This is a genomic window from Photobacterium sp. 2_MG-2023, assembly GCF_030547675.1.
GTDB lineage: Bacteria > Pseudomonadota > Gammaproteobacteria > Enterobacterales > Vibrionaceae > Photobacterium > Photobacterium arenosum.
In genome coordinates, this window is the sequence record NZ_JAUOQQ010000008.1 from 57,672 (window position 1) to 173,014 (window position 115,343).

At 46.1% G+C, this 115,343-nt stretch carries 78 protein-coding genes (2 of these 78 cut by a window edge); 40 read left to right on the forward strand and 38 right to left on the reverse strand.

Translation table 11 applies throughout. The features are described from left to right. On the forward strand, nucleotides 1-225 hold the final stretch of the coding sequence (locus Q4491_RS08570) for a GNAT family N-acetyltransferase (RefSeq protein ID WP_303456479.1). 987 nt of this gene lie to the left of the window's left edge; only the last 225 of its 1,212 coding nucleotides appear in the window; its start codon lies beyond the left edge, outside the window; the stop codon is at nucleotides 223-225. Here Q4491_RS08570 and Q4491_RS08575 read toward each other — a convergent pair. Further along, nucleotides 170-1,693, reverse strand: coding sequence for a chondroitinase-B domain-containing protein (locus tag Q4491_RS08575; RefSeq protein WP_303456482.1), 1,524 nt, complete (start codon nucleotides 1,691-1,693; stop codon nucleotides 170-172). The genes Q4491_RS08570 and Q4491_RS08575 overlap by 56 nt on opposite strands. A 524-nt stretch (nucleotides 1,694-2,217) precedes the next feature. On the opposite strand from Q4491_RS08575, the gene Q4491_RS08580 reads away from it, so the two are divergent. From Q4491_RS08580 to Q4491_RS08590, 3 genes are all read left to right on the forward strand, one after another. After that, nucleotides 2,218-3,177, forward strand: a complete 960-nt coding sequence (locus Q4491_RS08580; RefSeq protein ID WP_303456485.1) for a hypothetical protein — start codon at nucleotides 2,218-2,220, stop codon at nucleotides 3,175-3,177. 11 nt (nucleotides 3,178-3,188) lie between these two features. Next, entirely contained in the window at nucleotides 3,189-4,655 is a 1,467-nt protein-coding gene (locus Q4491_RS08585) for an oligosaccharide flippase family protein (RefSeq protein WP_303456488.1), read from the forward strand. A gap of 410 nt (nucleotides 4,656-5,065) precedes the next feature. Continuing rightward, a complete protein-coding gene (locus Q4491_RS08590; RefSeq protein WP_218385399.1) occupies nucleotides 5,066-6,406 on the forward strand; it encodes a putative O-glycosylation ligase, exosortase A system-associated in 1,341 nt (446 codons plus the stop codon). A 56-nt stretch (nucleotides 6,407-6,462) separates the two neighbouring features. Here the strand turns inward: Q4491_RS08590 and Q4491_RS08595 are convergent, their stop codons facing one another. Genes Q4491_RS08595 through Q4491_RS08630 form a run of 8 tightly spaced genes read right to left on the reverse strand, consistent with a single transcriptional unit; the run spans nucleotide 6,463 to nucleotide 16,752 of the window. After that, nucleotides 6,463-7,626 (reverse strand): glycosyltransferase family 4 protein, encoded by a 1,164-nt coding sequence (locus Q4491_RS08595; RefSeq protein ID WP_303456495.1) that lies wholly within the window; start codon nucleotides 7,624-7,626, stop codon nucleotides 6,463-6,465. After that, the gene (locus Q4491_RS08600; RefSeq protein WP_303456498.1) at nucleotides 7,623-8,813 is read right to left on the reverse strand and encodes a glycosyltransferase family 4 protein; all 1,191 of its coding nucleotides are present in this window, start codon (nucleotides 8,811-8,813) and stop codon (nucleotides 7,623-7,625) included. The genes Q4491_RS08595 and Q4491_RS08600 overlap by 4 nt, the downstream gene beginning before the upstream one ends. Beyond that, on the reverse strand, nucleotides 8,813-10,696 hold the full coding sequence (locus Q4491_RS08605) for an XrtA/PEP-CTERM system amidotransferase (RefSeq protein ID WP_303456501.1): 1,884 nt from the start codon (nucleotides 10,694-10,696) through the stop codon (nucleotides 8,813-8,815). Before Q4491_RS08605 ends, Q4491_RS08600 begins: the two co-directional genes overlap by 1 nt. A gap of 25 nt (nucleotides 10,697-10,721) precedes the next feature. Further along, entirely contained in the window at nucleotides 10,722-12,167 is a 1,446-nt protein-coding gene (gene xrtA / locus Q4491_RS08610) for an exosortase A (RefSeq protein WP_303456504.1), read from the reverse strand. Further along, nucleotides 12,160-13,419 carry a TIGR03087 family PEP-CTERM/XrtA system glycosyltransferase gene (locus tag Q4491_RS08615; protein WP_303456509.1) on the reverse strand — a complete coding sequence of 420 codons (1,260 nt, stop codon included), beginning with the start codon at nucleotides 13,417-13,419 and terminating at the stop codon, nucleotides 12,160-12,162. The genes xrtA and Q4491_RS08615 overlap by 8 nt, the downstream gene beginning before the upstream one ends. A gap of 19 nt (nucleotides 13,420-13,438) precedes the next feature. Continuing rightward, nucleotides 13,439-14,482 carry a FemAB family XrtA/PEP-CTERM system-associated protein gene (locus Q4491_RS08620; protein WP_303456512.1) on the reverse strand — a complete coding sequence of 348 codons (1,044 nt, stop codon included), beginning with the start codon at nucleotides 14,480-14,482 and terminating at the stop codon, nucleotides 13,439-13,441. Next, the gene (locus tag Q4491_RS08625; RefSeq protein WP_303456517.1) at nucleotides 14,415-15,350 is read right to left on the reverse strand and encodes an XrtA system polysaccharide deacetylase; all 936 of its coding nucleotides are present in this window, start codon (nucleotides 15,348-15,350) and stop codon (nucleotides 14,415-14,417) included. Before Q4491_RS08625 ends, Q4491_RS08620 begins: the two co-directional genes overlap by 68 nt. Before the next feature lies 1 nt (nucleotide 15,351). Then, entirely contained in the window at nucleotides 15,352-16,752 is a 1,401-nt protein-coding gene (locus Q4491_RS08630) for a TIGR03013 family XrtA/PEP-CTERM system glycosyltransferase (protein WP_303456520.1), read from the reverse strand. Nucleotides 16,753-16,962: 210 nt separating this feature from the next. Here Q4491_RS08630 and Q4491_RS08635 point away from each other — a divergent pair, with 210 nt between their 5' ends. The 11 genes from Q4491_RS08635 to Q4491_RS08685 all read left to right on the forward strand — a co-directional run bounded on the left by Q4491_RS08635 (nucleotide 16,963) and on the right by Q4491_RS08685 (nucleotide 27,413). Then, entirely contained in the window at nucleotides 16,963-17,607 is a 645-nt protein-coding gene (locus tag Q4491_RS08635) for an XrtA/PEP-CTERM system exopolysaccharide export protein (RefSeq protein WP_218385412.1), read from the forward strand. A gap of 11 nt (nucleotides 17,608-17,618) precedes the next feature. Further along, nucleotides 17,619-19,175, forward strand: a complete 1,557-nt coding sequence (locus tag Q4491_RS08640) for an XrtA system polysaccharide chain length determinant (RefSeq protein ID WP_192016868.1) — start codon at nucleotides 17,619-17,621, stop codon at nucleotides 19,173-19,175. After that, the gene (locus tag Q4491_RS08645) at nucleotides 19,172-20,173 is read left to right on the forward strand and encodes an XrtA-associated tyrosine autokinase (RefSeq protein ID WP_303456524.1); all 1,002 of its coding nucleotides are present in this window, start codon (nucleotides 19,172-19,174) and stop codon (nucleotides 20,171-20,173) included. The genes Q4491_RS08640 and Q4491_RS08645 overlap by 4 nt, the downstream gene beginning before the upstream one ends. 55 nt (nucleotides 20,174-20,228) lie before the next feature. Beyond that, nucleotides 20,229-21,602 carry a TIGR03016 family PEP-CTERM system-associated outer membrane protein gene (locus Q4491_RS08650; RefSeq protein WP_303456527.1) on the forward strand — a complete coding sequence of 458 codons (1,374 nt, stop codon included), beginning with the start codon at nucleotides 20,229-20,231 and terminating at the stop codon, nucleotides 21,600-21,602. Nucleotides 21,603-21,604: 2 nt separating this feature from the next. Next, the gene (locus Q4491_RS08655) at nucleotides 21,605-22,771 is read left to right on the forward strand and encodes an XrtA/PEP-CTERM system-associated ATPase (protein ID WP_218385418.1); all 1,167 of its coding nucleotides are present in this window, start codon (nucleotides 21,605-21,607) and stop codon (nucleotides 22,769-22,771) included. 1,218 nt (nucleotides 22,772-23,989) lie between these two features. Continuing rightward, a complete protein-coding gene (locus Q4491_RS08660) occupies nucleotides 23,990-24,193 on the forward strand; it encodes a hypothetical protein (RefSeq protein ID WP_303456530.1) in 204 nt (67 codons plus the stop codon). Continuing rightward, nucleotides 24,190-25,131: a hypothetical protein gene (locus Q4491_RS08665; protein ID WP_303456533.1), complete on the forward strand. Its 942-nt coding sequence runs from the start codon at nucleotides 24,190-24,192 to the stop codon at nucleotides 25,129-25,131. Before Q4491_RS08660 ends, Q4491_RS08665 begins: the two co-directional genes overlap by 4 nt. Further along, a complete protein-coding gene (locus Q4491_RS08670) occupies nucleotides 25,131-25,832 on the forward strand; it encodes a hypothetical protein (protein ID WP_303456535.1) in 702 nt (233 codons plus the stop codon). Before Q4491_RS08665 ends, Q4491_RS08670 begins: the two co-directional genes overlap by 1 nt. A 67-nt stretch (nucleotides 25,833-25,899) precedes the next feature. Further along, entirely contained in the window at nucleotides 25,900-26,115 is a 216-nt protein-coding gene (locus Q4491_RS08675; RefSeq protein ID WP_303456538.1) for a hypothetical protein, read from the forward strand. Continuing rightward, nucleotides 26,108-26,446: a threonyl-tRNA synthetase gene (locus tag Q4491_RS08680; protein ID WP_303456540.1), complete on the forward strand. Its 339-nt coding sequence runs from the start codon at nucleotides 26,108-26,110 to the stop codon at nucleotides 26,444-26,446. Before Q4491_RS08675 ends, Q4491_RS08680 begins: the two co-directional genes overlap by 8 nt. A gap of 652 nt (nucleotides 26,447-27,098) precedes the next feature. Continuing rightward, nucleotides 27,099-27,413, forward strand: coding sequence for a hypothetical protein (locus Q4491_RS08685; protein ID WP_303456543.1), 315 nt, complete (start codon nucleotides 27,099-27,101; stop codon nucleotides 27,411-27,413). 186 nt (nucleotides 27,414-27,599) lie between these two features. Here Q4491_RS08685 and Q4491_RS08690 read toward each other — a convergent pair whose 3' ends face one another. Next, nucleotides 27,600-27,851 carry a hypothetical protein gene (locus Q4491_RS08690; protein WP_303456546.1) on the reverse strand — a complete coding sequence of 84 codons (252 nt, stop codon included), beginning with the start codon at nucleotides 27,849-27,851 and terminating at the stop codon, nucleotides 27,600-27,602. Nucleotides 27,852-28,488: 637 nt separating this feature from the next. Between Q4491_RS08690 and Q4491_RS08695 the strand changes: the two genes are divergently transcribed. Continuing rightward, nucleotides 28,489-29,277, forward strand: a complete 789-nt coding sequence (locus Q4491_RS08695) for a DUF2071 domain-containing protein (RefSeq protein ID WP_303456549.1) — start codon at nucleotides 28,489-28,491, stop codon at nucleotides 29,275-29,277. Between the two features lie 742 nt (nucleotides 29,278-30,019). Here Q4491_RS08695 and prsR read toward each other — a convergent pair. Both prsR and prsK read right to left on the reverse strand, forming a co-directional pair. Continuing rightward, nucleotides 30,020-31,366: a PEP-CTERM-box response regulator transcription factor gene (gene prsR, locus Q4491_RS08700; RefSeq protein ID WP_192016877.1), complete on the reverse strand. Its 1,347-nt coding sequence runs from the start codon at nucleotides 31,364-31,366 to the stop codon at nucleotides 30,020-30,022. Between the two features lie 38 nt (nucleotides 31,367-31,404). After that, on the reverse strand, nucleotides 31,405-33,444 hold the full coding sequence (gene prsK / locus Q4491_RS08705) for an XrtA/PEP-CTERM system histidine kinase PrsK (RefSeq protein ID WP_303456554.1): 2,040 nt from the start codon (nucleotides 33,442-33,444) through the stop codon (nucleotides 31,405-31,407). Nucleotides 33,445-34,073: 629 nt separating this feature from the next. Here prsK and Q4491_RS08710 point away from each other — a divergent pair. After that, nucleotides 34,074-35,873: a lysophospholipid acyltransferase family protein gene (locus tag Q4491_RS08710; RefSeq protein ID WP_303456557.1), complete on the forward strand. Its 1,800-nt coding sequence runs from the start codon at nucleotides 34,074-34,076 to the stop codon at nucleotides 35,871-35,873. Here Q4491_RS08710 and Q4491_RS08715 read toward each other — a convergent pair whose 3' ends face one another. From Q4491_RS08715 to Q4491_RS08765, 11 genes are all read right to left on the reverse strand, one after another. Beyond that, a complete protein-coding gene (locus Q4491_RS08715) occupies nucleotides 35,874-36,323 on the reverse strand; it encodes an META domain-containing protein (RefSeq protein ID WP_303456560.1) in 450 nt (149 codons plus the stop codon). Nucleotides 36,324-36,379: 56 nt separating this feature from the next. Further along, nucleotides 36,380-36,685, reverse strand: a complete 306-nt coding sequence (locus Q4491_RS08720; RefSeq protein WP_192016880.1) for a cysteine-rich CWC family protein — start codon at nucleotides 36,683-36,685, stop codon at nucleotides 36,380-36,382. A gap of 101 nt (nucleotides 36,686-36,786) precedes the next feature. Further along, nucleotides 36,787-38,901: a 5-histidylcysteine sulfoxide synthase gene (gene ovoA / locus Q4491_RS08725; RefSeq protein WP_303456567.1), complete on the reverse strand. Its 2,115-nt coding sequence runs from the start codon at nucleotides 38,899-38,901 to the stop codon at nucleotides 36,787-36,789. 168 nt (nucleotides 38,902-39,069) lie between these two features. Further along, nucleotides 39,070-39,381: a hypothetical protein gene (locus Q4491_RS08730; protein WP_192016882.1), complete on the reverse strand. Its 312-nt coding sequence runs from the start codon at nucleotides 39,379-39,381 to the stop codon at nucleotides 39,070-39,072. 364 nt (nucleotides 39,382-39,745) lie between these two features. Then, on the reverse strand, nucleotides 39,746-40,288 hold the full coding sequence (locus Q4491_RS08735) for a GNAT family N-acetyltransferase (protein WP_237794978.1): 543 nt from the start codon (nucleotides 40,286-40,288) through the stop codon (nucleotides 39,746-39,748). A 96-nt stretch (nucleotides 40,289-40,384) separates the two neighbouring features. Continuing rightward, the gene (locus Q4491_RS08740; RefSeq protein WP_303456574.1) at nucleotides 40,385-41,209 is read right to left on the reverse strand and encodes a sterol desaturase family protein; all 825 of its coding nucleotides are present in this window, start codon (nucleotides 41,207-41,209) and stop codon (nucleotides 40,385-40,387) included. Further along, nucleotides 41,197-41,640 (reverse strand): SRPBCC family protein, encoded by a 444-nt coding sequence (locus Q4491_RS08745; RefSeq protein WP_192016885.1) that lies wholly within the window; start codon nucleotides 41,638-41,640, stop codon nucleotides 41,197-41,199. The genes Q4491_RS08740 and Q4491_RS08745 overlap by 13 nt, the downstream gene beginning before the upstream one ends. A 907-nt stretch (nucleotides 41,641-42,547) precedes the next feature. After that, nucleotides 42,548-43,111: a hypothetical protein gene (locus Q4491_RS08750; protein WP_237795083.1), complete on the reverse strand. Its 564-nt coding sequence runs from the start codon at nucleotides 43,109-43,111 to the stop codon at nucleotides 42,548-42,550. 165 nt (nucleotides 43,112-43,276) lie between these two features. Then, complete coding sequence (locus Q4491_RS08755; protein ID WP_192016886.1) at nucleotides 43,277-44,149, reverse strand: NAD(P)-dependent oxidoreductase; 873 nt, start codon at nucleotides 44,147-44,149, stop codon at nucleotides 43,277-43,279. Between the two features lie 135 nt (nucleotides 44,150-44,284). After that, complete coding sequence (locus Q4491_RS08760; protein ID WP_237794982.1) at nucleotides 44,285-44,584, reverse strand: DUF406 family protein; 300 nt, start codon at nucleotides 44,582-44,584, stop codon at nucleotides 44,285-44,287. A 207-nt stretch (nucleotides 44,585-44,791) separates the two neighbouring features. Continuing rightward, on the reverse strand, nucleotides 44,792-46,333 hold the full coding sequence (locus tag Q4491_RS08765; RefSeq protein WP_303456673.1) for a PAS domain-containing methyl-accepting chemotaxis protein: 1,542 nt from the start codon (nucleotides 46,331-46,333) through the stop codon (nucleotides 44,792-44,794). 400 nt (nucleotides 46,334-46,733) lie between these two features. Here Q4491_RS08765 and Q4491_RS08770 point away from each other — a divergent pair, with 400 nt between their 5' ends. The 3 genes from Q4491_RS08770 to Q4491_RS08780 all read left to right on the forward strand — a co-directional run bounded on the left by Q4491_RS08770 (nucleotide 46,734) and on the right by Q4491_RS08780 (nucleotide 48,574). Then, nucleotides 46,734-46,952, forward strand: a complete 219-nt coding sequence (locus Q4491_RS08770) for a hypothetical protein (protein WP_237794984.1) — start codon at nucleotides 46,734-46,736, stop codon at nucleotides 46,950-46,952. Nucleotides 46,953-47,046: 94 nt separating this feature from the next. Then, nucleotides 47,047-47,652, forward strand: a complete 606-nt coding sequence (locus tag Q4491_RS08775; RefSeq protein ID WP_303456592.1) for a TetR/AcrR family transcriptional regulator — start codon at nucleotides 47,047-47,049, stop codon at nucleotides 47,650-47,652. A 52-nt stretch (nucleotides 47,653-47,704) separates the two neighbouring features. Beyond that, nucleotides 47,705-48,574 carry an alpha/beta fold hydrolase gene (locus tag Q4491_RS08780; RefSeq protein WP_192016890.1) on the forward strand — a complete coding sequence of 290 codons (870 nt, stop codon included), beginning with the start codon at nucleotides 47,705-47,707 and terminating at the stop codon, nucleotides 48,572-48,574. On the opposite strand, the gene Q4491_RS08785 is transcribed toward Q4491_RS08780, so the two are convergent. After that, nucleotides 48,571-49,326 carry a 1-acylglycerol-3-phosphate O-acyltransferase gene (locus Q4491_RS08785; protein WP_303456595.1) on the reverse strand — a complete coding sequence of 252 codons (756 nt, stop codon included), beginning with the start codon at nucleotides 49,324-49,326 and terminating at the stop codon, nucleotides 48,571-48,573. The two genes, Q4491_RS08780 and Q4491_RS08785, sit on opposite strands and share 4 nt — an antisense overlap. Nucleotides 49,327-49,707: 381 nt before the next feature. On the opposite strand from Q4491_RS08785, the gene Q4491_RS08790 reads away from it, so the two are divergent. Both Q4491_RS08790 and Q4491_RS08795 read left to right on the forward strand, forming a co-directional pair. Next, the gene (locus tag Q4491_RS08790; protein ID WP_237795087.1) at nucleotides 49,708-50,205 is read left to right on the forward strand and encodes an NlpC/P60 family protein; all 498 of its coding nucleotides are present in this window, start codon (nucleotides 49,708-49,710) and stop codon (nucleotides 50,203-50,205) included. 129 nt (nucleotides 50,206-50,334) lie between these two features. Next, nucleotides 50,335-50,853 (forward strand): aminoacyl-tRNA deacylase, encoded by a 519-nt coding sequence (locus tag Q4491_RS08795; protein WP_192016892.1) that lies wholly within the window; start codon nucleotides 50,335-50,337, stop codon nucleotides 50,851-50,853. 71 nt (nucleotides 50,854-50,924) lie between these two features. On the opposite strand, the gene Q4491_RS08800 is transcribed toward Q4491_RS08795, so the two are convergent. The 3 genes from Q4491_RS08800 to maoP all read right to left on the reverse strand — a co-directional run bounded on the left by Q4491_RS08800 (nucleotide 50,925) and on the right by maoP (nucleotide 54,390). Continuing rightward, nucleotides 50,925-52,913 carry a flavohemoglobin expression-modulating QEGLA motif protein gene (locus tag Q4491_RS08800; protein WP_237794990.1) on the reverse strand — a complete coding sequence of 663 codons (1,989 nt, stop codon included), beginning with the start codon at nucleotides 52,911-52,913 and terminating at the stop codon, nucleotides 50,925-50,927. Then, nucleotides 52,897-53,925, reverse strand: a complete 1,029-nt coding sequence (gene gshB, locus Q4491_RS08805; RefSeq protein WP_192016894.1) for a glutathione synthase — start codon at nucleotides 53,923-53,925, stop codon at nucleotides 52,897-52,899. Before gshB ends, Q4491_RS08800 begins: the two co-directional genes overlap by 17 nt. A 111-nt stretch (nucleotides 53,926-54,036) precedes the next feature. Next, entirely contained in the window at nucleotides 54,037-54,390 is a 354-nt protein-coding gene (maoP, locus tag Q4491_RS08810) for a DUF413 domain-containing protein (protein WP_192016932.1), read from the reverse strand. Nucleotides 54,391-54,566: 176 nt separating this feature from the next. Between maoP and hdfR the strand changes: the two genes are divergently transcribed. Together hdfR and Q4491_RS08820 are read left to right on the forward strand one after the other, a co-directional pair. Continuing rightward, nucleotides 54,567-55,427, forward strand: coding sequence for an HTH-type transcriptional regulator HdfR (gene hdfR, locus Q4491_RS08815; protein WP_161458713.1), 861 nt, complete (start codon nucleotides 54,567-54,569; stop codon nucleotides 55,425-55,427). A gap of 276 nt (nucleotides 55,428-55,703) precedes the next feature. Beyond that, entirely contained in the window at nucleotides 55,704-55,868 is a 165-nt protein-coding gene (locus Q4491_RS08820) for a hypothetical protein (RefSeq protein WP_162836569.1), read from the forward strand. Nucleotides 55,869-56,006: 138 nt separating this feature from the next. Here Q4491_RS08820 and yjjG read toward each other — a convergent pair whose 3' ends face one another. The 3 genes from yjjG to Q4491_RS08835 form a co-directional block, all read right to left on the reverse strand. Then, a complete protein-coding gene (gene yjjG, locus Q4491_RS08825) occupies nucleotides 56,007-56,681 on the reverse strand; it encodes a pyrimidine 5'-nucleotidase (RefSeq protein ID WP_237794995.1) in 675 nt (224 codons plus the stop codon). 104 nt (nucleotides 56,682-56,785) lie between these two features. Further along, nucleotides 56,786-57,091 (reverse strand): hypothetical protein, encoded by a 306-nt coding sequence (locus Q4491_RS08830; RefSeq protein ID WP_192016896.1) that lies wholly within the window; start codon nucleotides 57,089-57,091, stop codon nucleotides 56,786-56,788. 117 nt (nucleotides 57,092-57,208) lie between these two features. Continuing rightward, entirely contained in the window at nucleotides 57,209-58,114 is a 906-nt protein-coding gene (locus Q4491_RS08835) for a chemotaxis protein (RefSeq protein WP_303456606.1), read from the reverse strand. Between the two features lie 304 nt (nucleotides 58,115-58,418). Here Q4491_RS08835 and Q4491_RS08840 point away from each other — a divergent pair, with 304 nt between their 5' ends. Beyond that, a complete protein-coding gene (locus Q4491_RS08840) occupies nucleotides 58,419-58,595 on the forward strand; it encodes a hypothetical protein (protein WP_192016898.1) in 177 nt (58 codons plus the stop codon). An 85-nt stretch (nucleotides 58,596-58,680) separates the two neighbouring features. Here Q4491_RS08840 and Q4491_RS08845 read toward each other — a convergent pair whose 3' ends face one another. Continuing rightward, nucleotides 58,681-59,667: a TauD/TfdA family dioxygenase gene (locus Q4491_RS08845; protein ID WP_237794997.1), complete on the reverse strand. Its 987-nt coding sequence runs from the start codon at nucleotides 59,665-59,667 to the stop codon at nucleotides 58,681-58,683. A gap of 640 nt (nucleotides 59,668-60,307) precedes the next feature. On the opposite strand from Q4491_RS08845, the gene Q4491_RS08850 reads away from it, so the two are divergent. The 7 genes from Q4491_RS08850 to trpS all read left to right on the forward strand — a co-directional run bounded on the left by Q4491_RS08850 (nucleotide 60,308) and on the right by trpS (nucleotide 99,267). Further along, complete coding sequence (locus Q4491_RS08850; RefSeq protein ID WP_303456611.1) at nucleotides 60,308-61,303, forward strand: class I SAM-dependent methyltransferase; 996 nt, start codon at nucleotides 60,308-60,310, stop codon at nucleotides 61,301-61,303. 3 nt (nucleotides 61,304-61,306) lie between these two features. Next, entirely contained in the window at nucleotides 61,307-62,356 is a 1,050-nt protein-coding gene (locus tag Q4491_RS08855; RefSeq protein ID WP_303456614.1) for a histidinol-phosphate transaminase, read from the forward strand. A 114-nt stretch (nucleotides 62,357-62,470) separates the two neighbouring features. Then, nucleotides 62,471-79,291, forward strand: a complete 16,821-nt coding sequence (locus tag Q4491_RS08860; RefSeq protein ID WP_303456617.1) for a non-ribosomal peptide synthetase — start codon at nucleotides 62,471-62,473, stop codon at nucleotides 79,289-79,291. 2 nt (nucleotides 79,292-79,293) lie between these two features. Then, the gene (locus Q4491_RS08865; RefSeq protein ID WP_303456620.1) at nucleotides 79,294-85,923 is read left to right on the forward strand and encodes a non-ribosomal peptide synthetase; all 6,630 of its coding nucleotides are present in this window, start codon (nucleotides 79,294-79,296) and stop codon (nucleotides 85,921-85,923) included. Between the two features lie 3 nt (nucleotides 85,924-85,926). Further along, nucleotides 85,927-96,981: a non-ribosomal peptide synthetase gene (locus Q4491_RS08870; RefSeq protein WP_303456623.1), complete on the forward strand. Its 11,055-nt coding sequence runs from the start codon at nucleotides 85,927-85,929 to the stop codon at nucleotides 96,979-96,981. 98 nt (nucleotides 96,982-97,079) lie between these two features. Then, complete coding sequence (locus Q4491_RS08875) at nucleotides 97,080-97,823, forward strand: thioesterase II family protein (RefSeq protein WP_303456627.1); 744 nt, start codon at nucleotides 97,080-97,082, stop codon at nucleotides 97,821-97,823. Between the two features lie 445 nt (nucleotides 97,824-98,268). Further along, entirely contained in the window at nucleotides 98,269-99,267 is a 999-nt protein-coding gene (trpS, locus tag Q4491_RS08880) for a tryptophan--tRNA ligase (RefSeq protein WP_303456630.1), read from the forward strand. Between the two features lie 78 nt (nucleotides 99,268-99,345). Here trpS and Q4491_RS08885 read toward each other — a convergent pair whose 3' ends face one another. The 3 genes from Q4491_RS08885 to Q4491_RS08895 all read right to left on the reverse strand — a co-directional run bounded on the left by Q4491_RS08885 (nucleotide 99,346) and on the right by Q4491_RS08895 (nucleotide 101,337). Then, nucleotides 99,346-99,915, reverse strand: coding sequence for a YceI family protein (locus tag Q4491_RS08885; protein ID WP_192016907.1), 570 nt, complete (start codon nucleotides 99,913-99,915; stop codon nucleotides 99,346-99,348). Beyond that, complete coding sequence (locus tag Q4491_RS08890) at nucleotides 99,912-100,454, reverse strand: cytochrome b (RefSeq protein ID WP_192016908.1); 543 nt, start codon at nucleotides 100,452-100,454, stop codon at nucleotides 99,912-99,914. Before Q4491_RS08890 ends, Q4491_RS08885 begins: the two co-directional genes overlap by 4 nt. 178 nt (nucleotides 100,455-100,632) lie before the next feature. Next, complete coding sequence (locus Q4491_RS08895) at nucleotides 100,633-101,337, reverse strand: HAD family phosphatase (RefSeq protein ID WP_225445287.1); 705 nt, start codon at nucleotides 101,335-101,337, stop codon at nucleotides 100,633-100,635. A gap of 289 nt (nucleotides 101,338-101,626) precedes the next feature. Between Q4491_RS08895 and Q4491_RS08900 the strand changes: the two genes are divergently transcribed. Then, nucleotides 101,627-102,421 (forward strand): EAL domain-containing protein, encoded by a 795-nt coding sequence (locus tag Q4491_RS08900; RefSeq protein ID WP_192016910.1) that lies wholly within the window; start codon nucleotides 101,627-101,629, stop codon nucleotides 102,419-102,421. Between the two features lie 71 nt (nucleotides 102,422-102,492). Here Q4491_RS08900 and Q4491_RS08905 read toward each other — a convergent pair whose 3' ends face one another. The 4 genes from Q4491_RS08905 to Q4491_RS08920 all read right to left on the reverse strand — a co-directional run bounded on the left by Q4491_RS08905 (nucleotide 102,493) and on the right by Q4491_RS08920 (nucleotide 107,627). Beyond that, on the reverse strand, nucleotides 102,493-103,878 hold the full coding sequence (locus Q4491_RS08905; protein ID WP_192016911.1) for an aspartate ammonia-lyase: 1,386 nt from the start codon (nucleotides 103,876-103,878) through the stop codon (nucleotides 102,493-102,495). Nucleotides 103,879-103,890: 12 nt separating this feature from the next. Then, nucleotides 103,891-104,268: a hypothetical protein gene (locus Q4491_RS08910; RefSeq protein ID WP_303456644.1), complete on the reverse strand. Its 378-nt coding sequence runs from the start codon at nucleotides 104,266-104,268 to the stop codon at nucleotides 103,891-103,893. A gap of 96 nt (nucleotides 104,269-104,364) precedes the next feature. Next, on the reverse strand, nucleotides 104,365-106,341 hold the full coding sequence (locus tag Q4491_RS08915) for a glycogen-debranching protein (protein ID WP_303456678.1): 1,977 nt from the start codon (nucleotides 106,339-106,341) through the stop codon (nucleotides 104,365-104,367). A gap of 83 nt (nucleotides 106,342-106,424) precedes the next feature. Next, nucleotides 106,425-107,627, reverse strand: a complete 1,203-nt coding sequence (locus Q4491_RS08920; RefSeq protein ID WP_303456681.1) for a maltoporin — start codon at nucleotides 107,625-107,627, stop codon at nucleotides 106,425-106,427. A gap of 589 nt (nucleotides 107,628-108,216) precedes the next feature. On the opposite strand from Q4491_RS08920, the gene Q4491_RS08925 reads away from it, so the two are divergent. From Q4491_RS08925 to Q4491_RS08955, 7 genes are all read left to right on the forward strand, one after another. Beyond that, the gene (locus Q4491_RS08925) at nucleotides 108,217-108,636 is read left to right on the forward strand and encodes a rhodanese-like domain-containing protein (RefSeq protein WP_303456647.1); all 420 of its coding nucleotides are present in this window, start codon (nucleotides 108,217-108,219) and stop codon (nucleotides 108,634-108,636) included. Between the two features lie 20 nt (nucleotides 108,637-108,656). Further along, on the forward strand, nucleotides 108,657-109,304 hold the full coding sequence (locus Q4491_RS08930; protein ID WP_303456650.1) for a hypothetical protein: 648 nt from the start codon (nucleotides 108,657-108,659) through the stop codon (nucleotides 109,302-109,304). Further along, nucleotides 109,301-110,158 (forward strand): hypothetical protein, encoded by an 858-nt coding sequence (locus Q4491_RS08935; RefSeq protein WP_303456653.1) that lies wholly within the window; start codon nucleotides 109,301-109,303, stop codon nucleotides 110,156-110,158. The genes Q4491_RS08930 and Q4491_RS08935 overlap by 4 nt, the downstream gene beginning before the upstream one ends. Beyond that, a complete protein-coding gene (locus Q4491_RS08940) occupies nucleotides 110,155-111,237 on the forward strand; it encodes a hypothetical protein (RefSeq protein WP_303456657.1) in 1,083 nt (360 codons plus the stop codon). The genes Q4491_RS08935 and Q4491_RS08940 overlap by 4 nt, the downstream gene beginning before the upstream one ends. 225 nt (nucleotides 111,238-111,462) lie before the next feature. Then, nucleotides 111,463-113,880: a FlgD immunoglobulin-like domain containing protein gene (locus Q4491_RS08945; protein ID WP_303456660.1), complete on the forward strand. Its 2,418-nt coding sequence runs from the start codon at nucleotides 111,463-111,465 to the stop codon at nucleotides 113,878-113,880. Between the two features lie 37 nt (nucleotides 113,881-113,917). Beyond that, complete coding sequence (locus Q4491_RS08950) at nucleotides 113,918-114,331, forward strand: hypothetical protein (RefSeq protein WP_303456663.1); 414 nt, start codon at nucleotides 113,918-113,920, stop codon at nucleotides 114,329-114,331. Continuing rightward, nucleotides 114,328-115,343: part of a DUF6531 domain-containing protein coding region (locus tag Q4491_RS08955; RefSeq protein WP_303456666.1), annotated on the forward strand (this coding region is incomplete at its 3' end). 1,731 nt of the annotated region lie beyond the right edge of the window; the window shows 1,016 of its 2,747 annotated nt. The genes Q4491_RS08950 and Q4491_RS08955, both read left to right, overlap by 4 nt.

The following is a 115,343-nucleotide window of genomic DNA, read 5'->3' on the forward strand; positions in this document are numbered from 1 at the left end:
GGTTTGGTTGCGCACTATCTGCTGATCCAGGATGCCTGGGAAAATGGGGCGCTGGGGTACGATTTCATGGGCGGGATTGCCCGTTACAAAAAAACCTTCGCCAACCGTGAGTGCCGGTTGGCGATCAGTCAGTTCCGCTATCCGCATTTTACCTATTCAGTGAAGAAAGCTATTCGTGCTTTGAAGCGTCGGGTGTTGTCCGAAAGCAGTTCTGACTGTCCTTAAAGGCGCCGGCAAAGGTGTCCTGCACATTGATCGGGTTGCCACAAAAGTCCGAGATACTGTCCCCTTTGGCCGTCACGGGATACTCAGTGGCACTGCGGGTTAATTTGGCTTTGATAGCATCGTCTTTGGGCGAGAAGTTACCTATTGCTGGCGAGGTAAACCAATCATCCAGTTTTTGTTTTTCGGTCAGATAGTCAGGGGAAAGAATCAGATTGTGGGAGGCCGACGCTTTACCCTGGTCGCGTTCCCGTATTTTGCCGCTCACAATGTTATTAATCAGCTCGGCGCTGGACTGAGCAAACCGGACGTCGATGCCCGAGGTATGATAGAAAATGTTGTTGTTGACCAGTGAATTACTGGATTTATTAATGTAAAGACCCACGTCATTGCAGTGCAGGACGATATTGTTACGTACTGTATGGCTATCCCCTTCGAAAGTCAGTTGTCCCCGCCGATTCTCCTGCTCCATACCGCCGCCACCTAATGACAGGCCAATCTGATAACCATCATATTTCCGGCTGGTGCTGTTACAGATAACCAGGTTGTTTTCTATGATGCCTTGCTCGTTGCCGCCTTTCATGAAAGCGCCATAGCTGACCTGATTGCCGCCGGACTTGATGAAATCACGAATGATGTTGCGATCGATACTCCAGGCATTGCCATGGTCAAGATTTATGGGAGTGACAGATCTCGAGGTGTCTCTTGGCTGAGTATTGTAAAAGTGATTACGACGAATGATGCCGTTATCAGGAAACTTGTTTGCCATCCGGTTGACTTTGATGGCGGCGTTGAAATCGATGAAGACATTGTTCTGCACCAGGCTGTGATCGGCATCGCCAACAATGTGCAGCGCATGATCGCAATCGGAAGGGGTGGGACAAACACCTTTAAAGGTCAGCCCTGATACCGTCCAGTAGGGCTGATTAATCACAATGCCTTCCAGCCCGTCGAGCTGCAGCAGAACGGTACCCGGCTCTTCTGCCCTCAATACTACGGGACGCGATGCAGAGGGTGTAATCTGGCTGATATTAAGGCGCTTGCTGCTGAAAAAGTAGGTGCCTTTTTTCACGACAATGTCCTGGCCGGGTAACACATCTTCCAGTGCTTTTTCAAAGCTTTGTTCATCAGATACCCAGAGGGTACCGAGCGAAGCGGGCTTGATCGGTTCTGGCTTAGGGCCTGATGATGACCAGTCAGGCCCGACTGATGGCCAGTATTTTGTATCAAATTCGCGCCAGAAATAGGAAGGACTGGCGAGGTTGCTGGCCACACTGGCAACGGCCTGATTGACAGGTGCCAGGCTTGGAAACTCTTGTTCAATGTGACTAACTGACTGGCGCAAAGCGGCGGGCAGGGTCTGACTTTGTTCGCTCCAGTGTTTAACCAGATACACACCGGCAACAAGGAGGATCACGTGAGCGAGAACACCGATTGTCGCGAGATATGTTTTTATTCCTTTCGAAATCATCAGTCAGCTCCCGGCTATTATCTGCTTTAAAAGTGTGATTAACGTCAAACAATATTCAAGATCGAGTATAGGTAAGAATGTTGACATCGGGTGAAGCAAGTACCACAAATCCGCCATAGTTAGTCGGTAATACAAGACTGAATGTGGGTAGAGATTGGGTTACAGCACTGAGATTAGGAAAGCAGAAAAACCGAAAATGTAAGTAGTTAGCCAGGCTGACTGAGGCGAAACCCAGATAGCTGTTTTGAAATTATTCAGGTGGCAGATAAGACAATTTTATGATCTGGCATGGTGGCTCTGTGCTTCATGTGCCATTTTTAACATAGGTATGCCAAGTGACTCAGGCTGCAAGTTACTGAAGTTGATTGTAACGAGCCCCGGAGGCTGTCTGGGGAAAGCACGGTTAGCAGAACCCCTAATTATCAGCGTACTGCATCAGCGAAATGCCGCTTTCGGATAAAGCGTTCGGTGAGTTCAGAAATGGTGGCGTTGCAGGCTGGCATTGCAGCGAATCAGGAGAAAAGATGGACGTTAAACTACTGGTAGTGATCCATGCTGAGGAAGAATTTGACTGGGATCAGGGATTTAATAGCCGAAATACTGCCGTTACGCACCATCATGCCCTGATCCCTTTTATGGGGGAACTGATTGAGACTGGCGCTAAGATCACCTTGGCCATGGACTATCCGTTTGTTGAAAGTGCCGGAGGCAGGGAAGTGATAGCCCACTACCAAAGCAACGCAGCGCAGTGTGTTGAATTTGCCGCGCATTTGCACCCCTGGGTGAATCCGCCCAATGTCTCTCATGATCAGTCTGTGACCGACTTTGAGTCTTATCCCTGTAATCTGGCACCGGATCTTGAGTATGAAAAAATAAGCAGGCTGACAGAAAAAATACAGGCGGTGTCAGGGGTATCTCCGGTTACGTATCTGGCGGGACGATACGGTTTTGGCCCTGTTACCAGTGAACATTTGCGCACATTGGGTTATCAGGTCGATCTCAGTATCAGTGCTTACTGTGATTTCAGCCATCAGCAAGGGCCTGATTTCAGTGAATATACCAATGCCCTTTTTGTTGAAAATGCGATTCGGCATATTCCGCATACCAGTTCTTGGCTATCCGTTTCCAAGCAGGTTGCAAAAAAGGCCAATCAGTGTCCGGCCTGGTGCCGCACCTTCAATAGCAAATACCTTACCCGTTTCATTGCAAAGGCTCTTCGTATAAGCAGGCACCGCCTGTCGCCGGAAGGCAATGATCTCTCCCAGCTTCAGGCCATCACGCAAGCTCAGATGGCAATTGGGCAAGACGTGTTTGTACTGTCTTTTCACTCCCCCAGTCTGGTGGCCGGAATGACACCTTATGTGCCCACCACCAAAGATTGCGAGCGACTAAAATACACCACACGGCGCTATATTGAGTGGTTTCTGCGGGAGCTGAACGGTGAAATTGTCCTGGCGAAAGACATGGCAGTCAGCCAGGGATAAGGCAGAAACCTATGGCAGATCAGTATTCCCAGGCGATTTTTTCGGGTGCTAAGTGGTCTATGATCACTATTTGGTATAACCGCTGTATCGGGCTGATCAGCACCTTGGTGCTTGTGCGTTTACTGTCGCCGGAAGATTATGGTATCGCCGGGTTCACTATGTTTTTTGTGTATTTTTTCATTGCACTATCAACGGTGGGGACCAAAAGATATGTGCTGATGGAAGATATGACTGATGAAAATAAATTGCACAGTATTTGGTCTTTGAATCTGCTGTTTCGTATCGTGTCTGCGTTTTTTTTATTTCTGTCGGCAGACTGGGTAGCTGTTTACACCAGTGAGCCAGAGATAGCAGTGGTCATTCGTGTTGTCAGTATTATTCCTGTTATTCTTGCTTTTCATAATGTCGGTATGGATCTGTTCGAAAAAAACTTCAATTTTAAAATGGAAACCATGATGCTAATGGTAGCGAAAACACTCGGTAGTGTGTGTACCATAGCGGTTGCGTTAATTATCGGTAATTACTGGGCTTTAATTGCCGGTGTTATATTGATGGCCGTGATTGAAGTGTTCACCAGCTATATTCTTTGTCCTTTTCGGCCCCGCTGGTGCACACAGTACTGGAAAGAACAGTGGGTTATATCTAAATGGCTGTATCTGGTTTCTGTGTCTGGTTATATGCGCTCCAGGGTAGATATGCTGCTCTTGGGTAATATTCTTAACAGCCGCAACGTCGGTTTTTATAATATGGGGCAGGAGTTTTCCTGGCTGCCTTTTACTGACTTTCTGGCCCCGATGAATCACGGAGCATTTTCCGTGTTTTCAAAACTGAAAGATCAGGACAGCTTACTGAAAGAAAGATTGTATTCGCAAATGGCATTGTTAATGTTTCTTGCTATGCCTGTGTCTTTTGGGGTATGCGCCATTGCGGAGGATTTTGTCTATGTCGTTCTCGGAGAAAAATGGATTGACGTTATTCCAGTCATGCAGAATTTGTCATTCTTAATGATTGTGATGACTATGTATATGTTAATACAAACGGTATTGATCTTAAAATCCAGGATGCCACTGTTATTTAAGTGCGATTGTCTGGCAATTTTGTTAGTGATTGGCAGTTTTTATGGTAGCGGCTACGACGATCCTGACAGCCTGTCTTTTGTTCGCTTACTGGTTGGCGGTATATTTCTGGTGTGTGTGACAATTGTGTTCTTGCTTGTGATCAGGCTGCAGGCCAGCCGTTTATTGCCCGTTATTTTTGTGCCGTTTTCTGTTTCAGTATTGATGTATTTCAGCGTTATTTCTGTGGTATCTGAAATAGACAGTCATTTCTGGGGTTTACTCCTGGGTATAGTAACAGGTGTATTAGTGTATTCGGTTTCTATGCTGGCATTATTGCCGGTTTCAATCAGAGTGATTCCGGAGTATCGAAGTATACAAGCTAAAATAGGAAAAATAATCAGAACCCCTATGTTTGATTAACGTCAGTGACGGCAGAAGAGCGGATGGATTTTCTCTATAGCGATTGAGAGTGACTTAATTAGTTGCATAATAATCTACTGCAACTGTTAAGATCTGTTCGGGTCACTGATGACAAATTATTCATAGTCAAAATTTTGTTGGTTCGTTAATCAGGAACTATAGTGAAAGGAGTGGTTAAAAAAGTCACAATATCTGTTAAATATGCCAGCTGGAAGCCCAGACGATCTGAGCTTTTCACACGCTCAGATAAGGAGTTGAACAGTGGAATCAATCCTTTTCTCGATGGGTCTGTTTGTCTTGGTATATCTTTGTGTACGCTCAATAAGGCAGGACAAAGAATACAAAGAATACAAAGAATACTTAGCAAAACAGCAAAAAAATTCTAAGCATCGACGTTAGGGAGCTGGAAAATGAGAGATGTCGTCTTAATCAGCGTTTTCCTGATCCTGGCTTGTTTTGCTCTGAGACGCTCTTACATCGCAGTGTCACTTTGGTTGTGGTCGGGCTTATTTGTGCCGGCCTATTGGGTTTACGGGTTTGCCAAGCCGATCAGTTACAACAGTGTGTTTGCCTTGCTGACGCTGATAACTTACCTTTTTTCCAGGAAGAAGCCCGCGGTTATATTTGACGGGGTTGTCTTCATTGCTATTTTGTTTTGGCTTCATACCGGTTTAACCACCTACAACACCATTATTTTTCCTGAACTGGTTTGGCCGGAATGGGAGAAATTTTCCAAGATCTTCCTGTTGTTCATCATGATTGCATTAATCATCCGGCAAAAGCATGAGTTTGAAATGCTGTTGTGGGGGATATTGATGTCAGTGGGCTTCTTTGGTGCCGTGGAAGGGCTGAAGTTCCTGGCCAGTTTAGGCGGACATAAAATCCAGGGGCCAACTGGTCACTTGATTTCAGACAATAACCACCTTGCCGCTGCTTTATGTATGGTGATTCCTTTATGTATCTATCAGTTAAAGTCCGTCCAGGAAAGGTGGATCCGTTTAGGGCTGATAGGTATGTTAGTGCTGTGTGTGTTGTCTGTGCTGGGCACTTATTCCAGAGGAGGCGTGCTTGCTCTGGCTGTGATTGGCTGTTACTTCTGGTTCAGAAGTAACAAAAAAGTTCTGACATTATTTGGCGTGGCAATTATCGTTTCAGTTTCTGTCTTGCTGTTACCGGACAAGTGGTATGACAGGATGGAAACGATAGAAACGGCGACTCAGGATTCTTCTTTCACTAACCGGCTGACTTCGTGGAAAATCCACACTTTGATGGCGCTGGAACGGCCGGTGTTGGGAGCCGGATTTAAAGCCACCTATTTTCAGCCGGTGTGGGACAGGCTCGCACTGGATATCTATAAAATAGATATTATTGAAACGCCGCCCCCCGGAGAAGAAAGCTGGGCCGCGCACAGTATTTATTTTCAGGTTTTGGGTGATCACGGCTTTTTCGGGTTCACTCTGTTCATGCTGGTTATTCTGTTGTTGTTTCTGAAAATGCGCTGGGTCATTGTGACACTGGGGCGACCGCCATGGAATGATACTCACCACTGGCAGATTGATCTGGCGCGCATGATGCAGGTGTCTTTACTGGGCTATTGCACGGCAGGGGCCGCGCTCTCGCTGGCGTATCTTGAACTTTTCTGGGTATTAGCCGCAGCAATGGCGGCCTTAAGTATGCAGGTGAGAGTGATGGTCAGCCAGCAAGCGCGAAGAAAACCGGTTTCTCAGTTACAAGGCATGTCTTCCACTTAATGTTCTGAATATCGGATCAATCAGTTGTGTTACCCATGGTGTTTTCCCGGCACCATTCAGGGTTTGACAATCAACGACTCAAAAATACCGACGATTTTTTGTGCATTATCCGGCCAGGTCAGCTGTTGTCTGGCAATGCTGGCCGCCGCATTGTCACTTAACTGCTGGCGGAGTGCTTCGTCGGACAACAAACGCTTAATCTGCTCCAGCATATCGGCTAAATGACCTGCTTTGAACAGCAGGGCATTGTCGCCATCTGTCAGCAGCTCTTTTATGTTGTCGCTATCGGGCGCGACAATGGCTTTGCCACATGCCAGGTATTCGATCAGCTTGAGCGGTGAACACCAGGGGGTGACGGCCGGCTGCAGGGCGATATCTATCTGAGAGAGCCAGTCCGGTATATGTTGGCGATCAATTAATCCTGTGATGTGAATCTGGTGCTCGGCCCTGAGAGTGCGTGCCTGTTTTCTGAGCTCATCCAGAACCGGGCCGCCACCGACGATCAGGAATTTCACTTCCGGATCGTCAATGTTCCGCTGCCGGTTAAAATCAACGATCAGTGACAAAACGTGCTCTAATTGATGCCATTCGCGGCAGAAGCCGACAAATCCAACCACCAGGCTACCCGAAAATTCAGGTTGTTTCTCCTTGCCGACAACAGGATGAAATAAGCGGCTGTCTATCCCATTGGGAATAACACTGATGGCATGCTCAGGTACGCCTGCGCGCTGAACATAGCCGGCCAGCACATGACTGACCGGCAGGGTATGATCGGCATTACGCCATGTGAACAATTCTGACCAGCGGGCCAGCCAGGTGAGCGACAATCCGCCGTAGGCATTGCGCTCATCGAATAATGGGGCGTTGATCTCTAATACCAGTGGCACATTGAACAGTTGCTTAGCCAGGATCCCGGTGGGAAGAAACAGGTTGTAGCGCTCATAAATGGCATCCGGTTTTTCCCGGTATAAAGTGATGCACAGCTTGGCGAAATCATAAGCACTGTAGCCAAATTCCAGGATCTCACAGCAAAAACGGGGCAGCATCTGGCGCACTTTGCTGACCCAGCCGCCGTTAGCGCCAACGTCGGCCTGACCGGACACAGCCGGTGCGACGACCACCACTTCGTGGCCTTGTTCACGAAGGGCGCCAATGATGGCATCAATATGGACATACTGGCCGTCTTTGGAAGCGACCCTGTGGTGATACAGAATTTTCATGATGCGTCCTTAATCAAACGATTAAACAACTGATACTGACCTTCAGAGGTGGCAGACCAGTCGAATTGCTCGGCGTAATGACGAGTGTCAGCGCGGGCAAAAGGCTTGTTCAGCAACTGGCGGATACCCTCGGCGATGGCAGTGACATTGCGCTCAACCAATGTGCCTGCCTGGGGCTTACGGACGACTTCAGGTGTCCCCCAGATATTGGTGGCCACAACCGGTGTGCCGCAAGCCATGGCTTCCAGCAGCACATTTGCCCAGCCTTCTCTGTCTGAAGCCAGTGCCAGTAAGTCAGCCGCGCCATAATAGGCGGATAATTCTTCCTGACTGAGCTTGCCCAGAAAGCGTACCCGCTGGGCAACACCCTGTTGTTTGGCCAGGGCGGACAGTGCTTTTGCTTTCGGGCCGGTGCCGGCAATCAGTAACAGGGCATCCGGAATGTGACGCAGGGCTTCGATGACTAAGTGGTGGCCTTTACGCTCTATAAGCAGACCGACGGATAAGATGACAGGTACATTAACCGGCAGGTTCAGTGCCTGCCTGAGTGCGGGTTGCTGGCTTTCGTCGCTGAAACTGAACAGCTCTAGATCGACCCCGTTTCTCAGTGTGCTGACTTTATCCGGTACTGCGCCTAACTCGATCATGCTTTGCCGCAGTGCCTCACACACTGCAAGGTTGTGGTTGCTGACCGATAAAACCTGCTGAATACGTTTTCGGGCTTTGGGGTAGGCGGGGATCAGATTGATGTCTGTCCCTCTTGCCGTCATGGTAAACGGTTTGTTTAAGGTGCTGGCGACCGAAGCAATGGCCACCCCGTCGGGGTAAAAATAGTGGCCATCAATCAGATCAAAGTCGAACCCTTGCTGCATTAAGCGCGCAATCTGTTTGTGCAGGGAATAGGCCAGCGTCGACGGGGTCAGTGACATTCCCAGTTTAGGGATAACCAGATATCTCGGATGATAAATGCGGATGCCATAGCGGCTCTCAGTATAGGGGACAGACGCATAGTCGCTGTATTGTCCAAACACAGGGTGACTGAACGGGAACCAGGGCACAGGTGCTATCACAGTAATGTCTGTCTGCGGGTAATGTTTTTTTAACTGGCGCAGCCGGGTTTCGACAAAAATGCCGTGCCTGGGATTACTCGCGTTCGGGTAGAGTGTTGAAATGGTGAGAATTTTCACTATGCCTGCCTCTCCATAAATTGGGCGAACATCAGTAAACTCCAGAGCACGACACCATGATCGCGCTGGCCGCTTTCGTGCTCAGCCACAATGTTTCGCAGCTGATGCGGATTAAAATAGCCACAGTCCAGCATGACGGGAGATAAGATCTGCGTATGCAGCATCGGCCGGAGCTGGGTACGAAACCAATGGGCCAGCGGCATGCTGAACCCCATTTTAGGGCGATATAAAATATCTTTGGGCAGATAAGGTTCCAGGGCTTTCTTAAAGCAGAATTTGCCTTCCTGTCTGCGGATCAAATCCTGGCTCGGAATTTGAAACGCCCACTCCAGCAGCTGGTGATCGAGCAGGGGGGCACGTACTTCAAGTGAATTGGCCATGCTGGCGCGATCCACCTTGGTCAGAATATCGCCGGGCAGCCAGGTTTTCAGATCGAGGTACTGGATCAATTTCAGCGGATCGTCGGTAGGCGCATTGAGGGCATGCCGGCGAAGAATATCGTTCCCTGTATAGCCATTGAGCTGATGGCGATAGGCCGGACTGAGCAGTCGCTGCCTGTCAGCGAACCTGAGTTTTGAGATCGTATTGGCATACGCATCAACACTGTTCATTGCCAGCGACTGGAAGGTCGTTTTGGCCCTGAAGCGCTGTGGCGCCCAGTCGGCTTTGGGGTATATCTGACCCAACATGCCAAACACCGGTTCACGAATGGAAGAGGGTATCATCCCCCTGACTTTCTGCTCGGCCAGATGAAACCGGTAGCGACGGTAGCCGGCAAAGATTTCGTCTCCCCCGTCGCCGGACAAAGCCACTTTGACCTGTTTCCGGGCCAGCTGGCATACCAGATAGGTTGGCAGTGCTGAATCGTCTGCAAACGGTTCATCGTACAGCCGCCCCAGCACTTCCACTAAGCTGACATCGTCTGCGTTGATCTGGCGATCATGATGCAGGGTTTGATACTGCTCAGCAATGCTGCGGGCATAGTGGGTTTCATCGAACTGAGCTTGATCAAACCCTATGGCGCAGGTGTTCACCGGATTGGATTGCAGGCCCGACATCAGGGCCACAATAGCACTGGAATCCACCCCGCCTGACAAGAAGGCACCGAGAGGCACATCCGACACCATGCGGATTCTGACAGCGTCCAGCAGTTGATCAACCAGTGCCTCCTGCGTATCGTGCCAGCTGAGGACTGTTGCTGGTGCAGAGAGATCCCAGTAGGCACTGGCCGTAATAGCGGCACCCGGCGTCAGTTGAAGATAATGCCCGGCAGGGAGCTTGAATATGTGTTTATAAGCGGTGAACGGGTCTGGAATATAGCCGAACATCAGGTATTCTTCGGCCATTTCGTCGCGCAGAGTGCGGGACACATCAGGATGTGCTAGCAATACTTTCAGCTCGGAGGCAAAAACCAATTGCCCTTTGGCTGTCAGGCTGTAAAAAAGCGGTTTCTTACCCAGCCTGTCCCGGGCAAGAAAGAGGGTCGAGGTGTTTTTATCCCAGATAGCGAAGGCAAACATGCCACGAAAATGGCTGACGCAGTCTTTCCCCCATTGTTCCCAGGCATGGACTATCACTTCGGTATCACTGACGGTACGAAACTGATGACCCAGATTTTTCAGTTCTTTGATCAGGGCTTTGAAATTGTAAATTTCGCCATTAAAGACAACCGCGACCGTGTTATCTTCGTTAAACAGCGGCTGATGCCCGCCGGACAGGTCGATAATAGACAGACGGCGATGGGCCAGCCCGACAAGATCATCGACGAAATAGCCTTCATCATCCGGGCCTCGATGGTGCTGTATCCGGTTGATGTGCTGCAACAGCCGAGTGTCAATAATGCCTGAATGTTGTACGTTGAAAATACCCGCAATACCGCACATAACCCTCTCCCTGATAATGGTTTCATCACCGCTGGTGGCTGTTTTTTAAGATCACGCTGTGCTTGTTTGTGCCAACATCAATGATGTCTTTTATCTGGTTATCGCTCAGCTCAGTGCTTGCTATTGCAAAGACACCTGAGACGCCTTGTTGTCCGGCCAGACGATAAGATGCTTTCATCAACTTGATAGCCAGCGGATTACTGCTGCAAAACGCATTCACACAGTACCAATAGATAACCCGCATGCTGTTTCCCTTCGCATTGGATACAGTCATCGACTTGGCATGAATACCGGCGGGTAACGTCACTGATTGGCTATTGTCGACCGACCAGATGTCTTTATTGAACAGCTGATTGGTACTGCTGATTAGCTCGCCATCCCGTTGCCAGATGTTATAGCGGGCGGTATAGAGTTCTGCCTTTCCGTCCGCAGCGCTCTGGCGCTGGCTACGTTCGGCATGCGGGAATGAGATCCCCCATTCGGTCAGCATGACAGGCTGCGGATTCATGGCGTCAGTTTGCTGGCTGGACAGCAGGGGCTGGCCCTGGTCAAGCTGCTGCTTCCACAAGGCGGTCGCAATAAAAATCAGGGCAACCATGCCAAGTGCCCCCCATGTTTGGCGAGCTGATAGCGCAGACGGTTGCTGCGGCAATTTGACATATGGGGCTTGCTGATCAGAAAACAGACTGGCGGTAAAAAAGATCACCAGAATGACGACACTGAAAAACAGCCAGCCGTAAACCAGATGATCCGCCCCGGCGGCATATTCCATGTTGCTGAAATACCCAATCATCACAATGCCATAAGCCCGGATACCGTTGGCAATGATCGGGAAGATAAACGAAAAGGCCACAAAGAGTGTGCGCTTGTAGACTTTGGTGAACTGTAAGTAGGCGAATAACGTGCCTAATGCCACGCTGGACATCAGAAAACGGATGCCTGAACAGGCTTCTGCCACGTAAAACCGACCATTGGGAATGGTCAGGTATAAGCCATCCCGGTAGACAGGGATATTGCTGATATTCAGCAGCCAGACTGAAAGATCGGCGGTGATGATCTGCAGTTTGGGAATCAGGCTTTCACCAAAGGGGATGGCAAAGAGTAAATACAGCAAAGGGAACCAAAAACGGCGAATGATGGCGGTGCCCAATACCGCCCACAGCAATAACTGAAGACTCACAATGGCGGCGATATGTTCAAATAACCCGATACTTGCCGCCCGGCCCAATAGCCAAAGAAAGCATGATACGGCAAGTAATGCTACCGCCAGCCAACTGACAGACGGGCGCAATGGCCTAATGACCTTGCGCTCTCGCCATACCAGCCAGAGACAGATTGGCACAACCAGAAAGCAATGCTCATAGGTTTTAGAATTGGCCCAGACATTCACCATATTGCTCAGTGACGGCCAGAACAGCCATAACCAGCCGATAACAGGGAATGCCAGGCGAAACCCGATCCGGTCAGACATGTTTAGCCTCAAGATACGTCAGTACTGGTGATAACTTGGCATCCCAGCTGAAATTGTCTTCAATCCACTGTCTTGACAGTGTGGCCGCACGTACTGGGCGAGCTAATTGTTCGCATACCCAGTCGGTGACATCCTGTGGTTCTTCTGCCACATACAGTGTCTGTTCCATTACGTTGTCGGTCATTACGTTGCCCTTGGCAGGATAATTGCCCGGGTAGTGCTCAAGCCCTTCCATACCCTGTGGTGTGGTAAGAACCGGTTTTTCCATCGCCATCGCTTCCAATATTTTGTTCTGGATACCACGTGCGATTTGCATTGGCGCGATGGCGGCTTTGGCATGCAACAGATACGGACGCACATCATCAACCCGGCCGGTGACAACTATGCCGGGCAGTCGGCTCAGCGCCCTGACGCTGGCCGAAGGCGATGAACCGACGATATAAAACTTACCGTAAGGGTGTTCTTTTAGAACCTTCGGCCAGACTTTGCGGGCAAACCAGGTGACGGCATCCACATTGGCCCAATAGTCCATGGCGCCGGTAAAAACCACATAATTATCGTGCTGCAGCGGATGTTCGGTCACAGGGCTGAAATCGGCCTGCGGAGAGAAATAGCGGCTGTCTATGCCGTTTTCCAGCGTATGAATTTTATTTTGTAAGGCGGGTTCAACCATGGCCGCAAACGACTGCCGCTCTGTTTCAGTGACAAAGCAGCTGACATCAAAATCGGCACAGATCGCTTTTTCAAACTTTGCGAGTGTCCGGTACTCACGCTGGTACAGATAACTGGCAACACCGTGTTTTTTCTGCGCATACTGACGCCATTTTTCTGAATCCACATCCACGAAATGCATGACTTTGTGCAGCGAGGGACGTGCATTGAGTAGGTACTGAGCCATGCTGCTGGAGAACACCAGAGCACGCTCAATGGGATGCTGATTCAGGGTGCGATTCACCCAGTCGGTCATTGCCGGATGAGAGTAATAGGGCAGCGTAATGGGCTGTCCTTTATACAAAGCCTGTAAGCCTTTGAGGCGGGCCAACGCCGGATGAAGCGTAATGAAACATACATCCCGGCAAAGCGCTTCTACCTTGTGACGATACTGTTGATCATGCCTATCGTCGATAAAACAACCCAGATAGACATCAAAGTGCTGACTGAGAAATTTCAGTAAATGATAGCTGGCAATTTTATCGCCTTTGTTGGGCGGATATGGAATTCGGTGACAAAGATATAGCACTGCTGGTTTCATTGTCCTGCTCCATTGTCGCTTAGCCAAGGTACTTCGAGATACGCGGTCCGATAAGCTTGCTGATGCCAACAGGCATACTCTGCCAGGCTTTTATGAAATAACGATATTTCGGGTTACTGGGCGACAGATTGGGGGGCCGCTTTGCTTTCACCAGCGCGATACGGTAGTGCAGCGGCTGCTCTTCCATGCCCCAGTGCTTTTTATAGTGGTAGGCGCCTGAGTCAATTTTACTTCTGCCAAAGTCAAACACTTCAGCCCCTTTAGATCGGGCAAGCAGCATCAGCTGGTAGTACATAAAGTCGTTACTTTTTAATTCTCTTGCGGCCTGCGTTCCGCCGCCATAGTAGGGAAGTACCTGGTTTTTATAGTAAAAACTCAGCACCCCGGAAACAGGAAGCCCGTCAGCATCACGGATAACCAGCGTGTTACAGCGCTGGCCGAAGGTGTGCTGCAGCTTGTTAAACAGCGCGGGATGAAACACAGGCGTACCGAGGTTTCTGACACTCTCTGCGTAAAGATCAAAACATAAGTCCGGGTTATCTTTGTCGTCCCAGCTCAGTTTGTTGTTTATCGCATGGCGGATAACAGCCCTTTGTTTGCGCTTGATGCCAGAGAGAATGGCCTCCGGGTTGTCGGCCAGCGTGTTCCTGAAAGTGGCATGGTGGCAATGACGAAACCAAGTTGTATCACAAGGTTTTTCATCGCGATCCCGCAACTCAATATAATCAACCTCAAGTGAGCAACCCAGCTCGAAGGCCGCCGTTTCTAATTGGTATCTGATATTTTCATCATCCGATAACACGCCGCCATAAACACAGAAAGGGGTTGAAATCAGCGCATGACCAAACAGAGCGCTTTTCTGCTCGAATAACGGCAACACCCCAACCAACTTTTCGTGTTGTTGTGCCAGCAAATAGTGCGGTTGATGACCGAACACTTCTTTGATGACATCCAGCCAGCCGGTTAAATGAAAAAAGCTGCCGTCCTGGTGCGCATCAACGTAGTGGTCCCAGGCTATGTAGTCGTTCCGGTTCAGCTTGCGGATCGTCAATTCCTGTTTCATCGTCATGTCCATTCAGTTGATAGGCCTGGCTGACAGTGCTCCACTGAAAATCCTGCAGCAAATGGTGAAGCCGTGTTGTCATTTGTTCAAGGTTGAGATAATGCCGGAAGCGCGATTTGAATGATGCCTGAGTCATTCGGGGCTGCTGCGCATCAATTTCCCAAGGATGAAAATAAAAACAGAACGGTTGCTGGTATTGTTCAGTAAAACGCCGGATAAGGTGTTTACTGATTGCATAAGGATACAGCCGGAAATAACCACCGCCACCGATTGGCAGGTTGGTGCCGAATGCCTGATAGGTTGGAATGGGTATTTCAACCAAACCTTCATTTCGCTGATGAAGAAAGCGTGGCCAGTCAGGGTTGCCATAATGATCGTGCCTGACAGGGTATGTGCTGCTGCTGAAAGTAAAACCAAGGCGATGAAGAATATCGAATGCCCACAGATTAGTGTCGTCAATTGAAAAGCTGGGCGCTCGGTAACCATTGATATATTTACCGGAGAGGTCTTCTATCAAAAACTTACTGCGGCTGACATCCTGGAAAAATTCCTTCTCAGTTTGCTGGTTTGCCTTTACATGATGATAACCATGGCATGCCAGCTCATGACCTTGATCTGCAATGGCTTTTATCAGGGAAGGGCAGGCGTCAGCCACCCAGCCGAGTATAAAAAAGGTCGCTTTAACATCATGTTCAGCGAAAACATCCATTATTTTTCTGGTGTTGTAGTCTACACGCAATGGATAAGATTTCCCCCATTGTTCTTGCTTAATAATGGATGAAAAGGCAGAAACATGAAAATAATCTTCGACATCAACAGTCATTGCATTGACGAATGAACGGCGAACAGGAGAGTGAGTTTCTTTCATGTCATCGCCCCTTACCAAACAGAACTATTTCAGAGGTTCTGATCAGTATCAATATATCGAGTATTACGCTTTTATGTTTTATGTAATAGAGATCGAACTTAAGCTTCTCAATGGTATCTTCGATATTATCACCATAGGGGTATTTTAACTGGGCCCAGCCTGTTAACCCGGGTTTTACATATAAGCGATGATTATAATAGGGAATTTGCCGTTCAAATTGGCTGGAGAAACTCGGACGTTCAGGACGAGGGCCAACAAAGTTCATATCGCCTTTAAGAATGTTGATCAACTGAGGAAGCTCATCCAGCCGGTATTTCCTGATAACATTGCCAACTCGCGTGATGCGGGGATCCTGACGGCTGGCCATTTGTTCACCTTGCGACTCGGCGTCAATTTTCATGCTGCGAAATTTGTAGATTGAGAAGCGCTTCCCTTTCAGCCCGACTCGCTCTTGAGAATAAAGTACCGGGGCGCGGAAACCGTCTTCCCATTTGATCATCACGACGATGGCAATCAGTATGGGCCAGGTGATCAGTAACAGCAGCATGGCAATGGCACAATTAAACAGCCAGTACAGACTTCGCCCAATCTTGTTGCCGGTTGCATGAGGGTTGAAGATCACCCAGGACGGATGAATATGGCTGACGGCGACTTGCCCGGTTTCCCGCTCAATAAAATCAATGATATCTATGACTTGCACCCCTTCCATTTTGCACAGGAAAAGACTGTCGGTGGGCAGGTTACCCCGGCGCTCATCAGCTGCAATAATGATTTCTTTGATATGGTTGGATTGCACGAAGGCTTCCAGCGAGTCCGAAATATCAAGAACGGGTGCTACATTTGATTTTTCGCGATTATCGCCAGGCATAGGCACATAACCTGTTAATTCGACATGAACCCGGTCAGATTGTCGTCTCATGCAACGATTGATAAGGCTGGCCCGTTCTCCTGCACCCAGGATGAGCACTTTGAGCCTGCCAAGCATCTGATAGCGGGAACGGATAGCAATAAAGCGTACTATCATCAGGCCCACTAGCGCACTGCCATACATCCACTCACGGGTAAAACCGGCTGGAAAAGGCTGGGGAGTGATCAGGTACAGGCTGGTGGACAGCATGTACGCCAAACTAATGGCTACCAATATTCTGACTGTGATGCCGCTATATGACTCTCTGAGTTTTTCATTGTAAAGCCCAACAGCTAGCAGAGCCAATTGAATAGGAAGTGTATAATAAATGAGATTAAGTACATTTATTATGATCCCTGGATGCGATAAATACTCCGGATTGAAATAAAAAAGAAATAGCTGAGTCCCTGCAAAAGTGCCCGAAAGCATTAATATATCTGCAAAAATAAGCACAGCGTTGCTTAAATTTAAATCGTGAAATCTTGAGTAAGTCATAATCACCCTTGTCCCAGGTGTAAATAAATAAAGTGCCCCTTCCTGTATTGAGTATCGGCAAGCATAAAAAATCTGCAAAATAAAAAAATCATATATAGTTAAATTAGTTCAATGACGTTTTTGCCTGCAGTAATTGCAACTTAGTTGGACGCTTCTGAACCTTGGAAAAGGTATGTGAGACACGGACTTATACGCAGGATGGATGCTGATATGACAAGAAGTGGTCACCTATTGAAGTTAACCTGTTTGACGGCTGCCGCTATGGTGCTAGTGACTGGCTGTACGTCAAATTCGTTGCCCTCTTTACCCAAGGCTACCCCTCAGCCTTCTTTGACAAAAAATATCAATCAATACAAATACCTGATAGGCCCAGGAGATACCCTCAACATTTTTGTCTGGGGAAATCCTGAAATATCCGGTGCTTATATTGTCCGTCCGGACGGCATGTTAACAACATCTCTGGTGGACGATATTCCTGCATCGGGGCGTACGCCGACTGAGCTGGCTGGCAGTATTGAGGCCCGCTTGGCGGAATATGTCCGGGATCCCATTGTCAGCGTGATCGTACAAGGGTTTGTCGGGCCTTACAGTGAACAGGTGCGGGTAATTGGGGAAGCCCAACAACCCATGGCCATTAACTACCGGGAAAACATGACGTTACTGGATGTGATGGTTGCCGTTGGCGGACTAACGGATTTCGCAGACGGCAATGATGCTCGTTTGATCCGCGTGGTTAATGGCCAGCAAAGGGCCTATGGACTGAATCTGGGAAATCTGCTGCGTGATGGCGAGATTGGGGACAACGTCGACATACTCCCTGGTGACATCATTATTATTCCGGAAGCCTGGTTCTAATTGGAGGTTACATGCAGGAACAATTTCAGAACCTGATTGAGTATCTGCACAGTGTGTGGCTACGCCGCAAGTGGATCATCATAGCCACCTGGGTAATCTGCCCCCTTGGGTGGGCTGTGGTCACAATCTGGCCAAACCAATACACAGTTGAAGCCAGAGTGTATGCGGACACACGGTCGATACTGCAACCTTTGCTGAAAGGCCTGGCGATACCGAATGATTCGAATCAGGAATTGAGTCTGATGGTGAAAACCCTGCTGAGCCGGCAGAATCTGGAAACCATTGCCCGCTATACCGATGCAGATCTAAAAGCCACCACCAATGAGGAATATGAAGATATTCTTGCTGAATTGAAGGAAAACATTGAGATCAAATCCGCAGGCAGAGAAAACCTGTTCAGTATCAGCTACAGCGGTACCGATCCGGTTTATGTCAAAAATGTCGTGCAGTCGGCTTTGGATGTATTTGTTGAAAATACCTTAGGTAAAAACCGGCAGGATACAGATAAAGCCAGTGCGTTCATTGCGCGTCAGTTATCTGACTATGAAAAGCGGCTGGCAGATGCTGAGCTAAAGCTGGCTGAATTCAAACGCGAGCATGCCGGCTACTTACCCAGTTCCGAAATGGGTTTCAGAGGCCAGCTGGATGCAGTGAATGGCGATATTGAAGACACCCAGCTTGAGCTGCAGGAAAGCCGGACGCAACTGGAAACGGCCAAGCGCAAGCTGAACGAGGAAATGGCACTGGCGGCCAAAAATCAGGGGGCAATACGCACCGAATATGATGACAGACTGGATGCGCTTCAGGTCAGGCTGGACGGCCTGTTATTCCGCTTTACTGACAAACATCCGGATGTGAAAGAAACCAAGCGTCAGATCGCTGAACTGGAACGGCAAAAGCGTGAATGGCTGGCGCTGTCGACGGATGATGGCAACAGTGATTTCAGAAGCACTGAGTTTTTTCAGAATCTGAAATTGCTGATCAGTCAGTTAGAGAACGAAGTTGCCTCGTTGCAGGTTCGCGAAAAAGCACAAACGGATAAAGCACTGTTCTTGCAAGACAAACTTGTGCGGATGCCAGATGTAGAGGCGCAACTTACAGGGTTAACCCGGAGTTACGACATTACCAAAAACAAATTTGAAGAGCTGCTATCTCGCCGTGAATCTGCGCTGATATCCCAGAAAGTGGGCGCGGCTTCGGATGATATTACTTTCAGGGTTGTCGATCCTCCGCGAGCCCCGCTGAAGCCATCCGGGCCAATTCGTCCATTGTTTTTGGTCCTGGTACTGATTGCAGGTTTGGGGGTGGGGGTTGCACTGGCTTTCCTGACCAGCCAGCTCTATCCGGTTGCTACCTCTGCCAACCAATTGTATCAGCTGACAGGATTACCCGTGCTGGGCGGTGTTTCACCGACAGAGCAATCCGGCCTTGCCGCTGTTGCACGTAAAGAAAAATGGCGTTTTGTCTGGGTGAGTACCGCACTTGTCGTGTGTTTCCTGGGTTTCATGGCGTTGAATGTCGTGACTTCAATTCATACGCTAATCATGCAGGAGATGGGTTGGATATGAGTATTATTCAAAAGGCGATGGAGAAAAAGTCGGCCAGTCTGAGCAAAAAAACGGTGAAGTCGTCATCAGATAATGACATACCTCAGAGTTCAGAGCTGCTGTCTGGTCAGTCAGTCATTCAGGACTTGGTTCATGAAACCGACTCCGCCAACATTCAGAGCCTGAGTCAGAACGTTGAACAGGAAGCTTTCTTTAAACCCGTTCATCAGTCTGTGATGTCAGACGGATTTCCGCAAGCCTGGCGGCGGCCGGCAACCATAGAGATAGATAGCGAACGGCTCAGAGATTTAGGCATGGTTTCGCATACGGATAAACAGGTCAATCCAGGCATCACCAATGAGTTCAGGGCCATTAAACAGAAATTGTTCCACACGGCTTTCGGCAGCGGGGCTCAGTTTCAGCAAAGAGCCAATCTGTTGATGGTGACCAGTGTCTCGCCGCGGGAAGGCAAAACATTTACGGCTGTGAATCTGGCGCTGAGCATGGCATCCGAGAAAGACAAAACGGTATTGCTGGTTGATGCGAATGTGCTGAAACCAGGGGTTAGTGACATGCTGGGTATACAGGCGCAGGCCGGACTGATTGATTTCTTGCAAGGGAGCGTTACTCACCTGTCAGAAATTATTTACCCCACGTCGATTCCCAATCTGCGCTTGATTCCTGCCGGCAAACCGCACCATCTGAGCAATGAGTTACTGGCCAGTAACAAAATGGAAAAACTGATGAATGAACTGGCGCATCGGTATCCGGATCGTATGGTGATATTTGATTGCCCGCCACTGCTTGGCATAGTCGAAACCATGACCTTGTCTAAGTTATTGGGACAGGCACTAGTGGTGGTGGAGCAGGACAGTTCAAGGTTGGACGATGTAGAAGTCGCGGTGTCTCAACTGAATAAGGATATGGCAATCGGATTTGTAATGAACAAAGCCGTGCGCAATGTATTTGGTCAATACAGACATGGACATGAGTATGGCGCTACAGAGGATCAATCCTAGTTTATATTTGCTGGGAAGCCTTTCACTGTTAGGGCAACCCAGTCAGGCGGCGGATGTGAAGTTAACGCCATACGCAGGAACAGAATTTACTTTTACAGACAACGTAGACAGAACCGCCAGCGATACGCAAAGCAGTTTCATTACTGAGCTGGATGCCGGCATCGAAGGCACCATAGAAGGTAGCCGGGGATTAATCAGCCTGGATTACGCACTGAGGTATCTGTATTACACTGAGGGCGAACAAAGCGATGAGTTGTATCAGGATTTAGACTTTATTGCATACAAAGGCCTGGGGCGTAGTGGGTTCCAGGTAGATGCCAGTGCATCTATCGATAACATTGCCAGCGACATCGCCACCGATGCGAATGCCGATGTGATCAGCGGGGATACGATTCAGAGCAATGAAGCTGAAGTGGGTCTGAGCTACCAAACCAACCCGTTGAGCTCCATGGACTTGCGTTCGAGAGTTTATACCAACGTCATCAATAATGAGGACGACATAGGTAATTACACGGGCTGGGGCGGGAATATTATTTACGCCAATGGCCGTTCAGTACGGGATGCATTCTGGCGGCTAGGGGCTTTTTATGACTACCGTAAAGGCCGTGACGATGGCATTTCTACCGAATTTACCCGGCTGAATGAAATCATAGGGTTGCAGACCATCAGCGGATTCTCACCATTCTTGCGGCTGAATTATGAGAATTACGACGGTGTGACAGATTCTTCAGAGAATGAAATTTTCAACTGGGGTGGGGGTGTGCGCTATTTTATAGACCGCTATTCCTACGGGGAAGTGAGTTACAACTTCTCAGAAGATGATGTGAACAGTGATTTTTGGGCCGGTGCGATCAACCTTAACCCAACAGACAAAACGCGCTTTTATTTTGAGTACGACAAACGAATAAAAGGGGACAGTTACGCCGCTGAAATCCGAAATCGCACACGGCGTTGGACCAATACCCTGACTTACACGGAATCACCAGACAGCTATGAAAGGGATAGATTTGTCGATGGCGGGCGCATTGATGAAATCTATCTGAGAAAAGAAGCACGCTGGCTGTCTGAACTGACGCTTCGTCGCACACTGTACAGCTTTTCTCTCTATCAGATAGACAGGGAAACGCTGGAGTCGTTGTCTGATCTGACAGACGACAACTCCCGGGGTGTTGAGTTGGATGTGGATCACCAGCTGTCCCGTGTGTTATCCGGCCACATTGGCTATGCCTATGAGCGTTATGACTTTACGTATATTTCAACCGGTGATGAAAGTGATGATTATCATTCGTTCAGCCTGGACACGACGTATTTTTTCAGACCTGAGTTGTTCACTCAAACTGGGGTGGAATATTACACGCGTTCCTCGTCGGACTCGGAAAATGATTACGATGAAACCCGGATTTTCATCGATGTAAGGGTGGAGTTTTAGCTATGTATGAAGCGCATTTTGGATTTACGGATAAACCGTTTAAGTTAAGTCCTGACCCACGCTTTTTCTTTGCAAGTCCTCATCATGAGAAAGCGCTGTCTTATCTGCAATACGGGCTGTCTTTAGAAGAAGGCTTTATTGTGGTCTCAGGCCCGATAGGCACAGGGAAAACCATTCTTGTTCATCGGTTAATGTCCAGTCTGGATGAGTCGGTTACTGCGGTTCAAATTGCCACCACCCGGCTTTCTCCAGATGAACTTGTGAAATTGGTTGCCGCTAAATTCAACGTCCCCACGGAAGGGCTGAGTAAAGCCGACATACTGAAGCGGTTTGAACAGCACCTTTATGGGTTGAGACAGCAAGGCAGGCGCGCAGTGCTGCTGGTCGATGAGGCGCAGAACCTGCCCCCAGAAACAATCGAAGAGCTGAGAATGTTGTCTAATTTTCAGTTCAACGACAAGCCGTTATTACAGAGCTTTCTGTTAGGCCAGGAAGAACTGAAAGGCATTATCCGGCTGCCTGAAATGGAACAACTACGGCAACGTATTATTGCCTCCAGCCATTTACAGCCACTCACGCCTGATCAGGTGAAAAGCTACATGCTGCACCGCTTACAGTGCGTCAACTGGCGGGGAAACCCAACCCTGAGTGACGGCGTGTTTGAAGCCATTACCCGATATACCAAAGGCGTACCGAGAAAAATCAATATTCTTGCCGACAGGATTTTTCTTTATGCCTGCATGGAAGGCCTGACGGCCATCAATACTGTCAATGTCGAACATGTTATCGCTGAGATGAGTGAAGAATTACCCGGAGAAGCACCAAGAAGCAAAGCATCAGCCAACTTGAACGGTGATCATCCGCCCATTCAGCCTGACTCGTCACGCGGGTATTCTACGCAGTATAAAAATCATTTTGATTCAGACAGACAGCCTGAAACCACCCACGCCTTTCAGGCACTCAATGATATTGAGAAAGTGCTGGATAATGTAATTGAACGTAAGATAGCCACCATCCGCAAGCTGGATCAGCTGTTGATCAACAAGCGGAAAATGCTGCTACAGTCGGGCGAAGAAGGTATTGATGATGAGCTGATTCTGAATGAAGATTATCCGCCAGGGTTGAGGGAGAAGTATTGGGTGAGGAAATTGATGGAGTCTTCTGACTAGGGGGATTTCATTCAGCGGGTGCCATTTTTGTGGTTGGGGATTCTGGTGCTGCGGAGGTATGTCGCGCATTCAGTTTCGTGGCTCATTTGGCATTGCTTGATGCGCGCCAGGTACTCTTTTGAGGCAAAAAGAGTACCCAGAAATGCGTTGATGTTCTTTGGTGTGGTTCGGGTCGGTTGTAGGCGCTCCCGGCGCCGACAACCTAAAAATTCGTCCTGAATTTTTCCCTGGGTTGTGCCTTACAGCATATCTGCTAACTCTTTTAGCAAGTGCATTTTTGGTGGCTGGGTGGGCAGGGTGAGAGCACGTATGCTCGCTTTTTGCTCACTAATAAATTCTCTCGAAACATCCGAACAATTATTGAACAACTCATATGTTTAGAACCTGTGGTAGATGGCTAAAAATCACTCTTCTTATAGCTCCACACATGCTATTTAAGTAGTGATTTTACAATTTATTAACTCATGCTCTCGCCCTGGCTGGGTGGGTATGTCGCGCATTGGGTTCTGTGACTCATTTGACATTGTCTGATGCGCGCCAGGTACTCTTTTGAGGCAAAAAGAGTACCCAGAAATGCCTTTGAGTTCTTTGGTGTTGTCCGGGGCGGTTGTAGGCGCTCCCGGCGCCGACAACCTAAAAATTCGTCCTGAATTTTTCCCCTTGGCTGGTGTTTACCAGAATATCTGCTCACGCTAATAGCTTGTGTAATTTGGGTTTGGTGGGTATGTCGCGCATTGGGTTCTGTGGCTTATTTGACATTGTCTGATGTGCGCCAGGTACTCTTTTGAGGCAAAAAGAGTACCCAGAAATGCCTTGTTGTTCTTTGGTGTGGTCCGGGTCGGTTGTAGGCGTTCCCAACGCCGACAACCTAAAAATTCGTCCTGAATTTTTCCCTGGGGGAGAGGAAAGCATTAAGCTTCTCATTCTCTGTTTTAACAAATACATCCGATAACTCAGCGAGGTTACTTATAATTCAATGCTTTACCGTCATTCCCGCGCAGGCGGGAATCCATGCGGCAAGTGCAATTCTATGGCTTCTTTGTACTAGGTAAGTGACCGATGTCGCTTTTCTCATTAGTTTATATGTCGCTGATTTTTGCGGTAAGTCATGAAATACAAAAAAGAATATCAATTGGATAGCATAAGGAGTTTAAGTATGATAAACGACATGATGTCGTTGAATAAAATGTTATCAATTAGAATATGGAGTTAAGTTTTATGTCGCAACACATATTAATTGAGTTAGCTAAAAGAAAGCCCTATTCAACATCGCCTGAGATGCCAAAAGAGGCTGTTTTTGATAGTGCTAAAGGTTATTGGCTATCAGGAAGTGAACCCCTTGTATCACCAGGATCAAAATACGGTGCATTAGTTTCAAAAAAATGCGATCAGGAAACAGGAGAGGATCAAAAAGGAGAATGATAGTTGATGTACTGATAGTATCAAGCATTTATGACTTTTCAACTGATCTTGTAGTACAAGAGTTAGAAAATCGTGGGGTTAAATATTTTCGACTTAACAAGGAGGATTTTACAACCTACCGTTCAACCATAGATATAGAAAATAGATTATTAGAAGTTACGGTTAATGGTCAAAGCTACAAGATCACTTCAGCTACTAAATCTATTTATTACAGACAGCCTATTTTTTTAAGAAACACACCAAGTAACTCATTGACTATAGATGAGCAGTTATCTCGAAGTCAATGGATGGCTTTTTTAAGAAGCTTAGTGATTTTTGAAAAAGCAGCTTGGATGAATCGTCCTGAAGCTACATACCTTGCTGAAACGAAGGCATATCAGCTAGTAGTAGCCAAAGAAATTGGTTTTAAAATACCCGTAACATTAATTGGTAATGATGCTGATAAATTCCAACAATTTAAACGACAGATAATTGTTAAATCTCTGGATACGATATTGCTTCGAGAGTCCAATGATTGCCTTTTTACATATTCAACATTAAAAGAAACCTCTGAATTAAATGATCAAAATGTTTTTTCAGCTCCGCTTACAGTACAAGAATACGTAGCAGAAAAAACAGATATAAGGGTGACCGTTATCGGGGATAAATTATTGTCTGTAATAATAACTTCTGAAGGGAGTGGTATTGATGAGGATTGGCGAACAGTTGAACGTGATTTAGTTGAATATACAGAAATTGAGCTGCCAAAGGATATTCAAAATCACTGCTTTGAACTCTTAAGGAGATTGGGGCTTAACTTTGGTGCAATTGATCTTCTTTTAAGTAATGGTGAATTTAGTTTTGTTGAAATTAATCCAACTGGAGAGTGGGGTTGGCTTGTGAATTCAGAGAGAAGATTCGACGTAGATATTGCGTCGTGGTTGGTTGCGGGGGAATAATGAACTTTATTTTTCGTGTGTTTGAAGAGGTTTTTCCAATATTTACTTTTTTGAAAAGTAAAAAAAATATATCAAATAAAGTCAATGATAGAAGTGAGACAGCTAGTAAATCTGAAAGATATAAAGAATTAGGTTCTGATAGCTTAAATATCCGTATTAAAGAAGAGCATGAACGTGCAGTAAAAATAGATGAAAAAACATTTAAATTTACGCTTGGATTAAGTGTTAGTTTAACTGTTTTAGCTGCTGCTAGTGGCTCATTTGTCAAGTTTTCACCAAATAACCCATTTTCAATTTATATATCAATTCTTTGTGGGATATCATCTCTTTATATGCTTTCGGCAGGAATCACAGCATTAGGCGCCATTAAAACATTAGCGACATATGGATACGGTACTGATCATCTTCTGAGTAAAAATAAAATTGGTGATTCGTATTTAGCTGAAGCACTATATGCACAAGAGCGAATGAACATTATTCGTCAATTAAGAAATGAATCTGCGTATCAATCTCTTCGTAATGGGTTTCTTCTGCTATTTCTAGCCTTGTGTCTAGCCGTAGTGATGCTAGGTAATTCTAATAACGTTTCAACACCCACTAAAATCAATACTGAAGACGCATCTACAAAAGTCAAGTCAACGGAATTAAATAATCGAATGCTAGTATTTGATGAAAAAATTGATAACAATTCAATGCAGTAGACCGCTAACGCGTCGTCTGATTGAGGCGTTATCTTCAATAAGTACCATGTCATAATATGGAGATCGTATGGCGAACAAAAGGACAGAAGACGAGAATACTAGGACAACAGGATCAGTTGTAGGAGGTGCTATTCTAGGTGCATCTCTAGGTGGTCCCGTTGGTGCAATTATTGGTGGGATAGTGGGAGCTGTTCTTGGCGAGTCTGTAAATGACTCTAAAAAAGCATCAAAGAATGATTCATCATCAGATAAAAACACTCCCAAAGGAGGTCATCGTGGATAAGGTAATGCTTATTCCCTCTGCAATTTTGGGTTTAGTGCTAGTCGCATTGTATTTATGGCGATGTTGGAAAACAGGTACTGTATTTAATCATGCAGTTATGATTAATACAGTATTTCAAGCTAGTGGTATTGTTTGTGGCTTATTTTTGATTGCTGGCGTATTTTTTCCTGAAGCGAAAGACATGATCTCAGGAATTGATATTTATATATTTGTAAGTGGTTTGGCAGTGTTAGCTGTTTCTGCTCAAGGTTTTCATCGTGATGCAATTCAGCCCACTAGAAGTCATGATAATACAGCAACTCCAATCTCGGCCGAAGAGACAAGCAGCTAAAAAATAAGGAAAAGTGTTGCGCAGTCGACACTTTTTCCGGATGTTGGACAAGCCCGAATCGGCATTATTAAGGAAATAGCTTGGTTGAGCACCGGAGGGCGGCGATGCGGGGAGTTTTTATCAGGCGCAATACAGCCAAAAGCCATTATGATGATGAATAAATTCAGTTGGTTACATGATTTTTGCTGTCGGTTGTAGTGCGTTCCTCCGTTTGTTGTGTGACTTATACTAACGTTTTAAAAACTTAAATGTATTCACAGATCAGGGTAAAAATACATGGATGTATTTTTAGGTTGTCGGCGCCGGGAGCGCCTACAACCGACCCGGGCAACACCAGAGAAACAAAGGCATTTCTGGTTACTGTTTGTGCCAGCAAAGAGTAACTGGCGCGTATTCCACGATGCTGAGAAACCACCGAATTCAAACGCGACATACGTCCACAAGAATGGATTTCCTTTTAAAATGGTTCTGTGAAACAACACCTTGCCTTGATGATCTTCACCGTGGATACTGAAACGGTGTTTGGTTTAATCAATGCCATAGACAGATGGTGGCATGGTGGCCTCCGGTAATTTCGTAGTCAGACTTACCAAGTGTGGCAGAGCCTGATGAGGGGAGTACATGTCATTCGTTATGCAAATGGAGAGAAGCATTGAAAGGAAACGACGAGCCAGAGTTGTCGCAGTTTGTTCACGTGATTTTGCCAACCTTAGTGGTGGCCATCGTATCCGCCACCTCTTTCTATATTGATGGCTCCAGTGACGGTGAAATGTTTTGGTTTCAACGCTCAGGTGCGTTGGTGGCTGCAGCTGGAATCTATATCGGCTTTCACGAAGCTAGGTGGAGTATTACTGCTGTAGATAGCCACATGTTCATAAACACAGAGATCTGGTATCGGTGGCTTGCATTAGCAGCAGGTATAATTGGTACCGTTATTTGGGCCTATGGCGATATTCCGTTCAAATAAAATGCATAACAAACGCAGCCACACCGGCCTGTAGTGGCCAAATTAACTATGCCACTACAAAATTTAAGAGTGATTCAAAACGCTCAGTGCTCTCACTTTAAGTAATTTTTTAGTGTTTATAGCACAATGGTTTAGCTAAGGTGCCAGCGTTGTTTACACCTTAATTTGGCGTTATTTTCTAGCGTACTAATTTCTTTCTTGAGTGGCCAAATGATCATGAGCAGCTTCGCACCATTTAGCTATATCTCCAAAAGCTTGCAACTTTGTTGAATGTTGCTCTTGTTGAAAGTCATGGATTAAGCCCATCAGGAGAAGCATCGCAATATGCTCTGGTTGAGGTGCTTCAATTGATAGCATTTTCTTGGCGTAATCGCGAATATCATTACTTTGAACTCTGTGGCTTAGCTCGTAATATTTACTTGCTAATTTAGCCTTCATGACATTCCCTGATGGAGTAGACTCATCGGGAAGTGTGTCTATAGTTCTCTTCAGGGCATTTATGGAACAGTCAATAGATTTTGACCTGAAGGAAAATACTCGGAATACGACTATGAGAAATACTAATAGAAATATGAAAGCAATAAATTCCATAACTCAACTCTAGAACTAAACCAAACATAAGCAAAAGTATAGTGATATGCCACTAGTTTTGCATGTATTGTTAGAAAAAATGTATTCACAGATTAGGGTAAAAATTCAGGAAAAATTTCTAGGTGTAGGCGCCGGGAGCGCCTACAACCGCCCCGGACAACATCAGAGAGACAAAGGCATTTCTGGTTATTGTTTGTGCCAGAAAAGAGTAACTGGCGCGCATCGCACGATGCCGAGAGATACATAGAACTCATGCACGACATACAATCCGCCTGAATTTATGCCCTTTTAAAGTGATTATGTGGATCTCCATCTTGTCTTGGTGATCCTCACCGTGGATACTGAGGCTATGCTTGGCTAAATTAACGCCATTGATAAATTGTGACATGGTGATCTCCGGTAATTTAGCACTGTTGCTGACATCAAGTGCGGCAAAGCTTGATGCGGGGGAGTCGTTTTATTCTTTAAATTTCAAGGAAGTACCATGCAAGAAAAGCGAAGTCTAAAAGACTACCTAACAGATAGACCTAAGCCCAAGGGTATAGATATACTTTGTGGCTTAAAGCATTTTGCGATTATTACCTATGCTGTTCCGACTGAGCGGTTTCAAGGACTTTTTCCTGAAAGGTTCAAGTTGGATACTGTCGAAATTAACGATAAAAAAGTGGGGCTAATATCAGTAGTGCCATTTATTGATGTTGATTTTACTTCGGCCGTTTTCCCGTTCTCCAAATTTACCATGGGGCAAACAAACTATCGAATATATATCATTGATACCAAAACGGGGGAACGCTGCGTTTGGTTTCTGGGGACAATTTTAGATTCTTGGACACTCACTGTACCAAAATATTTATGGAATCTTCCCTGGCATGCGGGAAAAGTTAGCTTCGATTGTACCTTAAATGAAGTTACTGGTTTGTACGATAAATACCATATGGAAACGGAGTCAAGTTGGGCCGAAGCATCTGTTGATTTAGTCCAATCAGAATCTGATTCATTTGACTTTACGGGATTCCCAGATACTGAGACTGCATTAGTTTATCTCACGCATCCTTTGGCTGGGTTTTATTACCGAAGAGACAAAAAACTAGGCACTTATCGGGTGTGGCATAAAGAGCTAAATGTAAAACCAGCTAAATTACTGTCAGCAAAATTTAAGCTTTTATCTGAGCTCGGTATCGTCCATGAATCGGAGCAACATGCTCCGTACAGTGTCTTAATTGAGCCTATAAATGAATTTACTATTTACTTGCCACCAACAGTTATAGGGTAAAAATTCAGGACGAATTTTTAGGTTGTCGGCGCTGGGAGCGCCTACAACCGACCCGGACAACACCAGTGAACTCAAAGGCATTTATGGTTACTGTTTGTGCCAGCAAAGAGTAACTGGCGCGCATCCGACAATGCCAAATAAGCCACAGAACCCTATGCGCGACATACTTACCCAGTTTTAAAAATCGCAATCGCTTTATGGATTCCCGCCTGTCGCGGAAATGACGGCATGAAAATGTAGATTGGTGACACTATCCCAGGGTAAAAGTACATGGATGTATTTTTAGGTTGTCGGCGCCGGGAGCGCCTACAACCGCCCCGGACAACACCAGAGAACCCAAAGGCATTTCTGGTTACTGTTTGTGCCAGCAAAGAGTAACTGGCGCGCATCTGACAATGCCAAATAAGCCACAGAACCCTATGCGCGACATACCCACCCAGCCACCAAACACGCACTCGCTTTATGGATTCCCGCCTGTCGCGGGAATGACGGTTTGATAAAGTCCATTGATGACACAACCCCAGGGTAAAAATTCAGGACGAATTTTTAGGTTGTCGGCGCAGGGAGCGCCTACAACCGGCCCGGGCAACACCAGAGAAACAAAGGCATTTCTGGTTACTGTTTGTGCCAGCAAAGAGTCACTGGCGCGCGTCAGACAATGGCAAGTGAATCACCGGACTCAAGCGCGACATACCACCACACTCAGACACACCATCACACCCAGACATACGATCACACCGATTCACCCATTCTTCACCGTGTACTTATCCATCAGCGAGTACAGTGTTGGCCGCGTAATCCCCAGTATATTGGCGGTGTTAGACATATTACCGTTACTGAGTGACAGCGCTTTCGCTATTGCCTGTTTTTCAGCCGCTTCTCTGACCTGGCGTAAATTTAACGCCATGGGTTCGAGGTCATCTTCTGTAGGCTGAAGTGCCAAATCGAGCGAGCTGATGAATTTGTTGTCCGACATGATCACCGCCGATTTCACCTTGTTTTGCAACTCGCGGATATTACCGGGCCAGTTGTGCTGCAGCATTGCGCGTATGGCGTCGTCGGTGAAACCGCTGATTTTTCGCGGTGATTGCTGATTGGCCTGCTGCAAAAAATAGCGGGCCAGAATGAGAATGTCCTGATCACGATCGCGCAGTGGCGGGTTCTGAATGGTAATTTCACTGATGCGGTAGAACAGATCTTCCCGAAACGTTTTATCTGTCATCATTTGTTCGAGATTCTGGTGGGTGGCGCAGATGATTTTCACATCCACTGGAATTTCCTGACGGCCACCGACACGCTCAATCACTTTCTCTTGCAGGAAGCGGAGTATTTTGGCTTGCAGCGGATAGGGCATGTCGCCAATTTCATCGAGGAACAGTGTGCCGCCGTCGGCACATTCGATTTTGCCTGCCGTGGTTTTGTGCGCGCCGGTAAATGCACCTTTTTCAAATCCGAACAGTTCACTTTCAAGCAGATGTTCCGGAATAGAGGCGCAGTTTATGGCAATAAAAGGCTTATCCGCTCTTGGCCCTTTCGTGTGAATGGCGCGGGCGATCACTTCTTTACCTGTGCCGCTTTCACCAAGGATCAGGGTGGTGATCTCAGTAGGCGCGATGCGCTCTATCATCCGGCACACTTGCTGTATTTGCGGGCTGTTTCCGATGAACCCATTGGCTTCAAGTGAAGACTGGCGCAGATTGATGTTTTCCGATTCCAGTTTAGCCACCACAAATGCCCGGTCGATAATCACGGCCAGGATGTCATCATCTATTGGTTTGTGATAAAAATCGTGCGCGCCCAGTTCAATGGCTTTCAGTGCATTGGCTTTGTCATCATTGCCGGTAATGACGATGATTTTAGTGTCAGGTGCCAGTGCCAGCATTTCCTGCAATATGATAAGCCCTTCTGACGCATTGGCTTCATCTGGCGGGAGTCCGAGGTCTAAGGTAATGACTTTTGGCTCGTAACGTCGCAACGCAGTAATGGCCGATTTTCGGTCAGCGGCCATTACGACCTCGTACTGCGGGAAGCACCATTTCAGCTGCTTTTGAATACCTGGATCATCTTCAATGACAAGTAATGTATCCATATCGCTTTCCTTTCTGGCAAATTCTTTGTCCCGGAGGATTAGGCTGGCACACTGACAGGCAGGTGAATATACAGGGTCGTCCCTTTGTCCGGTTCCGATTCCACGTCTATATATCCGCCTAATTGCTCAATCAGGTTTTTTGCGTCATAGGCACCAATCCCCATGCCTGCGTTGCCTTTGGTGGTATCAAAGGGCTTGAATAATCTGTGCTCGATAAAATCGCTGCTCATGCCGCTGCCGTTGTCAGAGATGGTGATCAGGTAGTAGTGATCTTTGCGTGTCGTCGACACATGCACAAAACCGTTTTCACTGGTGGATTCCTGTGCATTCTGAACCAGATGAGAGAGTATGTTGCTGAAGCGTTCTCTGTCTGTTTTCAGGGTAAACGGCAAGCTGGTTTGTTCAATAAATTGTGGTTCAGGCGCTCGGACGGCACGGGTGTCACAGACTTGTCGTATCAGATCTTCAATGTCTATCTCTTCTTCAGACTGACTTTCAACCCGTTTATTATTGAGCTGGTTCAGCACTTTCGTCAGCCGGTGAGCGGCCGAATCGACAGTATCAAAGGCATCACTGATAAAGTCGGGGTTATCCCGGTGTTTGGTCGCATTTTTACTGAGAAGCTGCAGTTGCGCTAACACGTTTTTCAGATCGTGTACCAGAAAGGCAGACATACGGTTGAAGGTATCGAATTGCTGGCTCTCAGCAAGTTTCTGATTGGTTTCAAAAACAGTGAGATAGACAGAAAGCTGACGGCTGATCGCCTTCATTAAATCACGGTCTTCCCAGTTCACTTTTTCTGTCGACGTGGGTCTGGAAAGCAGGCACACGCCCAGGGTTCCGCTGCTGCTCGACAAGGGCACGATATAAAACAGCTCTGCTACAGTGGAAAGAGCGGTGGCATCTAACCGGAAAGGTGCGGGCTCTTTGTCTTGCCTGGCAGCGTCTATGTCAACAATCCACTGATGTTCAATAGCCGGCAGTGCTGCTGAGCTGAGTAACAGCTGAATATCCCGATGCTGGCTGTCAATATTGTGGCAGGCCCGCACTTTCATGTTCGGGCCGTTTCTGGTCGCCAGTACACCGCTGTGACAGCCAAAAGGGTGAAGCATGGCACGCAGTGCTGTGTCGTATTGTGTGCCTTCCGGGTGTTCCAGCGCCGTGGCAAAACGCATCCATTCTTCACGGTATTCGTATTTGTTGGCAAAGAAATGTTTGGTGATAAAGACCATGATGTTTTTGCGAAACGTATCTGAGAGAAAGAGGCTGGCCAGCACCAGTGCGCTTAACGCAAAAAACAGGATCTGAACGGTATCGCTCCAGCTTTCACCCATGGATTTGATATAAAAACCCGCGAGCGCCATCACCAGCAAATACCCTGCTGCAACGAGTAACAGCGTACTGTGATAAATGATATCCCGCGAGACGTACACCCGGCTTTGCCAGTGCTTGATGCGCCGGGCTGTCAGCAGGATGAAAGGCAGCGACATCAGGGCTATCCAGCCTCTGCCAAGCCAGAAGCCGGAAGCCAGAATATTGGTGAGAAAGGCATCCGCATAAAGCGCAAAGTGGTACGCGAAATAGACTCCTAATCCCAGACAGATAGGCTTGATAGCCCAGCGTTCGTCTTTATGGGTCCGGCGAAAGCGCAGTTCGACAAACCACAGGCCTATGATTGCCTGACATAAGTGCAGAAAAAGGAAAGTACGCTGGCCGAATACTGGCCAGATGAAGCGTGCCAGCTCAAGCACTATGGTCGCGGCGATGAACAGGCAAAGCCAGCGGGGGGCTTTCTCCCGGAGAATGTCTTTCACCTGCCCGGTGTTGGTTAAACTGCTGGATACCAGCAGACACCAGCCCAGCGTCAGTAAACTCTCAGTCAGCAGCACAGGTAAAATAGAGAGCTGGTAGCGATATTGGATAAATGACGTGATGGCCCAGGCTGCGCCAAGGAGGCAGGTGAGCTGTAACAGCCTTTTGGGCATGCTTTTTTCTTTGGTTGTCAGCAACAGCAAAAAAATGAACAGAAAACCGGTTGCGGCTGACAAGTAGCCAATGTTTCCAAGCAAAGTATCCAAATATGCCTTCCTTTATTCAACGAGGAACCCCAGCGCAAGTAACCGCTGAGTAGTGGCTGAGTAATGCCTGTGTCACCGGGAGTGCAGCCTTTCGCTCAGTAGGACATTTTTGCGATTCCTATTGAGAGAATAGTTCAGAATTGTGCAAAGAGGAGGGGGTCAGTACCTGTTAACGTTATTGTTGCTGGGTTGCGGTGGATAGCAGAGGGTGTGAAGGGAAACCTGCGGGGCATGATGCAGCCAGTTGATCCAGTCCGTCATGCTGATTGAACAGCGTACTGGCATGAAGGCCAACAGCAGAATGAATAATGGCACAAGGTTAAGTACCAGTATTAGCATGAGTTTTTTCACAACCGCTCATCCTCTTTCCCAGCCACCTCCGTCCTTTGGGGGTTAAATAATCTTTTGAGTTATACAGAGAAAGATAGCGTTATTCCCCTCGCTGCTTTGGCTTAATGTTAAGAACGTCGCTCGTTCAGATTTTTGCCCTGTTGCTTCAGAGCCTGTGAAGCCGGTGCCGGTTCATCAAACTGACGTATTTCTCTCATCATTTTGCCGCAGAACTGACACGTTTGAGTCACACATTCTTTTCATACTCGTACCGAACACCAACTTCGGATGGAGACAGTATGGAAACCGTAAGTCCTTTTCGTTTGCCACGGAAAACCCCGTTTGGGGTCGGTGAGAAACTGACTGAGTGGGCGACAGGGTTGCACAGGCTGAGTCGCTTTTATGCTGACAGACCTGTGGGACAGGATACCGAGTCGTTTCTTCGCTATTCCCTTGATGTGCTGGGGATAGATTTTCATGTTGTAAAAGGGAGTTACCAGAATATCCCCGCGCAGGACGCTGTCGTGGTGGTGGCGAATCACCCTCTTGGTTGCGCAGAGGGCATTATTCTGGCCCAGATACTGCGAGGGATCCGGCCGGACGTAAAAATTCTGGCCAACCATTACCTCAAGACGGTCCCTGAACTGGACTCACTGTTCATTGGTGTTGATGTATTCGAAGGGGAAAGCGCGCTTCGGGCCAATGTGAAAGCCTTGCGCGAAGCCAACCGCCATTTGAGCGACGGGGGATTGCTGCTGGTATTTCCGGCCGGTGAAGTGTCGGCTTATGACAGGCAATCAAGGCAGCTTCGCGACAAAGAGTGGAGTAAATCGGTCAGCCGTTTAATTCACAAACATAAAGCCACCACTGTGCCTGTGTTTATCGGCGGGCGCAACAGCCGCCATTTCTACATGGCGGGGAAAATTCATCCCATGCTGCGCACCCTGATGCTGGGAAGAGAAATGCTGAATAAGCAGCAATCGCCGGTTCCGATTGCAATCGGCGACAGCATTCGGTTCAGCGAAGTGAAAAATATCAGTGACGACCAGCACTTAGTCAATTATCTGAAATTCAATACCTATTTGCTGGGCAGTCAGGCCGGTTTGATACCATCAAGTACCCCCGCTTCTGTTGCGGATACGGCAAAAATGACCTTTTCAGGTGAGCCCATTGATGCGCCTGTCCCCTTATCCTTACTGAAAAAGGATATCGCTAGCCTCGGCGATGACGAGTGGATGCTGAGCAGCGGCGAGTTTGATGTTTACTGTGCCCGGGCCAGTCAGATCCCGGCGATATTGCAAGAGTTGGGGCGCATCCGCGAAATCAATTTCAGGGCGGTGGGAGAAGGCACAGGAAAAGCGAGCGATCTGGATAGCTTCGATGAGAGCTATCTGCACCTGTTTGTTTGGGATCGTCAGGCTGAAAAAATGGTTGGCGCATACCGGTTGGGACTGACGGATGAACTGATTGCCAAACACGGCCTGGAAGGCCTCTATTCCCGTACGCTGTTCCGTTACGACGAGCGTTTTATCAGCCAGTATGGCGCTTCTATTGAGCTGGGGCGCTCAGTGGTGGCAGAAGAGTATCAGCGCAGTCTGAGTGCGTTATTGTTGCTGTGGAAAGGTATATCGGCATTTGTGTGCCGGCATCCGAAATACACGCATCTGTTCGGCCCGGTCAGCATCAGTGATGAGTACAGCCATGAGGCCAGACAGTTGCTCGCCGCCTGCATGTCTGTGCATCATGCCGATGAAAGCAGCGCACGTTTAGTAGCGCCGACACATCCCTTGTCCAGCAATAACCGGGTGTTCTGGCAGCCAGATATGTTATCGGCACTGGCGGATGTCCAGCTGCTTTCCAGGGTGATTTCACGGATGGATGCAGGAAAAAGCGTACCGGTATTATTGCGGCAGTATCTGGGTTTAAACGGTAAGCTGGTGTGCTTTAATGTCGACCCTGAGTTCAACGATGCGCTGGATGGATTGATCGTCGTGGATTTAACCCAGGTTCCGGAAAAGACCTTAGGTAAGTATATGACGCCCGAGAAAGCCTCTGCGTATCTTGCCCACCATGGCAAGGTTGCGGGCTTAACAGGCTAATCAGGGAGTGGCGGAATCAAGCGGCACGGACAAGTCTTTGGGAACAAAGGTCAGTACGTGCTGCTCTGTCGTCAGTGATAAGGTATCGCTTTCAAGTGCTGTGGTATTCCATTGCTGCAATGCGCTGACGATAACCGCCTCGACTGTGGCAACCTCATTCTGGATACAGGCCATCTTAGTGGATACGAGTGAGGTTATACGGAACTGGTTACCGTTTTTAAGCTCCGCCAGGCCCATGAACTGATTGCAGCCACTGAATCCTGTCGCTTTAAACTGGCTGTCCAGGCTCAGGCTGATGGGGGTGCGCGTTTCTATCTGAGTGATCTCTCTGCCATCAATTTTGGATAATACCCAGTCTTGCTGCAAATCGCTGGCAGTAAATCCTGCTTTTGGCGGAGGGTTGCAACCCAAAAGGCTCAATAAGACCATAAACAGTAGCCACTTTTTCATGTGAGCTTCACTCTCAGGTGTACGGCAATGTCACTCTAATAGTAGCAGTTAACCGTTTACAGCAATGGCAGACTCGCGAGACAAGCACGGCAAACACACTTACCTTCAGGCAGGCTGCTGGTATCGCGTCTGGCCAGTTCAAAGCACCAGCACTGGCTGTTGCCATCCTCAATCGCGCAATAAGCCGGTTGACCACAACGTTCACAGCTATGTGTGGTTTCAGCCCCCTGGATTTGGGCGATAGTCTGGGTGTGCGCGTCATCGTTCATTAATCGCCACTCGCCGATTTCTTTCATGGTTCGCAGGCAACCACTGCAGATCCCTTCCTGATTTTTACACTTCGCCACGCACGGTGTCTTCACTTGCCAGTACTCACTTCAAAAAGCGGCTAGTTTACCCCAGACCAAGTGAAATGTATTGGTCCGGGGTTGGCAGGTGAACAGCAAGACACTCCCGCTTGTGGTCAGCGTTTACGCCAGATGGTCATCTCAGACACAGTGTGCTGGAATTTCCGTTTCGTCTCGCGGATCACAAACGGAATTTCTTTGACTGCAATCAGTTCGAAATGCGGGATCAGCGTTTCAGTGAGTCCGTCTAAGGTGGTGAAATTCTCGCCATTCACCTTGATTCCGCCCAGCCACATGTCTTTGGGCGTATAGTCTTCCAGCCAGGTGTAGGGCGAAGTAATGACCAGATATCCCCCCGGTACAATCCGTTTGGCAATACTGTTAAGAAAGGCCTTGGGATCGGCCAGTCGGTCAATGAGATTGGAGGCGTAGACCAGATCATAGTCGGTAAACTGCGGCTTGAGATTACAGGCATCGCCCTGGCTGAAGTGAATACTGCCTTTCAGGTTCTGGTAGCCTAGTTCGTCAAGGGTAATACTTTTGAACTCAACCAGATCGCCTTCAGTTGGAATGGTATAGCGTTTCTCCCCCTGCTCAAGCAGGGCATACGCTTGCTGAATAAAGCGGGCGGAAAAGTCTATGCCGTCAACGTGGTCAAAGCGTTTTGCCAGTTCAAAGCTGGCTCTGCCGACGGAACAGCCGATATCCAGTGCCCGTTGTGTGCTGTGCAATGAGATTTCCTGCAGGCATTGCTTAACCCCGTTGACACAGAAATTAGGCACAGAGAAATACTCATTACCATAGTGGAATTCCAGATACTGCGCGATTAACTCATTGGTTTCATAAATATTCAGATTGGCCATGCTGGCTGGATCCTGTTCAGAGGCGACATACCGAAATCCCGCATGTTGATAGAAATGGCGACGAAAAGCGTAGCGCGATTCGGGGATAGTTTCATTACCGGTTGAAATCCATGAGCCGCCTTTGATCAGATTGTGCTGGCCGTCAAAGGTAGGGGTCGAAAAGTCATCGTACAACGGGTGAACGTTAAACCCCTGGAAGCCATCAATGGCGGATTCAGTCCATTGCCATACATTACCCACTATGTCGCACAGGCCATTATGTTCAAAGCGGTCAACCGGGCATGACGAGGCATAATAGGCCAGCTCGGTATTTCCCGGCGCTTCTCGCCAGGACGGGGAGGCAGTATCAAGGCATTGTCTCAGAATATACCATTCAGCTTCGGTGGGCAGCCGAATGGATTGCTGATTTTTGTCGGCTTTCCAGTTACAGAATGCTTTGGCTTCAAGTTGATTCACTTCTACCGGCCAGTTCAGTGGCAGCGGGATTTCCTGTGTCAGGTTACGCTGTAACAATGTGCCGTCGCGCTCAAGCCAGAATCTGGGCATGGTGGCTTTTGTGTAGGCCAGCCAGGCCAAGCCTTCGTCCGTCCAGTATCTTTGCTGTTGATACCCGCCGTCCTTTACAAACTCCAGATACTCCTGGTTCGATACCAGGTATTTACTGGTTTTGAAGTCATGCACTTTATATTGCTGGACACCGTATTCATTGTCCCAGCCATAGGTATCGGCATCTTCGGATTTACCCAGTGTGATCGAACGGCCAGTCATTGCAATCAGTTGATTCGAAGGCGCTGGCCCTGCTTCCTGACAGGCCTCCCAGGCAGAAGACGGCGTCAGGTCAGTAACAGGGAGCTGACGCATTATCACAGAAGAGGTTTCAAGGTGGATGCGTTCATGCTCTATGCCCATCAGAATTACCCACGCAGGATCTTTATCAGTAATGGGCAGGGTCAGAGGCATGTCATCAATCATCTGGTTGACTGCGTCTTTTATCTGCTGTCGGTAGGCTTTCACCTCATCAACGCTTGGCCAGTCGTAGTGGGCCTCATTGAGATCGTCCCAGGACATTTCATCAACACCAATAGCAAACATAGACTCAAAGTGAGGGTCTATTCTGTTTTCTATGTATTTGCCGAGCTTTAACTTATTGATATAAAAGACCGCTGTGTGGCCGTAATAAAAAATCAGCGGATGCCGGAGGGGCTCGGCTTTCTTGAAATAGGCAGAGTGGTTGTTAATCAGGGAGAAAAGGGATTCGTAAAGCGCCCAGGTTTCATTAAAGGCTGTTTTTAATTCTTGTCGTTTTTGGTGTTCTGATGTGCCTGTCAGTAATACGCTTCTCGTCGCTGCTGTCGAAAAATCAACCATGACTGTTTACTCTCCTGTAACAGTGATTTCTTATTTATTGTGTTTGATTTTATATTCAAAGTGTCTCTCTTATGTTGCAGTGAGATAAGATCAAGTTCAAGTCTCTGTTTTTTGCACGACAAAAACCAGAAGGCTCCCGTTCGGGAGCCTTCTTCTTAGCGACTGTACTTAGTTTTTACGGGAACCAGTAAATGCATAACGAGATGATTTCTGGCCGTTTTCAGTAGTGGCCTGGAATTTCACTGAGCGAGAAGAGTTCAGCTGCAGTGGGATGAATACGCGACCACGTTCATCGGTGGTGTACGTTTTACGTTGTTGAGGTACGTTAGCAACAGATACAGATGCGTTGGCAGCAGGTTGACCGTTCTCGGTCACAGTGACCCAAGCACCGTTATTCGCATCCGTCACACGAATATCAGCAAGAGCTGATGTCGACATTAGCAGTACAGCGGTTGCAGTGAGTACTTTAAAGCTAGTCATAATATTCACCTCATCTATCAGTGGCAAAGCCATCGATTAGGTTGTGCCTAAGTATCTTAGGGGTATCAATAGTTACAGGGCTCTCATTTTTAGACCTACTTGTTTCCAAAAAATTTCACTCTTGTGATAAGTAAACCCCATTTAGGTTACAACTTCCTGTTTTTTGATTGGATAGTATGCCTGCCCCACTTATTACCCTTATGAATATAGTGATTCATAACTTAATCGTTACTTAACCGTCACCATTATTATAGTAACCAATGTATTTTACGGGTGATAATTTCATTACAGCTTGCTGGTGTGGTTAATTATTCTGTGGAAGTTTTTTGCTTTATGGTAGGAATTTGCTATTGAAGGTGAGGGCCTAAATCTCAATGAGGTTGGGATGAGTGGCTTCGTAGTAGGACAGATCTTCAGTGATTCTGTTGACTCGCGTGGCATCAGGCTTGACGCGGACAAAGGAAAGCCCGGCGCGCTCAAGGACTTTTCCCGGTTTGGGATCGAGGCGCCTGTGCTGACCAGATATTCTGCTGAGCTTCAGATCAAAAAAACCAAAATCGACTAAACGGGAGGCTGCTTCTGTGCAATAACCGTGGCCCCAGAATGGAACGCCTAACCAGAATCCTAATTGCGCATTGTGTTGCTTGATATTGTGCAATCCAATGCAGCCGATTAATTGCTCTGTGTCTTTTAACGTTATCGCGAAGATGGCCAGTGTACCATTGCCCCAACCGGCTAATGAGCGACCGATCCACTGACCGGCCATACCGGAATCATACGGGTAGGGCACATTCGTGGTGCCCAAAGCAATTTCAGGTTCACCTGCCAGCTTTTGAATCAGGGTTGCATCGGCAAGCTGTAATGGACGCAGCAACAAACGTTCCGTCGATAAAGTTGGTTGTCTCATCTGAACCTCCCTGCCTGATCATTGAAAGAGAGGTCATATTAGTTCTGTTTCATTACGATTTATTTTATCTGGATCAAACAAAGGTCAGTTATCTGATCATCGGGTGTTAGCCGGAGGGCCGAACAGGCAGTATAAACGCGATTTCAATGACTGGTTGGGAGCCAGTGCGCGACTGAAAATGTGCTGCCAGTGATGGAAGGTCGCCTGAAGCGGCCGCCAGCCAGTGACGTCTTCACGAACCCCATAGCGTATGATGGTACTGTCGTTTTCTGGTACGAAAGTGCCAAAGAGTTTATCCCAGATAATAAGCACCCCAGCAAAGTTCTTATCTATGTATTCAGGGTTACGGGCATGATGCACACGATGGTGAGACGGGGTATTGAAGATGTGCTCCAGCCACCCGAGTCGTTTGATCACTCTGGTATGGACAAAAAACTGGAAGCCAAGATTCACAGAAACAACCAGAACGACGGTGGCTGGTGGATATCCAATTAAAATTAACGGCAGCCAAAAGATCCACATCCCTGAAACAGGATAAGTCAGGCTTTGTCGGAAGGCTGTGGTGAAGTTCATGTGCTGAGATGAATGATGGACTATGTGTGACGCCCACAACCAGTTGATATGGTGTGATGCCCGGTGAAACCAGTAATAGCAGAAATCTTGCAGCAGAAATGCCAGCGCAACGGTGGCCAGAGACATCTGGATATCGAACAGGCGATACTGATAAAGCCAGAGGAAGAAAGGCATAAGCAATAATGTTGCGATGAGATCGGCACTCTGGTGGAGACCTGCGAGGGTGAGGTTGCACGCCAGTTCTTTCCAGTTGTAGTCTTGGCTGCCTTCCTGCCGTAAACGTCTGTACTCCCATAGCATTGAGATAAAGAACAGCGGACTGATGGCCAGTAATATCAGCACTTCCATTTGCTTTCACCATGCTGGGCAAGATTGGCCAGTGCTTTTCGGATGCTTTTCTCCAGTATGAGTTTGATCAGCCAGCCGGTGCCTTTAATTTTGGGTGAAAAGCTGATGCGATACTGAATGTTACTTGTATCAGCATTCAGGCTGTGCACCTGAATCCATCCGCCATGCTCAACAACGGGGCCGCCGTTGATAATACGATAGTGGAGGTGTTCATTTTCTTTGTAATCTATGATTTTTTCATCAAAGGTAAAGGGGCCGGCGGAGACTCTGCGAATGGCGCCAATGCCGTTAGGTTTAGGTTTACCGCTTCTGATCAGATGGTAAGAACCATCAAAAAAGCGCCCCAGGTTTTGATGATCTGTTAATAACTCAAACAAGACTTTTTTCGGTGCCTGGGCAGATTGTTCTATTGTGATTGTGTGCGCTGGCATGATACGCCCCTGTTAATTTAGTAACATTATGTTAACAGTGAATGAGTATCTGTCAAATGGGAAAATATTGATAGAAAGCTTATTTTTCAATGTGTTCTGAGTGATTCGAGTCTGAATCGAAAGTCACACTGCTCAAGTATGGTGCAGAATCACACGATCTGATGTTGTGAATTTGTATTTAATTGTTAAGGGCTTGATTCGCAACACTTTGTAACTCTGATGTGTAATGTATGAGAAAAATGTGAGCATAAACTCACAAAAAAGGTCAAAAATGGTGTTGAAAAATGTGTCAGAGACTCTTATATTGATTTTTGTTGATGTGGACTAGATGGTGATAACTCTGAAAAAGCGTTGGAAAACCGAACCTCGAGTGAGGTAACTGAATCTAAGGTTAACGTTCCCCAAACGTCAAAAAGTTCAGTGTCGGATCAGAACATTCAGTAACAATCCATCTCGCTTCATGTTTATTATTCTCCAGAATCTGAGCATAAAGGACACAACAGTTTGGTTGATTATGCCGATCAGTATTCGTCATTGGAGATAGTAACGTTAACGATACTTAAATGTCATTCATCTGTAATGAATCTTTGAGTAAAGTTATACGAATTAGGTAGCAATGGTTTTTAGTAATACTTGGCTTGTTATCTATGTTTTATCGAGAGGTGAATTATGACAAATAAAAGCCGTAGACAATGGTTCTATTATCAGTCACAGTCTTCTAAGTCGAAACTGAAAAGTAAATGAACGCACCTGGTGCGAAAACGACAAAAAAGATAAAAATAAGATTGATAATATAAAAATTAAGTAAGTGAAGTTAGCCAGAGACACTCATACTGTGTTTCTGGCTTAAATATTTTTATCAGGTGGAAAAATTATTTCAATGCGGAAGGGATAATTATCAATAATGCTATTGATAGATTTTTCCGCCAACGCGTAGCTTTTCCGGAATGGATTTCAATTGAATGCCCCCTAAATAAATATCACCTTTTACTGTGATATTGGGAGGGAGCTCAGTAATTTGGGTATGAGCCAGATAGAGATCGCCTCCAACAGACAGATAAGGAGGCAACCGTGTGATTGGCATGCCAATCAAGCTTAAATCCCCTGGTATCTTAAGGTACGGGTTCAGCCTGGTAATTTGGGTGTGGGCCAGATTGAGATACCCCGCAACTTCCAGTTTTTTGGGCAATGAGACTATATTGCTATAGGCCAAATTGAGATTCCCATCAACACGAACAACGCCAGGTAAATAATTAATATCACTATTTTCGAGGTTCAGGTGACCTTTCACATGAAGAGGGTTGGGCAGGGTAATGCTCCGTGAATGTCGCAGCGACACATTACCGTAGCTATCGGTGTAATTAAGCAACTTTATTTCTGAAATGAATTGATTAGCGGCAACACCCTGGCTGGATATCAGGAAAAAGCTCAGAACCGCTAACAGGAAAAATGGTTGGAGTTGCTTCATCATACTTTTCACGACACATGCATGTAATCATTCTATTCCTGAGGAATTGTAATCAGTACCAGAAGAAAAGACAGCATTAGCTGATGAAATGGGAGTAGTATCACCAAACGGTCAGAATAAAAATATGCGCTGATATTACTATCAACGCATAGTTGAATCAGAGTATTGTTATTTATCAAATTGCTTGATTAATACTGATGTGTCTGCGCGGTTAAAGCCTCTGTCCTGAAGTTTCGCATATTCAGCATCGACCTGACGTGCGAGAGGAAGCGGGACGGACAGTTTATCGGCGGCATCAAAGCAGATAGAAAGATCTTTTCGCATCCAGTCGATAGCAAAACCGAAATCAAATTTATCCTCTGCCATAGTGACAGCGCGGTTTTCCATTTGCCATGAACCCGCCGCGCCATGCTTAAGCACATTGGTCATTTTTTCAATATCTAATCCTGCTGCTTTAGCAAGCGTAATGGCTTCTGATAACCCCTGCAGAATACCGGTAATACAGATTTGGTTCGCCATTTTGGTGATTTGACCGAATCCGACATCACCCATCAGGGTAGAGGCTTTCGCATAAGTGTTGAAAATGGGCTGGGCTGACTGAAACGCTTCTTCGCTGCCACCGACCATTATGGTCAGGCAGCCATTTACAGCGCCGGCTTCACCACCAGAGACGGGCGCATCGATGAATGTGGCAGATGCACTGTTTGCCGCTTCAGCCATCTCACGGGCAACGTCGGCAGAGGCTGTTGTGTGATCAACCAGTAATGTGCCCGGACGGATGGTCGACAGGATCCCCTGCTCTCCACAGTAGACTTCACGGATGTCGTTATCATTACCGACGCAGGTCAGAACAACATCGGCCTCTTGTGCGGCCTCAGCCGGCGTCAACGCAAGCTTACCCGGGTAAGTGTTCAGCCATCTCTCTGCGGTGGTTGTCGTGCGGTTGTACACCACGACATTAAACCCAGCAGTGGCTAAGTGCCCGGCCATAGGGAAACCCATAGTGCCTAATCCGATGAAAGCGATAGTTTTGTTGGTCATTACTGCGCATCCTATTGCATTTTTATCTTGGCATAGTTATCTGGCGGGAATCATATCACAGAGGATCGAGGTGAATGGCAGCAAATAGCCATATCGAGCCGGAATTTTTACTCGATATGGCCTTCAATTGAAGAATTATCGCGGAGCCAGTGAGCGGGACTTGAGGTCGAAAATCAGTTTTTCAGCACTGCATTCAAACTGCAGGCTGGCTGTCATTGCAGTTTCGTCGTCACTGTAGATGGTCTGATATTGCACATTGTTATTCACGCTTTTCGCTAATGTCAGGAAAGGCGCAAACTCTGTCTCTATCATGTCTTTGCCCGGACCATTAAATGAAAGCGTTGAAACATCGTCTCCTTCGCGAATGAGAAAGCCAATTTCAGCCGCGACACCACAAGCTTCACAAGGCTCTTCAGTCTGTTGTAAATCAGCCATAGTGTTTCCTTTACTAAAAAAGATACCGTGAATGAGTGTATCTCCGGACCGCCGATTGCGCCATCGGAGTCGGTGGCGATAGCTTGTTACAGATCAAGGTAAGCGCAAGAAACACTTAAAATACCAGGTAGCGATGAAAGATGGGGGCAATGTCGCTGGGGCTGGGTTTCTGACTGGCCTGACAGCCAGACCAGTCAGATAAAGTGGTTATCTTTCCTCGAAGCGTTCGGCCAGTGCTTCAAAGTCGTCGACTTTCGCCCTGAGTCCGGCGCTCGATTCTTCGACCAGCAGCAACTCTTTAAAGTTTTGTTCTGATGCTGCAGCAATCGAGTGGATGTGTTGGCGGGTATGGTCAGTCAGTTGAACCTGGCCTTCTGCCGCCTGGGCCATTTTACGGATTAACCGACTCATTTCAGCCATATTGGCTTCCATGGTTTTCAGGCTCTCAGAGCCTTCAGCGGCTGTTGAAACACACTGGTTGGTCTGATCACGGTTGCACTCAATCACAGAGCGCCATTCGTTGATTGTATTCAACATGTGCTCGATACTGTTTTGGATCTGTTCTGTTGCCGTCTGAGTTCGTGATGACAAAGCCCGTACTTCATCGGCAACTACAGCAAAACCACGACCATGCTCGCCGGCACGAGCAGCTTCTATAGCAGCATTTAAGGCCAGCAGGTTAGTTTGATCGGCAATGCCGCGAATTTCATCCATCACAGAGCTGACTTTCGCCGCTTCGTTACTTAATTGCAGTGTTGTGGCCGTTGCCTGCTCTGCTTGCGCAGACAATGTTTGCAGATTTTGCTGAGTGTGATCTAACTGTACTCGGGTCTGATCACTGTAATTCTGAGTGCTCAGTAACAACTGCTCCGATTGATCGGCATGCTGGTTGACTGTTTGTGCTGAGTCAGTCATGTCATCCAGAGCATTGGCAACATTGCGGATATTGTCGTTCTGATGCCGGATCGCCTGATTGACACGGGTGGCTGTTTCACTCAGCTCTTCAGCAAGTTCCTGAAGAGGGTGGGCTGCATCTTTCATTCGGCCTAAAACGGTACGAATTCTTGCTGAGGCCATTTTGAGATGATAATCCGCCACAGAAAAAGCACTGTCGCCGGAAAAAATCAGCCGGCTGATGCTGTCATAGCTTTGTTTGAGGTCACTTAACTGTTGCGGGGTCTGAAACAGTTCCTGACGGAAGAGAAGCAGCAGCACAATAAGCGGAAGCAGCGGCAGAAGTGCGGCGACCGAAAATCCGCCCTGTATCAGGCTATAAATAACCGGCAGCAGGATAGCGCCAGCCAATAAGCCGTAACGCAATGAAACCGGTAGCGAAAGCGACACGCTGGTTTTGCCTTCACTCTGGCGTAATGACTTGTAAGCCTGGCTGGCGGTTTTGACCATGTCGGGGGTGGGTTTTACCCGTACCGATTGGTAACCCACGATTTTACTGTGTTCGTAGATAGGCGTGACGTAAGCGTCGACCCAGTAATAGCCGCCATTCTTGGTCTTGTTCTTGACGATACCCCGCCAGGCGTTACCTTTTTTCAAGTGCATCCACATGTCGCCGAATGCAGCCTTGGGCATATCGGCATGGCGAATAACATTATGCGGTTTACCCAGTAACTCGTCCTCGGTATAACCAGCAACCTGACAGAAACAGGGGTTGCAATAGATGATGTTTCCTTTGAGATCAGTGGCTGAAACGAGTTGCTCGCCTGCCGGGAAGGTGACTTCACCGTCCTTCATGGTGTGAATGGATATAGCGGACACGTATAACCCTTGTTTTATTAAGATTTTTTATCTGCGAATAAGAGCATAGATGCATTGGGTTTATCAATACTTGGATAGTGAAATACGCTATAACCGCACAAAAATTAATGGATAACAATATTAACAATAAGCAGCTGAATGCAGTCTTTAACCATCATCTTGTTCTGTACAGCCAGAAACAGGTGTAATGGCATCGTTGCCGGTTCGGGGTTTACCCTGATCAGCCTGAGGTTACCTTTACGCAGAATTAACTATATTTATAGTGATAAGAATCTTAAATGGTGGTGAGAGGATAATTACTTGTTCAATAGAGCTGTTCTCTTAAAGATGTTGAGAGGGTTTAATTATGGTTCTGTCTGAATGCCGGGAAATGTTGATGAATCACACATTGGTGGAGGCGCGATTAGTCCACGATTTTCTCAGTACGGGTTGGAGTGTGAATTTCAAAGATGAAGCTGGGAATGATCATCCTCTGACTGATGTGTACGGTATACCCTGCAGTTATGATTCGCTGAAGCAGGCGCAGGATGCTGTTCATGAAGCTGGTGACTGTCCTATTAAAGTTGACAGCCTGTTCCATTTTTCAGAGCGTTAACGGCGGTTAAAAGCTGTCTGGTTGGACCTGACTTTTCTTGCATGAAAAAGAACGATCGTGCTTTAATCGCGATAATGTAACGAAAGGAAGTGCAATGAGCAAAGGGCGGGTCACCCGGGAACACATACTGAGAACGGCATTTGATCTGGCCAGCCGTGATGGCTTGGACAGTCTGACTGTCGGGCAGCTGGCTAAGGCATCAGGTATGTCGAAAAGCGGGCTGTTTGCGCATTTCAATTCGAAAGAGAATTTACAGGTCGCTGTTTTGCAGTTTGCAGGCGAATACTTTGCTCAGCATGTTATTCAGCCGGCACGGCTTGCAGACTGGGATTCAGTCGAAGAAAAAATCAGGTTATTACTGCAGAACTGGTTAGCCTGGAACCATTCCTTTCAGGGCAGCTGCATGTTTATCGATGCCTGGAAAGAAGGTCGCTGCAGTGATCACCCTGTTCAGCAGGAGCTGGACATTATTACCCGCCGGTGGATGGACTATTTGTGTCGTCAGGTTGAGCAGGGGAAGGCCAGCGGAGAGTTCCGTACGGATTTAGATACCTGGCAATCCGTATTCCGGCTCTATGGTGTTTACCTCAGTAGTCAGCTCTTTCATTCCTTAGGTCTGGAAGCTGATGGTAACCCACGATTCTGGATGGATGTGGATCTTATTCTTGCCAGTTGCCGGTCAGACAGCAAGCAAGACTAATTTTTTAAATTTCAAAAAAAGCACGAACGTACTTTTTTATACAGGCCATATCATGAGCAGCAAAATATATTTCAATACTAAGGGAGGCGTGAATGTCAGACGCCGTGCAATCAATGTGGCAACCCGTGCCTATCACCGTATTGCCCCGTCTCATGCCCGCAAAACCGCGCGGAACTTATTGTTAACTCCTGAAAGGTTTTCTGCCAAAGCTCAGGCACCTGAGGGCTTACAAAAAAAAGCGATTGAGACGTCCGAAGGTAAAATAATGACCTACTCCCTTGGAAGTGGCCCTACATGGCTGTTGGGGCATGGATGGTCCGGGTCGGCCAGTCAGTTTTATACTCTGATGGAACGTATTGCGGCCTCAGGCTTTACCGCTCTGGCATTCGATAATCCTGCTCATGGTGCGAGCGATGGTCAGCACGGACATTTGCCCGGGTTTGTTAAAGGGCTGGAAGCCGTATTGGAGCAAGAAGTTGATGAGCTTGCCGGTGTTGTTGCGCACAGTATGGGCTGTACCATGGTGCTTGAGAGCAAGCACGCGAAACTGGCGGGTGTGCCCATGCTGCTGGTCGCTCCGATTCTGAATTACAAAGATAACTTGTACCGTGTTGTTGAGGGATCGGGTTTCTCGCTGCGTTTGTTTCAGGATGTGATCCGCGAAGTTGAGCACCAGTATCAGTATCCGATTGATAGTGTGGATAGTCACCAACGGTTGGCTGGCCATCAGGGACACATAGTGATTGTTCACGATAATAGTGATCGTTTTGCGTTATTTGAACAGTCGCGGAAAGCGAATGCCCTGCCACGGGTCAGTTTGATTGAGACCAGTGGTCTGGGGCATAACCGCATTCTCAAAAGTGAGCCATTACTAAGGGCATTTGACGATTTGAGCAAGAATCAGACGACAGAAACCCATTAACCTGTTTTTGCCACCACTGTCGCAGACTGGGTGTTGAGCGTTGCCACTTCAGCATCCAGTTTCGCTATGTGATTCAGCATCATTTCACGACAGCGCTCAGCTAATTCCCTGGCATCCTGCATAGTCATTTCAGACGTATCAATCGGGTCGAGGTACTCTGCAATCACAGTGCCGTTATCCCGTAGATTCAGGTCAATTTTGTTATGGGTACTGCTGACAACCATAGGCACGATTGGCACACCGGCCTCAATGGCCATTCTGAATGCACCGGTTTTAAAAGGCAGCAAACCACGCCCTTTGCTTCTGGTGCCTTCAGGATACATCCATACCGACAGGTTGCGTTCGTGAATGGTATCGGCGACTTGTTTGATGGTATCGCGGGCTTTAGCCTTGTTCTCTCTGTCTATCAGTATATTGCCGGTGATCCAGTACAAAGGGCCAAAGAAGGGAATCCACAGCAGGCTTTTTTTACCGATTGAGACGGTACTCGGCCGGACCATGCCGGGCGAGGTAACAAAGTCGAAAACGTTCTGGTGATTAGAGATATAGACGGCACGACCAACTCCTTTGATCCGCTCCTGCCCCCTTTCAATGATATGCACATTGACTATTTTTCTCAGTATCTTGAACCAGCGGCTGAAAAAATAGACATGCTTTGGATCTCTGGGGCTGAAAAGACAGTACACCAGAGCAAACAAACAGGTGAAAACGATAAAAAGGGCAGCCAGTAACAGGCGAATGAAAGCGAGCACAACAACTCCTTAAAAAACACTAACTACTTTCTTAGATTAATTCAGCAGAGAAATTTAGCAAAAGTGACAGAGCCTTTGATATGCAACAAGTCACAAAATTGAAAAGTTAACCAATTGAAAAGTAATATATAAAAAGTTAACGCGCAGGTGCTGAGAGTCAGGCAGTTTGCGCATCTTGATATCCTTGTGAAGAAGTGAATGATGAACAGACGCATTGGGCGTCGCTGAAGGGTGCTTTAAGATTAACCAGGCAGCGCGCCAGACAGTGCATCAGGCTGTGGCTTCATGCATAATCACTTCTTTGTGGTATTTTTTTGCGCAGAGGTTGATATGGCAGGAACAAGAAGGAGTGTGGGTTATCGCCAGCAACGCTTGGTCTTGATGATCGCAACTATGGCTGTTCTTAGCGTGCTTGCAGGCTGCAGTACCACAACACAAGCACCTGCGGAAACCCGGGAAATCCATGCCGCAGTTAACCAGCCTCCCCAGCCCCCACTTTCCATTGCTATCAAACCACCGACCCCCACGTTTCTTGATGTATACCAAAGCTGGAAAGGTACGCCTTACCGTTTAGGGGGAAGCTCCAGACGGGGAATTGACTGCTCTGCATTTGTTCAGCTGACCTATTCTGAGGTTTATCGTCAGATGCTGCCTCGCACTACCGCAGAGCAGTCGCAGTTGGGTAAGGCTGTTCCTCGTTCTATGGCAAAAAAAGGGGATCTGGTGTTTTTCAGGACAGGGCGGAGCATGCGCCATGTCGGCATCTATATGGGGAATAATGAGTTTCTCCACGCTTCAACATCGCAGGGAGTCGTGGTATCCAGCCTTGACACCCCGTACTGGCAACGGGCATTTTGGCAGATTCGTCGAATCCAGTAAGTTTTGTTCGCCTTCCTTTACAATTACCCATGAAATTTATGGGTGTGAAGTTCGCAAAATTGCCGCACCCCTTTCATACTTTGGCTGTAGGGCGTTAAGCCCGAGCGCTGGATTTCCAGGAGGTGATTTATGGCAATGGCTATGACAGTTGGGCAATTCCTCAACAGCCATAATGTGGATTTCAGTCTGACGCACCACAGGCATACCGATACATCATTCAGTTCGGCGGTCTCTGCACATGTTCCTACTTCCCAAGTGGCGAAAGCCGTTTTGCTTAAGGATCAGCAGGGCGATTATCTGATGGCCGTTGTGCCGTCTAACCGCCGGGTAATGATTGATAAAATTAATCGCATAATGGGCAAGCAGTTCTTTTTGGTGGGTGAGCATGAATTAACCCAGATCTTTCAGGACTGCGAACCCGGTGCGATCCCTTCATTAGGACAGGCATATAAAGTCAATATGCTGGTGGATGATTTGCTGCTTGAACAGGATGAGCTGTATATCGAATCCGGTGATCATGAAAACCTGATCCACCTTGATAACAAGCAGTTCCATAAAGTGATGCGAGATGTGCCACACAGAAACATATCAGGCTATCGGATGTTATTTACTCAGGAGCATGACGGTCGTCATTGGGAGTGGGAATAAATACCGGAATGAAAAGCCTGTAAATAAAGATGCGCTTACCTGTGACGGAAGCGCATCTTTTTATGAGCCGGTTAGTTGATGCAGCTAAGCATGAAGTTAATGATGGGATCGGTGTCCGTCTTCATGTTGAGTGCTTTTGGCAGGTACTGAGGTGGCTGCAAAATATCCCGCTCAATTAGCTCATCAAGCAATGGTTTAAACTCAAAGCCTGTTTTACCAATGAACAGCGAGGTCAGATCAGTTTCCTTGTGTAACCTGAGGGCATCTTTCAAACCGCGGAGGTACAGATAGTCTTTGGTAAAACCACCGCCACGGTACGCGCGGGTCGTAATGGTAAACGCAGTGTCATTGGACAGGCCGTAATCAAACTTCAGCGTATTGAAGGTTTCATTAAAGCTGCGTTTATTTACCATCATGTCAACTGCAACCACGCGTAACGCCAGCGTCTTCAGCCTGTGCAACGGGAAATTACCCGACAGGTGCTCACACAAAATCGCCAGGCCTTCCTGAGTATGGGTATTGCCCGGTAAACCGAGCTGCAATACTTTGAGTGGCTGGGCTTCAGCGTTGACGCTGGTGACCATATGTACGCCCATTTCGTGATGAATCAGCGCAAACAGATCAGAGGGAGTGAACCGGCTGTTCAGGTTGATTTTTACGGTACGGCCACTCACCATGGCGCGAGCGATCAGCTTGGTCGTGCCCTGAATTTTGCAACTGAAGCCGTAATCGTCGGCGGCTTCATTGAACGCAATGACAGCTTCTTCTGCACTGATGGTCGCATTTTCTGGCTCTGCATATTCTCTGGCATGCAAAATGAAGTTGGCGTTAGCGATATCGCTTTCATCTGGCCGGCCATAATAGCGCAGAGAGTTGTACAAAAACTCCTCGTGGCCCAGGCTGGTCAGCAGGTCAATACGAACGGCCAGTTGATCGATGACTTTGCGGTACATCGACTGAATACCCGCATCACGTATATCTTCTACCGGCAGCCGGTATAATTGTTCGCGAAACTTATAGGGATCCAGATCTAACTGACGGTAGGTAAACTGCGGATGATACACATCGCGGTTATGTAAAAACCGGCGCTTTTCCTGTTTCAGGTTGATCGGGTTAATGTAACTGAGTGTATTCAGGCCACGGGCAAATTTGTACAACTGGCGGTCCAGCAGAACAACTTCCTTTGGCAGTTTTGAGTCCAGTACATGGGCATTCTGACGTCGACGGGCAGGTTGCTGTGTACGGTTTTGCATGACAAAAGCAGCATGGCCGGTCAGGGTATCTTTTAATTCTGTTTTCAACTGCTCAATGACTAACGGATAACTTTCACCACCTGTTTCATTCATATACACCTTCTTGATCTCAATGGGTAAGATGAGGGTGTGGGAGAAATTATCTCGAACAAATGTCGCCTGATATCCCATACCCTGAAAAACAAGATTTTCACCCGCTGTAACTGCCTGGTTCGGCAGTTGGATTTGTCCTAGCCTGGTCAGGAGATTACTAATTTCGGCCTGCCATGCTTTGCGATCAATCTGCGCTGTCCCCAAATTAAATGTCGGACATGGCTGGGATATGCGCTCGTGATTATATGAGTGCAAGTCATATATTACACAGTAGCCGAACTTGCGCTCAAGAGACGTGATCAGTGCACGAAAAATGCGGTAATAACAGGCATGCTTTGCTAAAGAGACCTGCTTTTCTGATTCGGTCAGTTTGGCATGCCAGACATCTTTCCCCCAGGCCTGCTGATAAATACAGGCCTCCGGACTGCGGTTAAGATCGTACTCGTACCGCGAGTCTTCACCTTGCAGCACAATCGGCAGGGAAGTGATGAAATCGCCCGTATAGGGATCTTCCTCATAGTACCTTTCCGTTTCTGAAAGGTGGCACTTAGCCACCAGTTCAGGGCGTAACCGGCTGCCGTTGTGAATGGCAGTGGCGACAATCGGCTGGTACTCGGTGATGCGAATGGTGACACTCCCGTCAGCCAGCTGTCCTTCAAAAGGAATGTGTTGCTGGATGAAGGACAATACATCACGCTCAGTTAGTTGACGCATCTTCGATAACCTGACGGAATTTATTTTTGCGAGCAATGCTGATGTCTTTGGCTTTGACAACACTCTCGACGAAATCAATCACCTCACGCTGAAGCTTGGCGCGGTTCAGACGGTTGATACGCGTAATACCACCAGGGCTCAGTACATTGACTTCAACCAATTTGCCATTGATGACATCCAGACCCACAAAGTAAAGGCCGTCACGTACCAGTTTCGGGCCGATATGGCGGCACAGACGCAACTCCTGTTTCGTCAGGGCGTGTTTGACTTCCTGACCACCGGCGTGAATGTTTGAGCGAACGTCATCTTTGGCCGGCACACGCTTCATCGCGCCAATAGGCTCACCGTTCAGCATCATGATACGTACATCGCCTTTCTCTGCGCCTTCGATGTAGTCTTGCAAAATCACATAGTTGTGATCGTCGCCGATATAAAAGTCCAGCAATGAGCGCACGCTGGATTTGGCACTTTTCTCAACCAGAATAACGCCTTTGCCACCGTAACCGTTCAGCGGCTTCATGATCATGCGGTCATTGGGGTTCTCTTCCAGTACGCGCTCAAGATATTCACGGTTCTTCGACACGTGTGTCACAGGGATGAACTCGCGGTTTGGATCCGGCAAAGACGCGGTATAGAGTTTGTTGTTGGCAACACGCAGGCCGTCGATGTCATTGAAAATGAAAGTATCGTCACGTACTGAATCCAGGAAATTGAGCGCCATGGTATCCAGCGGCGGGTTTGCTCGCATGATGATGGCATCGAATCCAGCCAGCGGCAGTTCTGCTTTGCGGAACTCTGCTTTGCGGTAAAAGCTCGGCACATTGTTAGACACTGTCGACTTTTTAAGTACCCGACAAAAAGCGATTGCCATGCTGTCACGCATAGTCAGGTTACTAGGGGTAGTCAGAGCGACAGTATGGCCGCGACTGGCAACTTCATGGATCAAACGCAGGGTAGAGTCTGTTTCAGGCTCTACTCTGCTCCATGGGTACATTACGAAGCAAATTTTCATTTCAATTAACCAATTTATTGCCCGGTTTATCAGGCAAAAAAGAAAAGAGCCATGCGCGGTTTGCGAATGGCTCGGTAAAGCATGTTGCTATGGCGATAAATGACGGATTAATTAAAAATCCATGTCGTCATCGCTACCGCCGTCATCGCTATCATCGTCAAAGCTGCTTGCTGATGATTTGCGAGGTGAGTTACACAAGGTGTAGCTACGTATTTTTGTAGAAGTTTGTTTCAGGTACTTAACCCAGCACTTAGCAAAGTCTGAAGAGATTTCCTGTTGTCCTGTTATTTCAGCAAAAAACTGCTCTTCTTCCGGTGTTTCAGGCCTGAGCAAACCTTCGTGGATGCCACGCATGGTTCTGCCATAACTTTCCAAAATGCTGGCTTCACCCACAGTGAAGACACCGGAGCGGTTAAATCCGCGCGGGAAATTTTTATCGTCGTAAAATTTACCTACATTTCTCATCTGATCACCTGCCATGTGAGATTTTCGCAGATATTCTTTCAGGTTTGTCGAGTTGTAAATCAAAGCTTTTTCGTCGTAACGATAAAACTTTTTGATGATAATGGGGGGAGGGGCAGTGTACTATCGCTAAGGGCATATATGCCCAGAGTCCCACTCTTCATTATGTAGGTTTACTTGTGGACACCGAACTACTCAGAACATTTCTAGAAGTGACGAAAACACGTCACTTTGGCCGTGCTGCCGATAATTTATATCTGACTCAGTCTGCGGTCAGTTTCCGGATACGCCAACTGGAATCCCAGTTAGGTAACGCTTTATTTTCACGTCAACGCGGCAATGTTCATCTGACTGCGGCAGGTGAACGTCTCCAGCCGTATGCAGAAGCCATCTTGCAGACATGGAGCAGGGCGCGTCAGGATGTGGCATTGTCAGACTCACGTAATAACCAGATCACGCTGGGCGCTTCCGCTCTGGTGTGGGAGTTTGATGGTCTGTCAGACTGGATCAGCCGTATTTATGGTGCGATTCCAGAATTGGCGCTGCGTCTGGAAACCGTTCCTCGTCAGGCTCAGGCCAAGCAAATACTGAATAAGAGCGTGGATGTGGTTATCACCAGTGAACCGCCAAAGATTGACGATTTGATGGTGAATAAAGTCAGGGATTATCAGCTGCAACTGGTTTGTCATCAGTCCGACTGTGGCATGTCAGACATCAAAGATTTTCCTTTGATCTATTTGGACTGGGGGACGCGGTTTGCCGTTGATCACAGCCGGATTAATGAACTGCAGAAGACACCTATCTTACACACACATTCCAGTAAGATGGCATTGGAACACTTATTGAACAATGGCGGAGTAGGCTATTTGCCTTCACCTGTTATTGCACACAGTGTTGAGTCCGGTGAGCTGCATTTGGTTAATAACGCCCCCGTCATGGAGCAGTCTTTGTACCTAGTCTGGCGTGATGATAATGAAAAAGTGGAACTGCTTAACGGTTTGCTGGATGTCGCGTTCAGTGAAATAAGTGAGCGTGTCTAGGCGCATTTCATCGAGCAGAATATTTTATTCTCTTGATGAAAATATCTTGTTGTACAGGGATTCAGGCTTTGCATTAGTCTCGCTGCTGAAGGGGTCAGTTCCGTACACTTAATCACTGTTTCGGCTATGTACAGCGATAGAACTGACCACCTGACTGTAACACTAAGCATTAGCGTATGTCTGAATCGTTACCCTATGCTTAGTGGTGATGGTTTGCCACTAATGGCAACCTAATATACTCAATGTTTTTATCTGGTTGTGTGTCAGGAAACAAGCATGGCAAAGTTAGATGAGAAGTTCCGCAAAGGGTCTAAGTCCAAGTTTAAGAGTGACTTTAACGATGACTTTTTAGATTACAATCAGCAGGCGCGGAAGAAGAAACGCCGATCAACGCGTCAGCGTCAGGACAGCGGTGAGTACATCGATTTCGACTACGAATAATTACTGCTTTTTTGACTACATAGCCCCCCAGTTTGGGTAGCCAGACATGAAAAGCGCACTTATCGGTGCGCTTTGTTATATCAGACAGGCTACAACCTTATCGCCGCTTATTTCCCGCCGTTATCTAAAGTCGCAACATTAATTGAATAACAGACTAGTTAGTTCATCCAGATGGCGCACTGTGTAGCTGGGTCTGATTCCCTCTGGTGCTTGTGCATCGTGGTGATTGAGCCAGCAAGTATCCATTCCGGCCTTCATGCCGCCCAGAATATCTGAATGCGGGTTGTCTCCAACCATCAACACTGTACTGGGTGCAGGATTGCCAATCGCATTGATGGCATAGTCAAAGATGATAGGAGACGGTTTGGCGGCGCCCACTTTTTCCGAAATAATCAGAGAAGAAAAATAGTGATCCACGCCGGTTCTCTGCAGGCGAATGTCCTGCAGCTCAGTAAAACCGTTGGTGATGATGCCCATTTTCACGTGAGGATTGAGGCGTTCAAGCAGAGTGGCTGCACCCGGTAACAAAGAGCAGGTGTCTGCCATTGCTTCGAGAAATGCGCTGTTCAGGGTAACGGTTGTCACGCCAAGCTGCTGAGCCCAGGATTCAAACCGCTGATGCTTCAGCTGCTCTGCGTCTATATCACCGTTTTGGTAGTCAACCCAAAGAGGCTGATTGACACGCTGGTACTCGGAGAAATGCTCTGGCGTGAAATCGACCTCAAAGCGTGAAAACATCAGCTTAAGGCCACGATAAGCGTCAAAGTGAAAAAGAGTCTCGTCGGCGTCAAACAGAATCCACTGGTATTTCATACATTAAGCCTTTGAAGTTGCAGAGGCACACATACTACTCTTTTACCGCTCCACCAACAAAAGGAATTGGGTAAACCAGTGGAAACACATTGTTGGCCGGAAGTTTACGCTGCCAGTTGGTCTTTCATCATGCCTGCAGGCTCATTGTAGAGCTTGATGACCAGCGTCAGTGTTTCTTGTTTGATGTCTTCTTTGATGGTGTCGATGGCATAGAATTGCCCATTTTTATTCTCAAGTGATTTGTCGATAAGCTGGGCTATGCTGTCGTCGATATCGCCTTTTATCTCAATTGTTTCAATGAGTTGAAAATGCCCGAGGTCTGCTTCATCGGGAGAGAGCAGTTCTGGATTGGCGAAAGCGGTGGTGGAGGCGGTTAGGATAATGGCACTGAATACAATGCGCTTGAACATGGTGTTGATCCGTTACTGATAGCTGGAGAAAACTGATTACGGCAACTGTGCCATAGCTGCCGCAGTGAATGTCAGTTTTTTGTTAGTTCGGACTAAACGATGTAATTTTTTTGAACTTCAGCCAACATTGCTTTCCTGGTGCTGGTGAGCACCGCGAAGCATGGCATGGATTAGCTCATTAGCTTCAAATTTAGTCAGCGCTTCATGGGCACCGACCTGATGCGCCTGGGAGACACTAATCTCACTGGACAGCGAGGTATGAAGAATGATGTAAGTCCCAGTGAGCTTGGAATTATTTTGCACTTCAAAGGCTAATTCATAGCCATCTAAGCCAGGCATTTCAATATCGCTGACCAGAATGTCAAATGGCTGCCCTGCATCGGCAGCCTGATTCAGCATTCTCAGTGCATCTGTCCCAGTGGTGGCTATGTGGTAGGGGATGCTGACGCTGTCCATTGCCTGACAGAGCTGACGTCGTGCAACAGCCGAATCATCCACCAGAAGGATTTTAAGTGGTCTTAGCGTTTCTCGCTGAACATCCGTCAATACCGGGTGCAGGCTTTCAGGTGAGTCAGGAAAGACTTTAGAAAGTAACAATTCAATATCAAGCAGCTGAACGAGCTGATTCTCGATATTGGTGACGCCGGTGACAAAGATATTTCTGCCCAGGGATGGCGGTGGTGCATCGATATTATGCCAGTTACATTCAGTGATTTTATCTATGCCACGTACCAGAAAACCCACCAGCTTGCGTCGGCAATCAGTAATAATGATGTAGCATTTCTTCAGTTCTTCCTGAGTCAGCGCCGGGTAACCGATAGCTTTGGCCATGTCGATGACAGGCAGCGTATCGCCACGCAGGCTGGCTGCGCCTAACACTGTAGAGTGGGACTGCGGAATGGCTGTCAATGGCGTAAAGGGCACGATTTCTTTTACTTTCAATGTGCCTATTGCAAAAAGTTGCCGGGAATTCAGCCTGAACAGCAGCATCCCCTGAGATTGATTCGTTGCGGTTTTGAGCATTGCAGCTTCCCTTAATCCACTCGCCGGATTGCCTCATGTCTGTACAGAGGAAGACAAGAAATGTATTCCGATTATAGTAGCCTGAGCGTCAGGCAAAAGGAATTCATCATATTGATTTTATTCTTAGTACTGGAAGTTAGAGGCCGATCCAGCTTTTACCTGCTGGCTGTGCAGCTGAGTACGTCTGGCTTGAACGCCACGTAATGCTTCTATTGAAGCTATAGTTAAAGTCACAAAGAGGGTTTCAGGGAAAGATACACATCAGGGACGGGTTATCAAGTAGGTTACAGAGATAGGTACGGTTATGGAATTACGTAATAGATCTGGTGATATCGCTCATCTGGCGGATAACCTGACATTGAAAGAAATTGTCGATATGGGGTTCTCTATCGACCTTTGTGATGAAAACTATGATCCTAACGAGCACTGGACAATTAAGCGTTCTCGCCAGAGAAAAGAAAGTGAGTATCCTTCCAGCTAATGGACTGTCAGCCAGAGCGGTGGGCTCTGGCTGACATGTTATTTGATTTTACTAAAGATAGGTGAAGAGGTTTTGAGCTAGCTGTTTAGGAAAGAAAATCGTTTTTTTTGACCATGTTGGCCATGATGACGGATATTTTTCTGTCACCTTCGAATGGATCTCTTCCATGCGCCGTGAGCATATTGTCAAGCATCAAAATATCATTCCTACGCCACTTGAATCTCACTGCGTATTTGTCAAAAGCTTGCTTAACTAAGTTCATATCGGAATCACAGATAACAGAACCATCACCGTAAAAAACATTTCTTGGCATCATGTCTGATCCAAACATTTCTTCCATACTGTCGCGTGTTTTGGTATCTAGGAAGGATACATGATGTAACTGCACTTGGTTGAAAAAGACATTTTCCTGTGTGATGGGGTGAGTGATAGTACCAGGGGAAATTGTACTGATTTGTAACTCTCCGTTATCCAGCCACTTAAAATTGTATCCCTGCTCTATGCATCTTTTTGAGGCTTCGTCTTTATCTGATGTCATGAAAAAGCTTTGCCAGCTTACATCGAGGTAGTCTTTAAAAGTACGAACATATGCTAATTTTTTTATCGTGAACTTATCAACGAGTTTTGCTGGTAGTTCGTTGAGAACTTTTCGGCAGTCTACGATAGGTGTGGCTCCACCTTTTTCTGCGACTTTTAAGCAATGGAAAAATTGATACTGAGGCCAAGACGGCATATGAGCACTTTCATTGTGAAACAGTATGGGTTTGTGGTTTGGATAAGGTGTGGACTTATAGACGCCGGATGAATTTGACTCTTTAGGTAAGTCAGTATAATCGCTATACGGTTTGAAATTCAGAAGCCTAACAAAATCTTCAAATAAATCAGGTGAGGAAATAGGAAAGTTTCTGAAAATAAGAGCTGGGAAGTGATGCAAATCGGATAACACCTCTTCTCTATTGGCTTCAATCCAAAGCTTTATAATAGTGTTGGCCTGATCATTATCTTTGTTGTGACTATTATAACTATAGCCTTTTATACCACTTTCATTATCTATAAAGGAATTGATGCTCATGTACTAAGCCTCTGTGAAATGAAACGAATGCCGTGATTTATAAGTTAATATATCTCACATTAAATTTTTCTTAAAGAATTAAGTTGATTAAGTTTGCTTTGTTTTCGCTTTCTTTATCTGTTGATTGTCAAAGTTATTTGTTGAAAATTAGGCTTTAGTAACAAAAATGGTAAATAAACTTTTATTTCAAAATACATTTATTTGTTGGTTGTTTTATCTGGGTTTTTTATCTTTTGTGTTATTTGCTATTTATTTTTCAAATAATTTGAAGTTTTATTTTGAATTCCATGATTGATTTCGTTGTGGGTTGATAGTCTTTTTTATACTTGTCTTATGATCTTTTATTTTGCTCTTTTGGTTTAAGTGTTTATTTCGGTCTTAAATTTCACTATTTAATGGTGTATTTATCTTTATTTGTTGTCTTTGTTTTTCCTGATGTTAGTAACAGATTTCATTATTTATACTCCACTGCATTATCGATTCTGGTTATGATGATTTTGTAAGCTTTGTTTACGCTACTAAGAATCTTTTATCGTTGATATGTATAACTTCAACCTTGTGTCTGGGTGATTTTGTTAAATAAACAACATTTTATACTGAAAATACTAAAGTTTTGGTGAGTGATACTTCGGAGGCGCGGATGGATGCAGCAGACAGTTTCAATGGCTACTTAACAACAAACCTAGCATTTTTATTAACAGAGGTTGATTTCTGGCAGGTCTTTGATGACGAGCTTCGATTTGCCAGTAGTCAAGTAGTACTGGACCATTTAGAACGTTATCAACATTTGCTTCCATTCACAGTTAATGAACTGCTGTCATTTACGGTGAAACTTGGCATCGTCGAAAAGTCGCAGAATACTAAGTTTATGCTCACCGACCTTGGACGTAGCTGGGCAACCTATTCTGCTTTTAGTACATGGTTGGTTGGCGGCTATGGAGACTACATCCGAAGAAGTATTTTGGATGGTACTCAATCGGCTGCACGAGAAGCGATTAATGGACATTATGTTGCGGTAGGCTCGCAAATGGCAAATTCGGCTTTTATGTTGGATGCGTATATCAATGTGCTTAAGGAGTATCAGCCCCGTTATATTGTTGATTTAGGTTGTGGTGTTGGGAAACGCTTGATTCATGCAGTTGAAGAAGTTAGTACTTGTCGTGCAATTGGTGTAGATATTAATGCTGAAGCAATAAAGGCTGCTGCGGAACTGGTTGCACAGCATGGTGTTAGTGCGCAGATAAAACTCATACAGGGAGATGCATTAGCGGTCGCTGATGAAGTGAGAGGTGCTATTGGCAATGATCTTGATGTTGTAATGTCTTTCATGTCTATGCACGATCTTTTTAATATCTATGGTCCTGAGGAAGCTGCCAGAAAAGTGGTCAAAGAGTTTGGCCAGCCAAAATACATCTGGGTTGCAGATACGGTTAAAGCAAAAAATGATGATATACAAGTAAAAGAAATCTTCTCAAATGGATTTGAGATGGTGCATGCAATGCAACAGATAAACATTTTTCCGGAAGAAACATATATTCATGCTTTTAATTTTGCTGGTGCTGAATTAATAGATAAACAGTATCTCAATGTCCCTAATACATATCTAATGATATTTAAGGTACTAGAGAGCAACTAATTTATGACTATTATACGAAATTACAATGAGAATAGTGATGATGTTTTACATCGTTTGCACATGAGCGAAGTTGGAAGCTACCCAACAAAAGACATTGAAAACACGCTATTAAATGCTATTGAAAAGACAGGGTTATACCCTGATCCTACTTCCCGGGAGCTTGTAGAGGTTATTGCGAATTACCATGGATTACAGTCTGATAATATATTTGTAGGTAATGGTCTTGATGAAGTGATTTTTTTGCTTTGCTGCGCTTATTTAAAACATGGTAAAAAGGCTATGTTCAGCGATGCAACGTACCCAGGCTATGCTATGTCTACCAATATTCATGGTGGGGTGGGAATATCTGTTCCTTTGAGAGATTTTCATATCTGTGTCACAGAATATAGATCCACTCTACAATTGAACCCAGACGTAACACTTGCGTTTATTTGCAACCCTCATAATCCATGTGGAACTGTTCTTGATAGAAGTGCTATTCTCGAGCTTGTTCGTTATTTTAATAAATTTGGTGTAATCGTTGTTGTTGATGAGGCTTATATTGATTTTATTGGTAGTGAAATTTATAGCGTTGTAAATGACATTAATGAACATCCTAATTTAATCGTTCTCCGAAGCTTATCAAAAACACATGCTTTATCTGGGTTAAGGTTAGGTTATGCAGTATCAAAAAAAGAAAACCTTTCGGTAATTTTTAATGTCGCAAAAGCGTTACCCTTTAGGGTTAATGCAATAGCACAAAAAGTAGGTGTTATTGCATTGAAAGACAAAGTGAGGCATCAAACTATTATTGATAATTCGAAGGGATATACATCAGAGGTAATGAGTGTTTTTCGAAGTCTTGATATAGATTTTATTCCTTCTGAGACAAATTTTGTACTTTTTAACCACCGATCTGTATGTGATGAATTTATAGATAAGTTACAGGCTATGGGTGTTCATGTAAGAGATTGTGATTTGTTTGGTTTGCCTGGGTGGGCGAGAGTATCTTTTATATCACAAAGTGATGTTGATGTATTTTGTCAGGCTTTGAGGAAATATCACGGTCACTGATTTTCTGTGAACCATTGAATGCGATTATAGTCAGGCGTGTATAGCATAGCCTAATAGGTTGTTAGTTGGCTTGATGCTGCATCGCCTCAAGAATGATATTTTGAGGAAATTAAGATGTATAATAATTTAAGCAATGAGTACGTATTGCCAACTGATATAACACCATTTTTTTCTGAGGGGAAGGATGATGAAATATACTCTGGAAAAAGCGAACTGTCCATAGAGTTATCTGGAGATAAACTCAGTGATATTTTATCAATTTGTGGCGGGGACATAAAAAAAGTTAATACTTTTCTAAAAGTGATCTGGCATAAAATATTGCATGTATACTCGCAGGATAACTGCACCGTTACCCTGAATTATGAAAAAAATGATGACTCTAAAGATAATTTTACATGGTGTAGTTATGACTGGGGTGAAAATGAATCATTGCTCACTGTTTCATTGACTGAGAACGTAACTCACTCTAGAGTTATGAGCCAGAATGATATTTTTGGTGATGAATACTGTAAAAATAAAGCCAAACCCTTTTTTGTTATTAGAAATATTTTCGGTAAGTCAGAAAAACCTGATTTTACTTTGTGTCAACCTATTATGGTAGATATAAAAATAGATAATAATAATAATGTTGAGATAACAATGTGTTTTGATAAACGGTATATCTCGATAATCACAGCAACAAAATTGATTGAACTTTACGAAAGTATTTTAAATCAGATTATTCAATCCCCAGAGAAAAAGCATGCAGAACTTGTATGTTTATCGGAAAAAGATTGTAGCCAACAGTTATTAGACTGGGGCACAGTGAGTCAGGATTTTCCTTTGAATGTCACTGCCCATAAAATTTTCGAAATGAAAGTGGAAGAAAATCCTGAAAAAATAGCTCTCGTTTTTCAAGAAACATCTGTTACTTATAGAGAGCTAAATGAACGAGCTAATATTCTTGCTCATAGAATACAGAACAACTATTTGACGCGATTTGGTAAAAGTGTATCGGAAGATACATTAATTGGTTTGTACTTTGACCGCAGTATCGAAATGGTTATTTCAATATTGGCAGTATTGAAGGCTGGAGGTGCTTATTTACCTCTTTCAACTGATCACCCTAAAGCTTATTTAGAGCAAATTATTTCTGATGTAAATCTTGATTTAATTATTGCACATGAATTTTTTTCGGAAGACCTTAATTCTATTTTAAATAATTTTGATAATCATGTTGAAGTTATTAATCCGATTTTGTATGGTTGTGAAAATTCAGATTTAATTAATAACCCTGTTTCTTCATCGCATTGTAATAGTCTCGCTTATGTTATTTTTACATCAGGTACCACGGGTAAACCTAAAGGGGTAATGGTTGAGCATAAAAATTTAGTTAATCTTATTTGTGGCCAGATAAATACTTATAATCTGACAGATAATGAAACTGTAATGTGGTGGCCTCCATATCACTTTGATGGTTCTGTTGATGTTCTCTTTATGACACTTCTTCATGGGGCTAGACTGATAATTCCCAGTACTGAGAGTATCCATTCTATTGAGCAGATGAGAACGCTTGTTAAACGTTATCAGGTGACTCATTTTGCTGCCACTCCTACGTATTTATCTGCATTAGGACGGGGCGATTTTGATGCTAGTCTGAAATGGGTTATAAGCGCGGGTGAGCAATGTTCGCAGGCAATAAAAGATAGCTGGAAGGAAAGGTTAGTTAATGTTTATGGGCCTACAGAAACAACTGCTGTTTCTGTAAGGAGTACAGATATTGGCTCATCTGCTGAGGTTAACCGGATTGGTAGACCAGTGGCGAATGCAAAACTGTATGTACTTAATGATAATTTGCAGTTACTGCCGCAAGGTGCAATTGGAGAGTTGTATATAGGTGGCGCTGGTGTATCACGAGGGTATTGGAATCAACCTACGTTAACTGCAGATCGTTTTTTAAACGATCCATTTGCTACGGATGAAGAAATTGCGAAGGGATATAACCGAATGTACCGTACAGGAGATATGGTACGTTGGTTATTTGATGGTAATCTAGAATATGTTTCCCGTAAAGATTTACAGGTAAAGATACGAGGTTATCGTATCGAGTTGAGTGAAATTGAAAGTGCACTTTTGACTTATGAAGGCGTAAAGCAAGCTGCAGTGATTACTCAGGGTCAGGGTGAGATGAAATACCTTTCAGCCTATTTAATAGGTGACGATAACACTAAGTTAAATATAAGTGAAATACGCAATAGCTTATCGGAAATACTACCTGAATATATGTTACCATCTGCTTTTTTACAGCTAGATAGTTTGCCTGTGACTTTGAACGGCAAGTTGGACTGGAGAGCATTGCCTGTTCCTGTTTCAAATGAAAACCATGACATCACCCCGCCAAGAAATGAAAAAGAAAAAATATTATGTGAGTCACTGCAACACTTTCTGGGATATAACAAGGTTGGTATTCATGCAAACTTTTTTGAAATGGGTGGAAACTCAATTATCGCGATTCGTGCTGCAGCAGATTGGCAAGAAAAATTGGGTATAAAAGTTGATGTGGCAACTATAATATCTCAACAGTCTGTTGCCGTTATTGCTGAAAATTTGGGCAGTGAACTATCAGCCAGTATTGTTGCTCAAAATCTATCTTCGTGCCCTCTGTCATCATCGCAAAAAGGGCTGTATTTTTTTGAGCAACTTGAAAATGGGGCGAAGGCGTATCATGTTCCGCAGTTAATAAAATTGGATAAAAGCGTTGATCTCCTGTTACTTCAGGATTGTATTTCAATACTAGTAGAACGGCATGCTATTTTGAGGACATGTTTTGGCACAATTGACAATGAGGAGGTACAGTATTTAACGGATCAGTGGCCAAGCTTGAATTATACGAATACTCTCACGCAGAAATCGTTCTGGGAACAGGTTAAGAAGGATATTGATGCCCCTTTTAAATTAGCAAGTGAGCCAGGGTTCAGGCTATGTGGGTATGATGTAGAAGGTCAACGTTACTTACTCTTCACCTGGCATCATATTGCCTGTGATGGCTGGTCTACAGAGGTTTTCTTTAATGAACTGAGTCACACCTATAAGTCTTTGATAGATGGGGAGTGCTATCAGTTACCCTCGTTGCCGATTAGCTATTTCGATTATGTTGTCTGGCAGGAAAATCAGCTGACAACGGATGAAAGTAAAATACATAGTGACTATTGGACAGAAGCATTAAGTGGTGCACAAGATCTAATCATGCCGTTGACGTATCCTCGCCCTGCTGTATTTGACTACAAAGGGGGTGAAGAGGTCTTTCGGTTGAGTGAGCTTTTGTCTTCCCAGCTAAAAGCGCTAGCGAGAAAGTATAAAGTTTCATTAAACACGGTAATGCTCTCAGGATTTTATATTTTACTCAGCCGTTTATCGGGTCAGTATGATATTACAATTGGTATTCCTTCTGATAACAGGGAGCATAGACAAACCCATGGTGTGATGGGGTTGTTTGTAAATCCGTTACCTATTCGCCTTCAGGCTTCAGCACAGGTTGCAATTTCTGAACTGATTCATTCAGTCCATCAATCGCTTATCCTGGGTAAAGCTCATCAAGATTTACCTTTCGATAAAATTTTAAATGTGGCCCATACAGAGCGAGAAGCATCGAAACATCCTTTGTTTCAGGTTATGTTTAACGGCCATGATTTTTTAAATGGCATTAGTAATAGTGAACCACTTTTCCAGCATATTCCTATGAGTGAGCAAGCCGTACAGCATTATGCACAGTTTGATTTGAATGTCACTGTAGGGTGGGCCGAGAAAGAGATACAAGGTACTTTCAATTTTGCATCCAGCCTTTTTTCTCGTGCTGATATTAAGCGTTACGTCGAAATGTATCGAAGAGTGTTGCAGAAAATCGTAGCGCCGGAATCAGAGTACCTGTCTGATGTCGATATGTTGGAGGTAGGAGAAAGGCAACATTTATTAGGAATAACAAAAGCGCAATACACTAAGGTGTTTGTCGACTCTCAGTTAACGGTTCAGCAACGTTTTCAAGAGCAGGTACGACGTGCTCCTTTAGCAGAAGCGATTGAATTTGATGGGCATATTCTGACTTATCAGGAACTGTACCTTAAAGCTTGCCAGGTCGCGAATTTGTTGCACTCAAAATGTCCATCTCCCCATGTCGGCATTTATATGACCCGTTCCTTAGAGATGGTGATCGCGATATGGGGTACTTTATTCGCGGGTAAAGCCTATGTGCCAATGGAACCGGATCAACCTCACAGTCGGACTGAACTGTTAGCTAATCAAGCCCAGGTCGGATTGTTGTTATGTAATAGTGATACCTATCACCAGGCCATGACGATATCGGTCGAGTCTTTGCTAATTGATGTCAATGCCAATCCGTTATCTGATTCAACACACCTTTCTGACAGGCAATACCAATCTGATAGCCTCGCTTACATCATCTTCACTTCTGGATCAACAGGTCAGCCGAAAGGGGTAATGGTTGCTCATCAGGCTTTAACGAACCGGATTGACTGGATGCAGCGGCAATATTCTTTATTGGCCAGTGATACCGTTTTGCAAAAGACGCCATTTAGTTTTGATGTCTCAGTCTGGGAGTTCATCTGGCCATTAGTGGCTGGAGCAAAGTTGGTGATAGCAAAGCCTGGAGGTCATCGTGATGCGCATTATCTGGCAGAGCTTATACAGGTAAAAAAAATAACAACACTGCATTTCGTGCCATCTATGTTACGTGCCATGTTGGATAGTGGCTGCTGGCAGGGATGTGATTCTGTACAGCGGGTATTCTGCAGTGGCGAGGCTTTATCGCCTGAACTTTGTGACCGATTTTTTCATTCGGGTACTCGAAGTGAATTGCATAACTTGTATGGGCCGACTGAAGCCGCTATTGATGTGTCATTTTGGCAATGCGAACCGTCAAAGACATATAAAACAGTTCCTATTGGCCGTCCTATTCAGAATATTCGGTTGCTGGTGCTTGATCCTGATTTGAATCTTGTTCCAACCGGCTGCCAGGGTGAATTATATATCTCAGGAATTGGTCTGGCGGAAGGCTATTGCGGACAACCGGAACTGACTGCGGCCTCATTTATTGCATCACCATTCGATGAACTACAAGGTGAGCGGCTCTATAAAACAGGCGATTTAGCCAGATGGGTTGCACATTCTGAGTTAGAAACGAATGGGACAGTACGGCCGGCATATCTGGAGTATCTGGGGCGAAAAGATCATCAGGTGAAGCTTCGTGGACATCGAATAGAACTGGGTGAAATAGAACATCAGATCAACAGACTGGATGGTGTTCAAGCATGTGCAGTTGTACTCAAGCAGGTTGGTGATAATGAGCAACTGGTTGTTTATCATATCGGAAACGCTGAAAACACATTTATTCAGACCAGATTAGCTGAGATATTGCCTGACTATATGGTTCCTAAGATTTATCAGGCGGTAGATCATTTTCCTTTATCTGCGAATGGCAAGCTGAACAGAAAGGCATTACTTGATGTTGAGATAAATATTGAGACTAGTGCCGTTAGTCCAGAAACACCGGAGCAGGCCATTTTATGCGATATCTGGAAAACGGTGTTAGGGGTTGAATCTGTCAGTATTACGGATAATTTTTTTGCGTTAGGTGGTGATTCCATTCTTTCTATTCAGGTTGTTTCTTTAGCGAAACGACGTCACTTAGAATTTAGTGTGCAGGATTTATTTATTGCACAAACGATTGAAAAACTATCAGAGAAAATAATATCTAAACAAACGAAAGTTATTGAAAGTGAAGTGGATGGTGAGCAAGTATTATTGCCAGCGCAAGCGCACTTTTTCTCATCGGCGCACACTGATCTGACTCATTATAACCAGTCAATGCTACTTGAATTATCTGTACATCTGACGAGTGAGCAGTTGGCATGTATTGTTTCTTATCTCGTATCCAGGCACGATGTTCTTAGGCTTCATTTCCATAAAAAGAATGAACAATGGACCGGAACATATCAAACCTATACAAAAGTCCAGCTTGAGCAAACATGGTCTGTTGTTTCTGTTCAGCCGGATCAGATTTCTTCTTATTGTGAAAACCTTCAAGGCAGCTTCTCATTTTCTGGGCCGCTTTTTCATTTTTCTCTGTTAGAGCATGAAGGTAAACAACTTTTATTTGTGACTTTTCACCATTTGCTCGTAGATGGTGTGTCTTGGCGTGTGTTGTTGGCAGATATAGACGATTTGATCAACCAATTTCCGAATTCGGATCTGCCATTTTCATTGCCGAACAAAACGGATTCGCTGCAATCTTGGGGTAAGCAGTTGCAAACCTTTGCCACTGAGCAATTCTTCGCAAAGGAATCAGAATACTGGCAACGACAGTCGTTGGAAAAATTGCCGAAACTACCAACAGACGGTGATGAGCCGTTTGAGGATACGTGGCGTAGTATTAATACTTTCGCTTTCACACTGACCGATGAACAGAGCCGTTCTTTACGAGAGAGGGGAGCAGCACTATACGGGCTAAAAGAAAATGAACTGTTACTGATTGCTGCTTATCTGGGAATAAATCGCTGGCGAGGCGTAAAAGCATTCAGGGTACTGATGGAGGCGCATGGGCGCGAAACAGCGGAAACCAGTTTGTCTCTGACTGAAACTTTGGGTTGGTTTACCTCTTTGTATCCTGTTGTTCTTCGTACATCTTCTTCGCAGTGTGTTGAATCGGTCATGAAAACACTTAAGGAACAGCTACGAGCTGTGCCGGGCAACGGTTTAGGCTATGGAGTACTAAGGTATATCAACAACGCTGCGTCCGCTTTGACTGATATGCCTGCCGATCAACACTATTCGTCCCTGATGTTTAATTACCTTGGACAAGTGGATGGGATTACGGATCAGTTAAACAACATTCGTGCAGTGAGTGGCACTGTTCTGATGTCGTCGCATTCAGAACAAGGGCATCCAACCCGAGGTGATATTGCGCTTTCCAATCGGCGCGAAAGTCAGTTGATGTTAAATGTTCTGCGTCGTGGTCAGCAATATGTGCTTGAACTGGGATACAGCCGTAGTGAATATCGTGACGCCTCTATTAAGCAGTTGGCCGACGACATCCTAGCCAGCGTGGCGCGAATTATTGAACACTGCAATACGAGTAGCAACAGGGTATTAACCCAGAGTGACTTCTCCCTTGCCCATATCATGCAAGATGAAGTCGAGCAATTATCCGCACGTTATCCGGATCTTGCTGATATATACGATGCCACACCAATGCAGAAAGGTTTGTTCTATCACCACCTCAAAGGAGACGCAGGTGGTGAATATGTAAGTCAGATTTGGATGACGCTGAACGGCAAATGGGATGAATCAGTTTATCGTTCTGCCTGGAGCGATTTAGTGAAGCGTCATGAAGGTTTCAGAACGGCTTTCAGTGATGATGGGCGTTACCAACTGGTGCTTACTCATGCTGATATTCATTGTTACATTGAAGATGTGAAGGATCTGGAACCATCCAGACAGCAGGAAAGACTAAAGGCATATCTGGAAAAAGATAAATTACAGTCGTTTGACTTTGCATGCCCGCCCCTTGTTCGTCTTGCTGTATTCAATTTATCTGATGAAACGCAAGTTTTACAGGTTACTTATCATCACAGTATTTTGGATGGCTGGTCAGTGTCTCTGATGCTGACGGAGCTGCTTACGCTATATAAAGCTAAGTTGGAAGAGCGTTGTATATTGTTGCCAGAACCTGCTTATCCTTCCTATTTACAGTGGCTTGAACGGCAGGATTCACAAAAAGCAATGGCGTACTGGAAGGATGTAATTGGGGATATCAGCTCGGCTACCCCATTAGCTATTGATAAAATTCCTGTTGTCTCGACAACGCAAGGTGCGCGAGAACGCAGATGGCAACTTGATGAGCGGGATACGGAGCAGCTAAAGGTTTTTGCCCGCACCCACAACACGACGCTGAGTGTGGTTGTTCAGGCTGCATGGGCCTACCTTTTACACCGCTACAGCGGCGAGCAGCGGGTTATGTTTGGCAGTGCAAATGCTGGCCGTCCTGCAGAGGTTGAAGGTATTGAAAATACCATTGGCTTGATGGTGAATACCTTACCGGTCGTTGTAGACTGTGACAATGATCTGAGGATATCTGAGTGGTTAAAGCAGATCCACGATCTGGGTGTAGAACGGGATCGGCATGGCTTCTTGTCATTGGCTGAAATTCAGTCTTGCTGTGAATTGCCAGAGGGGGAGCCATTATTTGAAACGCTTGTAGGTATACAGAATTACCCGGTTGATAAAGCACTCTTTGGATCCAGAAAAGAAGAGCAAAGCCAGTTATCATCTCAAATATGGATCGATGGCATTCAGTCGAATGAACAAACCAATTATACCGTCACCTTAATGGTGGAGCCGTACGATAATCTTGAGTTTGTCATTGGTTATCGTGCTGAGCAGCTTAACGACAATACAGTGGCTGCTATGGTTGAGCATTTACAGCATATTCTTCGGGTGTTCATGGAACAGCAGCCTGCGACTATAGCTGATCTCACTATGCAATCCGAGCAGGAGCTTGAGCAATTATTAGCAATCAGTCGCGGTCATTCTCAGCCTTATCCTGAGCAGTTACGGATAAACACATTATTTGAGGAATACGTTGAACTGAGCCCGCAGCATAATGCGGTGAAGTTTGGTGATCTCTGTCTGACCTATTCTGAACTGAACAGAAAGGCTAATCAATTAGCGCATTATTTATGCCAGCGCGGGGTGGCACAGGGTGATTGGGTAGGTATTTGTATCACCCCACAAATTGACACTATTACCGCAATTTTAGCGGTTATTAAAGCAGGCGCTGTCTATGTACCCCTCGATCCTGCTTATCCGTCTGGCCGTATTCAGTTTATGCTGGAGGATGCAGGGATCAAACTGTTGATCACTGACAGTGAGTGTGTTTCTTTGCTGACAGCAGCGGCCTCAAAAGGCAGCACCATTATTTTACTGGATGGCGATGATCGGCATGGCATCGACCAATGTAATACGTCGAACTTGCCTGCGCCTGAGAAACAGTCTGCTGCATATGTGAATTACACGTCAGGTTCTACGGGAACCCCGAAGGGAACGGTGGTAGAGCACCACAATGTTATCAGGCTGGTGAAAAACACAAATTACATAGATTTGAAACCGCAAACAATGATGGCCTTTGCCTCAAATACGTCATTCGATGCGGTGACGTTTGAGATATGGGGCGCATTGCTCAATGGCGGCACGCTCATCCATATACCGAAAGATTGCCTGGTTGATCCTCTGGCTTTGGCCGATAAATTAAGACAAGAAAGTGTCACTACTTTGTTTGTGACAACAGCGCTGTTTAATTTGGTCTCTAAAGAGAAACCGGATTGTTTTGCATGCCTGGAGACACTGCTTTTTGGTGGCGAGGCTGTCAGTACGGATGCGGTACAAGCCATCCTTCATCACGGGAAACCCCAGCAATTACTGCATGTTTACGGGCCAACAGAAGGCACCACATTCAGTACATGGTATCCGGTAACAGAGCAGACACTGCGGAGTTACACCACAGTGCCAATTGGGTATGCCCTGTCGAATACATCACTGTATGTGTTAGATGAAAAACAGAGATTAGTACCTGTAGGTGTTCCCGGAGAGTTATACATTGGCGGGGAAGGTATTGTTCAGGGATACCATAATCGCCCTGGCATGAATGAGAAAGCGTTTATCCATACGCAGCACGATCCTTCAGACAGGCTGTACCGCACTGGTGATCTGGTACGACGGTTGGAAGATGGCAGCCTCGTCTTTGTCGGGCGAGCAGACGAACAACTTAAAATACGGGGCTACCGTATTGAGTTGGGAGAAGTTCAGTCTTGTTTGACTGAACTAAAAGGTGTCAGTGATGCGGTTGTTCTGGCGCAAACGAAAGACGGTCCCGATGCGCAGGAAAAAGAACTTGTTGCGTATATGGTTCTTAATGAAATGCTAGAGACTAATCCGTTACCCAAAGCGGAAAAGACTGAGCAATTGCTGGATTCATGGCAGGCATTGTATGACAACTTATATCGTCACTCTGATGCCGAAAATATGTTTGATACAACAGGGTGGAACAGCAGCTATACCGGACAACCACTGTCTGCTGATGAAATGAAAGAATGGCAGCGCCACACTGTGAGCCGCATTCTGTCATTATCACCGCAGCGTATTTATGAGATAGGTGTTGGAACCGGGTTGTTACTGCTTCAGTTACATTCTCATTGTCAGCACTATAGCGGCATAGACTTATCGGGTCAGGCGGTCGAGCGTCTGCGCCATCTCATGTCGAAAAATGGGATATCACATGTCGACCTACGTCAGGCGGAGGCTTGTAATGATTCCCAACGGCCCATAATGGCTGTCGACACCGTGATTATTAACTCTGTCTGTCAGTACTTCCCTAGTATTCATTACTTCTATGATGTTATTCAAAGTGCGATCAAAGCCATGGATAGCACAGGGTGTATCTTCATTGGTGACGTGCTGAATTATCGTTTAATGGATGTGTTTCATGTTGAGTTAGCACATCACCGCTTGGGGAGTGATGCGACGTTAGAGGAACTATACAGCAAAGCCTCTTCATCAATGGCGGCGGATAACGAGCTTTATGTCAGCCCGGAATTTTTTACCGCACTTATTGATCACTGCCCTGAGGTTGTTGACATTAAAGTCCAACTGAAAACAGGGTTTGCAAATAACGAAATGAACCAGTTTCGTTATGATGTGTGTATTTATATCGATAAAGCCTATTCCGGTGATAACTCAGAGTCAGTTATCGCTGAACATGACTGGCAACAGGAACCACTGCCACTGAATGCCCTGCAAAGCATGATTCAATCGCCGAACGACAGTGATTGTCTGGTTATACGGGGTATCCGTAATTCCCGTTTAATGGCTATGCCTTATTTAGCGGACATCGAACGTGAACTGGTATCGACGGGTGACATCAATTTAGCGGAGCAATCTGCTGCAGAAAACGCAGTTTCTGCCATTCATCCGGGGGAACTTGCACAGATGTGTGAGGCCATAGTCAGTAATGCTTCACATTGGGCAGATTATCAAATCACATGGTCTGTCACGCATGGGATGAAATCTGTCGATCTCTGGTTGTATAAACATCCGGAGAAAGGCTATTTCCATGACCGCAATTTGCATAACCGACATGTTACGTTTTCTGTGCTGGCGAGCAATCCGGGACAGAGTAATAACAGCAGCGAGCAGGCTAAACATATCCAGCAACAGCTAGCGGTTTTGCTGCCATCTTACATGCAACCCGTTCGCTTTAATGTGGTAGACAAATTACCACTGACACCGAACGGTAAAGTGAATAAACAGGCTTTGCTGAGTCATGATCTTCATCGTGTTCCATCAGGACTGTATGTTGCCCCGCAAACCAACACGGAACAAAAACTGGCCGAGATCTGGCAAGATTTGTTGCAGCTTAACAGAGTGGGTTGCCAGGATAACTTTTTTGAGCTTGGCGGACATTCGTTGCTGGCGACGCGGCTTATTTCTGCAATCAGAAAGTTATGGCAGGTGGATATCGCGATTAAAGCAATATTCGAAGCGCCAACCGTGGGGGAGTTAGCTACACTGATTCAGCAGTCCGGAACGTCAGAATTGCCCGCAATAACAGCGATGCCACGAGAAGGGCTGTTAGAACTGTCATTCTCTCAGCAGCGATTATGTTTTATTGATCAGCTAGGAAATGCCCGTGAGCAGTATAACGTTCCTTTGGCCTTCCGTATTGAGGGTAACCTTAACATTCAGGCGATGAAATACAGTTTAGAACGTATTGTTGAACGCCATGAAGTATTGAGAACCAATATTGAAATTGTTGATGGGAAACCGTATCAACGGATCCGGCCTGCTGGTTGTTTTGAATTGGATGTTATTGACTTATCGGAGCTAGCCGCGCAACAGCAGCAGATATCGCTGGAGGCTATCCAGAAAGAAAATAACGTTCGTCGCTTTGTACTGGCGAGTGAACTGAAACTTCGAGCAAAAATCATTAAGCTGAGCGACACTTCGCATCTGATGTTGATTACTTTGCATCATATTGCTGCTGATGGCTGGTCTATCGGGATTGTGATTGATGAAATTAATGCTTGGTATCGCAATTACACAACCCCTCAAGCGAGTGCGTTACCACCGCTGCCAGTTCAGTATGCGGATTTCAGCCAGTGGCAACGAAAATGGCTACAAGGAGAAGTGCTGGATGAGCAACTGAGTTACTGGCGTCATCAGTTACGTGGTCTTCCCGATGTTCATCAATTACCTACCGATTTCTCACGCCAGAAGACACAGAGCTACCATGGTGGTTCGATCAATCAGACACTGGGCCGGCAGCAATTGCAAGGGCTGAAGCAGCTTGCCGCAGATCAGGGTGTTAGTTTGTTTATGGTACTGCATGCCGCTTATGTATTGCTGATGCACAGATACAGTGGTGAGCAGGATATCGTGATCGGAACACCAGTGGCAGGACGCGAGCAGCACGAATTATCCCCATTAATTGGCTTTTTTGTGAATAACCTGGTTTTGCGCTCACGTCTGGATAGCGTGTCAGATTTCACTACATTGATTCAGCAAAGTAAGCAGGTGTTGCTGGAAGCGTATGAGCATCAGCAAACACCATTTGAAATGTTGGTAGAGCAACTCAAACCAAATCGAAGCCTGAGCCATAATCCATTGTTCCAGGTGGTGCTGTCACTGCAAAACATGCAGAAGTCAGAATTAATGCTGCAAGACTGTCAGGTCACCCCTGTTGAGACATCCTTGTCCAGAGTCAGCTATGACTTAGTGTTACATGTGTCAGAAGAAGAGGACAATTTACACCTGCGCTGGGAGTTTTCAACTGATCTGTTTAAAGCCAGTCGCATCCGCAAAATGGCGGGACACTTCGATGAGATAGTCAATGAAGTAACCAAACAAGCGGTGGTGCCTGTCAGTTCCGTCGCCACCTCGCGTTGGCAACAGGATCATTTACATCAGCAAAATATCCAGAAAAGCATGCAGTTCTGGCAAAGCCAACTGACAGATGCTGCTCACGGGCGATTATATCAAGACAAATTGATTACCCCGACAACGATGACTCAGGCTGTGAAAGTAAGTATTGATTCTGATATGACAACAGAGTTACAGATGCATGCAGAGCAGCTTAATCTGTCATCGGCTGTTATTTTGCAGGCGTGTCTTGGTATTGCACTGTCTTGTGTAACTCAACAAAGTAACGTGTTGTTTGGCGTTTACAGAGGGGACAATTCTTCGCACGGAGAAAAACTGGCCTATTTGCCTGCTAAGTTATCCGTGAAAGCCCATTCCCCATTCAATGAATTACTCGACGAATACAGCCAGTGGCTCCATCTTGCGCAGCAACATCAGGGCCTCAGTTTTTCGGCGCTGAAAGAAGGCCTGAATGAAGGGGATGAGCTATATCAGGTCGGTATGAGTGCATTGCAGAATGTAACCATTGAGTCGTTGCCTGAAGAAGGACGGCCAGACATTATTTTGCAATTAGAACCTGAAGGGCAGGCAATACAAGGGCAATTGGTGTTCTCAGGTAGCCAACTGGCTGTAACCAGTGCGCAAAGGCTGGCCACTTTGTTTGAACGTGTGGTGAAGGCGGTATCGGAAAACGTGAATGTCATGCCTTCTGATATCCCTCTGATGAATGGCCAGGAAAGGGATCTATGCCTGAATGTCTGGAATGCTACCGATACCGTCTGGCCAGACTCCCTGACTTTGGCTGAAGTGTTTGAACGTCATGTGAGGACTAACCCGGATGCCCTGGCTGTGACCTGGGATGGCGGGTCGTTGACTTACGCGCAACTGAACAACCGTGCTAATCAGTTGGCATCTGTATTAATGGCACAACATTTAGCACAGACAAAAACAGGGCTTGCACCAGATACTTGTATTGCTTTGGTTGTCGAACGTAGCCCAGAGATGATCATAAGCATGCTTGGCGTATTAAAAGCTGGAGCCGCTTATGTGCCGATTGACCCGACGATACCGGCAGACCGACTTCGTTTCATTCTGGACGACACTCAGGCACCATTGATGATTACTCAGTCAGCACTCCTCGATGCGGTGACAGAATGCTTGAACGGTACAGATTGTTCGTTAGTCAATGTGGATGACGTCATTGCAGAAGATATATTGACAGGTAATCCTGAATCGATGGCATCTTCCAGAAATTTGGCATACGTCATTTATACCTCAGGGACTACAGGACAGCCTAAGGGCGTTATGGTTGAGCAGTTCAGTGTTGTCAATCATGCTTACGGGCTTGCTGCCAAGCTCGGTGATGCTTTTAGTCGTGTTGATTTTTCAACCAATTACAGCTTCGATTTGTCGGTTGCCACCAACCTTTGTCCGCTGTTGACGGGGGCTACTGTTGCCATCTATCAAGGTGATCAACGTAATATTCATGATTATCACCAGCATTTATTGCAGCAGAAAGTAACGCTAGTTAAGTCAACCCCAAGTCTTGCGGAAGCGGCATTTACTTCGATTCCTATGCCGGAATGTACATTGTTACTGGGCGGTGAAGCATTACATCCGAGCTTACTTAATGTGTTAACAGTCAATTTCAGGCAGGTCTTCAATGAATATGGTCCGACGGAGGCAACCGTCGCAGCAACCATTACAACTATGTCGGATAAAGAGGCAGTTACTATTGGCCAGGCTTTTCCAAATGTCCGTCTGTATTGCCTGAATGAAGAGTTAGAGCCTGCCCCGATTGGTGTTCCGGGTGAGTTATACATTGGTGGAGCGGGTGTTGCCAGAGGGTATTTAAATCGTCCGGCATTAACAGCGCAACGCTTTATTGATAATCCGTTTGTCAGTCTGTCGGATATTCAGAAGGGTTATACGCGTTTATACCGAACCGGTGATCTTGTGCGTTGGACGGATGCCGGACACTTGGATTTCATCGGGCGAAATGATGAACAAGTGAAAGTACGTGGATTCAGGGTTGAATTAGGAGAAATTGAAAGCGCACTCCGATCATTACCGGCGATAAATCAGGCTACAGTGGTCGTGCGAGACACAGGCAAGTCGTCGCAGCTGGTGGCTTATGTTGTCGTAAACAGCGGTGAAGAGGCCAGTGAGGCGTATTTACTGGGTTTACTGACATCAATCTTACCCGGACACATGTTGCCTTCAGCAATCATTCGTCTGGAACACATGCCTCTTACTGCTAATGGCAAGATCGACAAAAGGGCGCTACCTGCGTCTGATGCGGAGTTTAGTGAAAACTTTATTGCACCGACACAGCATCTGGAACAGGTGTTATGTCATATCTGGCAAGAGGTGCTGGGTGTGGAGAAAGTCGGTGTGCACGATAATTTCTTCCGTATCGGTGGGGAATCTATTCTGTGCATTCAACTTGTTGCCAGGCTGCGGCGAGAGGGGTTCCAACTTCAGGTAAAAGATGTCTTTGAATCCCCGACTGTAGCTGGGCTGGCTGCCTTGCTCAATCAGGACGCAGAAGAGGCTGAGATTTTGAGCGAACAGGGTGTGCTAGCCGGTGAGTTTGATCTATTGCCAGTCCAGGCTTGGTTCTTTGACCGACAGTTGGCCAATCCACATCATTTTAATCAGTCTTTTACTGTCAATCTTCCCGCCGGTGTCACACAGAAGTCCCTTGAAGAAGCACTTTATGCGTTAACTGAGCATCATGACATGCTCCGGAGCCGCTTCGTGCAGCAAAATGATGGTTCTTACCGGCAGTTTTATAGTTCTGATGTTTCCGCGTCTGTCCCCACACTGCAACACTGGAGTCTCTCCGGTTTATCGACCGAGGAGCAAGAAGAGCGGGCAACTGCGTTTCAGTCCGGCCTGAATATCGAAATTGGCCCGCTGTGGCAAGCGGCGATAGTTTCGGATTATGACGATGGCACGACCCGTTTGTTGTTCACTTTCCACCACCTGGTCATAGATGCAGTGTCCTGCCGGACTGTGGGTGAGCATATGAAGTTGTTACTCACAGGGCAGTCTTTACCTTCTAAAGGTTCAAGTTACCGGCAATGGGTTGAAGCGGTTAAGCAATATGCACGCGATAATGAAAATGAGATTTCATACTGGCAAGACGTGCTTGCCGATCAGGCTGCTTATCAACTTCCGGAAGCACGTAAACATCGTAAATTATCTTTAACTCAGCAGGAAACAAGTCAGCTTTTACACATCGCCAACAAAGGTTTTAACACTGAAATTAATGACTTGCTGCTCTCTGCCCTGGCGCTTTCGCTTTCTCATGCGTTTAAGCGGGAAGCTAACCTTATTACGCTTGAAGGTCATGGGCGGGAAAGTATCCATGACCAGATTGATGTTACTCAGGCCGTTGGCTGGTTTACGACACATTTCCCAGTCAGATTGACAGCATACGACACAATTGCCGAGACGATTATCAGAACGAAAGAGTCCTTACGGACAATCCCTAAAAAAGGATTGGGGTTCAGCTCGCTCAATTATCAGGGAAGCGTGGCGAATGCCAGCCTGCCAGCGGTTGGTTTTAATTATCTGGGTCAATTAGATACAGGAACCACAGCAGAGCCATCGCAAGACTGGCAAATGAAAGCTGAAGGCCTGGGGATGATTATCGATAAGGCTAATCAGGAAGCTTTACAACTGACTATCTATGGTGGTGTCCAGCAAGGTGTGCTGACATTTGAATGTATTTCCCTGATGAGTAATGAAACGACCGACAGTGTAATTCAGTATTTCGAACAATATCTGCAACAGGTTATCAGTGAGGCATCAGCAAAAGCCTATGAGGGAGGTCAGCTGACACCCAGCGATGTTTCAGCTGATATTTCCTTGGCTCATCTGCGTCATCTGCAAGGAAAGTTTAATGTGGATGAAGATACGACAATAGAACCTGACGCTGCTCCGAGCAAAACGATAAGGATATAACCATGATTGAACTATTGAAAGAACTCACAGCGCAGGGCATTGCAATATGGGCTGATGGTGCAGATCTTGAGCTCAGTTTTGAGGAGCAGATTTCGCCTCAGTGGGTTGAAACGCTGACCAATAAAAAGGGTGATCTGGTTAGCTGGCTGAACAGTCAAGGGATCACGAATAAAAAAGCGTATCAAGATTTGATGGTACGCGTTGAGTTTCAAAGTGACCCTGAAGAAGATAGTCAGCATGTGCAGAAAAACAAAATTGAGGCGATATTTCCGGCAACCGGATTGCAACAAGGATTCATTTATCATTCGCTTCGGCAGCCAGATGATGATGCTTACCAGACGCAGATCCTGATTGATTACCATCTCGCTCTGGATATTAAGTGTTATAAACAGGCGTGGCGTTATGCTTCTTTGACGTATCCCGCTTTACGCATAGCTTTTGATTGGCAAGAATCTCCGGTGCAAATAATCACATCGGCGGCGAGTATCACTGACCGTCATTTCACCGTGCTTGACTTGTCTCATTTTACAGAGGCAGAGAGAGGGAAAAGCATTCAAGGGCTGCAAAGTGAGGATCAACGTAAACGCTTCGACTTGTCGCAACCAGGTTTGCTGCGTTTTACTGTGATCAAACAGAGCGAGCAACATTTTACTGTAATGAGGACTCAGCATCATGCGATTGCTGATGGCTGGAGTGGCCCTGTTTTATTACAGGAAGTTCATCGTATTTATCAACAATTACGTCTTGCTAACTTCACTGAAGTTAAGGCTGAAACCGCTTATATAGATACGCAGGCTTACTGGCGTAAAATGTTGCCCAAAGCTGAGTCTTACTGGAAGGTGGAGAAAGAACGCTGGAAACATACAAATGATATCAACGTGTTGCTGGATAAACCGATTGATTTAACTGCTCCTTGTCAGATTGAACAGCCCGCCTTAGTGACTTTTCGCATTAGCGGTGAAGCTTATCAATCCTTGAAAGCTATGTGTCGTCAGCAAGGGGTGACACTCAATGCCGCCGTACAATTTGGCTGGCATAAAGTATTACAAGTCTATACTCGTGACGAGCAAACCATTGTCGGAACCACGGTATCGGGGCGGGATATTCCAGTAAGTGGTATTGAAAATAGTGTTGGATTATTTATTAACACTTTACCCTTGTCTGTCGATTGGGAGAGCGCAGAAACAGCAGGAAATGTGCTTCAACGCCTTCAGAAAAACATTGCCAGCCTCAATACATACAGTGCGGTGCCGTTAGCATCATTGCAGGGAAGTGAAGGTAAACTTTTTCATAGTTTATTTGTTTTTGAAAATTACCCTGTACCAGCATTGAGTCATGAACTGTGCGCAGACTCAATTGAAACCAGTTTTCGGTTTCGTGATGCAAGAATAAAAAATGATGTGCCATTAACTCTGATCGCACAAGAAATTGAACAGAAATTATTATTGACACTGTATTTCAACCACAGTTGGATTTCATCTGAAAAAGCGGAACGGCTTCTTGCTCAGGTTGCTGTGGTTTTAGCGCAGATCTCAGAAAATCCGGCAGTTGAACATCAGTCGATCAGCCTGTTAACCAAGTCTGATCGAGAGAACAAAATAACAAAAATCAATAATGCTCTTGATGATGACGCTGGATATTATTCAGGAACATTACATGGTCTGGTAGATGAGGTAATACAGCATGCACCAGAGAAAATCGCCGTTGTTTGTGGTGATCGCCAGTTAAGCTATTGTGCGCTTGATACACAGTCGACCAAATTAGCGCGGCACATCAGAGTATCGTATTTTAAACGTTATGGGCTATCTATGCCGCCAGAAACCTTGGTGTCGTTGTTGCTTGAGCGAAATGAAGACATGATTGTTGCGATACTGGCCGTATTGAAAGCTGGTGGAGCTTATGTTCCCATTTCTCCGCAAGCCCCCGAAAAACGAATTGCTCAATTACTAACGCATACTCAAGCTCCCTTACTTTTATTCAGTGATGAAAGTTGTCTCTCTGTTAAAAATGAATTCTGGAAAAATATTGAGCAGGATATCCAGTGTATTAACCTCAGTCAGCCAATCGTTATTGATGATAAATATGAAACTGAAGGGTATTTGCCGATAGTCAGCCCAAGTAACTTAAGTTACGTCATTTATACATCAGGTACTACCGGTAAACCAAAGGGAGTGATGCTTGAGCATCGTCAGGCTCTAAATACTATTCAGGCCCTTCATGATGTATACGATATTAATTCTTCGCACAATCGGGTAACGTTTTTCAGTGATTATACCTTTGATGTATCTGTATCAGAAATATTCAACACATTGGGCTGGGGAGGAGAGTTGCATATTCTGCAAGACAGAGAAAGGAAAGATATCGAAGCTCTGTCCTGTTATCTTGATGAGCAGGATATCCATTACGCATTCTTACCTCCTGCAATATTGGGCCTCATGCCAAAGCGTCGTTATTCATCACTTCGCAGGATTATTTTTGCTGGTGAACCTTGTGATCCTGTCGCTTGTCGGTACTGGGCTGAAAACTACAGTCTATATAATTATTATGGCCCTACAGAAGCTGCTATCTATGCCACAGGTGGACAAGTCACCCCGGAGACACTGAATGTTATTGGCCAGGCGATCAAGGGGGGACAGTGTTATATTCTTGACCCGGCTGGTAACCTGTTACCTGATGGCGTACCCGGCGAGTTGTATCTGGCAGGGAAAGGCATTGCCAGAGGATACTATGACGATCCAGCACTCACGGCAGAAGCTTTCACTTCCCCTATTATAGAACACCCATATATTGCCAAAAGCGAGCTATGGTATCGGACTGGCGATCTTGTCAAGCGTTTAGACAATGGAGTTATCCAGTACCTTGGTCGTGTTGACCGTCAGATTAAGCTGAGAGGATTTCGGATCGAATTAAATGAGATCGAATCTGTATTGACCTCTCATGAATCTATTGATCAGGCCGTTGTTGTTTTGGCAGAACAAAGCGGTAATAAATACCTGATTGCTTATGTTGTCAGTGCTCAAACTCATAATGTTAAAGAGTCTGTGTTGGAGCATTTTCTCTCTGAGCGCTTACCTTACTACATGCTTCCCGCACGCTATATTACACTGACGTCTATCCCATTGAGCCTGAGCGGGAAAGTGGATCGTAACGCTTTGCCAACCCTTGATATAAAGTTTGAAAATAAACGGGGTCCGCGTACCGAGCTGGAAGCCAGTCTGTGCCGGCTCTGGCAAAATGCACTTGGAGCAGAGTGTGTCGGAGTTGACGATGACTATTTCACGCTGGGGGGCAATTCAATTACTGCGATAAAACTGCAGGCCCTAGTGTCACGAGAGCTAGGTTATCACTTTAGTCTGGATACGTTATTCAGGGAAAGAACGGTGTCGAAGCTGGTGAAAGTGCTTTCAAGTGAATCTTTCCAGCCGATTATTTCAGCCGGTAAAAGTCAAGTACCTGTCCTGTCTTATGCGCAAGAAAGGTTGTATTTCATTCATGAACTAGAGCAGGGAAACACCAGTTTCCACATTCCTCATCTTTTCCATTTGTCGCCGCAAACCGATAGGAAAAAATTGATTCGCGCATTTCAGACTGTAGCCCTTAAACATACAGTTTTATTGCAGGGATTTGAAATGACGGATCTGGGCGCGAAATCCTTTCTTGCATCTGGCGAATTGCCTGTGACTGAAGAGCAGGTTGATCAAGCGGGGCTGCGTGCTTGCGTGGAGCATGCAATCCAACAGCCTTTCCGGCTGGAGTCAGAGCCACCGGCTCGGCTGCATAGTATTAATGTTTGCGGACAGTATTATCTGTTAGTCGTTTTTCATCATATTTGCTTCGACGGCTGGTCGTACGACGTGCTGAAGCAGGATGTTGAGAATGTGTATCATCAACACGATACTGATAACAGCCAACTGCAGCCCGCAATAGTAGACTATTCTGATTATGCCAGATGGCAACGAGGGTCACTTGTTGGTGAGACGGGGCAACAGTTGGAACGTTTCTGGCGAACGTATCTGGAAGGGGCAGAAACATTAAATCTGCCACATGATTATAAAAGGCCACAGAAAGCGAATTATTGCGGTCAGAATATACCGTTTACATTGTCATCAACTCTGGTGGAAAGTGTCCGAGAAAGAGCCCAACAGTTGGGTGTAACACTGCATACGTTCTTATTGTCTGCTTTTCAATTATCACTGGCAAAACTTACTGGCCAGAGTGATGTTGTGATTGGTGTTCCCTCTGACAATCGTGATCACCCTCAAACACAGGACATGATTGGCTGTTTTATCAATGTGTTGCCGATTCGTGTGTCTATATCAGCAAAGCAAAGTATTGTTTCAATGGTAGCGTCAGTTCAGAAAGCACTGCTGTTAGCTAAAAAACATCAAGCTTTGCCATTTGAGCGCATTGTGGAGGTACTTAATGTGCCAAGGGAAGCAGCGCGACATCCTGTCTTTCAAGTTATGTTCAGCTTGCAGCATGCATCGGAAGATCAGCAAGAAAACGGTGTATTACGGTCCGTTAAACCAGAAATGCTGCAAGCGTTGTATTCTCCGGCTAAATACGATGTGAATTTACAGCTAATCGACAATGGACAATCTGTACAAGGTACATTGAACTACGCATCGTATTTGTTTGAGCAAGAGACTGTTTGCCGCATTGCCCGTATTTACCAACGGGTGCTCCAAGAGATGTGTGACAACCCCAGTCGACGTACCGGAGATATTAACACCCTCACGACAGAAGAACGTCAGATGTTACTTTCGACCTGGAGTAGCACACCCGCAACTGCTTGTTCACACATACCGCTGCATCAGCAGTTTGAAGCTCAGGTAAGCGATACGCCTGATGCAGATGCTGTTACTTACCAGGGCAAAACAATTACATACAGCCAGCTCAATAGCCTGGCAAATCGTCTGGCAAGAAAAATACGTAATTGTTATGAAGCACAGCATAAAGCACCCATGCAGGCAGATACACCTGTAGGACTTTATATTGAGCGCGGTACAGACATGGTGGTGGCTATACTGGCCACGTTGAAAGCAGGAGGTGCATTTGTTCCGCTTTCTACGACTATGCCCCCTGCTAGAATCCGACATATGGTGCAGGATTGTACTTGCTCCATTGTTCTGACAGAACCACATTTAGCTCATCAGTTTTCTGACCTTCTTACGGGTCTGGTATCTCCTCCAGTGACGCTTGTGGTTTCGGGTGATAATAGTCTTGAAGCCTTGCCTGATCATAATCTCAATTATGCAGTGAAAGCACAGGATCTGGCTTATATCATGTATACATCGGGAACAACGGGTGAACCCAAAGGTGTCATGCTTGAACATCAGGCATGGTGGCATTTACTTGCAGCTGTGCGTGAAAAATTGGGATGGGAAGTTAAGCACGTACTGAGTCTGACAAATTACACCTTTGATATCTTTGGTCTTGAGCTGGGGCTCGCTCTGGTCTCTGGCGGCCATTTGGTATTGTCTGATATTGAGCATGCACATGATGAATTGAGGAGCAGACATCAGGAAATTAACTTTATTCAGAATACGCCGTCGTTATGGCAGCGTTTTCTTTCTGAAGTATCGATTGATTATCCAACCAGCCATATACAAGTGCTTTGTGGAGGAGAGAGTAGTTCAGGTCAGTTATTCAGTTCGCTGAAAAGGCTTTTTGGCCAGGTATTCCAAGTTTACGGTCCGACTGAAACCTGTATTTGGAGCACGTTAAGTGAGGCTGACCCTTTGCATCAGGCAGTCATAGGTAAGCCGCTCTCCGGTGAGCGTTGTTATGTGCTGGATGTGTTGGGTAATCCTGTTCCAGTAGGCTCGCAAGGTGAACTGTATATTGGTGGTTTTGGTTTGGCGAGAGGCTACTTTAATCAAACGACGCTGACTAACGAGCGTTTTATCCGGAATCCTTTTCTTCCTGGTGATATGCCGGAAGAACGTATTTATAAAACGGGTGATCTGGCTCGCTGGTTACCATCTGGTCATCTTGAGTTTCTTGGTCGAAATGATGATCAAATTAAAATCCGAGGTTTACGGATTGAGTTGGGCGAAATTCAAAGTGCTTTGATTGGTATTGATCAAATAGAACAGGCGGCGGTTATTTTAGGAAGTTATCAATCACGACCTATGTTGCTGGCCTATGTTGTAATGAAAAGGCATTGCCAATTTGAACGAGACAGCATTGAAGCAATGCTTAGCACCAAGCTGCCAGAATATATGTTACCGGCTAGCTATAGTTGTGTTGCGTCATTACCGGTTAATAGTAATGGCAAGCTGGATATAAAGTGTTTACCGGAACCCAGGTTCGATGACGAAATTACCCATGTTTCACCACGAACACCTATCGAAACCCAGTTATGCGAACTTTGGCAGCAAGTCTTAAACAGACCTAAAGTTGGTATCTTCGATAACTACTTCCGTATTGGTGGAGATTCTCTCCAGGCTGCACGTCTTGTTGCTTTATGTAATCAGTCTTTTAATTCCACCCTGACGATTGCTGAGTTCTTTGAGTGTAAATCTGTTGCTTTACTCGCTGAGCGTATTAGCCACTGCCAACCGCGGGGTATAGAACAACGCCATGAAGCAGACACTCATTCCACGTCAACAGAGATTATTGGACTATAAGCTATGTATTTACTTATTCAGCAGATCATTAATCACAACATGGCTATCTGGCTTGATCGTGATGAAATTAAACTGGCAATGCGAGGTCAACAGCCGGATCAGACACTGGTGACACAACTGCGGTCATTAAAGCCTCAAATTACAGCTTATCTTGCAGAGCAAGGTATTTTCTCTCAGGCAGACTTTGAGCAATGGTCAGATTTACAGCCTACTCCCGTTTCGTATGGGCAGGAGCAGTTACTGTTTATTGAGCATTTAGATGCGGGTGCTGCAGCATATCATATGCCATTGTTTGTTAGCGTGAAGCGTGGGGCGAGTGTTAGCAGAATTAAAGCAGCTTTGGATCATGTGGTGGAAAGGCACAAATTACTCAATGCTGTTTACCAGGTGGGTGAGCATTCAACAATGCGGTTACTGCAGGAACCTATCTCTATGTCTTCGCAGTCTGTTGAAAGCGCAGATCTGCTGAAAGAAAGAGTACAGCAAGCCGTTTTGCGTCCTTTTGCTCTGAATGAGGAGCCGCCATTTCGCTGTCATCACTTTCATTGTGAAAGTGATGAATATTTACTTTTTATCTGGCACCACATTGCTTTTGATGGCTGGTCTCAGAATATTTTTCTTCATGAACTGAAAGCTTTCTATACGGCGCTGTCTGAGGGCAGAGAGGCTGCTTTACCAGAATTGACTTCAGGTTATGCTGACTTTGCCCGTCAGCAACGATCAGGAAGTATCGCAGATAAAAATGCTGAAAGTTTAGCGTACTGGAAATCAGTATTAGCCGATGCTGAAACTCTGTGTTTACCCTTGGATTATACGCGTCCAGTGCAATTCAAGTCAGAAGGTGATTATGTTGACTTTAGCCTGAGCGAAATGCTGACAGAGCAGTTAAAGCAGCTTGCCAGGGAACAGGAAACCACTTTGTATACCATTTTGTTGTCTGCATTGTACGTTTCCTTGGAGTGTTTATCTGGCCAGCGTGATGTGGTGGTGGGAACACCTGCAGAAAACCGTCCTACAACTGACACTCAGGCATTGATCGGGTACTTTGTAAATGCGTTACCCCTGAGATTAGAGCTTGATAAAGCCTGGACGACCGCTGAGCTGATTCATCACGTTCATCAACTTGTCCTTAATGCAAGAAAACATCAGGAAGTGCCATTTGAATGTATAGTCGATGAATTGGCTGTGGAACGGGATTTGTCGCAGCACCCGTTGTTTCAGGTAATGTTTGCCTTTCATTCATTCGACGGTACTTTTGTAGATGATCTTCCTTTTGATTTTGTGCCCAGTGAAGATGATCCTACGAAAGCCTATCATCCCGCAAAATTTGATCTGCATGTTTCCGTGCAAAATACGGATAATCAGCTTACAGGCAGCATAGTTTTTGCAAAAGCTTTGTTTAACAAGGAAACGGTGACCCGTCTGGTGGCTCTGTATCAACAAGTTCTTAAGAACATGCTACAAAGCCAATATCGCTCGCTCGCTGAATACAATTTACTATCGGCTGCTGATCAGCACTCAATTGACTTTTGGAATCGGCAATCATCAGTGACGCTGTCACATTCCACTCTTTGCCAGGCTTTTGAGCACCAAGCAGAATGTTTTCCTCATCGTATTGCTCTTCAAATAGCTGAAGCCAAGCTTACTTATGCTCAGCTCGATCAGGCGTCAGATCAGTTAGCACAGCAAATTAGGACTCGTTATCAGCAATTGGCAGGAAAACATCTTTCACCGGATACGTTAATTGCGGTGTATATGGACCGTTCGTTTGAAATGGTGCTTAGTCTCTTAGCTATTTTAAAGGCAGGGGGGGCTTATTTACCATTAACTCCAGAGTCACCGGACGACAGAGTTCAGTTTATTGTAGACGATGCCAAGCCTGTTATGCTTCTCACGCAGGAGGAGTACATTGGAAAAATGGACTTTGTGCTTGGTAAGACGCACCAGCAACCAGTAATTCAGACCGTTTGTTTGCCCGCTTTATTAGCAACTTCTTCTCCCAGTAAACTTAATATTATAAACGATCAACAAGATCTGGCTTATGTTATATATACATCTGGCACTACTGGGAAACCTAAAGGTGTTATGCAGACGCACTGTAATGTCTTACGACTATTTTCTGCCAGTGAGGAAGGCTTTAAGTTTAATGAGAGTGATACCTGGTTGCTGTATCACTCTTTTTCTTTTGATTTTAGTGTGTGGGAAATCTTTGGCGCCCTGTTATTTGGGGGGCGACTGGTCATTCCTGAGAAAGCGTGTATTCGAGACTTTTCGCGCCTGGCTCAGCTTTGCGCACAGGAAGAAATTACTGTATTGAATCAAACACCGGAAGCATTCTATGCTTTCTCGGATGTTGTGCTGTCAGAGTCGATTGTTTTTCCATCGTTACGCTATGTTATTTTTGGTGGGGATAAATTAAATATTCATCAGCTGAAACCCTGGTGGAATAGATTTGGTGATGAAGTGCCCAAACTCATCAACATGTATGGTATTACGGAAACCACAGTTCATGTGACTTATAAATCACTTTCCCGACAAGATTTAACTGCTCAGTCATTAATTGGAAAACCACTTTCTGATATGACAGCCCATGTTCTTGATGAAAGAGGAAGACCTTTGCCCATCAATGCGGTAGGCGAACTTTTCATTGGTGGAGGAGGCCTGGCAAGGGGATACTTGAATCGTGATAGCTTAACGCGTGAGCGTTTTATTGATACTTCTCAATACGGTAGGTTGTATAAGACTGGGGATTTGGCCCGCTGGCTACCCAATGGTGAGTTGGCTTATGTGGGGCGTAATGACCACCAAGTTAAAATTCGGGGCCACCGTATTGAGTTGGGTGAAGTTGAGCAGGCATTATTAGCCATTGATGGTATAAAATTATCAGTCGTTATTGCACTTCAGCGAGCTGGAAAACAAGTTTTGGCTGCTTACGTTGTGATGGAAGACGGTTGCGTGTTTATCGCTCAGAAAATCGCAGATGCGCTAAATCAGAGTCTACCAGAATACATGCAGCCAGCGAGTATAAATGTGTTAAATGCGATTCCATTGACGGTAAATGGTAAGCTCGATAGGGTAGCATTACCCGAGCCGTGTTTTAGTGCACCGGATCAATTTCATCCACCCCGAGACAATCTGGAAAAGCAGCTTTGTGAAATATGGCAGTCAGTGCTTGGAGTAAATCGAGTCGGTATTCAAGATAATTTCTTTCAGGTTGGTGGTGATTCTATTCTTGCAATACGACTGTTGGGTCGTCTTTCATTAATAGGGCTACAGTTGCCATTAAATGTTTTCTACGCAAACCCCACGATTTCAGGCATTACAAGTGGTGTTAATCAATCAGATGTGAAAAGCGACTATCAAGCGTTTAGTCTTCTTTCAGATGATAAAAAGAAAAATTTGATTAATAATATTTCAGATAATTTGACTGATGCTTATCCAGCAACACAGCTTCAGCAAGGTATGTTATTGGAATCGTCATTAAGCCGAGGTGTTTACCATGATGTTTTCCGTTATTCCATCAATATCCCATTTGATTACAAACGGTTCAGAAAAACACTTTTTGACCTGATACATCGTCATGAAACGTTACGAACTGCGTTTATTGAAGATGATGAACATGGGTATATCGGTGTGGTTCATCAGCATGTTGACCTCGTGATAGACATTGTTGAATCTCAAGACTGGAGCACATTACTTGATACGCAACATGATAAGCCATTTGATACGACTCAGCCTCAACTGCTCCGCTGTATTATTAGCGACATAACAACAGGCGGCTTTGAATTAAACCTGGCTATCCATCACGTCATTTTAGATGGCTGGAGTTTGGCAAGTTTAGTGACCGAACTACTGAATATTTATAGCAGTCATTGCGTCACTGAGCTAGTGTCAAATCCGCCAATGGGAATGTATGCTGAGTCGGAATTGGCTGCCATGTCGGATGAAGAGTCAGTGTCTTTCTGGAAACAGTATTTAGCTGGCTATGAGATGCCGGATTTCCCTATTGTGTCGCAGGATTGTCCACAACACTCTGAACTGGACAAAGCGGTCTATGAGCTTTCTGATGCCGAAAGTAGCGCGATACTAACATTGTCTTCAACATTGAATATTTCAGTTGATACTCTCTTTTTGGCTATTTATCACCATACAATTTCTAAAATACAAAACTGTGATGATACTGTTATTGGATTGATTGCTAATAACAGGCTGGAAATACCTGGTGGCGATAAAATGTTAGGCGTTTTCCTGAATGTTTTGCCCTTCAGACCCCAAATTTCATCGAACATGGGTACCATCGCTGACTGGTTAAAAAGTTATTCATATGAGAAAGACAGAGTTTTGAGACACAAACGAATTCCTTACACCAAAATAAAGGAATCTTCATTAAAAACAAATGTCACTTTAAACATCTCGTTTAACTACACCCATTTCCATGTTTACGATGAAGTCAGCCAAGATAAACGGATTCTTCAGAAGGGGCAGGGGTATGATAAAAATGATATTCCCCTGACGCTGAATGTTGTTCGGCATCAGGACCGTTTTATTCTTTCATTGCAAGCACATAAGCAGTCAGTCAGCAAGGTTGTTTTTCAGCAATTACATCAATATTTAGGAATGATGGTCAATGAGATGAGTAAAGTGTCAGCTCAACATCCATTTCATCATTTATCAAGATTAACTATTGAAGACCAAAAAAGACTAAGAGATTGGCAGTATGGAACGCGTTCCAAAGTAGTTTCTGATAGCTTGAGTGATTTATTTGAACGTCAGGTGGCTCGTTCTCCAGAACATATCGCATTGGTGTTCGGTAATAAAGTAATAACGTATAAGACGTTAGATGAAAAAGCAAATCAACTCGCATGCTTGATATCTGAGCAGTATCAACAACAATGTGGTCAACCCTTTGAGGCGGGAACCATGGTTGGGCTTTTTTATGACCGTGGCATTGAAATGGTTATTGCGATGCTGGCAGTGTTAAAAGCAGGCGGTGTCTATGTGCCAATCTCACCGTCTTACCCGGATGACAGAGTTGGATTTATTGTATCAGATATTCAGTCACCTGTTCTGCTGACACAGCCGGCTTTGAAAACGAAATTAGTAAAATGTCTGCAAGATCCCGGCAGCTATTCGTTACTGACTCTGGAACAATCAGCGCAAAGTGAAAAATATCCACACCATAGACAAGTAACAGAGAGTGATTTGGCATATGTCATATATACATCAGGTACAACGGGAAAACCGAAAGGGGTTAAAGTTACCTCATCAAGCGTATTGAACTTACTTAACAGTGAACATTTCAATACCAGTTACGCAAGGTGTTGTTGCTGGACAAACTATGTGTTTGATATCTCGGTGGTTGAAATATTCTCATCCCTGCTTAATGGCAGTACATTGCATATTCTGAACGATGATACTCGTTCAGATCAGCAACGCTATTTCGAATACTTACAGGATCATTCTATTGAATCTGCCTATGTTCCACCGTTTTATATCGGGGCACTGTCGAGGTGGTTAGAAGAAAATACTGGTCAACTGCATTTGAAACGCGTACTGACAGGGGTGGATAAAATCTTGCCTGAGCATGCAGCAGGCCTGCTTAAGCAGGGTGTTGTTCTGATTAATTCGTATGGTCCGACGGAAACAACCGTAGCCAGCACTGCTTTGCATGTCACCGCAATAAATCCGGAGTGGTCAGTGATACCAATCGGGAAACCCACGGACAATGAAATCTGTTATGTACTTGATAAACAATTGCTGCCTGTTCCAGTCGGTACGGTCGGGGAACTCTATATTGGCGGAGCAGGTGTCGCGCAAGGTTACGTAAATCGACCTGAGTTGACCTGCGAGCGTTTTTTACCCGATCCTTACGCAACATTGGCTGAGAAGGAAAATGGCTGGACACGAATATATAAAACCGGTGACTGGGTTCGGTGGCTGCCAGATGGGAACCTTGAGTATCTGGGGCGTACTGACGGACAGGTAAAAATTCGTGGGCATCGTATCGAATTGGCTGAGATCAGGGCAGTATTGGCAGAGTTGCCACAGGTTGCTGATACGACTGTCATATTACAGACTGTGGCGAATGAGCCGGCCATAGTGGCATACGTGGTGCCAAAGCCGGGTTGTATTTTGGAGTCTGGCTCGTTGGCTGCGTGGGTGGCAGAGAAATTGCCTGTGTATATGCTGCCGCAATACTATGTAGTGATGAAATTACTGCCATTAACGATAAACGGTAAGCTGGACAAGCAGGCATTACCTATACCAGAAGTGACGGAAAGCCAATCACATCACTTACCTCACACTGATCTTGAAATTAGCCTTGCTCAGATTTGGCAATCGGTTCTTGGGATTAAGTCGATCGGCTTAACGGATAATTTTTTCTATATTGGCGGGCATTCACTACATGCCATACGTGTGCTGGCCAAGATAAAAGAAGACTTGCAATTGGAGGCCACTATAGGATTAATGTTCTCTTATCCTACCATTGCGGAAATTATTCCTCATTTGCAGCCACTTGCCAAGTTATCTGCGGTAATCATGCCGTTGGGTATGTCAAAATACCCCCTCTCATACGCACAGGAACGAATGCTGTTTCTAGATGCTTATGGTGCCGCGGGAAGCGCTTATAACGTGCCATATTTATTGATGCTGGATGAAGATGTGGGTGTAAACTGTCTTCAGCAGGTGCTCAATATTGTAGTTAAGCGTCATACAGTGTTGCACTCAGTGTTTAACATTGATGAGAATGGAAACACGTATCAGCAAATAGTAGAGGCCGCCCCTGAGCTTGTTTGCCATCGTTGTGAAAGCCAACAGGAAATCAGAGAGTATACTGAGAAGCAGTCTGCGATTCCTTTTGTACTCTCAAAGGAAATTCCGATTCGAGTATCATTGATCGATAGTCCCGACGGTTGCTATGTCTTTTTTCTTTGGCACCACATCGCCATTGACGGTTGGTCTATTGATATTTTTATCAATGACTTTGTGTCGTGTTATCAGGCGATGAAAGCGCATCAAATATGGCATGTTCCAGAACTAACCATAAACTATGGTGACTATGCTTACTGGCAGCGTCAGCAAGAGAAAAAGGAACGGTATGCAGTAACTCAAGCGTTCTGGTTTGATGCCCTAAAAAATCTCACCCAACTGGAATTGCCAACCGATCACCAACGTCCTTCTCAAATCGATTACACTGGTAATAATGTCAGTATCAACTTATCTGAGGAACAGGCTGAAAATCTTATTTTACTGGCTCAGCAAGAAGGCGTTACTCTGCATTCTTTATTATTAAGTGGATTCATGCTGACATTGTCTGTGCTGAGTCGACAGGAAGACATTGTGGTTGGTATTCCTGCTGAGTTGCGGGATATGGCAGAGGTTCAGTCTCTGGTTGGCCTTTTCGTTAACAGTCTGCCAATCAGGGTATCGGTAGACCAGACATGCAAGGGTTCTGAGTTTATTCATCAGGTTCATAATAATGTCGTACAGGCTAAGTCTCAGCAGAACCTGCCATTTGAAAAGCTTCTGGATGTTTTACAAATTCCTCGTGATCCTTCAAGACATCCTATATTCCAGGTAATGTTTACTTTGGAACAGCAGCAAGAGAGAAACACAGCGAATATACCTGAGGGGGAGCAGAGAGAGATATCGGGCTTTAACTCAGCGAAGTTTGACTTGAGTATGCATTGGCAAGCATCGCCAGGCAGCTTACAAGGGACAATGAACTTTGCATCCCGGCTATTTGACAAGGAAACTATCGAGAGTTGGAGTAAGCTTTATATCCACGTACTAGATCAATGGATAACCAAGTCAGAGCAACCAATGACAGCGCTGACTTGGCTATCAGCGAGAGATCATCAGGATTTGATAACCCGCGATATCTTTCAGTCTGAAAAAATACCGTATTCTTCGTTGCCAGCGGCGTTTGAAGCGCAAGTTAGCCGGTATCCTGAGCGTGTTTCGCTTGAATTTGGCGATAAGAAACTGACATACCGGGAGCTGAACAATAAAGTCAATCAGATGGCTGTTTATTTGAGTCATTGTGGTGTGCAGCGAGGCAATTTCGTTGGTTTACTGTTACATCGCTCTATGGAACAAGTCATTACTCTGTTGGCTGTCCTTAAAATCGGGGCAAGCTATGTTCCTATTGACCCAGTTAATCCTTTAAATCGTATAAAGTATATTATAAATAATGCAAAGCTTTCATATTTGCTGACTCATGATGAGTACTCTGATGCTCTTCTGGGTGTTGTGCTGTCAGTGATTGACGTGGATAAAGTACTGGAGGAGAGTTCATTTTGTTCTCAAGTGTTCGACTTAAAAGAAACTGAAGTGACTGGGGATGATACGGCCTATGTGATTTATACATCAGGTTCAACAGGGGAGCCTAAAGGAGTAGCAGTCAGCCACCATAATGTTCTTAGATTGTTTCGGGCTTGCGCAGAATATTTTGAATTTTCTTACCGTGATACTTGGACGCTTTTTCATTCTTATGCTTTCGATTTTTCGGTATGGGAGATATGGGGGGCCCTACTGAAAGGAGGACGCTTGGTGATTGTGCCTGATGAAATCGTGAAATCGGCTGAGGCAATGGTGCAACTGGTGAGCACAAAACAGGTTACTGTACTCAGCCAGACACCATCTGCCTTTAATCTATTTTCTACAGAAGCGGTCAAAGCCGGTATTCGAAACTTCTGTCTGAGGTACGTGATCTTTGGGGGTGAGGCCCTTAAGCTGAAAAAACTACAGCCCTGGATAGAGACATACGGTGATGAAACACCGCAACTGGTGAACATGTATGGTATTACAGAAACGACTGTGCATGTTACGCATCGTGTTATCCGACATAGCGACATGGAACGTTCAGCGAGTATTATTGGCAAGTCATTATCTGATCTATATACCTATGTCTGTGACGATCAGGGTAGGCTACTTCCACAAGGTGCAGTTGGAGAATTGTATGTCGGTGGCGATGGGGTGACTACAGGGTATTTACATTTACCAGAATTAACCGTGCAGCGATTTATACCTGATCCTTTCTCTGAGGGGAAAGGGCGAGTTTATCGAAGCGGTGATTTGGTGCGGCGAATTCATGATGGAGAACTTGAATACTTGGGGAGAATGGATCATCAGACCAAGTTAAGAGGTTATCGTATTGAGTTAGGCGAAATTGAGCAGGTTATTTTACGCAGTAAACTGGTAAAAGATTGCGTTGTATTGCTGAAATCTCATGGTATAGGTGAGCCTCAACTTATCGCATTTATTGTGAATACATCGAAGGAAACCCAAGAAATAGCATCGAGTATAAGATCTTTTCTTCTGACCCTGTTACCCGATTACATGATTCCGGCTCACTACGCAGTTATTCCTGAGATACCGTTGACAGTAAATGGTAAAGTCGACCGCCAACGGTTGCTTAGTGCTACAGAAATACAGGTTGCAAGTGCAGCTTACGTAGAGCCTGGCGACGAAGTTGAAGCAAAGCTTTGCAGTATCTGGCAAAGCTTACTGGGTCTTGAACGTGTTGGAATCAATGATAATTTCTTTGCGATTGGTGGTGACTCAATGAGCGTAGTCAAGCTGGTGATGCAATCCAGCAGACAAGGTCTTCACTTTTCAATCAAGGAGTTATTTGAACATCAGACTGTTGCTCAGATAGCAAAGGTAGTCCGTGTTAATAGCAATGATCTCTCTAGCACGTTAAAACCAGCTCCGATGGCCTTGCTAAGTGCTAAGTTGTCTGCTGATGATAGGTACCTGGCTCACCAGGTTGGTGCTGAAGATATTTACCCTGTAAGCAGTATGCAGGCGTTAATGATCCATCACCATAAAGCTTCCTCTGATATCGGCATCTATCAGCCGCAGGTTCTATTTAGCCTCAGTGGCTTACATGTTAACGTCTCCGCCGTCACACATGCTATGAAAGAAATGCTAGAGAAGCATCCTACGCTTCGGACTATCTTTATTCGCAGTGACAACAGTGAGTACAGACAGTTGGTAATGCCAGCTGATGTTGTGGAAATATCGGTGAACGATGCTGATCATATCCCTCATTCGGAAAGAAATGCATTTTCACTGGCCATTTGTAAACAGGAGCAGGTCCAAAAGTTTGAGCTAGGTAGTGCAAATACGAGAGTGAAAATTCTTCGCTACGATGACTCTCGAGTAGACTTCATGATGACCACGCACCATGCAATTGAAGACGGCTGGGGCCTTGTTGAACTGTTAAACGCATTATTCTCAGAAATAGAGAATAATGGAAAAGGCATAATTCAACCGAAAAATACGTCAGTGGTCAATGTGTTTAAAGAAGCCGTAGCCTTGGAGTTGGAAGCTGCTTCAAATAACACTTTTAAGTCGCAATGGTCAGAATTATTGTGTGACTATTCACCTATGCCTCATTTACCAACCAATACTCAATCGACGGGTTATCAGACAGTGACTCGTTCTATTGATACCCTTCGCTGGCAGAAAGTATCAAGAGTGGCTAATCATCTTGGTGTACCGGTAAAAACACTCTTTCTCTATGCTTATCATAAAGCGCTGGGGAACGTATTGAATACCTCTTTGGTAACCGTTGATGTGGTGTCAAATGGGCGTTCCGAGCGTTTAAGCAACCCGCTCGATGGCGTTGGTCTTTACTGGCGATTTTTGCCACTTACTCTCAATGTAGGCTTGCCTGTTGAACAAGCAATAGAAAAATTGGCAAAAAAGCAGATCCAAGCTGAAATGTGTGCATTGTACCCAGTTGATGGTATTGCAGGGCTTGTTGGAGAAAAGTCGTTAACATATGCTGCGTTTAACTTCATGCATTTTTCAAATATCGCTAGCAGGAAGAACGATAATGAAATGGATGTACGTTGTTTATATTCGGCGGATAGGTTTCATCATGCAATCAAGCTCAGCCTTAATGTTGACCCAGTTTCCAAGCAAATTAATGCTGAGGTTGATTACAATTCTTGTCATGTATCATCATTGCAATCCGAATGCATTATGACGATGTTTGAGGGTCTGCTGAAACAGATTATATCAATGTATGAAACTCAAACGACATAGGTGTTATGATCACAAAATAACAGTATTTTATTAACCTGACTTCACTGAGTATGATAACCTCATGAAGTCAGCTATGAACGGTGAAGATAAAGAATAATATGAGTGTTAATGGAAGATTTGTTTGTTATAAACCTAACGCCACCGCCAAAGTAAATTTAATTTGTTTTCCGTTTGCGGGCGGAAGTGCGTCTGTATTTTACCCATGGGCAGCCAGACTGCCTGCTCATATTCAGCTACTGGCGTACCAACCGCCAGGAAGAGCACAACGTATGGCTGAACCTGCGTGTATGAGCATACAAGATTATATGGATGATATTTGGCAGGACATTAAGAGTATTACTGATAAACCTTTTATTCTATTCGGCCATAGTATGGGCGCACTACTTGCTTATGAAGTAATTAAAAAATTGGATGTCCATAAGATATACATGCCTGTGAAAGCTGTATTCTCTGCCGCAAAGTCACCATGGAAAAACAACAGGGCAAAACTCATCAGCCATCTTCGCGATAATGATTTTATCAATGAGTTGAAAATAAAAGGTGGCTTTCCTGAACAAATCCTTAACAACAAAGAGTTGATGGAGTTGTGCACTCCCTATATTAAATCTGATTACAGTATAGTTGAGGATTATTGTTCTGAGAAAAAGTATAAACTATCTGTGTCATCAATAGTTCTTTCTGGAATGGATGATGAAATTTCTGATAATGAGTTAGCCGAGTGGGGAGATGTTTTTTCACAAGTGCCAGAAATTCACAGTTTCCCTGGCGGTCACTTTTTTATTAACAATGATAATGTATTAGATGATATTATTTCTCTAATCACGAAACAACCTTGTGAGTAAAGATATCTGCATTCACCCACTTAATTGAGGATGTTTATTTGCAGTATGTTACTTTAAATTGAGTTTGAGTAGGGGGGACATTCTAATAACTTTAATAATCGATATGGCTACCACAGAAATGGTTTGCTCACAAAGCTGATACTAGTTATGTGTTAACAGAAAGGCCTTTTTTAAGATGTTTTTATTTCAAACAGGTTAAGAAACAGCCTAGGTTTATAGATATAGATTAGGTTGTTGCATTTTATTGCATGTGCAGATAGAATTTATGAATGATAACTAGTGATTCCCTGAAAGTCCTTTCAATTTTTTGGTGGCGTTCTTCTTAGAACGGCACTGAATTTTCACGTTCATTTGCCGTCATTTGGCTGCTGATGAACGCACTACATTTCTTTCGAATGAATGTTTCCTTAGTAGCCACTGGCGTTTACTACACTGAGGAATACAGATGAAAGAACAAGTACTGACTGGTGACAGACCGACCGGCCCCTTGCATTTAGGGCACTTTGCCGGTTCACTTCAGCAACGGGTCGCGCTTCAGCATACCCATCAACAGACCATACTGGTCGCTGACTTACAGGCGTTAACCGATAACGGTCATAATCCGGGAAAGGTGGCAGAAAACATTTTGAATGTAGTGGCTGATTATCTTGCCGTGGGTATTGAGCCGGATAAGACCACCATCTGCCTTCAGTCTTCGCTACCGGCTCTGCCTGAGCTCGCCATGTATTATGCCAACCTTGTGTCTATTGCGCGCTTAGAGCGTAATCCGACGGTAAAAAATGAAATCCATGCCAGAGGATTTGGCAGGGCAATCCCGGCTGGTTTTCTTACCTATCCAATCAGTCAGGCTGCTGATATTACAGCATTTCGGGCTGGTCTTGTTCCTGTGGGTGACGATCAATTGCCTATGATTGAACAGACGAATGAGATTGTTCGGCGTTTTAATCATGTTACTGGGCAACGCATTCTTGAGGAGTGCAGCCCTTTGATCAGCAATGTACCCAGATTGCCAGGGCTGGACGGTAAAGCGAAGATGTCCAAGTCACAGGGGACGGCCATCACGCTTGGTGCAAGTGCAAAAGAGATACGTGCGGCTGTGAAAGCAATGTATACCGATCCAAACCACTTAAGGGTTGAGGATCCCGGGCAAGTCGAAGGCAATGTGGTGTTTACCTACCTGGATGCATTTCATCCGGATACCGCTTACGTAAGAGCACTGAAGCAAGAGTACCGTCAGGGCGGACTGGGTGATGGTAAAACGAAACAGATACTGGAAGAGTGCTTACAAACGCTGCTGGCACCCATCAGGCAGGAGAGAGAGCGGTTACTGTCAGATAAAACCATGCTGACTGATGTACTGAAAAAAGGGACGGAGAAAGCCAATTTAGTCAGTCAGGATGTGCTGCATGATGTGAAGCGTGCGTTAGGGATAGCCATGTTCTGAAGAACACTGAATGCTGAAATAAAAAATCAAAAATCCGGCATAAAAAGCCGGATTTTTGAAGTAACAGTGAAGTCTGGATTACAGACGAACCCCTTCCACATGCAGCTCCATGTCTGCGTAGCTGGAAGTGCCCATCACCTGGATACCAAAGTCAGCCAGCTCAACACGGGTTGTGCCCATGAAACCAGCGCGGTAACCACCCCATGGGTCTTTGCCTTCACCGACTAACTCAGCATCAATCGTGATAGGTTTTGTCTGGCCGTGTAGTGTCAGGTTGCCATCGATGGCCAGTTTACCGTTACCTTTGTCAGTGACTTTGGTGCTGGTAAAGGTGGCTTTTGGATACTTGCTCACTTCCAGGAAATCTTCGCTGCGAACGTGCTTATCACGATCCGCGTGATTGGAATCAAAGCTGGTGGTATCAATGTTCACAGCCACTTTTGACGCGGCAATGTTTTCAGGGTCATAGCTGAAAGTACCATCAAAGGTATTGAAACGTCCTTTAATCCAGCTGTAGCCGAGGTGGCTGATTTTCAGGTTAACTGAGGCGTGAGCGCCTTTGTTATCAATGGCATAATCGGCAGCATTTGCAATGCCAGGTAAAACTAGGGCCGCAGCCAGGCTCAACGCGGTAAGATGCTTCTTCATTTTTCCTTAACTCCCAACATTTTCTTTAAGGTATTATCTTTATTAACAAAGTGGTGTTTCAATGCAGCCACCGCATGCAGGGTAGCTAATCCGATTAAGGCGTAGGCGAGGTACTCATGAATTTCGCCTGCCACGTCGGATTGATCCGGAAAGAGTTCACCCATTGAAGGAACGGTTAACCAGTCAAATACATCTATGCCACGTCCGTCCGACGTTGAAATGAGATAACCACTGACGAATAAACCGAACAACAGAACATAAATGACCAGGTGTGCCAGCTTGGCGAGTGCTTTTTCCCAAGTAGCTCCTTCAATAGCGGGTTGTTGCTTCACTGTTTTCCATAGCAGTCGGAACAAGGTCACAGCTGCCAGTGTTAAACCTACTGACTTATGCCAGTGGGGCGCAACTGTGTACCAGGATGAATAGTAATTGAGATCCACCATCCACAGGCCAACAGCAAATAGCCCAATGATGACAACAGCACTTGCCCAGTGGAGGGTTACTGAAACCCAATCATAATGATTGACTGCTTTTTTCATGTACTTGGGTACCCTGATTAAAAACTACCTACCTATTCTAGTGGTAAATATTTCAAAAATCAGTGTATTAACTTGAACAACCTGGTCAAAGAAATTGAACAAGCTCGAAAAAGAGTAAGAAGATATTTCAGCCCTCTGTATTTAAGGGCTGAATAGCAAAAACAGGCTTACAGAAGGGTTATCGTTGAATGTCGTTTTCGTGATGCCAGTTCATTATGGTCCATTCCTGCATTTGTGCATGCAATGCAAGAGCCGGATCAGGATTCACAGCAAAAGGATGATCAACAGCCTGGAGCAGAGGCAGATCGTTAATCGAGTCGGTATAACAATACAGCGCATTAAACGAGCTGGCGTGCGCTTCCAGCCAGGCTTCCAACCGAACCACTTTGCCTTCTCTGTAGCTTAAGGTGCCGACTGTATTCCCTGTCAGGGTGTTGTTTTGGGTTTCAAGGTTGATAGCCAGTACGTCATCGACCAGCAGCAGTTCAGCAATCGGATTGACCAGATGTTCGCCGGTTGCAGAAATAATAATGACGGTATCACCGCGGCGTTTATGCCAGTCAATTCGTTCAATTGCGGCCGGAAACAGTGCAGGGCGAATGCATGTCTGAACGAATTCTTCGATTAACGGTGTCAGCTCATCGGTGCTCATACCTGCAATGGGCGCTAATGTCGCAATCATGTATGACTGCATATCCATGCTGCCTTTCGCGTAATCTTTCATCAGGTTTTGTTCTTGCTCAATAAGAAGCGGCGATGCCAGTCCTTTATTGACAATAAACCTGACCCACAGTGAAGCTGAATCAGCGGCAATAAGCGTTTCATCTAAGTCGAAGATGGCAAGGTTGGGCAATTTAGTTATGGGTTGTGTGTTGGATAGCAACGTGTTTTTCCTTTTCATTGGATCTAGTGGCACAGGTTAGGTGTAAATAATGACACTAATGTTTCAGGCAGGTGTCGTTTTGAAGTCAGAAACATGCGTGGAATACATAGATTTAACTTTTTTGTGACATTTTCCTGAGGAATATCGCATAAAATTATTCTGTCTCAATGTTAAGACAGTTTCTGGTCGTTAATATCTATATATTCGGCATTTTTTATCTAGCGGCGCAGGCCGTAACATGCGATCCGCTAAGTGTATGCCTTCCCGTTTTCATATGAAGAGATGACGTGTGAGTGAAATTATTGCCACATTGGATGAGATTAACAGGTACTTAACTACAGAGGCTGATGGCAGTTACAGTGCTGTGTATGATACTTATCATTTGAAGACGGCTTTCCAGCCCATTCACCAGGTGAATGGTGACCTTTTTGGGTTTGAAGCGCTGGTAAGGGTGTTTAATGAATGCGGCGACGAGTTAAACACTGAACCTTTTTTCGCCCCTGAATACTACGATGAAATCGATCAGGTCAATATGGACAGGTTGGCCAGAGTGATTCATGTGAAAAACTTTGCTCAGTTTTTCGCGTCTTACACCTTGTTTATCAATATGGTGCCAGATGCCTTGCTGATACACAGCAAAAATGTGCCGGCAGCACTGCTTCATCAGCGACTGAAAGCGTTAGGATTGAAATCCGAACAGGTGTTTTTTGAGTTACTGGAACACGATTGCACCAGCAATATAGAGCTGTTAGATATATTGCAGCAAATGCGGGCACAAGGTATGAAGGTCGCTCTGGATGATTATGGCGTTAAAGCATCATCTGAATGCCGTGCTCGCTTTTTACGGCCCGACATCATTAAAGTGGATCGTTCACTGCTGGCGGATTTTCTCTCTGGTCAAGAGTCACCTTTACGCAAAGTGGTAGGACTTGGCCGGGAGCTTGGCGCAAAGCTGCTGATTGAAGGGGTAGAAAACGCAGCAGGTTTGAAAGTGGCCAGAATGCTTAATGCTGATTATATCCAGGGCTTTTATCTGGGGCGGCCACAGCTGCTTTCAGAGATCTTATTGTCAAGGGTCAGCTAAGGCTAACCCTCGACAATTATGATGCTGAACGCCGTTTTGTGACGATAAGGCATTAATGCTTAATGCTTGTGTTAATGAGCAACACCGCCTGTGGTGAGTTTTTGCGGATCAAGTAAACGTTCAAGTTCCTGCCGCGACAAATCGGTTTCCTCTTCCGCGACATCCAGAATATCTCTGTTCTCTTTGTAGGCTTTCTTGGCAATCTCAGCCGCTTTCAAATAGCCAATAACCGGGTTGAGCGCCGTTACCAGAATCGGGTTTTTCGCCAGAGCTTCCTGCAGTTTATCTTCCCGTACATTGAAACTGGCAATGGCTTTATCGGCCAGCAGGTTGAAAGTATTCGACAAAAGTTCAATGCTTTGCAGCAGGTTATAGGCAATAACAGGTAACATCACATTGAGCTGAAAATTCCCGGACTGACCGGCCACTGTGATAGTGCTGTCGTTGCCAATCACCTGGGCGGAAACCATAGCCGCGGCTTCAGGTATCACAGGGTTCACTTTACCCGGCATGATGGATGAACCTGGCTGCAGCGCTTCGAGTTCGATCTCTCCCAGGCCAGCCAGAGGGCCTGAATTCATCCAGCGCAGATCATTGGCAATTTTCATCATAGCTACAGCGGCGGTTTTCAACTGACCCGACAGGCTCACGATAGCGTCCTGGCTGCTGAGATTGTAGAAAAAGTTATCGCTGCTGGTAAACGGAATTTCTGCCGACACTGAGAGGTTATTGGCAAACACGGCCGCAAATGCCGGATCGGCGTTTATCCCGGTGCCGACTGCCGTTCCCCCCTGAGCCAATGCTGAAACATTGTCCAGACTATGCAGTATGCCCAGGCGTGCTTTTTCGAGCTGCGTCTTCCAGCCAAGCAACTCTTGCGCCAGCGTGACCGGCATGGCATCCATCAGGTGTGTCCGGCCGGTTTTGACGATATGGCCGACAGCAGAGGCTTTCTCATCTAGGGTATGACAGATATGCGCCATCGCTGGCAGCAATTGCTCGTGGCATGCCAGCGCAGCGCTGACCTGAATCGTAGTTGGGATCACATCGTTACTGCTCTGTCCCATGTTGACGTGATCATTCGGGCTGACAACTTGACCCGCACGCTTTGACGCGAGCGTGGCGATGACTTCGTTGGCATTCATATTGGAGCTGGTTCCTGAGCCGGTCTGGAACACATCGATCGGGAACTGGTCAAGGTGGTGACCATCAATGATTTCCTGACAGCTGTCGATAATGGCATGGGCGATGTCTGAATCCAGCAGCTCAAGGTCGAGATTGCTTCTTGCGGCCGCTTGTTTCACAAATGCCAGGGCTTTAATGAACTGGACAGGCATTGTCAGCCCGCTGACGGGAAAGTTGTTCACGGCTCGCTGGGTTTGCGCCTGATAAAGTGCATCTTTCGGGACGTTCACTTCGCCCATGCTGTCTTTTTCAATGCGGTAGGATATCGTCATTTCCGTGGTTCCTTATAATCCGGAGGAATGATGTAACTGTAGAAGGCTTTGTTTCAGAGACAGGAATTTACTGACGTGATTGCCGCCATAACATTTTTTCAGAGCGAGCAAGGGACAATGCAGATAATCCAGGCAAATACGGCGAAAAACACGGGACTGGTGTTTATCTTCAACACTGTTGCACAAATGAAAGAAGACGCGCCTCAGAAACAGCTCCTGAAGCAGAGGGTTGCGCAATGCGTTCTGTTGCCCGTAGTACGCTGCCAGATTCATTCCGGCCTGCGTCATGTCAACGATGACATCCTGTTCGAACCCTGGGATAAGAGGGTGATTCAGAAAACGCTCTTCTGCCAGAAAGAACTGTCGGTACAGCGTACTGGATCTGCTCATCAATCGCTCCACACTTAATAAACTTTAATGATAATTATTATCATTGTTGTGGCGGGGTTACAAGTCTGTGCCTGAAGTTTATACAAGACCCTAAGTTTAGGAGATAAGACGACTGCCTGTGTTTTCGGATGCCGGAATGAGGATCACCATAGAAACGGGCCGGACCAGGCAGTCTGACTGGTGAATATTCCGAGCAGCCAGCTGATCCTCGGCGGTATCAACCAGGCAAGCCCAGCTGTGCAGTGACGATGGCAAGCAGAAGCGTACCGGATAATCATCAGGGTTGAACAGATAAAACAGGGCGTTATTTTCGTCGGCCTGAATCAGACAGGAAAAAGGCTGGCGCATGGCCCAATTCTGGTCATCCATAGGTGTTCCTGTGGGAGTCAGCCAGCTAATCGTGGCTGGTGCAGACGTCTTGCCTGACATTGCTTTCATGATAACTGGCATGACAGTCTGACGTTGCTGAATCAGTGACTGCAGCCAACTTCTGAACTTGTACTCTTCACTGGAGAGTGCCCAGTTTACCCAACTGGTGTCATTGTCCTGACAATAAGCATTGTTATTTCCCTGCTGGCTGTGCGAGTGCAGGTCAGCACCTAACAGATGGGGAATACCCAGGCTGAACAATAAGCTGGTCATCAGGTTGCGTTTTTGCTTTTCCCGTCTTTTTTGAATGGCGGCTGTTGCAGCTAAACCTTCTGTCCCCTGATTATTGGATCGGTTATCAGGATGGCCGTCCCGATTATTTTCGCCATTGGCATGATTATGCCTGTCATTGAATGACACCAAATCCTGCAGGGTGAATCCGTCGTGATAACAGATGTAATTAATACTGTATTTTTGCGGCCAGTGTTGGGCAGGAAACTGTGCTTGCGAGCCCAACAGGTGAGGGGCAACCGCAGAACCAGGGGCGTTATGCAACCAGAAGCTTCGCCAATTGTCCCGGAACTGGTCGTTACATTCATGCCAGCCGGCCGGAAAAGCGCCTGACTGATAGCCATCCGGCCCTATGTCCCAGGGCTCGGCAATCAGTTTTACGCTGCTGAGCACCGGATCATTATGTATGGCAGTAAAGAAAGCAGACTCTGACGAAAAATGACTCTGGCGTCGGCCCAGTGTCGTCGCAAGATCAAACCGAAACCCATCTACCTGATAATTCAGTACCCAGCTACGCATTGACTGCAATATCGCCTGCAACATGGGCGGGTGGCTGACATCCAGAGTATTGCCACAGCCGGTATAGTTTTTGAACTGCCCCAGCTCATCCTTTAAATAGCTATAGCTGTCGAGTGTTTTAAAGTGAAATACCGGGCCGCCATCCCCTTCTTCGGCGGTATGGTTGTACACCACATCGAGAATGACTTCTATGCCATGGGCATGCAGGGTGCGAATCATGGTTTTACACTCTCGCACCGGATCGGTTGAGGCAAAGCGTTCGTCCGGTGCAGACCATGCGATAGGGTTGTAGCCCCAGAAATTGGTCAGACTCTTGGCAGAGAGGTGCGTTTCATCCGCTTTTGCGGCAATTGGCATTAGCTGTAGGCAAGTGATGCCTGATTGTCTGAAATGGGCCAAAGTTGCAGGGTGGCACAGACCTGAATACGTGCCGCGCAGATTGGCGGGAAGATCCGGGTTGGCCTTGGTATAGCCTTTCACATGCACTTCGCACAGAATGGTTTTCTCCGGAGCAATTGCAGGCCGCTCACACCCTTGCCAGTCGAAATCATGGCAAGTGGTGTAGGCTATCCATTCAGGGTTAGTAACCAGATCAGAGCCCGGATGGGATGCTGGTTGGTGCTGCACCCTGTGTGCATGGGGATCAAGCAGCCATTGCGCTGAAGGGCCAGTTGCTGTAGTCACAAGAAAGGCATAGCCGGTATTTTCACCGATACCCCGAATGAAAACATGCCAACTATTACTCTCTTGGCGCTCAAGACTATGACGCGCAGTGGCAATGCCTTCCTTGTCGAATAACACCACCTCTAAAGTAATAATATCCGGGCTATGTAAACGAAAATGGCACCCTTCGCTGGTGAGTGTGGAGCCAAAGCCAATGTCGGTATGCTGCATGAAAGACAAGTTTGTAATTCCCTGAAAAGCAACAGCCAGTCAATAGCGACTGGCTGTTTTTAACACACGGTATCAGTGTTTGATTACCACCAGGCTTCAACCTGAGCACCAATGTTGTACTCAGTATCGTTACCAGTGCCGAAGGCATTGTCGTTATCGTAATCAGACAGGTAGCTGGCGTAGAAACGCAGTTCAGGACGTGCCCAGAAGCTTGGTCCTGCCGTTAAAGCCTGAGCGATAGTCAGCTTGCTGCCAGATTTGTCGACGCCAGAATTGTCTTCGTCATAGTAACCGGCTTCGAAGATAGTCTTTACGTTGTCGTTCCACTTGTACTCAGGACGGATAACGGCACTAATGATAGTGTGATCATCCTTGCTGTCGTAGCTGGTGTTTGCGTAAATCAGCTGGTGGCCAATTTCCCAGGTTGAAGAGGGTGCAATAACGCCCCAGTTGATCAGACGGTAACCCTGCGCACCATCATTTGAGGTGGCATTGAAGTAGTGACCCGCACCCAGGCCGGCCATTTGCTCACCGTAACCTTCGGTACCAAACTGCAGCACAGTTTTGTTGAAACCATCCAGGAATCCGCCCTGAGTCAGCTCTGCTGTCAGCATTACACCGTCGTTGAAATCACTGGCTGCATCTTGAGCATCAGTCGCGTTGACCAAGCCGTAGTTCACGCCCAGCTCCAGGCTGGCATCGTTCCACAGACCCAGACCGGCATAACGCAGATCAAAGTTGTTGACGTTCACCTCGCCGGAATCATCACGAATCACAGCCACAGACATTTTACCCGGACCTACACTCAGGTTTTCCAGACCGGCACCGGCGCCTGAAGTGTCCCAGTAGTAGAAGTCAGAAATATGGATATCGTGGCGCTGGTAGAAACGCTTACCTGCCCAAACAGCGGCATCCTGATCGCCTGCAATGAAACCTTTCGCCACCACATTGAACTGGCGCAAGGCGATGTTATCAGAACCATCGTCATTTACACCCAAACCTTCCCAGTCACTTGAACCGTCAGTGGCGACAGCCAGCATAGAGTCAACATAGAATGATTTACCATTCTCGTTGTACACTTCCTTGCCAAGACCCAGTTCGCCATAAACGTCATTTTCATTGCCCAGACGACCGACTTTATTTTTCTCATAAGCGACAGTTGAACCGTTTTCACCGCTCACACCAACACCCGCACGCATATAACCGTGAAAGTCCACTTCTGCATAAGCAGCGGCAGACATCAGTGCCGCGGAGACGGCAGCAGCTGTCAGGCAGATTTTGTTCAGTTTCATTGCTTAACTCCTTGATGGATGCGTTTTTATTATCATGTTTGCTTTCGGCTCCGCCGAATGCAGTAATCAGAATGCTCAGGTACAGGTAATGCTCACCCTGATTAGCGCGCCCCTCAGTCAACTTTTGCACTGCTGAAATTAATCCTAGTGCTTTTTTGAGAAGGATTGCGTCCGTAACGGATGTTTTTATTCTGCGCCTGCAGTAAAGGCGTAACATCCTCCCTGAAGCTATTGATTTATGGAGTAGCAGGGGGGCTGAGTGTGTGGATCACACTTTGTAGGGGGGGATTCAAAAAAATAGGATCAAGAGTAATTTTTTGATTATTGGATCACGAAATTTCACCAATGCGCTGTTAGCCAAGTTGAAAATGGATAGTGAGATCACGTTTTGTCCGGGAGGAGAACAATAGCTCGTCAATCATGATCTGTGAACAAACACATGAACGCTGTTTGTAACTGATTTGTTTGTTATCACTTCATGATTTAGAGGGTGCCCACAGTTTAATAGTTCAACTGCCGGCCAGACCGAACTTTGTTGGTTGTAATCAGCAGAGTTGCATATCTTTTTCTATGTTCTTCAATAATGATTTTGTGCAAAGGATTGGCAATGCGGTTTTTTGTATGTTTATTCGGGTTACTGGCTTTTCAGGTGCAGGCAAACTGGTTCAGCGCTGAATATGCGCATGGTGTGACTCAGGAAAAGGTTGAGGTGCTGGCTAAAGCACAACGTGAAGGGGCTGTACTGTTTATTGATACCCGAGAACCGGATGAATATGCAGAGTCGCACATTCCGGGCGCAATAAATATTCCACTGCGAGAAATCAATGAGCTTAATGTTTCATATATGGAAGGCTATGGCTATGTTGTCCCGTATTGTTTGAAAGACTTCCGTGGTTTTGAAACAGCAAAAGCACTGCGGAATAAAGGGCTTAAGAATGTTGTTTTAATGGAACCTGCGGGTTTAAACGGCTGGCGTTCCGCCGGACTCCCAACTGAAAATTAACCATGAGCCAGGGAGCGGTGATGTTGAAAATCAATCGGGTGCAATGCCTCTTTGTAACGTTGTTTGTCGTGTTTCTGCCACTGATCGTATGGAGCAAAAATACAGGCAATCCGTTTCTGTATTTCACTGATGTCGTCCCTGCTGGTCAGGGGTTTTACGTCCTGTCTAAGCTGGCGGCGTTGATTTCTCTGCTCCTTTTTGGTGTTCAGGCGCTCATCGGACTATTTCACGTCAAATTCAGTTTTGCAAACAAGCAAAAGGTGCATCGTTGGGTCGGGGCAAGTGTGCTCCTGATGGTCTTGCTGCATGTCAGTGGCTTTATTGCGGCAACCTCACTCAGAAGCGGTCATTTTACAGGCCATTTTTTACTGCCGGATATTGACGATTATTACCACGCGCGAATTACGGTAGGGCTGGTTGCGCTGATTCTGATTTTGTCGGCTGTTCTTGCCAGAATCTGGCTGTCCGGGACATTGCAAAAATGGGGTCACCGGTTTGCGATTCCAGCGTTTTATCTGGCGGCCTGGCATGCGTTGACGATCGGGACGGAGTCGCGTCATCCCATCATACAGATGGTGTTGATTGTGCTGATGATACTGATTGGTCTCGGTATTCTCCGAAGGTTATTGCTTCGTCCGAAACCGATGCGAAGGGCCAGTACAGGATGAAGGCATGGCTCATCTTCCTTGTTGCTCTGTGGCTACCGTCGTTGAGCCTGGCACAGGATTTATTACCCCGCGGAATGTCGTTTATTGGTCTGACAGCCGAAGGCTGGCGGGCATTTACTGTGGATGAAAATGGTCTGCCTGAACGAGTCAGTGACTTAACCGAACCCCGGGAATTCACCTGGTCGCCGTCAGCAAATCGCATGGTATTTATTCGTGCGGACGGCACGATATCGGACAGACAAAACGCCGTCACGAACACTTTAGTATCCAGCGATGCGGCGGATGCTTTTACGCAAATCCGGCTTGGTGAACAAGGTCAGTCGCTGATTGCCATTCGGTTGTTTGAGCGGAAAAGTGAACGGACAGCGTTGACTGTATGGCAACCCCGACAACAGCATTTTTCTGATATTCATCAGCAGCTTGGAAAAATTTTTGATCCCGATTTTAATGATGCAAATTTCCTGTTCAGTGTGGTGAGCTGCATGCTGGACTGCGGCGGTATTGTTCAGGAAGCCTGGCTCAAAAATCGGGTCACACACCGCGCAAAGCAACTGACGCTGCACAATGGGATCGTCAGATATCCGGTTTGGGATACACAACAGCAACGCACTGTGTATAGCTTCAGAGCGTCAACTCATTTTCAGTTGTGGCAAACGGATTCATCCGGCCGGTCGACGCAGTTAACCCATTCCGAAGGCACGGATCTCTGGCCATCGCTGTCCCCATCCGGAGTGCTCTATTTCGTGCGCCGGGCCGAAGGCCGGGGCCGGTTGATGCGATTGGGGGCGAGCGGGGCTGTTGAAATCAAGCTGGAACATATTCTTGATATCCGGGATTTGGAGATTACACAGTGAAAATAGTGGAAAGTCGTTATGCTTGGTTAATGATTGTCATGATGACAGTGTTTCCATGGTTTGCTCAGGCTGATTCGCATCCTTTTGTAATAGAATCCTTTACTTCTCATACGTTTGATATTGCACGCGATAAACAATTCCCGGTGTTGATTCGTGTGACCAAAGCGGTTGAGTTGCAGGTGGATATTGTCTCGCCTGATGGTGATTTGGCGAAGACGTTATATCCGATGCAATCTACAAATGCAGGTGTACTCAAGCTGTCCTGGAACGGGACGGACATGCGGGATCAGCCAGTGCCAAACGAAGCCTGGTTCCCTGTGGTGCGATACCGGCAAAATAACACCCAGATTTCGGTGTCTCCGCGAGACAGTTCCGGTGGGGAAGTGATCGCGCATGTACCGCTCTCTATCGAGTCTCCCTATCGATTGAAAATCACGCTTGAGAAACCAGCGCGCGTATTAATGCGGGCAGGTATTCAATCCGGGGCAATGTTAAGAACGGTTGTGAACTGGCAGCCGAAAGCTGCCGGGACGCATGTGATTCAATGGAACGGGCGTGATCGTTCTGAAGTCTTTCCATTTACCGGGCTGGCGAATTTTGCGGTGATGGCCACGGCCTATCAGCTTCCCGAACACAGTATCCTGACCTGGCAGAATGAATCCATCAGCTACACGCAGTGGCGTCGGTCGCTGGGGTATCCGGAACAGTCAGCGGATCAGCGAGCCAGTATTCAGGAAACAAGAAAGGGACAAGTACTCTCAAAGGTATTTTTCAAACCCAAGTACCTCCCTTTAGATCCCCGGGTTCAACTGGCGCTTCAACAAAATCCGGACAGTCAGCTGACCACCGTTGAAGTGGATATTCCTCTCGCGGATCGGGGGCTGGTTGAAGAGAGTTTATATGAAGTCGGCTTTTTCATTGACGGTGAATTCGTTTCGGAAGAAGAACAGGGTTATGTCCCTTTTACCTGGCAATTTAAGCCTTCGAATTATTCAAAGGGCGTGCATTATCTGACCGTCAACATTACCGGATTCGACGGGCAAGTGGGTGTTTCGTCCGTCAAATTTGTGAATGAATAATTGTTGATCAGGGCAAATTGCCAGCACGTTTCCTGATATTTCACTGACCGTCATACTGCGCACAAATCAAACAAGCCTCTGAAAGAAACTGATGGAGTTGTCATTTTCATAGCAAATTGCTGCTTCTCACCTTTCTGATAATCCACATTAAAAAGTAAACAAACAGCGGCTCTCGTTGTCTAGGCTTTTTCTATTCATTTATCCTCAGGTTCATTCTAAGGAAGCATGATGAAAGCTTTTCATTATGTCGCTTTGGCAATTGTATTTTTTACGAGTTGTCAGGCGGTAGCCGTTGAATTATTTGATGCTCCCCCATGGCAGGAAACCCAGATTTACCGCGGAAAGGATCTGGTGGTCTATGACGAGCATTTATATCTGGCGAAGTTCTGGAACCGGGGCGAACAACCGGACGTGTCTCCGCATGTTTGGACGCCGGTTTCTATCAATGGTCTGCCGCCTGCCTGGTCTCGCCATGAAGTGTATCGCCACGGGGATGCCGTATTTTTCCATGGGAAGATTTATCTCGCAGCCTGGTGGACGATTTGGCTGGAACCAGGCAGTTTATCGCCCTGGGGGCCATGGGTCTATCTGGGCGAGGCAGACTTGACCGGGCCAGAGGTAGCGCTTATCAGCCCCGAGCCAGGTGAACCGCTGACGAATGAATATCAGCCAGTGATTGTACAGGTGACAGATGCACATCTGTCTCAGGAACCTGCAGACTATAGAGCTACATCAACAAAGAATACTGAATTTGCGTTGGAATGGCTGGAAGATAATTTAATCATCAAGCCGCTTTCTCCCTGGGCGGATGGTGAATTTACTCTGGTTGTGAAAGCGAAAGATACCTGGGGTAATCAGTCAGAAGCACAGTTTTCTTTGCTCGCTGAAATTTCGGTGCCGATTCAATCGGAAATTATCGCAGTGCCAGCTTCCGGTGAAGCGCCGCTGAAAGTCTTGTTCAGTCCGAATATTACAACGGATAAAGCGATTAATTATTATCGCTGGGATTTTGATGGTGACGGGGTATTCGATCGCCAGGATACCGTTGGCAGAAGCCAGAGTTATACCTTCAATATGCCCGGTACTTATCAGACAACATTGGAAATTACCGACTCCATTGGTCGAAAAGATACGGGGTATATTGACATTGAAGTGGAGAATGCAGCGCCTGTTGTCAGTGCCACAGTGAATCAAACCAATGGTCATGTGCCCCTGACTGTGCAATTTACGGCAAGTGCAACAGATAATGAGGGGATCGCGAGCGTTGCGTGGGACTTTAACGGTGATGGGCAGGTGGATACGACCAGTGATACTGCCGGAACCGTGAGCTTTACTTTTGAGCAAGTCGGCAATTTTCAGGCGTCCGTGTCTGTGACCGATACGCTGGGTAAACAAACCCGGGTTGCGTTACCGAATATTGAAATTCGCGCTGTGGATCCGGACTCACCGACGGCCCGTGTTTCACTAGATAACCCGGCAGGGGATGCTCCGCTGACGGTGACTTTGACACCGGCGGTAACCAACAGGGATTTAGTGGCTGTTCAGGATTTGCTCTGGGATTTCGATGGCGATGGGCTCACCGATGAAATCACTTCTACCCTGGATCCGGTTCAGTGGGTTTACAAAAGTGCCGGAACCTTTTTCCCCACGCTGACGGTGCAGTTCAGTGACGGCAGCAGTGCCAAAGATGTTCAGCAGGTCACTGTGCAGGAAAGTCTGAGTCTGAGCATTATTGGCAACAGTATCGATCCGACAGCCGGGCAGGCCGCTCGGGTGAAAACCGTCATCAGTGCCAATCTGTACCTCACGGTGCAAATTGAAGATCGCCTGGGTCAGATCGTCCGTACGCTTGTTCCCTGGCAGGAGAGGGAGGCAGGCACGTATGAAGATATCTGGAATGGACTGGATGCTCAGGGACAGCCACTGCCACAGGGCGATTATTATGCCGTGCTGAACTATCGCAAAGACGGCAGGGTTGTGCGTTTTGATTTACGTCCTTCAACAAGTGGCGCGGCCTATAACCCCAGTCGCAGCCGGATTCCCAGTACGTTTGAGCCCTATAACAACAAACCTTTGGTGATTGAATTCACGTTGAACAAGCCTTCTGAAGTGACGGCATTCATGGGGTTATTTAATACCAATACGCGTTTGGTGACTTTTAAAAACCGCGAACCGTTGGGTAAAGGCAAGCACCGCATCGTGTGGAGTGGCTTGGGGGATGATGGCAAACCGGTTGTAACGACCGCTTCGAACAAGTTCCTGTTTGGTATCTGGGGATATTCGATGGGGGATAATACCATCTTTTTGTCCTCCGGCCCGGTGCTGAACAGCTTTAAGGCACAGCCTTCTATCGTGGTACCGAATACCCATACCGAAACCAGCGATGGCAACAGTCATCTGTCTTTCTCACTGAATAAACCTGCCGATATTGAACTTCGCGTCAGCGATATCGATACCGGTGCACTGGTTCGGCGGCAACTATTCAGCAATGTGGCTGCGGGGAGTCAGCAACTGGTGTGGGACGCAAAAGCCGACGACGGCAATAGTGTTGCCCCCGGGAAATATCGCCTCGGCATCCGTGCTATTGACCCGCAAGGGTATGTCAGCCCGTACCTCTATACCGTCCAGCGGGTGTATTACTAATGATCGTTCGTCTTATCAAATTACAGGTAAGCAGACTATGAAATTTCTTATTGCCGTATTGTTCGCATGGGTAACAGTGCCCGTTATGGCCGCATGCAATCTGAGTATTGAGCAGTATGTTTCCATTGAAATTGAGTCACGCCAGCATACGGTGGATGGGATGGCGCAACGCCTGATCTTGCTACAGCAACAGGCCAATGTGGATTTGATGTATGAAGCCGACTCGGAGATTGCGCAGAAAGTGAATGCAGCCTTCGCACGTTATGATTGTTCACCGGCAGAACATGCGCGTTTTGGCGTTGTGCATGAAGGGGATATTGCCGTTTACTTGCTGTCTCATCCGGAAAAACAGGCAAAGCTGGAGCAGATAAAGACACGATTCAATCAGTACACGCAATCTATTCGCGCTATCCAGCCTGAAACGGTTCCCGCAGAGGAGAATGCATCATGAAGATCAGACTCGCAGCGGTGACGGCATTTTTCAGTGCGCTGTTATTCAGTTCTCCTTTACTGGCGTATCACTACCCGTGGGATCAGGGACACGATACGACGCTGAACAATAATCCGAAAAATGAACCGGGGCCCGGAGAATCGGAAAGTGAAGACAGCAACTGCGAGCAAGGGTCTCCCGTTTATCTGAAGACCGGGCATTTTGTCTGGCATGACGTGGATCTGGTCGTTGGTCATGCGACGCCTTTGTCGATTCGACGCGTCTTTAATTCGAATGATCCGAAAGATGGTCCCTTCGGAAAAGGCTGGACGTTCAATTGCGAAATTTCTCTGTTGAAAGTCACGGATACACAGGAAACCGCTGATGGCGGCGTTGAAACCCTCACGAAATTTATCTATCGCGTTGGCAATGGCCGCCGGATGACTTTCCTGCCGGACGGGCAGGGCGGATATCTCTCGCCTGATCGTGTAAAAGCAACTTTAATCGCGGGAGAAACGCCAACCCTTGCCTTTGAACAGGGCCACTCGATTACTTTTTCTTCATCGGGATTGGTGCTGAGAAAAACCGACCGCAACAACAATCAGGTGACGTATGAATATGATGAGAATCAGCGCCTGATTGAACTGAGTAATGGTTTTTCTCAGTCGCTCACACTGGCTTATAACGCGAGCGGCCGTGTGCAGGCCGTGACCGATCAGGCCGGACGCCAGTGGCTGTATGATTACAATGTGGATGGTGAACTGGTTTCTGTGACTGATCCAATGGGCCAGAGCCAGACCTATCAGTATGGCCGGTATCAGCCCAGTGGTGATGCTTTTGTTTACAGCCAACTGAAAGAGATCCGCGATGAAGCCGGCATGGTTGTCACCTCGGTCACTTACAACGGCGCCCGCGTGAAATCTTATACCGAGGGCAGCAATACTTTCAATTATGACTACAGCGCCGATTGGGTCACGAAAACGGACAGCATGGGTGCGAACTGGCGTTTTAAACTCAGTGCGGGTGGTCAGCG

Bases quoted from the DNA above. Each gene is read 5' to 3' on its own strand.
- Q4491_RS08575 (WP_303456482.1), bottom strand. From the start codon at position 1,693: ATGATTTCGAAAGGAATAAAAACATATCTCGCGACAATCGGTGTTCTC.
- Q4491_RS08580 (WP_303456485.1), top strand. From the start codon at position 2,218: ATGGACGTTAAACTACTGGTAGTGATCCATGCTGAGGAAGAATTTGAC.
- Q4491_RS08585 (WP_303456488.1), top strand. From the start codon at position 3,189: ATGGCAGATCAGTATTCCCAGGCGATTTTTTCGGGTGCTAAGTGGTCT.
- Q4491_RS08590 (WP_218385399.1), top strand. From the start codon at position 5,066: ATGAGAGATGTCGTCTTAATCAGCGTTTTCCTGATCCTGGCTTGTTTT.
- Q4491_RS08595 (WP_303456495.1), bottom strand. From the start codon at position 7,626: ATGAAAATTCTGTATCACCACAGGGTCGCTTCCAAAGACGGCCAGTAT.
- Q4491_RS08605 (WP_303456501.1), bottom strand. From the start codon at position 10,696: ATGTGCGGTATTGCGGGTATTTTCAACGTACAACATTCAGGCATTATT.
- xrtA (WP_303456504.1), bottom strand. From the start codon at position 12,167: ATGTCTGACCGGATCGGGTTTCGCCTGGCATTCCCTGTTATCGGCTGG.
- Q4491_RS08615 (WP_303456509.1), bottom strand. From the start codon at position 13,419: ATGAAACCAGCAGTGCTATATCTTTGTCACCGAATTCCATATCCGCCC.
- Q4491_RS08620 (WP_303456512.1), bottom strand. From the start codon at position 14,482: ATGAAACAGGAATTGACGATCCGCAAGCTGAACCGGAACGACTACATA.
- Q4491_RS08625 (WP_303456517.1), bottom strand. From the start codon at position 15,350: ATGAAAGAAACTCACTCTCCTGTTCGCCGTTCATTCGTCAATGCAATG.
- Q4491_RS08630 (WP_303456520.1), bottom strand. From the start codon at position 16,752: ATGACTTACTCAAGATTTCACGATTTAAATTTAAGCAACGCTGTGCTT.
- Q4491_RS08635 (WP_218385412.1), top strand. From the start codon at position 16,963: ATGACAAGAAGTGGTCACCTATTGAAGTTAACCTGTTTGACGGCTGCC.
- Q4491_RS08640 (WP_192016868.1), top strand. From the start codon at position 17,619: ATGCAGGAACAATTTCAGAACCTGATTGAGTATCTGCACAGTGTGTGG.
- Q4491_RS08645 (WP_303456524.1), top strand. From the start codon at position 19,172: ATGAGTATTATTCAAAAGGCGATGGAGAAAAAGTCGGCCAGTCTGAGC.
- Q4491_RS08655 (WP_218385418.1), top strand. From the start codon at position 21,605: ATGTATGAAGCGCATTTTGGATTTACGGATAAACCGTTTAAGTTAAGT.
- Q4491_RS08660 (WP_303456530.1), top strand. From the start codon at position 23,990: ATGTCGCAACACATATTAATTGAGTTAGCTAAAAGAAAGCCCTATTCA.
- Q4491_RS08665 (WP_303456533.1), top strand. From the start codon at position 24,190: ATGATAGTTGATGTACTGATAGTATCAAGCATTTATGACTTTTCAACT.
- Q4491_RS08670 (WP_303456535.1), top strand. From the start codon at position 25,131: ATGAACTTTATTTTTCGTGTGTTTGAAGAGGTTTTTCCAATATTTACT.
- Q4491_RS08675 (WP_303456538.1), top strand. From the start codon at position 25,900: ATGGCGAACAAAAGGACAGAAGACGAGAATACTAGGACAACAGGATCA.
- Q4491_RS08690 (WP_303456546.1), bottom strand. From the start codon at position 27,851: ATGAAGGCTAAATTAGCAAGTAAATATTACGAGCTAAGCCACAGAGTT.
- Q4491_RS08695 (WP_303456549.1), top strand. From the start codon at position 28,489: ATGCAAGAAAAGCGAAGTCTAAAAGACTACCTAACAGATAGACCTAAG.
- prsR (WP_192016877.1), bottom strand. From the start codon at position 31,366: ATGGATACATTACTTGTCATTGAAGATGATCCAGGTATTCAAAAGCAG.
- Q4491_RS08710 (WP_303456557.1), top strand. From the start codon at position 34,074: ATGGAAACCGTAAGTCCTTTTCGTTTGCCACGGAAAACCCCGTTTGGG.
- Q4491_RS08715 (WP_303456560.1), bottom strand. From the start codon at position 36,323: ATGAAAAAGTGGCTACTGTTTATGGTCTTATTGAGCCTTTTGGGTTGC.
- ovoA (WP_303456567.1), bottom strand. From the start codon at position 38,901: ATGGTTGATTTTTCGACAGCAGCGACGAGAAGCGTATTACTGACAGGC.
- Q4491_RS08730 (WP_192016882.1), bottom strand. From the start codon at position 39,381: ATGACTAGCTTTAAAGTACTCACTGCAACCGCTGTACTGCTAATGTCG.
- Q4491_RS08735 (WP_237794978.1), bottom strand. From the start codon at position 40,288: ATGAGACAACCAACTTTATCGACGGAACGTTTGTTGCTGCGTCCATTA.
- Q4491_RS08740 (WP_303456574.1), bottom strand. From the start codon at position 41,209: ATGGAAGTGCTGATATTACTGGCCATCAGTCCGCTGTTCTTTATCTCA.
- Q4491_RS08745 (WP_192016885.1), bottom strand. From the start codon at position 41,640: ATGCCAGCGCACACAATCACAATAGAACAATCTGCCCAGGCACCGAAA.
- Q4491_RS08750 (WP_237795083.1), bottom strand. From the start codon at position 43,111: ATGATGAAGCAACTCCAACCATTTTTCCTGTTAGCGGTTCTGAGCTTT.
- Q4491_RS08755 (WP_192016886.1), bottom strand. From the start codon at position 44,149: ATGACCAACAAAACTATCGCTTTCATCGGATTAGGCACTATGGGTTTC.
- Q4491_RS08760 (WP_237794982.1), bottom strand. From the start codon at position 44,584: ATGGCTGATTTACAACAGACTGAAGAGCCTTGTGAAGCTTGTGGTGTC.
- Q4491_RS08765 (WP_303456673.1), bottom strand. From the start codon at position 46,333: ATGAAGGACGGTGAAGTCACCTTCCCGGCAGGCGAGCAACTCGTTTCA.
- Q4491_RS08770 (WP_237794984.1), top strand. From the start codon at position 46,734: ATGAATCACACATTGGTGGAGGCGCGATTAGTCCACGATTTTCTCAGT.
- Q4491_RS08775 (WP_303456592.1), top strand. From the start codon at position 47,047: ATGAGCAAAGGGCGGGTCACCCGGGAACACATACTGAGAACGGCATTT.
- Q4491_RS08780 (WP_192016890.1), top strand. From the start codon at position 47,705: ATGAGCAGCAAAATATATTTCAATACTAAGGGAGGCGTGAATGTCAGA.
- Q4491_RS08790 (WP_237795087.1), top strand. From the start codon at position 49,708: ATGATCGCAACTATGGCTGTTCTTAGCGTGCTTGCAGGCTGCAGTACC.
- Q4491_RS08795 (WP_192016892.1), top strand. From the start codon at position 50,335: ATGGCAATGGCTATGACAGTTGGGCAATTCCTCAACAGCCATAATGTG.
- Q4491_RS08800 (WP_237794990.1), bottom strand. From the start codon at position 52,913: ATGCGTCAACTAACTGAGCGTGATGTATTGTCCTTCATCCAGCAACAC.
- gshB (WP_192016894.1), bottom strand. From the start codon at position 53,925: ATGAAAATTTGCTTCGTAATGTACCCATGGAGCAGAGTAGAGCCTGAA.
- maoP (WP_192016932.1), bottom strand. From the start codon at position 54,390: ATGAGAAATGTAGGTAAATTTTACGACGATAAAAATTTCCCGCGCGGA.
- Q4491_RS08820 (WP_162836569.1), top strand. From the start codon at position 55,704: ATGGCAAAGTTAGATGAGAAGTTCCGCAAAGGGTCTAAGTCCAAGTTT.
- yjjG (WP_237794995.1), bottom strand. From the start codon at position 56,681: ATGAAATACCAGTGGATTCTGTTTGACGCCGACGAGACTCTTTTTCAC.
- Q4491_RS08830 (WP_192016896.1), bottom strand. From the start codon at position 57,091: ATGTTCAAGCGCATTGTATTCAGTGCCATTATCCTAACCGCCTCCACC.
- Q4491_RS08835 (WP_303456606.1), bottom strand. From the start codon at position 58,114: ATGCTCAAAACCGCAACGAATCAATCTCAGGGGATGCTGCTGTTCAGG.
- Q4491_RS08840 (WP_192016898.1), top strand. From the start codon at position 58,419: ATGGAATTACGTAATAGATCTGGTGATATCGCTCATCTGGCGGATAAC.
- Q4491_RS08845 (WP_237794997.1), bottom strand. From the start codon at position 59,667: ATGAGCATCAATTCCTTTATAGATAATGAAAGTGGTATAAAAGGCTAT.
- Q4491_RS08850 (WP_303456611.1), top strand. From the start codon at position 60,308: ATGGATGCAGCAGACAGTTTCAATGGCTACTTAACAACAAACCTAGCA.
- Q4491_RS08855 (WP_303456614.1), top strand. From the start codon at position 61,307: ATGACTATTATACGAAATTACAATGAGAATAGTGATGATGTTTTACAT.
- Q4491_RS08860 (WP_303456617.1), top strand. From the start codon at position 62,471: ATGTATAATAATTTAAGCAATGAGTACGTATTGCCAACTGATATAACA.
- Q4491_RS08865 (WP_303456620.1), top strand. From the start codon at position 79,294: ATGATTGAACTATTGAAAGAACTCACAGCGCAGGGCATTGCAATATGG.
- Q4491_RS08870 (WP_303456623.1), top strand. From the start codon at position 85,927: ATGTATTTACTTATTCAGCAGATCATTAATCACAACATGGCTATCTGG.
- Q4491_RS08875 (WP_303456627.1), top strand. From the start codon at position 97,080: ATGAGTGTTAATGGAAGATTTGTTTGTTATAAACCTAACGCCACCGCC.
- trpS (WP_303456630.1), top strand. From the start codon at position 98,269: ATGAAAGAACAAGTACTGACTGGTGACAGACCGACCGGCCCCTTGCAT.
- Q4491_RS08885 (WP_192016907.1), bottom strand. From the start codon at position 99,915: ATGAAGAAGCATCTTACCGCGTTGAGCCTGGCTGCGGCCCTAGTTTTA.
- Q4491_RS08890 (WP_192016908.1), bottom strand. From the start codon at position 100,454: ATGAAAAAAGCAGTCAATCATTATGATTGGGTTTCAGTAACCCTCCAC.
- Q4491_RS08905 (WP_192016911.1), bottom strand. From the start codon at position 103,878: ATGACGATATCCTACCGCATTGAAAAAGACAGCATGGGCGAAGTGAAC.
- Q4491_RS08910 (WP_303456644.1), bottom strand. From the start codon at position 104,268: ATGAGCAGATCCAGTACGCTGTACCGACAGTTCTTTCTGGCAGAAGAG.
- Q4491_RS08915 (WP_303456678.1), bottom strand. From the start codon at position 106,341: ATGCAGCATACCGACATTGGCTTTGGCTCCACACTCACCAGCGAAGGG.
- Q4491_RS08925 (WP_303456647.1), top strand. From the start codon at position 108,217: ATGATTTTGTGCAAAGGATTGGCAATGCGGTTTTTTGTATGTTTATTC.
- Q4491_RS08930 (WP_303456650.1), top strand. From the start codon at position 108,657: ATGTTGAAAATCAATCGGGTGCAATGCCTCTTTGTAACGTTGTTTGTC.
- Q4491_RS08935 (WP_303456653.1), top strand. From the start codon at position 109,301: ATGAAGGCATGGCTCATCTTCCTTGTTGCTCTGTGGCTACCGTCGTTG.
- Q4491_RS08945 (WP_303456660.1), top strand. From the start codon at position 111,463: ATGATGAAAGCTTTTCATTATGTCGCTTTGGCAATTGTATTTTTTACG.
- Q4491_RS08950 (WP_303456663.1), top strand. From the start codon at position 113,918: ATGAAATTTCTTATTGCCGTATTGTTCGCATGGGTAACAGTGCCCGTT.